The organism is Candidatus Falkowbacteria bacterium (genome assembly GCA_016699775.1).
GTDB classification, from domain to species: domain Bacteria; phylum Patescibacteriota; class Patescibacteriia; order Patescibacteriales; family Patescibacteriaceae; genus Patescibacterium; species Patescibacterium danicum.
Genome location: CP065010.1, coordinates 1 through 115,343 on the forward strand (window position 1 = coordinate 1; position 115,343 = coordinate 115,343).

Annotated in this window: 116 protein-coding genes, 11 tRNA genes, 1 other RNA gene and 1 pseudogene (1 of these 129 running past the window's edge); 67 read left to right on the plus strand and 62 right to left on the minus strand. The window is 34.0% G+C overall.

Going from position 1 to position 115,343, the window contains the following annotated elements; all coding sequences use genetic code 11:
• Positions 1–112 precede the first annotated feature (112 nt).
• Positions 113–448, minus strand: a complete 336-nt coding sequence (locus tag IPN41_00005) for an SdpI family protein (protein QQS60362.1) — start codon at positions 446–448, stop codon at positions 113–115.
• A complete protein-coding gene (locus tag IPN41_00010; GenBank protein ID QQS60363.1) occupies positions 435–794 on the minus strand; it encodes a DUF1648 domain-containing protein in 360 nt (119 codons plus the stop codon). Before IPN41_00010 ends, IPN41_00005 begins: the two co-directional genes overlap by 14 nt.
• Positions 795–889: 95 nt before the next feature.
• Here IPN41_00010 and ychF point away from each other — a divergent pair, with 95 nt between their 5' ends.
• The gene (gene ychF / locus IPN41_00015) at positions 890–1,954 is read left to right on the plus strand and encodes a redox-regulated ATPase YchF (GenBank protein ID QQS60364.1); all 1,065 of its coding nucleotides are present in this window, start codon (positions 890–892) and stop codon (positions 1,952–1,954) included.
• 505 nt (positions 1,955–2,459) lie between these two features.
• On the opposite strand, the gene IPN41_00020 is transcribed toward ychF, so the two are convergent.
• Entirely contained in the window at positions 2,460–3,626 is a 1,167-nt protein-coding gene (locus IPN41_00020; protein ID QQS60365.1) for a methyltransferase domain-containing protein, read from the minus strand.
• Positions 3,627–3,909: 283 nt separating this feature from the next.
• Here IPN41_00020 and rpsF point away from each other — a divergent pair, with 283 nt between their 5' ends.
• From rpsF to efp, 4 genes are all read left to right on the plus strand, one after another.
• Positions 3,910–4,392, plus strand: a complete 483-nt coding sequence (gene rpsF / locus IPN41_00025; protein ID QQS60366.1) for a 30S ribosomal protein S6 — start codon at positions 3,910–3,912, stop codon at positions 4,390–4,392.
• 147 nt (positions 4,393–4,539) lie between these two features.
• Positions 4,540–5,061 carry a single-stranded DNA-binding protein gene (locus tag IPN41_00030; protein QQS60367.1) on the plus strand — a complete coding sequence of 174 codons (522 nt, stop codon included), beginning with the start codon at positions 4,540–4,542 and terminating at the stop codon, positions 5,059–5,061.
• A gap of 47 nt (positions 5,062–5,108) precedes the next feature.
• Complete coding sequence (locus IPN41_00035; GenBank protein QQS60368.1) at positions 5,109–5,339, plus strand: 30S ribosomal protein S18; 231 nt, start codon at positions 5,109–5,111, stop codon at positions 5,337–5,339.
• A gap of 6 nt (positions 5,340–5,345) precedes the next feature.
• A complete protein-coding gene (efp, locus tag IPN41_00040) occupies positions 5,346–5,903 on the plus strand; it encodes an elongation factor P (protein QQS60369.1) in 558 nt (185 codons plus the stop codon).
• 64 nt (positions 5,904–5,967) lie between these two features.
• Here efp and recA read toward each other — a convergent pair whose 3' ends face one another.
• The 20 genes from recA to IPN41_00140 all read right to left on the minus strand — a co-directional run bounded on the left by recA (position 5,968) and on the right by IPN41_00140 (position 24,395).
• Positions 5,968–7,017, minus strand: a complete 1,050-nt coding sequence (gene recA, locus IPN41_00045) for a recombinase RecA (GenBank protein QQS60370.1) — start codon at positions 7,015–7,017, stop codon at positions 5,968–5,970.
• A gap of 28 nt (positions 7,018–7,045) precedes the next feature.
• Entirely contained in the window at positions 7,046–7,714 is a 669-nt protein-coding gene (locus IPN41_00050) for a helix-turn-helix domain-containing protein (GenBank protein QQS60371.1), read from the minus strand.
• Between the two features lie 21 nt (positions 7,715–7,735).
• Positions 7,736–8,449: a hypothetical protein gene (locus IPN41_00055; protein ID QQS60372.1), complete on the minus strand. Its 714-nt coding sequence runs from the start codon at positions 8,447–8,449 to the stop codon at positions 7,736–7,738.
• A gap of 6 nt (positions 8,450–8,455) precedes the next feature.
• Positions 8,456–9,844, minus strand: coding sequence for an extracellular solute-binding protein (locus tag IPN41_00060; GenBank protein ID QQS60373.1), 1,389 nt, complete (start codon positions 9,842–9,844; stop codon positions 8,456–8,458).
• A 151-nt stretch (positions 9,845–9,995) separates the two neighbouring features.
• Positions 9,996–11,519 (minus strand): YifB family Mg chelatase-like AAA ATPase, encoded by a 1,524-nt coding sequence (locus IPN41_00065; protein QQS60374.1) that lies wholly within the window; start codon positions 11,517–11,519, stop codon positions 9,996–9,998.
• Between the two features lie 33 nt (positions 11,520–11,552).
• Entirely contained in the window at positions 11,553–11,897 is a 345-nt protein-coding gene (locus IPN41_00070) for a four helix bundle protein (GenBank protein QQS60375.1), read from the minus strand.
• Positions 11,898–12,038: 141 nt separating this feature from the next.
• Entirely contained in the window at positions 12,039–12,437 is a 399-nt protein-coding gene (locus tag IPN41_00075; protein QQS60376.1) for a hypothetical protein, read from the minus strand.
• An 83-nt stretch (positions 12,438–12,520) separates the two neighbouring features.
• On the minus strand, positions 12,521–14,170 hold the full coding sequence (gene groL, locus IPN41_00080) for a chaperonin GroEL (protein QQS60377.1): 1,650 nt from the start codon (positions 14,168–14,170) through the stop codon (positions 12,521–12,523).
• Positions 14,171–14,287: 117 nt separating this feature from the next.
• Complete coding sequence (locus tag IPN41_00085) at positions 14,288–14,578, minus strand: co-chaperone GroES (protein QQS60378.1); 291 nt, start codon at positions 14,576–14,578, stop codon at positions 14,288–14,290.
• A gap of 138 nt (positions 14,579–14,716) precedes the next feature.
• Complete coding sequence (lgt, locus tag IPN41_00090; protein QQS60379.1) at positions 14,717–15,514, minus strand: prolipoprotein diacylglyceryl transferase; 798 nt, start codon at positions 15,512–15,514, stop codon at positions 14,717–14,719.
• A gap of 279 nt (positions 15,515–15,793) precedes the next feature.
• Positions 15,794–16,168 (minus strand): hypothetical protein, encoded by a 375-nt coding sequence (locus tag IPN41_00095; GenBank protein QQS60380.1) that lies wholly within the window; start codon positions 16,166–16,168, stop codon positions 15,794–15,796.
• A 149-nt stretch (positions 16,169–16,317) separates the two neighbouring features.
• Complete coding sequence (locus tag IPN41_00100; protein ID QQS60381.1) at positions 16,318–16,968, minus strand: nitroreductase family protein; 651 nt, start codon at positions 16,966–16,968, stop codon at positions 16,318–16,320.
• Positions 16,969–17,000: 32 nt separating this feature from the next.
• Positions 17,001–17,888, minus strand: a complete 888-nt coding sequence (locus IPN41_00105) for a hypothetical protein (protein QQS60382.1) — start codon at positions 17,886–17,888, stop codon at positions 17,001–17,003.
• A gap of 9 nt (positions 17,889–17,897) precedes the next feature.
• On the minus strand, positions 17,898–18,464 hold the full coding sequence (locus IPN41_00110; protein QQS60383.1) for a M48 family metallopeptidase: 567 nt from the start codon (positions 18,462–18,464) through the stop codon (positions 17,898–17,900).
• A gap of 51 nt (positions 18,465–18,515) precedes the next feature.
• Positions 18,516–19,430, minus strand: a complete 915-nt coding sequence (locus IPN41_00115; protein QQS60384.1) for an aminoglycoside phosphotransferase family protein — start codon at positions 19,428–19,430, stop codon at positions 18,516–18,518.
• 90 nt (positions 19,431–19,520) lie between these two features.
• A tRNA-Ser gene (locus IPN41_00120) sits at positions 19,521–19,608 on the minus strand.
• Between the two features lie 74 nt (positions 19,609–19,682).
• Positions 19,683–20,465 carry an rRNA pseudouridine synthase gene (locus IPN41_00125; GenBank protein ID QQS60385.1) on the minus strand — a complete coding sequence of 261 codons (783 nt, stop codon included), beginning with the start codon at positions 20,463–20,465 and terminating at the stop codon, positions 19,683–19,685.
• A 125-nt stretch (positions 20,466–20,590) separates the two neighbouring features.
• Positions 20,591–22,000, minus strand: coding sequence for an O-antigen ligase family protein (locus IPN41_00130; GenBank protein ID QQS60386.1), 1,410 nt, complete (start codon positions 21,998–22,000; stop codon positions 20,591–20,593).
• A 185-nt stretch (positions 22,001–22,185) separates the two neighbouring features.
• A complete protein-coding gene (locus tag IPN41_00135; protein QQS60387.1) occupies positions 22,186–23,160 on the minus strand; it encodes an EamA family transporter in 975 nt (324 codons plus the stop codon).
• Positions 23,161–23,195: 35 nt separating this feature from the next.
• Positions 23,196–24,395 (minus strand): glycoside hydrolase family 1 protein, encoded by a 1,200-nt coding sequence (locus IPN41_00140; protein QQS60388.1) that lies wholly within the window; start codon positions 24,393–24,395, stop codon positions 23,196–23,198.
• A 175-nt stretch (positions 24,396–24,570) separates the two neighbouring features.
• On the opposite strand from IPN41_00140, the gene rpmF reads away from it, so the two are divergent.
• The 5 genes from rpmF to IPN41_00165 all read left to right on the plus strand — a co-directional run bounded on the left by rpmF (position 24,571) and on the right by IPN41_00165 (position 27,074).
• On the plus strand, positions 24,571–24,759 hold the full coding sequence (gene rpmF, locus IPN41_00145; GenBank protein QQS60389.1) for a 50S ribosomal protein L32: 189 nt from the start codon (positions 24,571–24,573) through the stop codon (positions 24,757–24,759).
• 149 nt (positions 24,760–24,908) lie between these two features.
• The gene (gene nusB / locus IPN41_00150) at positions 24,909–25,409 is read left to right on the plus strand and encodes a transcription antitermination factor NusB (GenBank protein ID QQS60390.1); all 501 of its coding nucleotides are present in this window, start codon (positions 24,909–24,911) and stop codon (positions 25,407–25,409) included.
• A gap of 82 nt (positions 25,410–25,491) precedes the next feature.
• Complete coding sequence (gene rnc / locus IPN41_00155; GenBank protein QQS60391.1) at positions 25,492–26,190, plus strand: ribonuclease III; 699 nt, start codon at positions 25,492–25,494, stop codon at positions 26,188–26,190.
• Between the two features lie 63 nt (positions 26,191–26,253).
• Positions 26,254–26,613, plus strand: a complete 360-nt coding sequence (locus IPN41_00160) for a TraR/DksA family transcriptional regulator (GenBank protein ID QQS60392.1) — start codon at positions 26,254–26,256, stop codon at positions 26,611–26,613.
• A gap of 2 nt (positions 26,614–26,615) precedes the next feature.
• A complete protein-coding gene (locus IPN41_00165; protein ID QQS60393.1) occupies positions 26,616–27,074 on the plus strand; it encodes a signal peptidase II in 459 nt (152 codons plus the stop codon).
• Here IPN41_00165 and IPN41_00170 read toward each other — a convergent pair.
• The 3 genes from IPN41_00170 to IPN41_00180 form a co-directional block, all read right to left on the minus strand.
• Positions 27,065–28,480, minus strand: coding sequence for a phosphotransferase (locus tag IPN41_00170; GenBank protein QQS60394.1), 1,416 nt, complete (start codon positions 28,478–28,480; stop codon positions 27,065–27,067). The genes IPN41_00165 and IPN41_00170 overlap by 10 nt on opposite strands.
• A gap of 16 nt (positions 28,481–28,496) precedes the next feature.
• Positions 28,497–28,922, minus strand: coding sequence for a tRNA (adenosine(37)-N6)-threonylcarbamoyltransferase complex ATPase subunit type 1 TsaE (tsaE, locus tag IPN41_00175; protein QQS60395.1), 426 nt, complete (start codon positions 28,920–28,922; stop codon positions 28,497–28,499).
• Between the two features lie 158 nt (positions 28,923–29,080).
• The gene (locus tag IPN41_00180) at positions 29,081–30,649 is read right to left on the minus strand and encodes a hypothetical protein (GenBank protein ID QQS60396.1); all 1,569 of its coding nucleotides are present in this window, start codon (positions 30,647–30,649) and stop codon (positions 29,081–29,083) included.
• Positions 30,650–30,957: 308 nt separating this feature from the next.
• Here IPN41_00180 and IPN41_00185 point away from each other — a divergent pair, with 308 nt between their 5' ends.
• From IPN41_00185 to IPN41_00195, 3 genes are all read left to right on the plus strand, one after another.
• Positions 30,958–33,471, plus strand: a complete 2,514-nt coding sequence (locus tag IPN41_00185; GenBank protein QQS60397.1) for a carbohydrate binding domain-containing protein — start codon at positions 30,958–30,960, stop codon at positions 33,469–33,471.
• A gap of 113 nt (positions 33,472–33,584) precedes the next feature.
• On the plus strand, positions 33,585–33,956 hold the full coding sequence (locus IPN41_00190; GenBank protein ID QQS60398.1) for a hypothetical protein: 372 nt from the start codon (positions 33,585–33,587) through the stop codon (positions 33,954–33,956).
• A 63-nt stretch (positions 33,957–34,019) separates the two neighbouring features.
• Positions 34,020–35,042, plus strand: a complete 1,023-nt coding sequence (locus tag IPN41_00195) for an amidinotransferase (GenBank protein QQS60399.1) — start codon at positions 34,020–34,022, stop codon at positions 35,040–35,042.
• A 184-nt stretch (positions 35,043–35,226) separates the two neighbouring features.
• Here IPN41_00195 and IPN41_00200 read toward each other — a convergent pair.
• From IPN41_00200 to IPN41_00225, 6 genes are all read right to left on the minus strand, one after another.
• Positions 35,227–35,303 (minus strand) — tRNA-Val (locus IPN41_00200).
• A 120-nt stretch (positions 35,304–35,423) separates the two neighbouring features.
• Positions 35,424–35,507 (minus strand) — tRNA-Leu (locus IPN41_00205).
• A gap of 63 nt (positions 35,508–35,570) precedes the next feature.
• Entirely contained in the window at positions 35,571–35,954 is a 384-nt protein-coding gene (locus IPN41_00210) for a 50S ribosomal protein L19 (GenBank protein QQS60400.1), read from the minus strand.
• Between the two features lie 55 nt (positions 35,955–36,009).
• A complete protein-coding gene (gene clpP / locus IPN41_00215) occupies positions 36,010–36,585 on the minus strand; it encodes an ATP-dependent Clp endopeptidase proteolytic subunit ClpP (GenBank protein QQS60401.1) in 576 nt (191 codons plus the stop codon).
• A 589-nt stretch (positions 36,586–37,174) separates the two neighbouring features.
• Entirely contained in the window at positions 37,175–37,918 is a 744-nt protein-coding gene (locus tag IPN41_00220) for a hypothetical protein (GenBank protein ID QQS60402.1), read from the minus strand.
• Entirely contained in the window at positions 37,911–38,315 is a 405-nt protein-coding gene (locus IPN41_00225; protein QQS60403.1) for a polymer-forming cytoskeletal protein, read from the minus strand. The genes IPN41_00220 and IPN41_00225 overlap by 8 nt, the downstream gene beginning before the upstream one ends.
• A gap of 128 nt (positions 38,316–38,443) precedes the next feature.
• Here IPN41_00225 and IPN41_00230 point away from each other — a divergent pair.
• From IPN41_00230 to IPN41_00260, 7 genes are all read left to right on the plus strand, one after another.
• Positions 38,444–38,515, plus strand: a tRNA-Arg gene (locus IPN41_00230).
• A gap of 108 nt (positions 38,516–38,623) precedes the next feature.
• A tRNA-Ala gene (locus tag IPN41_00235) sits at positions 38,624–38,697 on the plus strand.
• 147 nt (positions 38,698–38,844) lie between these two features.
• A complete protein-coding gene (locus IPN41_00240; protein ID QQS60404.1) occupies positions 38,845–39,396 on the plus strand; it encodes a class I SAM-dependent methyltransferase in 552 nt (183 codons plus the stop codon).
• A gap of 12 nt (positions 39,397–39,408) precedes the next feature.
• Positions 39,409–39,792, plus strand: coding sequence for a hypothetical protein (locus tag IPN41_00245; protein QQS60405.1), 384 nt, complete (start codon positions 39,409–39,411; stop codon positions 39,790–39,792).
• 98 nt (positions 39,793–39,890) lie between these two features.
• A complete protein-coding gene (locus tag IPN41_00250) occupies positions 39,891–40,250 on the plus strand; it encodes a YraN family protein (protein QQS60406.1) in 360 nt (119 codons plus the stop codon).
• A gap of 137 nt (positions 40,251–40,387) precedes the next feature.
• The gene (locus IPN41_00255; protein QQS60407.1) at positions 40,388–41,059 is read left to right on the plus strand and encodes a 3D domain-containing protein; all 672 of its coding nucleotides are present in this window, start codon (positions 40,388–40,390) and stop codon (positions 41,057–41,059) included.
• A gap of 93 nt (positions 41,060–41,152) precedes the next feature.
• Positions 41,153–41,226 (plus strand) — tRNA-Cys (locus tag IPN41_00260).
• A gap of 1,005 nt (positions 41,227–42,231) precedes the next feature.
• Here IPN41_00260 and IPN41_00265 read toward each other — a convergent pair.
• From IPN41_00265 to rpmH, 4 genes are read right to left on the minus strand one after another with little or no spacing between them, the layout of a single operon-like run.
• Positions 42,232–42,987, minus strand: coding sequence for a membrane protein insertase YidC (locus tag IPN41_00265; protein QQS60408.1), 756 nt, complete (start codon positions 42,985–42,987; stop codon positions 42,232–42,234).
• Positions 42,988–43,002: 15 nt separating this feature from the next.
• Positions 43,003–43,260 (minus strand): membrane protein insertion efficiency factor YidD, encoded by a 258-nt coding sequence (yidD, locus tag IPN41_00270; GenBank protein QQS60409.1) that lies wholly within the window; start codon positions 43,258–43,260, stop codon positions 43,003–43,005.
• Complete coding sequence (gene rnpA, locus IPN41_00275) at positions 43,257–43,601, minus strand: ribonuclease P protein component (protein ID QQS60410.1); 345 nt, start codon at positions 43,599–43,601, stop codon at positions 43,257–43,259. Before rnpA ends, yidD begins: the two co-directional genes overlap by 4 nt.
• A 4-nt stretch (positions 43,602–43,605) precedes the next feature.
• The gene (rpmH, locus tag IPN41_00280; GenBank protein ID QQS60411.1) at positions 43,606–43,743 is read right to left on the minus strand and encodes a 50S ribosomal protein L34; all 138 of its coding nucleotides are present in this window, start codon (positions 43,741–43,743) and stop codon (positions 43,606–43,608) included.
• 276 nt (positions 43,744–44,019) lie between these two features.
• On the opposite strand from rpmH, the gene dnaA reads away from it, so the two are divergent.
• Positions 44,020–45,384, plus strand: a complete 1,365-nt coding sequence (dnaA, locus tag IPN41_00285; protein ID QQS60412.1) for a chromosomal replication initiator protein DnaA — start codon at positions 44,020–44,022, stop codon at positions 45,382–45,384.
• Between the two features lie 240 nt (positions 45,385–45,624).
• Positions 45,625–46,746, plus strand: coding sequence for a DNA polymerase III subunit beta (dnaN, locus tag IPN41_00290; protein QQS60413.1), 1,122 nt, complete (start codon positions 45,625–45,627; stop codon positions 46,744–46,746).
• A 95-nt stretch (positions 46,747–46,841) separates the two neighbouring features.
• Here dnaN and IPN41_00295 read toward each other — a convergent pair whose 3' ends face one another.
• The 6 genes from IPN41_00295 to IPN41_00320 form a co-directional block, all read right to left on the minus strand.
• Positions 46,842–49,397 carry a penicillin-binding protein gene (locus tag IPN41_00295; GenBank protein ID QQS60414.1) on the minus strand — a complete coding sequence of 852 codons (2,556 nt, stop codon included), beginning with the start codon at positions 49,395–49,397 and terminating at the stop codon, positions 46,842–46,844.
• A gap of 74 nt (positions 49,398–49,471) precedes the next feature.
• Positions 49,472–50,197: a glycosyltransferase gene (locus tag IPN41_00300; protein QQS60415.1), complete on the minus strand. Its 726-nt coding sequence runs from the start codon at positions 50,195–50,197 to the stop codon at positions 49,472–49,474.
• 1 nt (position 50,198) lies between these two features.
• Positions 50,199–51,770 carry a sulfatase-like hydrolase/transferase gene (locus tag IPN41_00305; protein ID QQS60416.1) on the minus strand — a complete coding sequence of 524 codons (1,572 nt, stop codon included), beginning with the start codon at positions 51,768–51,770 and terminating at the stop codon, positions 50,199–50,201.
• Positions 51,771–53,150 (minus strand): SAM-dependent methyltransferase, encoded by a 1,380-nt coding sequence (locus tag IPN41_00310; GenBank protein ID QQS60417.1) that lies wholly within the window; start codon positions 53,148–53,150, stop codon positions 51,771–51,773. It abuts the gene before it with no gap.
• Complete coding sequence (locus tag IPN41_00315) at positions 53,137–53,382, minus strand: hypothetical protein (protein QQS60418.1); 246 nt, start codon at positions 53,380–53,382, stop codon at positions 53,137–53,139. Before IPN41_00315 ends, IPN41_00310 begins: the two co-directional genes overlap by 14 nt.
• Positions 53,383–53,411: 29 nt before the next feature.
• Positions 53,412–54,950 carry a hypothetical protein gene (locus IPN41_00320; protein QQS60419.1) on the minus strand — a complete coding sequence of 513 codons (1,539 nt, stop codon included), beginning with the start codon at positions 54,948–54,950 and terminating at the stop codon, positions 53,412–53,414.
• Between the two features lie 193 nt (positions 54,951–55,143).
• Here IPN41_00320 and IPN41_00325 point away from each other — a divergent pair, with 193 nt between their 5' ends.
• The 6 genes from IPN41_00325 to IPN41_00350 all read left to right on the plus strand — a co-directional run bounded on the left by IPN41_00325 (position 55,144) and on the right by IPN41_00350 (position 57,717).
• Entirely contained in the window at positions 55,144–55,554 is a 411-nt protein-coding gene (locus IPN41_00325) for a hypothetical protein (protein QQS60420.1), read from the plus strand.
• Between the two features lie 104 nt (positions 55,555–55,658).
• On the plus strand, positions 55,659–56,036 hold the full coding sequence (locus tag IPN41_00330; GenBank protein ID QQS60421.1) for a hypothetical protein: 378 nt from the start codon (positions 55,659–55,661) through the stop codon (positions 56,034–56,036).
• Positions 55,990–56,406: a hypothetical protein gene (locus IPN41_00335; GenBank protein ID QQS60422.1), complete on the plus strand. Its 417-nt coding sequence runs from the start codon at positions 55,990–55,992 to the stop codon at positions 56,404–56,406. The genes IPN41_00330 and IPN41_00335 overlap by 47 nt, the downstream gene beginning before the upstream one ends.
• 67 nt (positions 56,407–56,473) lie before the next feature.
• Positions 56,474–56,887, plus strand: coding sequence for a hypothetical protein (locus IPN41_00340; protein ID QQS60423.1), 414 nt, complete (start codon positions 56,474–56,476; stop codon positions 56,885–56,887).
• Between the two features lie 14 nt (positions 56,888–56,901).
• Positions 56,902–57,318, plus strand: coding sequence for a hypothetical protein (locus IPN41_00345; protein ID QQS60424.1), 417 nt, complete (start codon positions 56,902–56,904; stop codon positions 57,316–57,318).
• A 9-nt stretch (positions 57,319–57,327) separates the two neighbouring features.
• Positions 57,328–57,717, plus strand: coding sequence for a hypothetical protein (locus IPN41_00350; protein QQS60425.1), 390 nt, complete (start codon positions 57,328–57,330; stop codon positions 57,715–57,717).
• Between the two features lie 76 nt (positions 57,718–57,793).
• On the opposite strand, the gene IPN41_00355 is transcribed toward IPN41_00350, so the two are convergent.
• Positions 57,794–58,345 carry a hypothetical protein gene (locus IPN41_00355; GenBank protein QQS60426.1) on the minus strand — a complete coding sequence of 184 codons (552 nt, stop codon included), beginning with the start codon at positions 58,343–58,345 and terminating at the stop codon, positions 57,794–57,796.
• A 492-nt stretch (positions 58,346–58,837) separates the two neighbouring features.
• Here IPN41_00355 and nusA point away from each other — a divergent pair, with 492 nt between their 5' ends.
• The 17 genes from nusA (at position 58,838) to uvrA (ending at position 70,866) form a co-directional block, all read left to right on the plus strand.
• On the plus strand, positions 58,838–60,187 hold the full coding sequence (gene nusA / locus IPN41_00360) for a transcription termination/antitermination protein NusA (GenBank protein ID QQS60427.1): 1,350 nt from the start codon (positions 58,838–58,840) through the stop codon (positions 60,185–60,187).
• A gap of 199 nt (positions 60,188–60,386) precedes the next feature.
• Positions 60,387–62,381 (plus strand): sodium-translocating pyrophosphatase, encoded by a 1,995-nt coding sequence (locus IPN41_00365; protein ID QQS60428.1) that lies wholly within the window; start codon positions 60,387–60,389, stop codon positions 62,379–62,381.
• 9 nt (positions 62,382–62,390) lie between these two features.
• Positions 62,391–63,683, plus strand: coding sequence for a trigger factor (gene tig / locus IPN41_00370; GenBank protein QQS60429.1), 1,293 nt, complete (start codon positions 62,391–62,393; stop codon positions 63,681–63,683).
• Positions 63,680–64,144 (plus strand): SsrA-binding protein SmpB, encoded by a 465-nt coding sequence (gene smpB / locus IPN41_00375; protein ID QQS60430.1) that lies wholly within the window; start codon positions 63,680–63,682, stop codon positions 64,142–64,144. Before tig ends, smpB begins: the two co-directional genes overlap by 4 nt.
• A gap of 23 nt (positions 64,145–64,167) precedes the next feature.
• Positions 64,168–64,544: a transfer-messenger RNA gene (ssrA, locus tag IPN41_00380) on the plus strand.
• A 98-nt stretch (positions 64,545–64,642) separates the two neighbouring features.
• A tRNA-Leu gene (locus tag IPN41_00385) sits at positions 64,643–64,728 on the plus strand.
• Between the two features lie 95 nt (positions 64,729–64,823).
• Positions 64,824–64,898: transfer RNA gene (locus IPN41_00390), tRNA-Gly, on the plus strand.
• A gap of 113 nt (positions 64,899–65,011) precedes the next feature.
• Positions 65,012–65,572, plus strand: a complete 561-nt coding sequence (infC, locus tag IPN41_00395; protein ID QQS60431.1) for a translation initiation factor IF-3 — start codon at positions 65,012–65,014, stop codon at positions 65,570–65,572.
• 32 nt (positions 65,573–65,604) lie between these two features.
• Positions 65,605–65,805, plus strand: coding sequence for a 50S ribosomal protein L35 (gene rpmI / locus IPN41_00400; GenBank protein ID QQS60432.1), 201 nt, complete (start codon positions 65,605–65,607; stop codon positions 65,803–65,805).
• A gap of 62 nt (positions 65,806–65,867) precedes the next feature.
• Complete coding sequence (gene rplT / locus IPN41_00405) at positions 65,868–66,218, plus strand: 50S ribosomal protein L20 (protein QQS60433.1); 351 nt, start codon at positions 65,868–65,870, stop codon at positions 66,216–66,218.
• Between the two features lies 1 nt (position 66,219).
• The gene (gene secG, locus IPN41_00410; protein ID QQS60434.1) at positions 66,220–66,441 is read left to right on the plus strand and encodes a preprotein translocase subunit SecG; all 222 of its coding nucleotides are present in this window, start codon (positions 66,220–66,222) and stop codon (positions 66,439–66,441) included.
• Positions 66,442–66,484: 43 nt separating this feature from the next.
• The gene (locus IPN41_00415) at positions 66,485–66,766 is read left to right on the plus strand and encodes an HU family DNA-binding protein (protein ID QQS60435.1); all 282 of its coding nucleotides are present in this window, start codon (positions 66,485–66,487) and stop codon (positions 66,764–66,766) included.
• Positions 66,767–66,773: 7 nt separating this feature from the next.
• Positions 66,774–66,846 (plus strand) — tRNA-Arg (locus IPN41_00420).
• A gap of 99 nt (positions 66,847–66,945) precedes the next feature.
• A tRNA-Met gene (locus IPN41_00425) sits at positions 66,946–67,019 on the plus strand.
• Between the two features lie 80 nt (positions 67,020–67,099).
• Positions 67,100–67,175: transfer RNA gene (locus tag IPN41_00430), tRNA-Met, on the plus strand.
• An 81-nt stretch (positions 67,176–67,256) separates the two neighbouring features.
• Positions 67,257–67,763, plus strand: coding sequence for an NYN domain-containing protein (locus IPN41_00435; protein QQS60436.1), 507 nt, complete (start codon positions 67,257–67,259; stop codon positions 67,761–67,763).
• A 307-nt stretch (positions 67,764–68,070) separates the two neighbouring features.
• Positions 68,071–70,866 (plus strand): excinuclease ABC subunit UvrA, encoded by a 2,796-nt coding sequence (uvrA, locus tag IPN41_00440; protein ID QQS60790.1) that lies wholly within the window; start codon positions 68,071–68,073, stop codon positions 70,864–70,866.
• A 69-nt stretch (positions 70,867–70,935) separates the two neighbouring features.
• Here the strand turns inward: uvrA and IPN41_00445 are convergent, their stop codons facing one another.
• Genes IPN41_00445 through IPN41_00465 form a run of 5 tightly spaced genes read right to left on the minus strand, consistent with a single transcriptional unit; the run spans position 70,936 to position 76,944 of the window.
• On the minus strand, positions 70,936–71,643 hold the full coding sequence (locus IPN41_00445; protein QQS60437.1) for a DedA family protein: 708 nt from the start codon (positions 71,641–71,643) through the stop codon (positions 70,936–70,938).
• A gap of 24 nt (positions 71,644–71,667) precedes the next feature.
• The gene (locus IPN41_00450) at positions 71,668–72,156 is read right to left on the minus strand and encodes a metallophosphoesterase family protein (protein ID QQS60438.1); all 489 of its coding nucleotides are present in this window, start codon (positions 72,154–72,156) and stop codon (positions 71,668–71,670) included.
• A gap of 1 nt (position 72,157) precedes the next feature.
• Positions 72,158–73,297 carry a hypothetical protein gene (locus IPN41_00455; protein QQS60439.1) on the minus strand — a complete coding sequence of 380 codons (1,140 nt, stop codon included), beginning with the start codon at positions 73,295–73,297 and terminating at the stop codon, positions 72,158–72,160.
• A gap of 14 nt (positions 73,298–73,311) precedes the next feature.
• A complete protein-coding gene (locus IPN41_00460; protein QQS60440.1) occupies positions 73,312–73,887 on the minus strand; it encodes a hypothetical protein in 576 nt (191 codons plus the stop codon).
• An 18-nt stretch (positions 73,888–73,905) separates the two neighbouring features.
• A complete protein-coding gene (locus IPN41_00465) occupies positions 73,906–76,944 on the minus strand; it encodes a type II/IV secretion system protein (GenBank protein ID QQS60441.1) in 3,039 nt (1,012 codons plus the stop codon).
• Between the two features lie 154 nt (positions 76,945–77,098).
• Here IPN41_00465 and IPN41_00470 point away from each other — a divergent pair, with 154 nt between their 5' ends.
• From IPN41_00470 to IPN41_00480, 3 genes are read left to right on the plus strand one after another with little or no spacing between them, the layout of a single operon-like run.
• Positions 77,099–77,557, plus strand: a complete 459-nt coding sequence (locus IPN41_00470) for an Hsp20/alpha crystallin family protein (protein QQS60442.1) — start codon at positions 77,099–77,101, stop codon at positions 77,555–77,557.
• Positions 77,547–77,765, plus strand: a complete 219-nt coding sequence (locus IPN41_00475; GenBank protein QQS60443.1) for a hypothetical protein — start codon at positions 77,547–77,549, stop codon at positions 77,763–77,765. The genes IPN41_00470 and IPN41_00475 overlap by 11 nt, the downstream gene beginning before the upstream one ends.
• Positions 77,749–79,590, plus strand: coding sequence for a VanW family protein (locus IPN41_00480; GenBank protein QQS60444.1), 1,842 nt, complete (start codon positions 77,749–77,751; stop codon positions 79,588–79,590). The genes IPN41_00475 and IPN41_00480 overlap by 17 nt, the downstream gene beginning before the upstream one ends.
• 466 nt (positions 79,591–80,056) lie before the next feature.
• Here the strand turns inward: IPN41_00480 and IPN41_00485 are convergent, their stop codons facing one another.
• Positions 80,057–80,563 (minus strand): DUF1003 domain-containing protein, encoded by a 507-nt coding sequence (locus IPN41_00485; GenBank protein QQS60445.1) that lies wholly within the window; start codon positions 80,561–80,563, stop codon positions 80,057–80,059.
• Positions 80,564–80,720: 157 nt separating this feature from the next.
• Here IPN41_00485 and IPN41_00490 point away from each other — a divergent pair, with 157 nt between their 5' ends.
• Positions 80,721–81,563: a hypothetical protein gene (locus IPN41_00490; protein QQS60446.1), complete on the plus strand. Its 843-nt coding sequence runs from the start codon at positions 80,721–80,723 to the stop codon at positions 81,561–81,563.
• Here the strand turns inward: IPN41_00490 and IPN41_00495 are convergent.
• Positions 81,558–82,313 carry a DNA alkylation repair protein gene (locus IPN41_00495; GenBank protein QQS60447.1) on the minus strand — a complete coding sequence of 252 codons (756 nt, stop codon included), beginning with the start codon at positions 82,311–82,313 and terminating at the stop codon, positions 81,558–81,560. The two genes, IPN41_00490 and IPN41_00495, sit on opposite strands and share 6 nt — an antisense overlap.
• 6 nt (positions 82,314–82,319) lie before the next feature.
• Positions 82,320–83,030, minus strand: a complete 711-nt coding sequence (locus IPN41_00500) for a hypothetical protein (GenBank protein QQS60448.1) — start codon at positions 83,028–83,030, stop codon at positions 82,320–82,322.
• Positions 83,031–83,241: 211 nt separating this feature from the next.
• Here IPN41_00500 and IPN41_00505 point away from each other — a divergent pair, with 211 nt between their 5' ends.
• Positions 83,242–84,132, plus strand: a complete 891-nt coding sequence (locus tag IPN41_00505) for a hypothetical protein (protein ID QQS60449.1) — start codon at positions 83,242–83,244, stop codon at positions 84,130–84,132.
• Positions 84,133–84,454: 322 nt separating this feature from the next.
• Positions 84,455–85,861, plus strand: coding sequence for a T9SS type A sorting domain-containing protein (locus IPN41_00510; GenBank protein ID QQS60450.1), 1,407 nt, complete (start codon positions 84,455–84,457; stop codon positions 85,859–85,861).
• Between the two features lie 297 nt (positions 85,862–86,158).
• Here IPN41_00510 and IPN41_00515 read toward each other — a convergent pair whose 3' ends face one another.
• Positions 86,159–87,526 carry a hypothetical protein gene (locus IPN41_00515; GenBank protein QQS60451.1) on the minus strand — a complete coding sequence of 456 codons (1,368 nt, stop codon included), beginning with the start codon at positions 87,524–87,526 and terminating at the stop codon, positions 86,159–86,161.
• 257 nt (positions 87,527–87,783) lie between these two features.
• Here IPN41_00515 and IPN41_00520 point away from each other — a divergent pair, with 257 nt between their 5' ends.
• Positions 87,784–88,272 carry a VIT1/CCC1 transporter family protein gene (locus IPN41_00520; GenBank protein QQS60452.1) on the plus strand — a complete coding sequence of 163 codons (489 nt, stop codon included), beginning with the start codon at positions 87,784–87,786 and terminating at the stop codon, positions 88,270–88,272.
• A 488-nt stretch (positions 88,273–88,760) separates the two neighbouring features.
• Positions 88,761–89,069: a hypothetical protein gene (locus IPN41_00525; protein ID QQS60453.1), complete on the plus strand. Its 309-nt coding sequence runs from the start codon at positions 88,761–88,763 to the stop codon at positions 89,067–89,069.
• A gap of 207 nt (positions 89,070–89,276) precedes the next feature.
• Here the strand turns inward: IPN41_00525 and IPN41_00530 are convergent, their stop codons facing one another.
• The gene (locus tag IPN41_00530) at positions 89,277–90,464 is read right to left on the minus strand and encodes a hypothetical protein (GenBank protein ID QQS60454.1); all 1,188 of its coding nucleotides are present in this window, start codon (positions 90,462–90,464) and stop codon (positions 89,277–89,279) included.
• 128 nt (positions 90,465–90,592) lie between these two features.
• Positions 90,593–91,120: a leucine-rich repeat domain-containing protein gene (locus tag IPN41_00535; GenBank protein ID QQS60455.1), complete on the minus strand. Its 528-nt coding sequence runs from the start codon at positions 91,118–91,120 to the stop codon at positions 90,593–90,595.
• A 223-nt stretch (positions 91,121–91,343) separates the two neighbouring features.
• On the opposite strand from IPN41_00535, the gene IPN41_00540 reads away from it, so the two are divergent.
• From IPN41_00540 to IPN41_00550, 3 genes are all read left to right on the plus strand, one after another.
• Entirely contained in the window at positions 91,344–91,769 is a 426-nt protein-coding gene (locus IPN41_00540; protein ID QQS60456.1) for a transcriptional repressor, read from the plus strand.
• A gap of 9 nt (positions 91,770–91,778) precedes the next feature.
• Complete coding sequence (locus IPN41_00545) at positions 91,779–92,450, plus strand: ZIP family metal transporter (GenBank protein QQS60457.1); 672 nt, start codon at positions 91,779–91,781, stop codon at positions 92,448–92,450.
• 127 nt (positions 92,451–92,577) lie between these two features.
• Positions 92,578–93,078 (plus strand): hypothetical protein, encoded by a 501-nt coding sequence (locus IPN41_00550; protein QQS60458.1) that lies wholly within the window; start codon positions 92,578–92,580, stop codon positions 93,076–93,078.
• A gap of 65 nt (positions 93,079–93,143) precedes the next feature.
• On the opposite strand, the gene IPN41_00555 is transcribed toward IPN41_00550, so the two are convergent.
• Complete coding sequence (locus tag IPN41_00555) at positions 93,144–93,941, minus strand: hypothetical protein (protein QQS60459.1); 798 nt, start codon at positions 93,939–93,941, stop codon at positions 93,144–93,146.
• 1,599 nt (positions 93,942–95,540) lie between these two features.
• Here IPN41_00555 and IPN41_00560 point away from each other — a divergent pair.
• Positions 95,541–95,636 (plus strand): annotated as a pseudogene (locus tag IPN41_00560) (hypothetical protein).
• 337 nt (positions 95,637–95,973) lie between these two features.
• Here the strand turns inward: IPN41_00560 and IPN41_00565 are convergent.
• Positions 95,974–96,489: a hypothetical protein gene (locus tag IPN41_00565; protein ID QQS60460.1), complete on the minus strand. Its 516-nt coding sequence runs from the start codon at positions 96,487–96,489 to the stop codon at positions 95,974–95,976.
• A 1,063-nt stretch (positions 96,490–97,552) separates the two neighbouring features.
• Between IPN41_00565 and IPN41_00570 the strand changes: the two genes are divergently transcribed.
• The 4 genes from IPN41_00570 to IPN41_00585 all read left to right on the plus strand — a co-directional run bounded on the left by IPN41_00570 (position 97,553) and on the right by IPN41_00585 (position 100,523).
• Positions 97,553–97,696, plus strand: coding sequence for a hypothetical protein (locus IPN41_00570; GenBank protein ID QQS60461.1), 144 nt, complete (start codon positions 97,553–97,555; stop codon positions 97,694–97,696).
• A 154-nt stretch (positions 97,697–97,850) separates the two neighbouring features.
• A complete protein-coding gene (locus tag IPN41_00575; protein ID QQS60462.1) occupies positions 97,851–98,117 on the plus strand; it encodes a hypothetical protein in 267 nt (88 codons plus the stop codon).
• A gap of 1,038 nt (positions 98,118–99,155) precedes the next feature.
• Positions 99,156–99,557, plus strand: coding sequence for a hypothetical protein (locus tag IPN41_00580; GenBank protein ID QQS60463.1), 402 nt, complete (start codon positions 99,156–99,158; stop codon positions 99,555–99,557).
• Positions 99,558–99,884: 327 nt separating this feature from the next.
• Positions 99,885–100,523, plus strand: a complete 639-nt coding sequence (locus IPN41_00585; GenBank protein QQS60464.1) for a TPM domain-containing protein — start codon at positions 99,885–99,887, stop codon at positions 100,521–100,523.
• Positions 100,524–101,043: 520 nt separating this feature from the next.
• Here the strand turns inward: IPN41_00585 and IPN41_00590 are convergent.
• Together IPN41_00590 and IPN41_00595 are read right to left on the minus strand one after the other, a co-directional pair.
• A complete protein-coding gene (locus tag IPN41_00590; protein ID QQS60465.1) occupies positions 101,044–101,739 on the minus strand; it encodes a nucleotidyl transferase AbiEii/AbiGii toxin family protein in 696 nt (231 codons plus the stop codon).
• Position 101,740: 1 nt separating this feature from the next.
• Positions 101,741–102,346, minus strand: coding sequence for a type IV toxin-antitoxin system AbiEi family antitoxin domain-containing protein (locus tag IPN41_00595; protein ID QQS60466.1), 606 nt, complete (start codon positions 102,344–102,346; stop codon positions 101,741–101,743).
• A 611-nt stretch (positions 102,347–102,957) separates the two neighbouring features.
• Between IPN41_00595 and IPN41_00600 the strand changes: the two genes are divergently transcribed.
• The 6 genes from IPN41_00600 (at position 102,958) to IPN41_00625 (ending at position 111,332) form a co-directional block, all read left to right on the plus strand.
• Entirely contained in the window at positions 102,958–103,158 is a 201-nt protein-coding gene (locus IPN41_00600; protein ID QQS60467.1) for a hypothetical protein, read from the plus strand.
• Positions 103,159–103,274: 116 nt separating this feature from the next.
• Positions 103,275–105,257, plus strand: coding sequence for a TPM domain-containing protein (locus tag IPN41_00605; protein ID QQS60468.1), 1,983 nt, complete (start codon positions 103,275–103,277; stop codon positions 105,255–105,257).
• Positions 105,258–105,464: 207 nt separating this feature from the next.
• Positions 105,465–106,817, plus strand: a complete 1,353-nt coding sequence (locus tag IPN41_00610; GenBank protein ID QQS60469.1) for a hypothetical protein — start codon at positions 105,465–105,467, stop codon at positions 106,815–106,817.
• 327 nt (positions 106,818–107,144) lie between these two features.
• Entirely contained in the window at positions 107,145–107,810 is a 666-nt protein-coding gene (locus IPN41_00615; GenBank protein ID QQS60470.1) for an ATP-binding protein, read from the plus strand.
• Between the two features lie 541 nt (positions 107,811–108,351).
• The gene (locus IPN41_00620; GenBank protein QQS60471.1) at positions 108,352–109,302 is read left to right on the plus strand and encodes a class I SAM-dependent methyltransferase; all 951 of its coding nucleotides are present in this window, start codon (positions 108,352–108,354) and stop codon (positions 109,300–109,302) included.
• A 500-nt stretch (positions 109,303–109,802) separates the two neighbouring features.
• The gene (locus IPN41_00625) at positions 109,803–111,332 is read left to right on the plus strand and encodes a T9SS type A sorting domain-containing protein (protein ID QQS60472.1); all 1,530 of its coding nucleotides are present in this window, start codon (positions 109,803–109,805) and stop codon (positions 111,330–111,332) included.
• A 963-nt stretch (positions 111,333–112,295) separates the two neighbouring features.
• Here IPN41_00625 and IPN41_00630 read toward each other — a convergent pair.
• The 4 genes from IPN41_00630 to IPN41_00645 all read right to left on the minus strand — a co-directional run.
• Positions 112,296–113,003, minus strand: coding sequence for a class I SAM-dependent methyltransferase (locus tag IPN41_00630; protein ID QQS60473.1), 708 nt, complete (start codon positions 113,001–113,003; stop codon positions 112,296–112,298).
• A gap of 318 nt (positions 113,004–113,321) precedes the next feature.
• Positions 113,322–113,915, minus strand: coding sequence for a hypothetical protein (locus IPN41_00635; protein ID QQS60474.1), 594 nt, complete (start codon positions 113,913–113,915; stop codon positions 113,322–113,324).
• 112 nt (positions 113,916–114,027) lie between these two features.
• Entirely contained in the window at positions 114,028–114,477 is a 450-nt protein-coding gene (locus IPN41_00640) for a hypothetical protein (GenBank protein ID QQS60475.1), read from the minus strand.
• A gap of 22 nt (positions 114,478–114,499) precedes the next feature.
• Positions 114,500–115,343, minus strand: the 3' portion of a protein-coding gene (locus tag IPN41_00645) for a S49 family peptidase (protein ID QQS60476.1). Its footprint extends 110 nt past the window's final position; 844 of the gene's 954 nt are visible here — the last part of the coding sequence; its start codon lies off the right edge, out of view; it ends in the stop codon at positions 114,500–114,502.

Consider the following 115,343-nt stretch of genomic DNA (forward strand, 5'->3'; position numbering starts at 1 on the left):
AACCCGCGACCTCTGCCGTGACAGGGCAGCGTTCTAACCAACTGAACTACCGCTCCAGGTAGTAATAAAAAGCAATCCCAATCCTATCATGGGACAAATAATCAGTCAATAATTAATCTGATTCTTTTACCTTTTTTGTTTTCTCATCCTGAAAGACTGCGTATGAGTAGGCCAAAGGTACAATAACAAGCAAAGCAATAGGAATAATTATAAACCCAATTCTAAGTGAATCTGACACTGGTAAAGCAGCTGCCGCAATAATAAGGCCACAAACTATCATCATCTTGGCCATCAACCGATTAGTTTTATCCCAGACCTTTACACTCTCTAAAGTCCAAGGAGTTCGAGCGCCAATCGTCCAGTTTTGTTTAATATCTTTACTATAATAACCGATACCTATCAACAAAATACCCAACATAACTGGTATAATTACATTAAAAGTTAACACATAACCAAGCCCGGCCAAACCAAGAAAAAATATAAAGGATAAAAATAAAACTTATTATTATATTCTTAATTGCATGGTAGGCATCTCTAAATTCATGATACCGACTATTTTTTGGGTCAATTTGTGGTAAAAGTAACAAAATTCCATACAAAACTGCCATTAAAATTGGTGGAAACCAGGCTCCAAAGATCCGACTACTATACCCATCAATATTCCCACTCAAATTCCAGTGCACTGGAACATGGCTTGGAAAATTCATAAAAAAATAAACCGCCAATATCATAGAAATAATAAGTAATGATATTGGAAGCAACTCAGTTTTAAGATTTGGCCTCAGTGGATTCATATATATACAAGTATAGCATTATTTGATAGGCTAGAGCCATCAGATTCTTGCTCATATCCTCTAAACAGTCTTACTATTAAAATACCACACAATCTATGCCTTTATCAATCGGAATTGTTGGATTACCGAATGTTGGTAAATCAACACTATTCACCGCCCTCACAAAAAAACAAGCTGAAGCAGCTAATTATCCTTTTTGTACCATTGAACCAAATGTTGGTTTAGTAAAAGTTCCCGATGAACGACTTAATCAATTAGCCGCAGTTTCCAAGCCAGAAAAAATAATACCAACAGTCATTGAATTTGTTGATATTGCTGGCTTGGTTAAAGGTGCCTCAACCGGTGAAGGTTTGGGTAATCAATTTTTGTCACATATTCGTGAGTGTGATGCGATTTGTGAAGTTGTGAGACAGTTTGAAGATAATAATATTATTCATGTTAATAACAAGATCGATCCAGATGGCGACCGAGAAACAATTAATCTTGAATTAGTATTAGCTGATTTGTCTACGGTTGCAAAACGCTTAGATAAAGTTTCACGTGAAGCCAGAACTGGTAATAAGGAATCTATTTTTGCTAAAGATATACTTGAAAAATTACTTAAACAACTTGAAGCTGGTAAAGCAGCTCGTGAATTAATATTTACTGATGAGGAAAAGATTGTTGTTCAACAATTAAGCTTGATTACAATTAAACCTCTTCTCTATGTATTAAATGCTAAAGACAGCGATGCAAATATTTCTCATAATTGGCAAGATGGAAGTGTAATCTCTATTGATGCAAAACTAGAAGCAGAAATTGCCAGCCTCCCTGAAGAAGAGCAGGAAGTCTATATCAAAGAATTAGGATTAAAAGAAAGCGGACTTGATCGATTAATTAAAGCTGGCTATGAACTACTTGGATTGATTACTTTTTTCACTACTGGGAAAGATGAAACACGTGCTTGGACAGTGCGTAATGGTGCCAAAGCCCCAGAAGCTGCCGGAGTTATTCATACTGATTTTATAAAAGGCTTTATTAGAGCCGAAGTTATTAACTATCATGACTTTGTTCAAGCCGGTAGCGAGGTTGAAGCTAAAGCTAAAGGCTTAATGAGAACCGAAGGAAAAGAATACATAATTAAAGATGGGGATGTGTGTAACTTCTTGGTGAATACCTAAAAGCCTTATTTTATAGGGTAAATTAGATAAAAACCACAGGTATTGACAATAAGCATCGAAAGGAATAATATCTAAATCATATTCTTGTCTTTCTACCTGAGCTGAGGGACAAGGAATATACAAGAATCCCACAACGGTGGGACTAAGAAATTGGAGTTGGTTTCCCCAATACGATCTTTGGTCGTTAACCAATTCTAATTTCTGCACAACAACAAAAAAAGAGCCGTCCTCAAGAATATCCCCTACATTTAGAGGCAACATATTACTTGAGCCGGCTTAAACAATGAATGCTCTTAAAAAATATTTGGCTGTTATGGATCAGGCTTTGCTCCCTTTCGTTTATCCTGTGTTTTTCCATGACAGCCACCATTTTTCAGAATCCCTGTATATTGAAATTTTCAACCAAGATAGAACATTGTAGATTAATGAGAATTCTATTAAGGACTTGAATTTTTTAATAAAACTCTCTTCATGTAGATTCCATGTTGGGAGGAGCAGGGATTTTTTATTTTCCCAAAATAATAATTTCCCGCCAGACTTTTTGATCATCACGACCATAAACAAAACTATTTCGGGTGGTGATACCAAGATGAATATCAAGATTGTGAGGAACTATAGTTTCATTTTTAAATTTTCCAATATTTAATTCCAATAAGATCGGACGTCCATTACTCATAAAGGCTGGTAAGGCAATCACTGCTCTGCCGCCTTTTTTTAAAACTAAAAATATTTCTTTAAGAGCCTGATTATATAATTCACCAAGTTCACGAGAAACTTTTTGAATATCAATAGCTCCACGTTGCGGACCTAAATAAGTTTCTGTAATAATTGCACCAACTGAATCTAGTTTATAATATTTTGAAAGTTGACGAGCATCAACAATTTTTAATTCAGGATTTATTTGTCTTCTATATATATCTTTTACCCAGCGAATGTTTGTCCGTGTATCTTCAATTGCCTTAGCTGAAATATCACTGCCAATAATCGTATTAAATCCCATTAATATTGCTTCGGTAATGACTGTACCGGATCCACAAAATGGATCTAGAATGCTTTCATCCTTTTTTGCACCAGATATGTTTATCATAATCTGTGCTAATTTAGGTGGCAACATTCCCGAGCGATCATCTCGTGCTGGTCGACCATAGTCACGTTCTGATAATTTTTTAAATGGTTGAACAGCCAGAGTAACCCCACAAAGTATTTGGTTATTACTGCCAATATATACTAATTCTCGTCCAGTCCCAACTAATTTATTCTGTTCAACAACCACACTTGATAAAGTCTTTTCTTTGCTCACCACAAATCTACAACTTATATCCTCATTCTTTAAAGCTTGTTTTAATGCTAAACCAACTTTTTTTGTATCTATTCTCGGCTTTGCATAGCTAGAGAGCCCAAAATTAAACTTTCCTTGTTTTGGGGCTTCACGTAAAAAATCCAAACTTGTTGTAAAGATACTATGCGGTTTATTATCAATACTCGTAATGATTTTGCCCATTTTTATTGTGCCCCCAATGGTATCCAAAAACTCTTCACAGTTAATATCATCGGAAACCTCGGCAATAAAAATATCCGGTTTAATATAGTTACCAGAAATTATAGTCAATCGAGAATATAATTCAGCAATTGAGAGGGCGGGGTGATTGCCTAAAACAAAATAATATTTCATATCTGCACCTTATCATAGATTACCTAGAAATAACATATTTAAAGTATATTTACTATATCTGCCATAGTCTTGACAGAGCTAAAAAATAAGTATATAATCTTAAGACAATTTAAAACCTTTCCCATATTCAGCAATTTCAATTTCTGCTGGATACTATAGTCTCTGAGCTATAGTACAGGTATTCTTCACCCTCCAGGTGTCTTGCTCGGTTATGCCGACAAGCCGAATACCGGGAGGTTTTTTAATTAATAAACCCTCTGGTCAATCCAGATAATTAATACGTATGTCTAAAACGAAGTCATCTGATATTCCACATTATGAACTGTTGTGCTTGTTCTCAAACAAGTTTAGCGAAACAGAAGTTGAACCTATTCGCCAACGCATAGGAAAATTAATCACTGACAATGGTGGTCAAATTACCAGTGAAGAATACTGGGGAAAAAGAAAATTAGCCTATGATGTTGACGGTTTTCGTCATGGTTACTACCATTTAATTGAATTTAATATTGACGGACCAAAATTACAGGAAGTTACTAATCGTTTACGACTTTCCAGTGATATTCTTCGTCACCAGGTTATTAAAAAGAAACTAAAAACAGCCGCTGAATTAAAAGCTGAGGAAGAAATGGCCAAAAAAATTGCCGCTCATCGCAAAGCCAATGAAACAGTAGCAGAAAAAGAAGAAAAAGTAGATGATAAACGGACAGATTTAAAAGATCTAGATCAAGAATTTGATAAGATTATTGACGCCAGCAACCTACTATAGGTAAAAAGCTATAAAGTTATAATGTTATAAAGTAAATACAAATTCACTTTATGAACTTTATAACTTTAGGAACCTTATAACTATTTAAACCTTTTAACTATTTTTAACTATTAATTAACGTCACTTCCTTTCAGGTGGCAAAAAAATATGAATCTTAATAAAGCAATGATCATCGGTAACGTTACCCGAGATCCTGAAGTTCGTCAGACTGCTAATGGAGCAACAGTTACTTCATTTTCAGTGGCTACAAACTTCTTTTGGAATGACCCGTCTGGTCAACGCCAAGAACGTGTAGAATTTCATAATATTGTAGCTTGGAGAAAATTGGCAGAAATTTGTGGTCAATATCTACACAAAGGTTCAAAGGTATATATTGAAGGACGTTTGCAAACTCGCGACTGGGCTGATAAAACAACTGGCCAAAAACGCTATACAACCGAAATTGTCGCCGAAAATATGATTATGTTAGATAAGCTCCCAGCTAATGGAAGTCGTCAAAATAGTAGTCAACCATTTGGTGGCAATGGCCAAAATAATTACAGTCAACCTTCTGTTCCTTCAGAACCAATCATCAACTACGGAGAGGAAATAGCCCCAACTCAATTCAGTGATGCCGGTGGCTTTGCTCCATCAGATGATGAAATAAAAGTTGAAAATATTCCCTTCTAATATTACCTTTTAACTTTACAAACTTTATAACTAAATATATTCCCTCTATGTCAGAAGCATCTACTAAACAAAAGAAACAATGTTACTTTAAAAGTAACAATATAAAAGAAATTGATTATAAAGATGTTGAACTCTTAAAAAAGTTTATCAACTCATATGGTCAAATTCTACCAAGTCGTCGTACTGGTGTCTCAGCCAAGTATCAACGTAAGTTAGCTGAAGCTGTAAAACGGGCTCGTATCATGGCTCTTTTACATTTTCCAAATCAACGTCGCTAATTTTATATGTTAAGCTTAACCGAAATCAAAGTTGGTAGCCTAATTGTCCTAAATGGTGAACCATATATTGTCACCAAATCAGAACATCATAAAATGGGACGTGGTGGCGCTGTCTTAAAAACTAAATTAAAAAATTTAGTAACCGGAAATGTCGTTGAAAAAACCTGGCAAGGTAATGACCGAGCTGAAGAAGCTGATGTTGAAAAACGTAAAGCTAATTATTTGTATAAAGATGAAAGCTTTGCCTATTTTATGGACAATGAAAGTTATGAGCAATTTAACTTACCCCTTGATCAACTTGGCGGAAAAGAAAAGTTTATGAAAGATGGTATTGATGTCACGGTTATGCACTTTGACGGACAACCAATGTCAGTTGAGCTACCAATCAAAGTTGAACTAACTGTTGCCTCTGCCCCTCCCGGTGTTCGTGGTAATTCAGCCGGAAACGTTATGAAAACCGCTGAACTGGAAACCGGAGCCTTAATTAGCGTTCCAATGTTTGTAGAAACAGGAGATGTTATCAGAATAAATACTGAAAACGAACAGTACGTCGAAAGAGCTTAAATTATTAAATAGTAGAACAAAAAAGCTCCCAACTTGGGAGCTTTTTTTATTTCTTTACCCTATTCTAATTCTGTTGCTCTGAATCTTTGAGCTTTGCTTCAGCTAAAATCTTATTTCTAATTTCTTTCATTGTTTTTTTATCTGCCCGAAGCGTGGTCTTAGCATTTTCTCGGCCAACTCCTAGTTTCATTTCACCATATGAATATGAATTTCCTGATTTCGTAACAACTCCAAAAGCTACACCAGTATCTAGCAAATCTCCAGACAAAGAAATACCTTCATTATACATAATATCAAATTCACAAGTTTTAAACGGAGCAGCCACTTTATTCTTAACCACTTTACACTTTACCCGGTTACCAATAATTCTTTCACCCTGCTTAATCTGAGCACTACGACGAACTTCAAGGCGAACTGAGCAATAAAACTTCAAAGCTGTTCCACCAGTGGTTGTTTCTGGATTACCGAAGAACACTCCAATCTTCATACGAGTCTGGTTGATAAAAATAACGATGGTTTTTGTTTTAGAAACAATACCGGTTAACTTTCGCAATGCCTGACTCATCAAACGAGCTTGCAAACCCATGTGTGAATCACCCATATCACCTTCAATTTCTTTTTTCGGTACTAAGGCCGCCACAGAGTCAACAACAACCACATCAATCGCATTAGAACGAACCAGGGTTTCTAGAATTTCCAAGGCCTGTTCCCCGGTATCAGGTTGACTGATTAACATGTCTTTAATGTTCACACCAAGCTTAACCGCATAATCAGGATCAAGAGCATGTTCAGCATCAATAAACGCAGCAATGCCACCTTGACGTTGCACTTCTGCAATTACATGTTGAGCTAAGGTTGTTTTTCCTGAAGCCTCAGGACCAAAAATTTCAATAATACGTCCACGTGGCACGCCACCGACTCCTAAAGCCATATCAAGTGAAACACAACCAGTTGAGACAGCTTCAACTTCAGCATTTTTAACTTCACCAAATTTCATGATGGCACCATCGCCAAACATAGTTTTGATCTGATCCATAGCCGCGGCGGCTGCTTGTTGCTTATCGGTAGGGTTATTTTCGGCTTTGTCAGCCTTGGACTTTTTTTCTTCTGGCATATAAAAAGTTAAGGGAGAGATTAATAAATTATTTAACTAAAACTTGCTTGGTAACTGTAGCTGTGCGGCTATATTTCTTTTCAGACGTAACGATAATTACATTTATTCCTTGCTGTAAATATACCTCTCGATCAAAATTTCCTTGATTATCCGCTAACACATTTTGACCATTAATTTTGATGTCAGTCTCCGGTTCACTCTGACCCTGTATTACTAAATTAATATCTGAGGTAGTAAAATTATCCGGAGGGTAGCTAATAACCAGCATTGGAGGCTCAAAAATACGCTGAAGTAGAAAAACAAGATACACTAAACAAGCAGTAATTAAGAATCCAATTATAGCATTTCGTAAGAGCTGGGGCAAGACTATTAAACTGCTTCTAGAAACAATTTTTCTCTCAAAAAGATCTTTATCAGAACTTGGCTTATAATTTGTCTCACGCCCAAATTGAGCTAATAAACGACGACTATCAATGCCCAGAAATAAGGCATATTCTCTAACAAAATTTCGACCATATACACCTGTTGGTAAGGAATGATACTGAGCTTTTTCTAAAGCTTCTAAGTAATAGGCTCTAATTTTAAGTCGCTTAGCTGCTTCTGCCAAGGTAATGTTTTTGGCCTGACGCCCTCGTCGTAATTGCTCAGCCACCGTGGCTTCGTCAAGTAATATAGGATTGCGTTGAAAAAAAGACATAAGCCTATAGCCCGTTCAGAATTAAGAACCTATTCCACTCATAATATATTTACAACAATGTTTTACAAAACCTGTTCCTTGCGTACAGGTAGCTGCTTGACAAATATAACAACCAGAATCATTATTGCCATTACAAAGAGGCTGAGTACTCCCTGGATCTGAGCATATGAAAGGAAGCTCACATGATGTAGTTGTTGGCATGCAACATACTTGGCCAGTTGAACAATCGGTAGAATTAATAGTCGCGCCTGTACAACTTGCTACACACTCGCCTCCTTCTGCTTTGCATTTATCTCCTTTTGTTACTTGCGTTGTTACAGTCTCAGGGGGTGAGCTTCCATCAAATTTTTTGTTTGCATTTAAAACATCGTCAACTACAAATTTAATAATGGTAAAGCTACCAAAGACAATCAATAAACCAACAACAGAACCCAATATTATTTCTTTACCCTTAGATATTTTTTCGGCGCTACCACCAGAAATTAACAAAGTCACACCACCATAGATAAACATTGCCAAGGTTAAAGCTCCAACTAAACCAAGAATAATATTGCTTAGACTAACGCCCAAAGCAATAAAAGTATTTAAACTACAATTACCAGAACTACACTCAGCGTCTTCAATCAAACTATCACTTAATAAAGGCCCTTGTGCCGTAACAAACAGTGGTGACAAACTTAAGCCATAGATAGCTAGACTGAAAGCGAAAGCAATTATAATAAAATGTTTTTTCATAATATATTAACGCCCAATTGTTTGTTGGATACGACTAACAGCTAAATTAACTACTTTTTCTATTTCTTCACTATTAACAATAACCGCATCAATCATTTCATTAAGAGCGCCCTCAGCTGCAATAACATCTTTTCCACGATACCAATTTTTTGCAGTTAAGACTTGTGAAGCAAATACCTTTAATGTATCGTCAGCCAATTGTTCTTTTAAGAGAGTGCGCAGGGCTGCCGGTTTACGAACTCTTTCAAGATACATTTTAGCTTGCTCTGGTTTTGTTGTCATAAACTGCACAAAGTCCCAGGCTTCATTTGGATACTTTGTTTTTGCCGAAACTGTTTCCACCCAATAATTAGCTGTATTAGCTTCGGTTGGATTACCTTCAATTTGTGGGAACTTAGCAATGCCAAAATTTAACTTTGGTGCTTGAGATTGAATTATTGGCAAGTGATATGAATAACCAAAAAATATTGCTAGTTTGCCATTAATAAAATGTTGCAAAGAATTATCTAAACTACTATTCCAACTGTATACTTCTTTAGCTGGGTTAGCAAAATCACTATAAAAACGAATCGCATCAACTCCAGGGTTGTAGCCTTGTCGATCACGGAAAACACTTGGAATCCTATTGAAAGTAACAGTATTTCCTTCCATCATAACAGCACCATTTTGCATCATTAAGGCTGAAAGAATATCCGAAGATCGCTCAATATTTTTTGAACCTCCAAGAGCCACACCTGATTGAATCAACTCACCACGAACATCTTGCTTAGTTAATTTTTTTACTTGTTGTTGAAAATCTTGATTCCAATATGGTGATAATTCTGGAATACCAGCATTATTTAATAAATCTTTATTATAATACATGGCTAAGGTATCAATAAATAAAGGCAGGCCATAAACTTTCTCTTTTCCATCAGTTGAGATAATAACATCAGGAGCGACCGCATCAACAAAATTCTGCTTTACCTCACTTAACGAAATACTCTTTTTTGTTTGAACTTCACCAACCACTTCTTTTTTAAAAGTTCCCGTCACGACTGGACGTATCATTGTAATATTCTCAGGCATTGGCGCTATCTTGGTTTGGTATTTTCTAATCCAAGTGTTTTGAATAGAAAAAATATCTGGGCCACGGTCTTCTGCCCAGGCATCCAAGAGAGCTGCTTCATATTCATCATAACTGAGCTTACGATAATTAATCTTAATGTTTGGCTGAGATGTATTGTATGCATCAATAATCGGTTTAAGATCATCTTGACCATCCCAAACCCGCCAATAGTTTAAGGTAACTGAGTCCAAGGCCTTTTGAACTGGCTTTTTTGAAGAAGTACATCCAGCTCCGGCAGTTACAACAAAAACTAATAGTAAAAATACAATTGAAATTTTTTTACGCATAAAGACAAATATATGTATAGTATAGCAGATAGACCAAAAAGATAGAAACCCAAAGGTGTCAAATTATTTTCTTTCCTAACCCTGTCTATTATTTAATTTTATGTCATCCTCACGAATACTGGGATCTCGTCATTATATATTTCTTATATTTTTAGTCTATTGATTGCCGATACTGCAAAGCTTCAGCCACATGTTTTGCTTCAATCATTTGACTGCCTTCAAGATCAGCAATAGTGCGAGCAACTTTTAAGACGCGAAAATAGGCTCTAGCTGACAAATGAAGGCGACTTGAAGCTTCCCGTAATAATTGCCCTGAGCTAGTATCTAATACACAAAACTGCCTAACCAAGGCTGAGGACATATCTCGGTTGGTCAAAACTTCAAGATGATTTTTGAATCGTTGAATTTGATATTCACGAGCAGCTTGAACTCGTCTTTTAATTGTATCTGATGTTTCTACCTTTCTTTGATTGGTTAATTTTAAAAATGACACTCTGGGCACTGTAATATGTAAATCAATTCTATCCAAGATTGGTCCAGAAATTCTTTTTTTGTAATTAATAATTTGTTGCATAGAACAAGAGCATTTTTTTTCTAAGTCTCCAGAGTAACCACAAGGACAGGGATTCATAGCAGCCACTAACATAAATTTGGCTGGAAATAATAAATTGCCAGCAGCTCGACTAATCGTAATATATCCATCTTCCAATGGCTGACGTAAATGCTCCAAGACTGCTCTTGAAAACTCTCCAAACTCATCAAGAAATAATACTCCACGATGCGCCAAAGATATTTCCCCAGGTCGTGGCCAACTACCTCCTCCAACCAGAGCAGTGGCTGATGCACTATGATGAGGGGATCGGAAGGGTCTTTCTTGTATCAATGAGTGATGCGCGTTAAGACGTCCTGCGACGCTATAGATTTTAGTAATTTCTATAGCTTCTTCAAATTGAAGGGTTGGTAAAATTGATGACATTGTTCGAGCTAATAATGTTTTTCCAGATCCAGGCACACCCGACATAAGCATATTATGACCCCCGGCGGCTGCGATTTCCAAAGCTCTTTTAGCTTGCTCTTGACCAGAAATTTCTGACATATTCCACTGTGTTGGCTTTACTACTTCAATTTGTTGATGATGAACATACTCTGCAATCATTTTTATATTTCGTAAGTGATCAATGAGCTCTGCTAAATTTCTCACCGGTCTAATATCAATACCTTTAACTAACTTTGCTTCCGGTGCGTTTGTCAAAGGCACAAAAATTGTTGTATTACCTTGGCGCCGTGCTGCCAAGGTAATTGGCAAAATTCCCTGAACTGGTCTAACTTGTCCCGATAAGGCAAGTTCACCAATAAATAAGGAAGAGCTAAGGAGTTTTGTTTGAGGAATTTTTTTTGAAACTAGTAATATACTAACCGCGATTGGCAAATCATAATTTGGTCCTTGCTTTTTAAGATTAGCTGGGGCTAAGTTAACAGTTACTTTAATTCTTGGAAATTCTACATTAGAATTTCTAACCGCACTGCGAACCCTCTCTCTTGATTCAGAAACTGCCATATCTGGCAATCCAACAATGGCAAAAGAACCGAGTTCTCCGCCACCAATCTCAGCTTCAACTTCAATAATTTCAGCATTCAACCCGACAATAGCTGCGGAAAATATTTTTGATGACATAGAATATAGTTAAAAGTTATAAGGTTATAAGGTTCATAAAGTCTTTATGAACCCAGAGAGTAATTTTGATATCTGAATAGATAATAAATAGAGTAAATCAAACTGCTCTGTAGAAAAATATTTTAATTCTTTTCCTATATATAACATTGACCTAACTTCAGCCACCGAACCTTTAGCTATATATAAATAATTTTTTAATTCTTTATTACTTCTTCTCTCAAATCCTTCAGCAATATTATTACTTATTGATATAGAGGCTCTTTGTATTTGATCTTTATACCCATAGTCACGATTTAATTTTAAATTATGATAAATTAAAATTGTTAATTCTTGACCTTTTTGCCAAGCGATTATATTCTCAAATCTATTTATTTTCATAATTTCTTTAAAAACTTTATTACTTTTTTACTTTTTGAACACAAAAAACACGGGCTGACCCGTGTTCATGCCCCTCCTGAGTAAATTGTATTTTCACTATATCAACTCTTATATATTATTACAAACACTTTCTATTATTTTCTACTTCTCATTAATTATTTCGATATTTTCAAAATCCTTCTCGTGTAGGATATCATAGATACGCTGTATTATTTGATCTTTATTTCCTCCTAACTGTAGAATTTTCATAGTTCTCTCAAGATCATTAGGATTAACAGATTTAAGAACATTTTCAATCATAGTATTAAGCGCTTGCCCATCAATTCTCGCATGACTACCGAAAACCTTTTTTTCATCAAAAGAAACCATATTACTCGGCCATATATATTCACCACTCTCTCCACTTTCTTCGTCGAATTTATTATTAAATAACTCACCTAAAATTGGATCATTGTCTAATATATCATAAACCTTAAGTGCATCAATATCTGAGCCTCTTTCTTTACTATGATCGCCTGGTAATGAAAATATTTCAGCCATATAATAATTATTTAGATATTTCTATAGAATTAATTCACGCCGAGTTTATCCTAAGTTGTTCAAGATGAAAACGACCCTTTGTGTTACATCCCCATCATACCAGGATTCATACCACCCATACCACCACCATGGCTATGATTATCTTTTGCTTCTGGTTTGTCAGTAATGACCGCTTCTGTGGTTAAGAACATAATCGCAGCTGAAGCAGCATTTTCCAAAGCTGAACGAACAACTTTTGTAGGATCAATAATTCCAGCTTCAACTAAATCTTCAAAAGTGTCTGTAGCTGCATTATAGCCATAATTACTTTTACCATTTTTTTGTTCTTGCATAATATTATACAAAACTAGTGATCCATCTTTTCCAGCATTAGCTGCAATTTGCTTAATAGGTTCTAAAATTGCAACATCTACAATTTGTGCACCAATCCCTTCCTTGTCATCACCTGACAATTCTTTAAAGACATTACCGGCCAAAGCCAAGGCTAAACCTCCACCTGGAACAACGCCTTCCAAGGTTGCGGCTCGAGTAGCATTCAAAGCATCTTCAATGCGATCCTTTTTTTCTTTCATTTCAGCTTCGGTGGCAGCACCAACTTTAATCACTGCCACACCGCCTGATAGTCGTGCCAAACGTTTTTGTAAATCCGTCTTATCATAATCTGAATCACTTAATTCAACTTCTTTTCTAATCTGCTCCACACGGGCTGCTATCGCTTCTTTGGTTCCTGCTCCATCAACAATAGTTGTATTCTCTTTAGTAGCAGTTACTTTACGAGCCTGACCGAGATCAGTGATTTCAGTATTTTCTAACTTCAAACCAACTTCTTCAGAAATAACTTTTCCACCAGTCAACACTGCAATATCTTCAAGCATAGCTTTACGACGATCACCAAAGCCTGGGGCTTTAATACCAAGGACATTAAAGGTTCCTCGTAGTTTATTTAAAACAAAAGTAGTTAAAGCTTCACCTTCAATTTCATCAGCAATTATAACAATATCTTTGCGGCCTGACTGGGCAATTTTTTCAAGTAACGGCAATACTTCCTGAATGGAACTAATTTTTTTATCTGTTAATAATATATATGGATCAGTCATTTCTGCTTTCATGGCTTCAGTATTGGTAACCATATAATGAGAGACATAACCCTTATCAAACTGCATACCTTCAACCACTTCTTTTTCAACACCAAAAGACTGGCCCTCTTCAATAGTAATCACACCTTCTTTACCAACAGATTCCATGGCTTCGGCAATAATCATTCCAATCTCTTTGTCGTTAGCACTAATCGCACCAACTTGAGCAATTTCTTCTTTAGTAGTTATTTGCTTAGAATTCTTTTTTAAGTGATCCACAATCTCCGCAACTTTCTTTTCAATACCTTGGCGAATTTCAATTGGGCTAATTCCTGAAGACACCAATTTCAAACCTTCGGTAATCATGGCTTGGGCAAGAATTGTAGCAGTGGTTGTTCCGTCGCCAGCTGAGTCATTTGTTTTTGAAGCAACTTCTTTAATCATCTCCGCGCCAATATTTTCAAACTTATCTTCCAATTCAATTTCTTTAGCAACACTGACTCCATCTTTAGTAATTGTCGGGGCACCAAAGCCTTTGTCCAAAACAACATTTCGTCCTTTTGGTCCAAGTGTAACTTTAACTGCATTAGCAAGTTGATCAACGCCACGCTTTAAAGCTGATCGTGCTTCTTCATTAAAAATAATTTGTTTGGCCATAATGTTATAGTTATAAAGTTAATAATGATTTAAAGTTATAATGTTTTCGTATTAATAAAATAAGGTTAAAATTTACTTTATTACATTATAACTTTACAAACTTTCTACTTAAATTTTTTACTCAACTATGAGCATCACATCAGATTCACGAATAACTAAATATTCAACTCCTTCAACTTTAATCTCGTCCGGTGAGTATTTTTTAAACATAACCTTGTCTCCAACTTTAACTTCCATCGGAGCTACTTGTCCATTATCCAAACGCTTACCTGGGCCAGCCGAAATAACTTCACCTTTTTCTGATTTTTCTTTATCAATCGTATCCGGCAAGACAATTCCTGATTTAGTAACTGCTTCATCACTAAAAGGTTTAACAATTAAATAATCTGAGAGTGGTCGTAATGTCATATTGTTTATCATCCCTGCTTAGCTGTTTATAGTCATAAACAAGGAACTGTTAATGAATAAAAAGGTTAAATTTCTAAATTAGCACTCTACTTACTAGACTGCTAAGTATCCCTATTTTAGGTTATGAGAGGCTCTCTGTCAAGAGTCTTTTTGAGGCACTGAAAAACGAGGTGAGACAATAAGACTTACACCAATAATAACTAAAATAATACTCATGATCTGAGGCCAGCGTATATTAAAAATTAAGGGAGTGGGGTCTATTTTTATAAACTCTAAAGCAAATCGTAGTATGCCATATAAGATAAAATAACTACCAACAATAATCTGGTATTTTATACGGCTTCTCAATAAAATTAATAAAAAAATACAGATCACCAAACTGCCAATTGATTCATATAAAAAAGTTGGATGAAAATATAAATACTTATAGTACCCTTCGGGACGATATAATGCCTCAATCGGAATACCCCAGGGTTTACTTGTTGGCACACCAAACAATTCTTGATTAAACCAATTACCCCATCTGCCAATCGCCTGACCAAGCGCGACGGCAGGAGTAAGAACAGCAGCTAATTTCCAAAAATCTAGTTTCTTTTTTTTAATAAATATAATGAGGGCAATAACACCACCAATTAATCCACCATGAATCGCCAACCCTCCATTCCAAAGTTGAAATATTTCTATGGGTGCGTTGATATAATATGAAAAATTTAATCCTATCTCATATATTCGCGCACCAATCAATCCTCCAATAATTAACCAAATTGCTAGATCAAATATTGTTTCACTGGAAATGTTTTTATGTTTGCCAATTTTCACAGCCAGTGCCAAAGCACAACTCATTGCCAAAGCTAAAACAATGCCATACCAATAAATACTTAGTGGTCCAATGCTAATAGCAATTGGGCTTGGTGAGAAAGTATGCAGGAAGTTCATAGAGTAAGTATAGGACAAAATGTTAAAAGTTCATAAGGCTATAATGTTATAAAGATTTATATTTTTTCTTTCCAATTGTATTCTGCCATCCCTCGTCTTCTCTGTCATCCCCGCGAAGACGGGGACCCAGTCTTAATTTTATAACATAAATGTCATTTCCAACCTGTCTCTGTCATCCCCGACTTGATCGGGGATCTCGTGAATAATAGAAAATAAAAAACCTCCCGTGTTGCTTGATGCTCGATGGGAGGTTTTGCCATATCAGGAGGATTTTGGCAACTATTCTAACTGGAAAAAGGCGGGATCAGGCGGTTTATTTGTAAATACAAAAACCGTTCTTGTTCCCGTTGATTGAACTTCAGTAATAAGAAGTGCATCATCAGGATGCTTCTTCTTATATAATGAAGCACTTATACAATCAAGAGTGGTTAACTTACGATTGTATTTTATAAATGCCTTTGGTCCAAGAACTTTTATATTATTCTGGACAAGTGTGTCCGTATCCTCATTGGGAGTTTTATTGAAGATTTCAAAACTCTCAACTTCTGCCAAGCCACAAGGATCATTAGCTGGCCGTGTACATCCTCCAAAAATTAGGAGGCTTAGCAGAAACAGGATAAAACCTATTATTATTGCTACATCAATTTTTTTCAAAATATTCTCCTTTTAGTTTAGATTTGTTTTCAAATTTTTAAAATTTTAAAATAAAAGCCAAAAAAATTGACCTTTACTTATAATAGTATTATATCACATAAACCAAATAAAGTCAACTAACCTGCTGTATATAAGGCTAATATTAGTCTTTATTTAAGTCTAATAACAAAATCTGACTTGGAAAAACGAACTTTTTTCTCTTTAGCCTCAGAGTCTTGGTCTGAACGATAGCCGAGAGCGCAAACAACTCTTGAACGAAGATTATATTTCTTTAAATTTAAAACTTTGTCCAAAACTTCTGACTTAAAACCACCAATCGGTGCCGCGTCAATTCGTAGCAAAGCTGCCGATGCAATTAAAACACCAAGATCAATAAATGCCTGATCGCCAGCCCATTCATCTAATTCTTTATGACTTGTTTCAGTAATAAACGCTCGACGAGCTTTACGCAAATTAGCAACCTGTTCGTTTGATAGTTTTCGTTCTTTGGCGAATAAATCAATAAACGAATCGACAAAAGTAGTTGTAAATTTTCGGTATGTGCAAAAAACCAAAAGATAGGGTGCTTCGATTATTTTCGGTTGATTACATGCCGTATCATAAATTTTTTGACGAACTTTTTTATTATTCGAAATTACCACAATTTTATATGGCATTAAACCGAGAGATGAGGGCGATAGTCTAGCAATTTCTAAGAGCGCCTCAAGATCAGTAGCAGTTAATTTCTTTTTTGGATTAAATCGTTTAACTGCATAACGCCAATTCATGGCGGAGATTATATCTTTTGTAGAAAGTTTCATATTTAAATATTTATACAAACTTGTAACTATACTTAATTCAACGTCTTTTCATTTTGTAAAACCAATGGATTACAACTACGCAATCGATCTTGATGTAATAGAAAACAATCATCACAACAAATAATCTTTACAGATGGTCGGACACTGTCATCACTATAAAATTGTTCAGTTGGAATTTGGCAGTAACTACATTTACTAATAATTTCTCGATCAACACCTTCAACCACCGGAGTAGTCATCCGATTATCAAAGACAAATAACGAACCCTTAAAATGAGAGGTCGGGTATTGTTGCATATAGGTATGAATACCGTCTTTGAGTTGATAGAGATTAGAAAAATTATGACGCTTTAAAAGACAGGTTGCCTTTTCGCAACGAATACCACCAGTACAAACTGCCACTACCTTCTTGTTTTTTAAATCTTCGAGCTTTGGCAAGAGCTCTGTTAAGTCACGAAAATTTCTTAGCTTAGGATCATAGGTTTTCTCAAATTGACCGACTAGAACTTCAAAGTCATTTCGTAAATCAAGCACCACAAAGTCTTCATCTTTGACATACATTTCTTCAAGCTCAGCTGCAGTAATCTCTGGGGCTGTTTCCTTGGCAATATCAAAATCACCGGCCCCAAGTGTTACAATTTCTTTACGAACTTTTATTTTTAACTTCGTAAAAGCTTGGCCAGTACCTTGGCTTTCTTTAATTACTAGATCTTTAAAATCTGGCATGGCATGAAGAGCTGCTTCATATTTTTTTATATTTTCTTCAGTACCTTCAAAGGTTGCATTAATTCCCTCTGTAGCAATGAGCATTCGTCCGCGCAAATCTAAAGACTCACAGAGTGCTCGATGCTCGGTGCGAAATTGTTCTGGGTTTTCTATAGTGATGAATTTATAGAAAAGGATGATGAGGTAGTTTTGCATATCTTCAACTTAAGTATAGCGTATATGATTCTTTTTTAATTCTTTGCGAAGTGCTAGATGATGAGGAATTGTCTGGGCAACTAGTTTCCAAAATTTATCCGAGTGATTAAATTGTCCAAGGTGGCATAGTTCATGCACAATAATATAATCTGATAGTTCTTGTGGGATAAGGGCAATTTTATAATTAAAATTTAAATTACCTTTTCTTGAACAACTACCCCAGCGAGTTTTTTGATTACGAATTGAAATTGAATTGACTTTGAATCGATAGATTACATTATAATGTTCAATTCGTTCATGAGCTAGTTTTCTCGCTTGTTCTTTATATTGCAGGTATTCAGCTTTTGAGTCTTTTACCTTATGAGAATAGCCGAAAGTGGTAAAATAATCAATCCTTTCAAGAATCCATTGAGCTTTGGAAACAATAAACTTTTCAATTGTTCTTGATGAAACAAAACGAGGTGCAGAGACAATAAATGAAGCATCAGGATACACAGCCAGACGAACACGTTTTGAACGAGGGTTGATTTTGAGAGTGTAGGGGATTGTACGGTTGAGGAGGGTGATGGAAGGCATGGGGGATTATTTTTTTATAATATTATATCTACTTTCTAGTTATATACCTACTTATTGTATTGACCCAAGCAATCTTAATGTCCGTTCTTTAACTAAATCGTATTTTTCTTTCTGTTTTGAAAATGAATAGAAGCTCATTGAACCAAGGGCAATTCGAAGTTTATAGCAAAGCAACCGCTCAGCAAAATTTTTTATATTTCTCTGTTCATAATATTTTTCAAGACTCTGTTGTTTTTCTTTATCTTTTAGCCAGAACGTCATCCAGGCAATATCATAAACAAAATCTCCATAAAGTGAATCAGCCCAATCAAATACACCAGTCACTCTTCCATTTTCAGCTGTAACATTATTGCTTCCATAATCTCCATGTACAAGATATCGCTCTTCAGGACAAAATTCTGCGAGCTTTTCCATTTTTTGAAAAATAATCCCCCAAACATCTTTCTCGAGAAAGGAGCTAGTAAAAACATCATTATTTTGAACCCATTTCTGTACTGAAAAAATAAACTCTTTCCAGGAACTATAAGGGGCTATCCCATCGTTACTCCATCTTCCATATCCAGATGAATTATTAATATCAGTGCAGTGGATGGAGTCAAGAATACTTAAAAGATTGGAAAATGTTTTATGATATTCTTCGTCACTAAGCTTGTTAATAGTTTTTCCTTTTACTTTTTTTGAAATAGCAAAATTAAATTTCTCATCAATCTTTCCAATCTCTATAATTTCTGGGATTGGAATATTCTCGGTTTTGAAATGATTATATGCGTAAGCGTCCTTTTCAAAACCACTCGTAGACCACATATTTACACGAATAATATAATCGCCATTACTAGTATGAAAACTGAATGCTTGTGAACTCTCGCCACCAACAATAAACTCTACATGATCAATTAAATCATCAAAGTTCTTTTTGAGATATAAGACTACTTTCTCTTGTTCAATTTTTGCTTTTACAACAGACATAAATTACACTATCAATTTTTCTAAAAATAATATTAACATTGTATAAAAAACTCCAGCTAATAAAACTAGAGCACTACTTCAGTATTTCATTGGCGGAGAGGGCGAGATTCGAACTCGCGATACCTTGCGATATGTCGGTTTTCGAAACCGGTGCTTTCAACCACTCAGCCACCTCTCCAAATTAACCACCCGTAGCCTTGGCGAAGGAGGGTAATCACTATGCCGTTACCTTAGCGAAAACAATACTATATTTCACTTAGATTCCCGCCTGCGCGGGAATGACAGTGAAGGCGGAATGACGGCAGTTAAAGATTTCAACTTCTCAACCTCAGCTTTCTTTATATGCTCCCATTGTCCTTTACGTAATCTCCCAATCGTCACATTTCCAATTCTCACTCGAACTAAACGAGCAACATGAAAACCTAAACGTCTAAACATCCGTCTAATCTGTCTTTTTTTTCCTTGTCGTAATACAACTTCAAACGATCTACCCTTTAAATGTTTTACACGCTCAGCTTTCACAACACCATCTCCCATCCCAATTTCAATTCCGTTTCTAAACTTTTCTTGAATCTCAGCCACTTTAGTTTTTTCTTCTTTTTTATCTTTACCAATATCATGTCCGAGCGTTACGACATACACTTTTTCAACACCAAATTTTGGATGCGTTAATTTATTTGCCAACTCACCATCGTTGGTTAAAAATAACAAGCCTTCACTATCTTTATCAAGTCGTCCAACAATCGTTAACGGCGTTGAATAGCGAACTAATTCCAAAACATTTTTTTCACCTTTGAATGAGCGATTGGTGGAAACATAATCTTCTGGTTTGTTGAGCTTAATATAAACAAAATTATTAATCAAATTTATTTTTTGACCACGAATTCTGACGTCATCATTATCATCAACACGGTCACCAAGCTTAGCCATCTTACCGTTTATTTTTACATTGCCACCTTTAATCAAGGCTTCAGCCTGTCGGCGAGAAGCGACTCCTGCTCCTGATAGAAATTTTTGTAATACTATTTTTGTCATAAATAATTAACTACCTCCTCTGTCATCCCCGACTTGGTCGGGGATCTTGTGAATGATATAAGATATAAATTTACCCAGATCCCTGCCGGAGTTTATCCCGGACTTGACCCGAGACAGGGATGACACTATTTAGAGGACTCTTTATTCAAAGACACAACCCCCATCATCCCCATCATCACCCAAAACATAGCTGCTAAATCATTTTTAAAATAAGGCACATCAACCATACCATGAATCAAGATAACCACCAATGACAAGGTTAACCCAAGCACCACATACATAAAAGGATCATTCTGTTTTTTGGTATATCTATAGGCTCGAACTCCATAATACAAAAAAGTAATGCTAATCCAAAGAAACACTAGTACACCAATCAACCCTAGTTCTGTCCAAAAATTTAAAACAACATTATGAGGATATAAATATATTTCCAGAGGTTGCCAAACTGAATTACGAAACTCTTCATTAAAAACTACTTTCCTTTGATAATCAGGATCACGATAATCTTTCACAAAAATACCTTCTTGATGATATGGCTTGATGGCGGACTGATAACTAGCCAGCCCAGCTCCAGATAATAATCTTCCATCAGATAACATCTGCCAGGTTTCTTTCCATTGAGCTTGGCGAACTTGACCAGAAAAATTTCGCAGCAACACGCGATCAACAATGTAGTGTTGTAGTGGTTGTATAAAAGTAATCATCAAACCACCAGCAATAATTAAACCAAGAGTTAGTACCCGAATTTTTTTCTGACTAAACAACCCAAACAAAACAAAACCAATTGCTAATGCAAATATCGCACCTTCTGACCGCGCAGCTGCCACTGCACCAAGTCCCAACATAATTCCAAAAATAGTTGCCAGATACTGCCATTCATTGGTAATAAATTTTGCACCACTTTTCCAAAGTCGCCCCAAATTTCCGACAAGCAACATTATAATTGGTGCAAGATATAAGCCAACTGCATTTGGAAAAGGGAAAAACGAAGTCGCACGACGGTTGACTGAGCTTGCCCAAAAATCATTAGGTATATAGTGACCGGTTATATATTGATAGATTGCGAAAACAGAAACAGCAACCGTAGACAAACTAAATGAACCAAGTAAACAAATAATTTTTTCTCTTGTTTGGTGTGTATTGATAATAACTATAAATAATAATAGTGGTTCAAAAAAATATGCTCGCCAAATTCCAAAAGCAGCATTACTAAAGCCAGCAACACCAACGGCAATAAATGAAATAATTAACCAGGCTATAATTGCCCATTGAAATGGATACCTATTTTTTTCAGCAGGCAACTTACCTTTAAATAATCCCTTCCAATGTGACACCAACTCAAAACGATTCTTCAAAAACCAAACTACAAACACAATCAAAATCATCACTTCCAGAAAAGTCATTGGAACAACAAAAGTGAAGCGTAATAAATAGAGAGGCAACAACAACACCAACAACTGAACAGCTGTTTCTAATTTTTTCCAAGCTAGTCCGGCAAAGCCAACAGCTAAAATTAATAATAGTATGTATGTCATAAATTTTTACATTGTCATTCCACGTCTTTACTTATGTCATCCCCGATTCCATATGTCATCCCCGATTCCATGTGTCATCCCCGCGTAGGCGGGGACCTCATGAATTACACTATTACTTAGATCTCCCAATATCGCCTTCGGAGATTCGGAAGATGACATATAAAAGTAGCCAAGCTACATAGTGCCTACGCCACCAATAAATATAATCCAATTCCAACAAGTATCACGCCAATTGTCTTTTGTAATATTACTCCACGACCAATCTCTTCATTAATAAAGCGTGGGTATTTTCTCGCTAGTATTATCACAATAAACAACAAAAAGACATACTGAGTTCCTTGTAAGGCATTAATCATTGATACATTGCCCAATGAAATGGCCCAATTTAATAAAATAAAGGCAATAGCCGCCGCAAAGCGAACTCCCAAGAAAAAGGCTAATTGTTTTTTGGTTCGCTTTTGTTTTTGTTCTGAAGATCTAATCATTTGTCGCCAAGCTGGGACTGCTAGAATAATTAAAACCCCAATAAAGCTTCCAAGACGTGACCAGACAAATGCCCCAATAAACGGTTGGTGAGTATGGGAATAAATATATTTAATAAAGACAAAATAAGCTGCAAAACAAGCAGCTGAGATTACAGAGTTTATAAGCAATCGTGAGGTTGGACGAAGTCCGGCATGATATTTTCCAAAAACATTGCCACTAATATTTTTTATTCTCTCCCTAGTTTCTCCAAGTAAATAGACACGCGTTCGTTTTACTGAAATTAAAACTCCACCGGCAATTAATAAGATAAAGGCAATTATTTCTTGAGCAAATAATTTTGTTTCCAAAAAAATCATTGAGAGCAAAAATGAAAAGATTGGTGTCAAGGCTCCAACAATTGGCACAACTCGCGTCGCTTCACTTTGGTGCAAGGCTTTATACCAAAAAACCAATGTAAACAAAAATAATAAACCTGCTGCAACATCAAACGCAAGTTGCCACCAGTCAGGAACCCAAGGATCAAAAAATAACAAAACAAAATTACCAAGACTCCAAATACCTACATAGAATGCATAGACAATTGAAGAGTGAACCTTTTTTGATAACAAAAATTTGTCAGAGATATAGACTCCAGCATTCAAAAGATAAGAAAAAATAGCAACAAGTATGTACATTTAAATATATTCAAAAACTTTTTTGAAATTTAATTTTAATTTATATTATTTTTTACAATCTCAGCATACACTGCTGCACTTGGCCTCGCTGTTCGTTGCCAGGTATTTCTATCAACTGAAAACAATCCAAACTTTTTTGTAAAGCCAAGTGCCCACTCAAAATTATCAAGTAATGACCAATGCATATACCCTCGAACATCGGCGCCTTCAGCAATTGCTTCCTTAATTGATTTTATTACTTCTGTAATATACCAAGCTCGATTTATATCATGTTCATCAGCCAAACCATTTTCTGTAATATAAATTGGTTTCTGATAACGACTTAATTCTTGTATCACTGGTTTAATACCCCAAGGATATAATTCCCAACCCATATCAGATACTCTTTCATTGTCGCCTGGTCGCGGAAAACCATTTTTTAATAAATGGTGAAAATAAAAATTTAAACCAATAAAATCTAAATTATTTTTTACCTTATTTAAAAATGATCGATTCCACCACCATCGAATAACCATAGCTGAAAATTTACTTAAGATATCCTTTGCATCAAAAAAGATATTATCAGTTACAACCCCAACCTGAGCATTTTTATTATATGACTTGATTGTTTGATAACTAACTTGATGCGCTTTAATTAAATGTCGATATACTCGTAGATATAACAAAGGATTTTTTTTCTGTGGCGGAAATGTTCCTTCAATATAGCTTTTACCTACAAAAATATTTGGCTCATTCAAAGTCATCCAAAACGTTACTTCAGGTAATGACTGAACCATTTTTGCTGTATATCGACGAAAACATTCCACAGCTTGTTTGTTTTCCCAGTTACCCTTATCACGTAACCAAAGTGGGTTAGTCCAATGCCACAACGTCACAAAGGGCTCAATGCCTTCTTCTTTTAATCGTTGTATAAAATGACGGTATTTTGCTATAGCCTCATCATCAAATTTACCCTCTTCTGGCTCTACCCGAGACCATTCTATAGAAAACCGATAGGCAGAAGCCTTAATCTGCTTTAAACAGCTAATATCAGCCTCAAAATGGTCCCAGGAGTTGGATGCGAGGCCAGATTGATACTCGCGTGGGTCATGCCCTAAAGCCTCTAATTCAGCAATTCTAGAGGGTGATTTCTCCCATTCAGACCAGTCATTAGTTAGACCTCCTTCTATCTGATATGCGGATGTGGCCGCCCCCCATAGAAACCCTTTTGGAAAATTTTCAATATTATTTTTCATATATTCATAGTATATCACGAACTGCAGGCTTTTTATCAGTGATATCTTGACTAAAACAGATAAATTAGGCTATAAATAAGATATTCTAAATAATTAAAAGCTGATAGTTGTTGGTTGCCAGTTGATTACGAGCATCACCTCACAACTAACTACTAGCAACTACCTATACTACAATATGGTTCAAATGAAAAAGCGCACCAAGAGCGCGACCAATAATCGTCGCTCACACCATGCGCTAAAACCAAAAACTTTAATCAGCTGCCCAAAATGCAAGAAAGCAGTTATGCCACATCGTGCGTGTGCAAACTGTGGTTACTATAAAACTGGAGAAGCAGTTAAAGTTAAAATCGCTAAAAAGAAGTAGAGCTTGTCCTCGTCCCGGTTCAAGTCCGGAATAAACTCGGCGCGGAACTAAAGTTCATAAAGTTATAAGGTTATAAAGTATTAGACTATCCAACTTTTTACATTATAACTTTATTACATTATAACTTTATAACTCATTAATTAATCTCTATGGCCAACCGCCACCTTTCACGAACGATCGCTATGCAAACTTTGTTTGCTTGGGATTTTAATGAACGACAAAATTCTGACATCTCAGAAATCATTCAACAAAATTTTGAGCAGTTTGCGCCAAACTTTGATGATCATGGTTTTGTTGAAGGCTTGGTCAAAGGAGTTATCAAACACCTGGAAGAAATTAATGCCTACATTGTTAAGTATGCAACTGAGTGGCCACTAGACCAAATCACAATTGTTGATCGAAATGTTTTACGTCTTGGTATTTATGAATTAGTTTTTGATCCAAATATTCCTGCGAAAGTTGCCATTAACGAAGCTATTGAAATTGCCAAAGCTTTTGGTGGTGATTCATCAGGCAAGTTTGTGAACGGTGTGCTTGGTGCAATCATGAAAGAAATGCCTGCCAAAGCCGTTGATAAAGAAGGAGCAAAAAAAGAAAAGGAGACTGAAGAAGAAAAACCAAAAGAGTCAGTTCTAGAAACAACTAATTAATTAACATTTTATAATTTTTAATTTTTACATAATTTCTTTTTAGAATTGTTATAAAATTAAACATTACAAAATCATCGATTTTGTGATAAAAGAATTCAGCAAACTACAAGCTACTATTAATTATACTTTTAAGAATCCTGACTTGCTCAAACAAGCCATGGTTCATCGTTCCTATATAAACGAACATCCAGAATTTATTTTGGGACACAATGAACGACTTGAATTTTTAGGTGACGCTGTTTTAGAAATTATAGTAACTGAACATTTATACCACACCTATCCTGACACTCCAGAAGGTGAGCTAACTGATTGGCGTGCTAGTTTAGTCAATGCCAAAATGCTGGCACAAATTGCTCAAGAACTTTCCATTGAAGAAAATTTATATCTGTCACGCGGTGAAGAAAAAGATTCAAACTCTAAAGCTCGACATTATATTTTAGCCAATGCTATGGAAGCTTTGATTGGCTCAATTTATCTTGACGGAGGTCTTGAACCCGCAAAAGTATTTATTCATTCTTTTATCTTGTCACACTTTGAACACATTTTAGAAAATCATTTATACCTTGATCCAAAATCACGCTTTCAAGAAAAAGCACAGGAAGTTGAAAATATTACGCCACATTACAAAGTTATTTCCGAGACCGGTCCTGACCATAATAAAATCTTTGAAGTTGGCTTATACCTTGGAGAAACCATGATTGCCATTGGAAGAGGCTCTTCTAAACAAGAAGCTCAAGTTGATGCCGCTACCCAAGGCTTAACAAATAAGGGCTGGAAATAGCCTTGATTTATTACCTTAAATAGGATAATCTATATACACTGGATATTATAAGAAAATAATTATATGAACCCTGAAATTCTTGAAAAGATTAAAGCAGATCTACTGCAACAACAAAAACAATTAGTTGAAGAAATGTCTGGCATTGGCCAAGGTGTTAATTTACATCGTGGACCGGATATTCCTGACTATGGAACTGAAAGTGATGAAAACGCACAGGAGGTTGAGCAGTATACAACCAACCTTGAAGCAGATAAAGTTCTAGAGAAAACTAAAGCTGATATTGATTCAGCTCTAAAAAGTATTGAAGATGGTAGTTATGGTATTTGTAAATATTGTGGAAATGAAATTGAAGAAAAACGTTTATTGATTCGTCCGTTTTCATCTTCTTGTGTCAGCTGCAAAACCAAGCTTCAACAAAATTAAATATGATAGCGCTCTTGCGCAATAGAATAAGAAACACGGCCTTGATCAGCGCCGTGTTTCTTGTTATTACTGATAGGTTTCTAAAATCATTAGCTCAGATTTATTGGCAAGAAAACCCTCAAGAAATTTTTAATTTTTTACACCTAGGATTTTTTAAAAACCAGTTCATTGCTTTTTCACTTAATACTATTATAAATCCATTATTTTTTATCGTTCCAATTTTAATTATATTACTAGTATATTTTTTCTATACACTAAAAAACCAGCACCTATACGAGGCAACTGGCTTAATGTTTATTCTTGCTGGAGCAATGAGTAATCTTTATGATCGTCTACTCTACGGATATGTAATAGACTATATTGACCTAAGATATTTCACGGTATTTAATGTTGCCGATATGATGATTTGTGGAGGGGTGATGTATCTACTCCATCAAAATGTAAAAAATAATTATTTTTGATTTTCTTCCAAGTAAGAAATAAGATGAGCCACTTGATTATAAAAATATGGTGAACGATTGCTATTTCTTTTTTGGACTTCTTTTAAAGAGTCAATTATGTATCGAATAGAATCTGGATCTTGTGTAGCCAGTTCATTCCATAAAGCTAACTGTAAATTAAAATTTTCTTGTGAGGCTGTTTCACTAATTACGGAATTTGAAAAATCCTGAATCATTCTGTCAATTTTTTTTATTACTTGCTGATAATCTCTACCCTCTTTAATACTTTCTAATTTTTTTTGAGACTTAATAAAAAAACTAACATAACTTTTTTTTAACTTTTCATTTTGCTGTATTGCCAATAAAGGTCTGGCCAACGTTAAAAAATACGCTTCCTTTTCTTGATCACTGCGCGGTCTTGTTAAAGATTTATAGATTCTTAATAAATATTCATCTTCTTTATAAATAATGTCATCTTCTATATATATATCATCTCTTGAGGTACTTTTAGTTTCAATAGATTTTCCAAAATCAATAATATATACCTGATCTAAATTCCCATCAGTGGTGTTACTAAACATAAGATTTCGCTTATGTAAATCTCTATGATAAATTCCGGCTTTATGTAAGACTGGTAAAGCTTTTTCAAGTCGATTTAAAATTTCTGGATTTAAAATAAAGTCAGTTTTACCCAAAAAATTTATTAGTAACTTGTCATTTTGTTTTTCTTTTTGTCTCTGAATATATGCATCTTCTTGATCAGAAATTTGTTGTTGACCTAAACCTATCGCCACTATGCTCTCTAAATTTTTATAGTCCATGGAATCCAATACATCCTGATCTCGATATTCCTTTAAATCAGGGTGACGCTTAATTGTTTCTTTTAAGAGAAAATCAGATAAATCCTGACCCGGGATTAAATCCATTAGTATTATTCCTACTTTATTGTCTTTTAGATATACCTCATCACTTTCAAGTTCCGCACGCAATGTTGGTGAAGTTATTTCTAATTCATTATTGTAATATACTTTGGGGATTGAGACATCAGTTATTCCAGCCTGGAGTAAAGCCTCTCTGGCATTTTTCTGAAGATTACCTTCTTCTACTGCTCGTCGACCATCAATATATACTTTAAGCATTTTAACAGCCAAACGTTTATCAACACCTATTTCATCCAAAACTTCTTCACCAAAGAAATTCTTTAAATCTTCTGAGTCATATTCATTTAAATCAATTAAACCAATGATACCTTCTGCACCTTCGTTAATTCTTTTATAATGAATTAATAAATCTTCTAAATGTCTTTCAAATTCTTTAGATTCTAGATTATTTTCATTGAAATATTTCGAATGTTGATTATCCTGTTCGCCTTCTAAAATTTTTTTCTTTTTTAAAAATGGTAGATGGTCAGAATATTCAAATGACATAAGTATTAAATTATTATTAAGAATTAAATATAATCTCTCTTTGAGCACTAGTTATATGTTTAAAAAAAATCAATATTTTCTTTTTCGGCAAAAAACCCTTCGCCAAATTCGCCCATTCAATAACTACCACACTGTCATTAGACTTAATATAATCCTCAAGACCAATGGCTGTCAATGACGTTGCAGTTCTCACACGATAGGCATCAACATGAACTAAATGTTTTATGGTTGTATGCTTAACAGGATATACTTTCATCACCACAAAGGTTGGACTAGTTATAGCTTTTTTGATCCCCAAGCCTTTAGCCAAGCCTTTAACAAAGGCGGTTTTCCCAGCCCCTAAATCACCAATTAAACCAATTGTCTCCCCACCCTTTAATTTCTTTGCAAAATCAAAAGCAATTTTCTGCGTGGCTTTTTCTGAATGAGAAATTACTTTCATAGGAGTTCTATACTATCATAATATTTTAGAAACTAACTCAACTATATGTGATTGCCTTTAGAAAATCAATGCCTTGACATTAACAAGCTTTATTACTTTTCACTTTACAACATAGTAACCCCTTTTGGGGGTTACTATAGTTTTATACAACACAATTATTATTGAGCATTTTCTGCAAGTGGAATTTCTTCCAATTTTTCGTTATCTATCCCTAAAACTTCTTTACTGGTAACTTCTAGTATATTTTCACTTGTTACTTTATGTTTATAACCAAGCTGGTCAACAAACCAAGTTTGTCCTCTATTTTCAACTTGTAGTAAAAATCTACCAATTAATCTTTGAGCAATCGGAGTTATTGGAGCAGAAGAATTAGACTCAGGAATTTTAGCCAAATCATTATTGGTAATTCCTAAAGATACTTTTCGAAAAAGGTTCAAAGAATTATTTGTATTTACTTCATATCGAACAGCATCATTTGGTGAAACATACCAAACCTTCCCTCTATCTTCAACAGCTAATAATAATTTACTCTTTAATTTTTCTGCTGTAGGACCGGGGGTTATAACTTCTTGATCAACTTTAGTTTCAACAACTTCCTCAACCAAATTCTTATCTGGTTCTACGGGTGATTGATTAATTATAATCTCCTCAGTTTTTAATTCTTCATTTATTAAAATCACAGGGGATGATTCAGTAGATACAACTTCTTGAGTTACTACATTTGATGAAAATGATTCACCACTACCATTTTTCTCAGCAGTATATTCTTTTTCAACCACATCACCGTCTTTAGTATCGGGGTAATCCAGGAATGTTAACGGAGATGAAACTTCCGGAACAACTTGCTTTGTAGAATAACGTCCTGTTCCCAAAGAAGGCTGGGTTTCCACTGTCACAATATAACTATCAAAAGGAACAACATTTATTCCTTGAGAATTAGATAATACATTTTCACCAAGGACATAACTTACACTTGATGCAGCACCATTAGGTATTCTACTCTCCATAGTTATAACTAGAGTCATGCCAGAAATAGCTATATTTTGAATAGGTGGTTCCTCTCCATCAACTTTCACATTAAAGTTGTTTACTGATGGAACAGAATTACTATTTAAAGTTTCATTAAAAGTTAAAGTCACTGTTCTCTCATTTGCAATGGCTGAAGTAATTGAAAAGTCTGAAACAAATGAACCACCATTTGTTCGTATAAAATAAACACTATTATCATATGTAGCTCCAGTGATATCAACCTCCGCCCCATCGGCAGCTTCAACAATCCAAGGACCATTTTGGGTAAAATCTCTACTGGTTGTTAATGAGGCTATATAACGTCTTGTTATTGTTCCATCAACTACTCCAAGATTCTCAGATAAATCGCCGACAAAGACTGCATCACCAGTTACAGTCCCACTATTATAGCCCTCTGAATTAAAAGTAGCATTTCCATCATAGGTGGCTCCATCCATAACTATTAACTGATCAATGGATAAATCAGGAAGTTCTTGGGCCGGTTCAGCCTGTTTATCGTCATAGGAATAATTTCCTATCTCAAGCGGAGAACTATCAACTGAATTGGTAAAATAATATACAATTCCTGGTCTCGGACCATCTCCTCCTTCTCCAAGGTCACCCCAACTCTGTGTTATAAAAATCCAAGAAGAAAATACACAAAGTAAGACCAAAAAAGCCACGCCTAAACGCTCAAAAAATTTATTTAAACGGTTCATATTTTTTTGTTTTTATTTTTTTACCTATTTTTTCAGAAATAGGCATATGTTAAGCCAAATGGCTCATTAATACCTTTATATTAGCACACTTTTAGCAAAAAGTCAATGTTTTAGCCTTTTTTAAACTACTTTTTTCATATTCCTACTATTTTTTGCTTATTTTAACAGTAATTTCAGTATATTTTTCTGATTCTTTGTAAAAAAATACTTTATCAATGCGAGTCACTTGACAAAAATTAATATAGGTGATATTATATAGAGTTAATTTTAAATAACATTTACTTATTATCTACAAATATATCAATATTATGAAAAACTTAATGAAAAACAACGTATTCCATTGGTTTTTAACCTTTGCTTTCACAATGGTCTCGTTAAATATTATGCCGATGTTAGAGTTTTCTAATACTGCTTTAGCAGCCGGAAATAACCTTATTAAAAACCCAAGCTTTGAAACTGAGGTCGATACCTATTGGGATGTTTGGAACGGAAATTCTAATACAAGACGAAATTTCACAATGACCCGTAGTTATGAGGTCCCAGTTGGTTATGGATCTTATTCAGCTGCAATTCAGGGATCTGGGATGCCACAAGATCGATTTGACTATGGAATTATTACTAATAATCAAAACCCAATTGCACTGACTTCTGGAAAAAACTATTCTTTTTCTTTCTACGCCAAAGCACAAAATCCTTCGAATATATCAGTTTATTTTGTTAATGCCCAAAACTATCAAAGCGTAACAATTCCAGTTGAATTTAATATTGATTCAAATTGGAATCAATATCAAGTCATTTTAACACCTACTTACACTGGTGCTGGTGCTTTATCCTTTGCTTTTGGTGATCTAGGTGAAAATGTTATTTTAAACCTTGATGGACTTGATTTATCTGAAAATAATGTCGTTGTTAGCACCTCACAAACAGTTTCTGGATTTATTGGTCAAACAAATAAAACCCTTCGAATAACCAATGGCGGTTCATTAACTACAAATGATGTAAGAATTGAACTCCCATATTTTAATGAACAAACTAATACAATTGAAAGAAAAAAATTTACTCCAACTGCAGTTGCGAACAACACGGTTACTTTTGATATGTTTGCTCAAACCTTCGCTGGAATAGGAAAGATATTTATTTATAACACTGAAGTTGGAACATTTAATTATAATGTTTTAGTAAAAGTTACTGACTTCGCACCAAATCCCGTTATGGTTGATGAAGATTTAACCATATATGGTTCAGGATTTAATCCAAATAATGACCAAACCTTTGTTCTAGTTACTGCAGTTGGTCTTAATGGAAATACCTATGATTTATGGTTAAAGCCACATACTATTGACTCACAATTATCACAAGTAGTAATTAAACTTCCTATTGGTGTTGCAAGTGGCAACCTACGTGTGAAAACATATTTTACAAACATAGCAGGCGTTGGAGTTGAAAATAAATCAACAAGTCTTAAATATAATATTAAGCCTTCAATTTATTCAGTCGCCTGGAGCAAGCCTGGCTATGAACAAGTAGGGGACAAAATTAGTATTAAGGGCAAAGGAATTTCAAAAAGTCCAGTTGTAAATTTTTACGATGATAATGGAAAAATTATTTTTAAGAAAAATGCATCAGTAAAAATTATTGATACAGTTAATAATTATGAAATTATTGAAGTAGCAACACCAGTTACAATGAATAAACTAAAAATTACTGTAAAGGCTGGCTTAATAGAATCAAACCAAGCCGATGCATTAAATTTAACTGCTCGTCCTGTAATAAACTCAATCTCTACAAAAAAGAAAAGAACTGTTTCTCAAACTAGTACTACAATTTCAGCAGCGAAACCAGGTGAGAAAATACGTATTAATGGAAAAGGGTTTAAAACATCTGGACCAGCAAATATTGAAATTCAAACTATAAATGGGGCTGTTATTATACCTGTCTGGACAACCGGCATTGACCCCAATGGAAATTGGGTTGATGTTACTGTCCCACATCTTGCAGTTAGTGGAACAGTAAACGTAGAAATAAATGGGAAAAAATCTAACTCAATTTCTTTAGAAATAATTCCTATTATAGTTTCTACACTTCCTTTAGCCCCTTTTCCAGGAACTGACCTACAAATTTGGACACAAGGAGTTGGCACAAATCTATCCCAAACTACAATCCATTATATTTCTGACAAAAATGAAATTGTTTCTGTAAAACCATCTGCTGTCCGAACTGAAAATGATGCGGTTATTATTACAGCTTTTGTTCCAAAGTCTGTATCCAATAATAGTTCAACTGTTAAAATTCAATATGGAAGTTGGCTTAATGACGAAACGTATAAAGCCTCAACTAAGCCATATATTGATACTGCAGATTTTGACCTTGAAACAAAAATTTTAACTATTAAAGGACACGGATTTTCCTCGGTAATAAAAAATAATAAAATTACCTACATGTATATTGACCATACTGAAGTTAATCCGAAGGTAAAAATGCTTGGCATTACTAATACCAGCGAAGGTCAAGAAATTAAAATTCAAATTTTAGATACGTATCACTATGGATTTATTAAAGTAACTGTTAATGAAGATGTAAGTAATGAAGTAAGTGTTGGCCCAGCAATGATTTCTAGAATTGAACGACGAGTACAATTTGTAAACTCCGTACAAAAAGTTATGGGTGTCTTGTATATTAGCGGAAAAAACTTTGGTCCACGAGGTGGAGTTAAAGTTGGAGATGTGTGGGCAACCACCCACTATAGAACCAACACTTTTATTATTGCTGTTGTTGAAAAAGAACAAATTAGGAATAACCCAGTAATTGTTGCAAAACAATAACATATAGAACCCTGCCTCAAGCAGGGTTCTATTGTTTTCGATTGAGATTGACTTTTGCTTTATTTATTGGTAAGTTTCAGAAAATGGCTTTTTAAAAAATCAAGGAGGAAATAATGAAAGATGAAGAAATAGTCGAAGTTTTACTAAAAAAACCACGAAATTCTGATCTATTTGAAATTTTCAAAGATCTTCCTTTGGACGAAATTTATAAACTACTTAGTAATTCTGATATTCCTATAATAATGTTAACAGATGAAGATATGTCTTTTTCTTGGGATAGACTTTTTGGCAAGAGAAGTAAGGATCAGGTACTTAAACTCATAGATAAGGCCTGTAAAAATGGGGTTATAAAAACTCAAACTCCCTCTGATGAAAATTATTACAATGATTTTGATACAGGCACCAACTATGGCATGTGTACTGAATGCGAAAGTATATTTATCAAGACCTATGATAACGATAATTATTGCCAAAACTGCAGATAGACAAAAAAATTCTAAAAAATACCAAATCAAAATTCCTAAAAATAAAATGAAAGGACAACACAAATGAGCCATCAAGAAACAGTTACAATTCATGTGACAACACTTGGAGAACATCCAAGTACCGACACAATTCTTAGGACTACGCAAATGAGTAGCCAAGCTAATAAAATGGGTAACCAGACTACTGACACAATTCTCATGATTCGCCCGGCCCGCTTTGGGTTTAACACACAAACAGCTGCTACTAACCAGTTTCAAAATACTGGCAACGGACCTTCTTCTGAAAAAATTCAAAAATTGGCATTACGTGAATTCAATGATTTTTACAAACGTCTTGAAGGTGTGGGTATTAAAGTTTTAGTAGAAGATGATACTATAGATCCGGTTAAACCAGACGCCTTATTCCCAAACAACTGGTTTTCAACTCATAGAGGCAACAACAGAGCAGTGTTGGTTATTTATCCAATGCTAGCAGAAAATAGAAGATCTGAAGTAAGAGAGGACATAATTACATCTCTAATTGAAAATTATGGGTATGAAAAGCTAGACCTTCAAGAGTGGTGCAAAAAGAAAAAGTTTTTAGAAGGCACGGGAAGTATTGTTTTTGATAAAAAATTCAAACGTGCCTATGCATCTCTTTCAGAGAGAACAGATGAAAAGCTAGTACTAGCTCTTTGTGAAGAGCTGGGTTTTGTTCCGATGATTTTCAATACTTCAGATAACGGCGAAAGTATTTATCACACCAATGTGATACTATCCATTGGTGAAAACTTTGCTGTATTCTGCCCTGAAGTGATCCCAAATAAAATACAAAGGGACCGAATGTCTAAGTGTCTTCAAACAGGAAGGGAAGTAATTTTTATCAACAAAGAACAAGTAAGAAAGTTTGCCGGAAATATTATTCAACTAAGAAATCTCTCAGGTGAATATGTATTAGTTTTATCAGAAACGGCAATGAAATCTCTTTCTGATGAACAGATCGGCAAACTCTTTGAATTAAATCATCATATTTTGTGTCCAATTATTCCCACAATTGAAACAATTGGGGGAGGAGGGGCACGATGCATGATTGCCGAAATTTTTTAAAAAAGTAGATTTATCCAAAGTGCTACCCCTAGACAGCTTTTAATGGGGTAGCCTTTTTTTTACTCAATTTTTATAAATAAATAACCAAAATAATTTGTATACTATTCTATTGCCAAGAAAATCCTGTGCAAGTATTCCTTATCAATTAAAAACAAAAAATAGACTTTCATCTATTTTTTAGTATTGGTGGGCGCACAAGGATTCGAACCCTGGACCCCCTCGGTGTAAACGAGGTGCTCTAACCAGCTGAGCTATACGCCCTTAATTTAGTTGAAAGTTAATAAAGTTATAATGTTAGGTTTATTTAAAACAAAAACTTCATAAACCTTTCGGCTTTCTACTTTATAACCTTAAGAACCTTAGAACTTTTAAACTACGTAGTGCGGATAGAGGGACTCGAACCCTCACGAGGAAACCCCCACAAGCCCCTCAAGCTTGCGTGTCTACCAGTTCCACCATATCCGCCTATTTCTTTTTAACATCAAACCTTGAGGGATCAATTCGAAACTATAAAAAGATAGCTATTATTTAAGCTACTTTTTTTTCTTTTAATCTCTTATTATAACCAGAACGCAAAAAATATAGTTTGGCACGACGAACCTCAGCTTCTTTCTGAATTTCAATCTTAGTAATTGTTGGCAAATTCAAAGGGTAAATCTTTTCGACACCAACACCATCAGTTACTTTTCGGACAGTAATTGTACCTCCAGCTTCACGACCATGCTTATGAGCAATAATCATTCCGTCAAAGTACTGAACACGCTCTTTTTCTTCACCCTTAGGATTTAATTCCTTAATTTTCTGGTACACACGAATTGTCATACCAGGTCGTAATTCATTTTTGATTTCTTCAAGCGTCTTGTCCGATTTCTTACTTTCGGTCTTTTTCGCCTTTTTCTTAACTGCGGTCATAGGTAAATATAATTAATAAACAATATCAAGATTCTAGAACATTCACACAATCTTGTCAATGGATTATTTTATCAATAATTCCATACTTTTTTGCCTCCTCAGGGTTCATAAATCGGTCCCGATCAGTGTCTTTTTCTATTAAATCAACATTCTGACCAGTATGTTTTGCTAAAATCTTATTTAATTTATCTTTAATTCGTAAAATATGTTCTGAACGAATTTTAATATCAGAGGCCTGACCCTCAAAACCACCCATAACCTGGTGAATCATAATTTCTGAGTTTGGCAAAGCAAATCGCTTTCCTGGTGCCCCGGCAGCTAACAAGGTAGCGCCCATTGAGGCTGCCAAACCAACACAAATTGTGGAAACATCCGCCTTAACATATTGCATAGTGTCATAAATTGCTAAACCAGCTGTTACAGATCCTCCTGGGGAGTTTATATAGAACTTTATGTCTTTATCTCTATTTTCAGCATCCAAAAACAAAAACTGAGCAATAATAATATTAGCAACATGATCTGTCACTGGCTCACCAAGAAATATAATACGATCTTTTAATAATCGTGAGTAAATATCATAGGCCCGTTCATAATTACCGGCCTTTTCAATAACGGTTGGGATTAATGGCATATAATATAAAATTAGAAATAGTAACGTATCTTAATAAAAAAACTAAAAACTAAAATATAATTTAAAACATGGAGACAATGGCACGACAAGTGTCCATACTATAGCAATTTTTGATAAATTTTTCAAGGTTGACGGAATTAATAAATAAGTGTATAGTAAAAAAATTGCTCTTTTTTCAAAAACCTTAAATTTCTGTATACCGTGGAGAATAATAATGTAGTTACTTCGCAACAATGCATTAAATCATTAACAAAGTACTTGTGTAATTCTAATAAAGTTTATTTTAAAAAAAGCCTCAAATTTACATGATTTATGCTCTGCGAATAATAAAATTAATTTAGATTTAAAAAAAACTAAGCCGAATTTTTTTATTGTTAAAAAAGTAATATTTTATTTAATTGAAGAAGATGAGGTTATAATGAACGTCTTCGAATCTAAAGATGAAAAGATACTTGTGATCCCAGTAACAAAAGAAATGTTGGATAAAATTAATAATGAGGTTGGAGTAGATATATTCTCATCTCAATATTTAAAAAAGTAACTGACATTTCAGATTTTGCCACTTCTAGTTTTTAAGGAGTGGCATTTTTTAAAACTTTCTTTCTTTACCAACAATCACTGACAGAGCTTGAGGATAAATAGAAACAGTTGTAACACCACTAACCTCTAAACCACCATCAAGAGTCACGGTATATGGGCCTGATTGTAACTCTATTTGCTTACAGGTGATTGAGGACTGAGAGACATCTTTCTTAAACAAACCATTTTGAATTTTTAAAATATAAGCATTAAGCCGCCCATCTTCAGGTGAAACTCGTGGTCCTCTATAACCATAATCATCCGGTAAAACATTTGCTATTTGAATATTAGTTTGGCCTTCAGCACGAGCAGTAATATTTCCATCAATTACTAAAACTGGATTATGAGCTGTTACTGTTAACTGACTTAAAAATGTAGCACCAGTATTTACTCTTCCAAGGTCAATGCGGACTATTCGACGAGCAGCTAAAATTCGACAAGCATTTTCTGAGTCAATACCTAAAGCATTAGCACAGACACTCCCTTCACCAATTGGAATAATTCCCAAAGGGATATGTGCTTCATTCATCAAACTTGCTACTTGAGTAATCAAACGGTCTCCACCAACTACAATAATAGTTTTAGAAGCTTTTCTCAATTCCTCTCGAACAATTTCTTGCACACGAGTCATTGGTGCCAATCGATAAATTTTTCCACTAATTCCCAAATCAGTTAATCGTGTTTCTAATCGCTCTAATGTTTTTTGATAACGCTTGGCAGCCAATGTGTGATCGTAAATATAGACATTATTCATGGTCGTCGGCTGTCACCTTATTATTATTTTTTACTGCTTTAGTTTCATTTGAGGCAACGTTGCATTTCCCTTTAATAGTTGCACCACGTGCAATTGATAAACTCCCAACTTCCATATCACCCACAATCTTTGCTGAAGCTGTTAACTCCAAATATCCTTCAATTTTAATATTACCTCGCACTTCTCCGCCAATTTTTGCTTCTTGAGCGCTTACATCAGCCACCACAGATGCCTTGTCACCAACTTCAAGAAAACCAGCTGTTGAAATTGTACCCTTAACCTCACCTTCAATAACAATTCCACCTTGGCAAATAAAATTACCTTCAATTTTAACCGAGGGTCCAATAATTGTTTCTACTCCATCTTTTGATACTCCTGAATGGTTTTTGTTAAACATAGAAATATACTTAATAATGATGTAATAAGTATAGAATATATATGAGAAAGTATAAAGGCCAAAATATCTAGCTATTAATTGTCAAAACCCTCACTAGATTGTATAGTTGTGGTAGTCTAAAGGAATAGGCTCTTGTAGTTCAATGGATAGAACAGATCCGTCCTAAGGATACAATGGGGGTTCGATTCCCTCCAAGAGCACAAAATTAAACTATAAAAACAAAATTTTTTGAACTATAAGCTTGCGAGGTTGAAAATAATACTGTATATTTTACGAGTATTATAAAAATAAAAAAATATATTTTACTTGGGCCATTAGCTCAGTTGGCTAGAGCGCTTCCATGGCATGGAAGAGGCCAAGGGTTCAAGTCCCTTATGGTCCACAAATAGTTTTTTGTCTAATATATTGTAGACTTAATTACAAAAATATATTTTGTTGATAAGTCCACAATATTATAGACTTATATATAATTATTTGGCTAATATTAAATAAAATAAATTTTGTGGATAACCTGTGTTAAACTATATTTATGAAGGCAATTCCTACCCAAACTTCGCTATTATTTCTTGATGAGATTTTAAATAAAAGTGACATCAATGAAGGATCTGTTGTTGCTGATCTTGGCTGTGGACGATCATTACTTTTCTTAAATTTACTTGCAAATAAAGTTGGTAAAGAAGGAGTCGTATATGGAGTTGATATTCTACCAGAAGTTATTGAATCTATAGAAAGAGATATTAAGCACCATGGACTTCAAGAGGTTTCAATTGTTCAAGGAGATCTAGAAAAGCTTAATGGAGTTAGTATTAATAATAACGCTATTGATATTGCCTTCCTAGTAAATACTATAAATCAAATAGCTGATACAACTTCTTTATTGCAAGAAGTTACGAGAATTTTAAAAGATTCTGGAAAACTAATTATTATTGACTGGCATCAATCAGAATCCCCAATCGGCCCAATTCAAGATCAAAGAATTTCATTACAGCAAATCAAAAAGGTTTTAAATAGTGCTAAATTATCAATTCTTGACGAATTTGAGGCTGGGCCTTATCATTACGGATTAGTTGTTAGTCAATAATATTATACTACTATGAACTACTTATCATGGCTTTACTGGTTTAACTCCAGACCAGAACCCCTAACTAAACAGAATTTGAATATTATACTGTTAATCGGTTTTATTTTATTTGTTATTGGTTTGGCTGGATATATTGGATCTCTTTCCCGTTTGAATATATCAAATCGTTTAGTTAAGAGAATTACTACTTTTTCTTTTACCAATGCTTTTATAGCCCTCTTTATTGCTTTTTTAAACTATGAGCTAATTCCTTATCTTAGAGCTCGAGTTATTTATATTATTTGGGCAATAATTGTAATTGTTTGGGTTTTATACATTTTCCCATTAAAAAAGAAAAAGACGGCTAATATAAATAATTCACGTGAAGATGAAATAAAAAGATATTTGCCCAACTAGCAAACATTATCCTGAACTACCCTCCTATATGGAGGGTTTTTTGTTTTTAATGTTTTTGATAGAACTATAATGGCTATTAATGTTCTATTTAGAACATTATGAATAAAAATAGCTACTATGGAAAACTTGGTGAATCTATAGCCAAAAACTATTTAATCAATAATGGTCATTTAATCATGGCGTCTAATTTCAGACTTAATTATGACGAAATAGACATTATTACTAAACACAATCAATCTCTCGTATTTATTGAGGTAAAAACTAGGCTTTCAAGTAAATATGGGAAAGCAGAGGATCAGCTTACCCTTAAGAAGGCTCGAAAACTACATAGATCAATAAATAAATTTTTGGCTATTCATGGCTATTTAGAAACAAGGGTTAGAGCAGATTTCATAGCCATTAATCTTAATATAGGTAAAAAAATGGCTAATATTAAACATTATAAAAATATTTTTTAATTTTTTTGGCTAAGATTAGATAACTATACTTGACAAATTACTGGTTTTAGGTCTTGACAAAGAAACTAACTTGTGATAAAGTGTTGTCACGAAAATCCCTCTATGCTTTAATAGGGGATTTTTTATTTTTTAAGAATATGACAATTTTCCAATATTCAAAATTACCATTTTTAAATAAACGGTCTCACAGACAGGTGGTTGTTTTTATTCTAGTGACTATTATTAGTAATTTTCTTCTATTTCCAGTTCACGCTGCTGATGAAAACTTTGAAGAGTCTTTTACTGAATCAAAAATTGAAACTATCAAAGCACCAGAAACAACAAAAAAACTTTTTGAAGAATTTATTGCAAAAAATAATCAAGGATCACTAGCTATCCTTAAAAAAGAACCGTCAGATTTTGTTAAAAGCTTTGCAAGTATCCAGGACAATAATAATATTCCTCTTATTGATATTTATAATCAAAATAAAGCTGATAAAGCTTTACAGAAGGTGGCTATTTTTAATACTGAGTCCCGATTAGTTACTTTAACAGCTTATAACTCAGAGGTTGCTCAATGTGATGGCGACCCCTGCACAACAGCCAATGGCTTTAATGTTTGTGATCATGGTATTGAAGATACTGTAGCTGCTAACTTTCTACCACTAGGAACCAAGATCCAAATTCCAGAATTATTTGGCAATCGTGTCTTTATAGTTAGAGATCGAACTTCAAAAAAATATTCTGATCGAGTTGATGTTTGGATGATTGAAAAACAGGATGCATTACAATTCGGAAAAAAACGAGCACATATTGTTGTTCTAGATTAATTCTTTTACCAAATTAAAACAGAAAAGCCCGTCCTGGGCTTTTCTTGTTATAAGGAAATAAATCTGGTATAGTTGCAATATTATATAATATTTGGTCACGTTGCCAAGTGGTCTAAGGCTGCGGTTTGCAAAACCGCCATTCGTGGGTTCGACTCCCACCGTGACCTCATTTTATGAGATCCCAAATTCTCGGTGACATTGCCTGTTAGGTATAGACTGTAACATCCTTAGAAAATTCGTACAGGTGAGTCAATTCAGAATGTCATCCGGCTTACTGTTTGACGAGTCCTGATTATCAGGACGAGGAGTTTATTCCTACCCTCATGCAATACCTGTGTATTTCTCTCTAGGCTTATTATTTTGCCACCTTTTGAAAAGGTGGCATAAATAAAATAACAAGCCTAGGAAGAAATAATTGTATACGGGTATCGTTCATTTATAGAATCCTGGCTAGATCCCTCGTCCTCACTATAATGAGGACTGTCAAACAGTAAGCGGGATGACATTCTTGGAATTCAAACCTGTAGGTACATCTTTATAAACTTTTTAGCTTCAAAACTAAAACCTACTGAGCTGTGGATAAGTAGTGGATTTTGTGCATAAGTTTTACTTTTTAGTCTACTAAAACCTAGACTTAAGTTGTTGAAAACTTTTATATTTATCAAATATATAATAAAAAAATTACTAATATTAAATAAAATATTATTAAAGTTACATAAAGTATTGCGTGGTTTGTCAAAATATGCTATACTTAAAACATAGATTGCTCTTTCTTACTTAGAAGTTTTTACGATATCACTGATATTGTAAAAAATTCTCTCATTTACTGATAATTACTATGGATCGGAGTTGATACGATCCTAAAACAAAAATAAAAGAAAGGATACTTTGATGAAACATCAAAATAATCCATTTATCGGTAGAAGAGTTGGCTTTAAATCAACAATAGCCTTTAATCCCTACGGAAACCCAAAAAGAATACGCAGGGATGAGGCTCATCACAAGGGCATTAATTAATTTATAATTCGCCCTAGATGGGCCTCTTATTATTTTCCTGAAGAATATGACGTTCTAGCTAACTAAAGTAAAACAAGTCAGTCACAGCATCTGTACAATCAATTTTAACCACAAAAAAACACCACAGTATAATACTGTGGTGTTTTTGATTATAGTTATTTAATAATCTCTCCTTCAATAACTGTAGAGCTAGTTGGAGTAGTATCTTTTTTTCTAAATATTAACCATTGTTGTCCGATTGTTAGTATAGTTGAAATAAGCCAATAAAAAGCCAGTCCACTTGGTAGTGTAAGACATATAAATATTGTTAAGGCTGGCATAAAATATAACATTTGCTTATTCATGATAGCCATCATATTCTCATCTTTAGATCCATCGGTTTGAACTGTGGCTGGTCGCATTGGCATCATTTTTGCTTGAAAAAATTGGGAAACACCTGCTAAAATCGCTAAAATAATATTAGGTTTAGAGAAATCCAAAAAACCAAAGGCAATATTATTTATAGTGCCCGGATTATGGATAAAGGGATAAATTAAAACTAATGTTTTACCCTGTAACTCATCTCTAAAAACCTTAAAAATTGCCCAAAAGAATGGTAATTGTATTAATAGTGGTAAACAAGAGGAAAGAGGGTTAACCTTTTCTTTCTTATACAAATCCATCATTGCTCGACTCATTCCTTCTTTATTGTCGGCATATTGCTTTTTAATTTCATCAAGCTTTGGCTGAAGCATTTGCAAGGATTTTTGACCCTCAATTGATTTTTTTGATAATGGGTATAAAATCAGCTTTATTATTATTGTTAATATAACAATAGTTATACCAATATCATGCCCAGGTAAGGTGTTATATATATAAACCAAGAGGTTTAATATCGGTTCATAAAAAATTGTATTAAAAAAATTCATCATAGGTATTATTTTTTATTATTTAACTGGATCATGGCCTCCTCGACTCCATGGATGGCACCGTAAAAGGCGAAGTATTGATTTATAGAAACCTTTTATTAGCCCATATTTACCAATTGCTTGAGCCGCATATTCTGAGCAGGTTGGATGAAAGCGACAATATCCATATGGGAAAAAATACTTCCAAAAACTGTGGTCAAATGATAGGGTTTTTTGATAAAAACGAATTAAGGCTTGACTAATTATTACTCCAACTGAACTATTATTTCGTTTCATAGAGTCTTTTTAAAGATTTTTTGCAGACTAGTTAATATATCAGCCTTAAAATCTTTATACAAAGCAAGATTGGATTTAGGTAAGCACGAAATCACAAGATCAGTTGAGGGGGTTAGTTGGGGCATTACGTCACTAATTATTTTACGAACCCTTCTTCGTATTTTATTACGTATTACAGCTTTTTTACTTATTTTAGTACTGACAATTACAGCACATCGAGTGATGTTTGTTGTTCCAGGACTATATGAAATACGAACAAATTTACCATAAACCGAAAGTCGTGAAGAAAAAACTCGCTCAAACTCCCGAGTTTTTCGAACACGATTACCTTTCGGAAGCATACTATTATGAGGTTAATTTCTTCCTACCTTTTGCTACACGTCGCTTAATAACATCACGACCACTTTTTGTTTGCATTCGCTTACGAAAACCGTGCTTTCTTTTTGCCCGTTTTGCGTTTGGCTGATAAGTTCTTTTTGGCATACTATTTAAAACAATAATAAATTATGAGTTTTCTAAAACCAAACATTTGGCTAAAATTCCTCAAGGTTACGCTCTCCACGGTATCATTATTATTGAAAAACGTCAATCATAACGTTTCCCTTTTTATTTATCAACAGTTTATAAACAAGGTTGAGGCTGTCTAGAATTTAAACTTATTGCTATAATGTTTCAGCTTGATATTTTTCTTTATTTATCTTATTTTTATTAATAATTATTGTTATAGTTATTAATATTTTTATTATTTTTACCCTTCCTATGGATTTAGATCAACTCTGGCAAGCTGTTTTAGGTGAAATGGAGCTTACTCTTTCTAAAGCAAGTTATACTACCTGGTTTAAATTAACCTATATTCATTCTTTTGAAAATGGGAAGATTGTTATTTGTGTACCAAATACCTTTACCCAAATCTGGCTAGAAAAAAAATATTATCAAGATATTATCGCTACCGTTAAAAATATAAGTAAAGAAAATGTCAAAGAAATATCTTGTAAGATTGAAAATCGTCGATACACTCCGGTTAAATCTTCAACAAATCAATCTATTGCAAAAACACTAGGAGCAACAACCCCATCACCAGAAACACCAAAAAAATTAGGTATTAACCGTTTTGGTCTTAATAATTACTATACTTTTAATAGTTTTATAGTTGGAAAGGGAAATGAATTAGCTTATGCCGCTTGTCAGGCAGTAGCCGCTAATCCGGGTAAAGCCTATAACCCCTTATTTATATATGGGGGTGTCGGACTTGGTAAAACTCACCTTTTACAAGCCATTGGAAATGAGTTATCAAAAAATTCTGATAAAATCCTCTATGTAACTTCAGAAAAGTTTTCTAATGATTATATTAACGAAGTTAGATCAGGTCGAGCCAAACAATTAAAAGAAAAATATCGGAATGTTGATCTATTATTAGTTGATGATGTTCAGTTTATGGCTGGAAAAGATGGAACTCAGGAGGAATTTTTTCATACCTTTAATGAATTACATCAAACAAATAGACAAATCGTTCTAACCTCTGATAGACCACCAAAGGCCATTCCTGCCCTTGAAAAAAGACTGTTATCACGTTTTGAGTGGGGGATGATTGCTGATATTACTCAACCTGATCTTGAAACTAAGTTAGCTATTCTGGAAAATAAGTGTCATGAAAAGAATTTTCCCCTCCCAGATGATATTCTTATGTATATAGCACATAATATCCAAACTAATATTAGAGAGCTTGAGGGGGCATTAACACGCCTTATAACGCATTATGAGTTCAACAACCTTCAGCCAACCCTTGAACTAACTAAAGGTATTTTAGCAGCCACCTTAGTTGAATTTAGAGAAAATTCTATTACTAGTAAGCATGTCGTTGAAGCTGTAGCAAAGTTTTTTGATATTGATATGAAAGATTTAATTGGAAAAAGTCGTAAAAAAGAATTAGTAACACCAAGACAAATTGCTATGTTTTTATTACGTGAAGAAATAAGTGCATCATTTCCAGCCATTGGCCAAGAAATTGGAGGTAGAGATCACACCACGGCTATTCATGCTTGTAATAAAATAAATGAAGATTTAAAAAATAACCAAAAACTAAAACAACAATTACTTTCGATTCGCCAACTTTTACAGGTGTAGATAAGTCTGTTGATATCTTGTGTTTTAAGTGGGACTTAAATGTTTATAAAAACGGGTTTTTAAAAAGTGTTAAAAAGTTATACCCTTTTAAAAAAACTTATACAGTTTTAAAAAACACTTTATCACAACTTTATACACACAACAAAAATTTATTTTCCCTTGTTCTATATACAACTCCCGTCTTATCCCCACTATCCACACCCCTTATTAGTATTACTGTTATTTATATATTTATATTATATGAAGATAATAAGTCTACAAAAAAATCTTAAATCAAGTGTTTACGCTGTTAGTCATATAGCACAAAAAAATACTAACCTACCCATACTAAATAATATTTTAATTTCTGCAAAAGATGGTGTTATAAGTTTAATAACTACTAATCTAGAAATTGGTATTACCAGTGTCTTACGGGGTAAGGTGGAAAAAGAAGGTTCATTTACTGTAGATGCCCGAATCTTATCTGATTATGTTAATTTATTACACAATGAAAAAATTACCATTGAATTAAAAGAAAAAGAACTTGAAATTGAATGCGGAGAAACAAAAACAAAAATAAAGGGTCAGTCATCCGAAGAATTTCCTTTTATCCCAGCTATTGAACGAATTAATCCATATATATTATCAATACAAGATTTTAAAAAAGCTGTTAGTCAGGTTTTATTTTCTGCTGCCCTTGATGAAACTAGAGCGGAGTTATCGGGTGTCTTATTAATTTTAGAAAACAAAAAGATTACTTTTGTCGCCACTGACAGTTATCGACTAGCAGAAAAATCAATTCAAATTAAAAGTGATGTCATTGACGAGAGGCGCTGTATAATCCCCGCACGGACTCTACAGGAGCTTCTAAGAGTGGTTGGGTCTGAAAGTGGAGATGATGACACGCCAAGTGAAATTACTCTCTACGTGTCAGAAAATCAATGTCTATTTACAATTGGAAATACGGAAATAGTTTCTAGATTAATTGATGGACGTTATCCTGATTATCAACAGATAATTCCACAAAAGCACAGCACTAGAATTTTAGTAGATAAACAAGAATTATCACGAGCAGTAAAAGCGGCGGCACTTTTTTCAAAAACCGGGGTTAATGACATTAATCTTGAAGTAGAAGTTGAGAAAAAAAATATAATAATATCTGCTGCCTCAGGACAAACTGGTGAGCATGTTAGTAAAATTCCAGCCATAATAAATGGAGTAGATGTTTCAATAATTTTAAACTCTCGTTATTTACTTGATGTGTTATCTGTATTACAAGATGAAACAGCGACAATTGAATTAATGGACGCAAATACTCCTTGTATAATAAAAGATGGGCAAATAAAGGATTATTTATATATAATCATGCCGATTAGGACATAGGAATACAAAACTATAAAAAAACAAAATACAAAACAAAAAAATAAAAACTCTTGGTTTAAATCAAGGGTTTTTATTATAATGATTAAAAAATTATTCTACGACTTCAAATTAAATGTCAATTTTTGTTCAGAACAGTTGTCTATGTCGTCACAAACTTTAATTGTAATATCATGAAAACCAGTAGAAAAACCATATAGATTTTTTTCTAACCCAAAAGGGTAGGTGGTAATAATTTCTGGTGTTGCGTTATCAATACTATACTCAACTCGACCAATACCACGTGGGGCAGAAGCAAGAATAGAAATTGACAACATTCCATTAGTTATTTCTTGGCCATCAGAAAAATTTTTTATTGAAAAATTTGGTCTGTTTTCAGGTAGGTGAAGATTGTCTTTTTCGGTTGGTGGTTTTTCAATGTTAATTTTATTTTTTATGGCCCAGGCTTGGATTCTACTTTCCCAAAGATCAAATTGTGGGTCATCACTTGGATTTTTTAATTCAGGACCACGTGGGTCATTTTTATTAATATAATATAAAATTGTGTGTGGTTCTTGAAAAGATTTTTCTTCAATAAAATTTGGAGGTGTAAATTCAGTAGCTAATAACCCTGAGGCTTTGTCAATTTTTACTTTAGTTAAGCCAACGTCCACGCCATCTAAAACCGCTTTGCCGGTAATGTCAATTTTAGGAGCGTTAAATGATTCAATATTTTCATTTCCAAGAACACGTCGCATGTATTCATTCCAGATTGGTGCAGCGACAACACTACCATCAGCTCCTGCTTTCATTTCAGTATTATTATTATTTCCAACCCAAACACCAGTAACTAATGATGGTGTGTAACCAATTGTCCAGGCATCACGATTATTATTTGTAGTTCCTGATTTTGCAGCCACTGGTCTATTTCCAAGAGTTAAAAAATTACTTGCTCCAAAAATAAACGAACGTTCATTATTGTCAGATAAAACAAAATTTATTAACCGCGCAATATTACTATCAAAAACTCTTGTTTCTTCATTTTTATATTCCTCAAGTATTTTTCCATTACGATCTTCAACTTTTAATATATACGATGGCTCATGAATTAATCCTTCACGAGCAAAGGCACTATAGGCGTTAGTGTGTTCAAGTAATTTAACCTCACCACCACCAAGAACAAGTGATAATCCAAAACGATCTTTATCGGCTAGAGTGGTATACCCGAGTTTCTTTGAGAGGGCTACCACGCGGTCAATTCCTGCTAAATAAAGGGTTTTAACAGCTGGGACGTTTAATGAGCCAGCTAGTGCCTTTTTCATGCTCACAGGCCCATATTCCTGACCATTGTAGTTACGTGGTTCATAGACTGGTCCAGAGGCAGCAAAATTAGTAACCACGTCATATATAATTGTATTAGGGGTATAGCCCTTTTCAAAAGCCGCTGCATAAATTATTGGTTTAATAGATGATCCTGGTTGACGTGGTTGTAGAACAACATTTACTTGTCCATCAATAGCGTCATCAAAATAATCACGTGACCCAACCATAGCTAAAATTTGACCAGTTTTTGGATCTATGGAAACCATCGCTGCATTAGAGGCTTGAAATTTTTTCTCATTATCAAAGGCTTTTTTCTTTAATACTTCTTCGGCAATATTTTGTTTATAAGAATCAAGGGTGGTGTAGATTTTTAATCCATCTTGTTCAATGGCCTTCTCGCCATATTTTTCAGCCAGAAGTTCTTTAACGCGCATTACAAAATGTGGAGCTATAATATTTTCTGTTGGTGCTTTAAAGGAAAGTTTGGTATCTTTGGCAGCTTGAGCCTCTTCTTTGGAAACCATATTTTGATCAACCATAAGATCAAGAACATATTGTTGTCGGGAAAGTAAAATGTCTTTATTTGGACCATATGGTGAATAGCGAGTTGGGCTTTGTACCATAGCAGCTAAGATAGCAGATTCGGCCAAGCTAATATCTTTTGCATTTTTACCAAAATATTTTAAACTAGCAGCTTCAACACCATAGGCATTTGAGCCATAAGGAATTTCATTAAAATACATCTGTAAAATTTCATCTTTGGAAAAGTTTTTTTCTAAACGATAGGCTAAGATTACTTCTTTTAATTTTCTGGTATATGATTTTTCAGTAGTTAAAATTGCATTTTTAACAAATTGTTGCGTCAGAGTTGATCCACCAGCTTTTCGATTAGTAAAAACATTAGTAACCGCAGTTCTAAAAATAGCCCAAAAACTAAATCCTTTATGATGATAAAAGTCTTTATCTTCAATGGCTATAGTTGCATCACGAACTGATTTTGGAATTTGATCAAGGGGAACAAGGGTTCTTTTTTCTTCACCATGAATATCATATAAAATTGTTTCTCCACTTCGGTCATAAATTTTAGTACTTTCGGCAACTTCTCGATCAAGGAGTTTATTTGGCTCTGGGAGTCCACGGGATAGCCATAAAAAAGAAATAAAACCAATAACAAAAATAACCAACAAAGTGTAGGCGCCAAGAACCATGGTATTTTTTGAAAATATCCAGGATTTAATCGTAGTAAATAGGTGTTTTTGACTATTACTCTTTTTTCGCCACTCGGTTGTTCGTTGAATAGGGCGATGCTTAGTATTGCGCCAATATTGGGGAGATTTGGGGTTTATTGGCATAAAACGCAAAATTAATATAAGTAAGCAATTTGTATCTTTTATTATATCACACCGGTTTCTTATTAATACATTGATTAATTATGAGTTTTAAGAACTTTTCTCAACTTGAAAAGTTTTTGTATAAAATAAATAGAATCTTTTAGGAGTTTAACTTTACTTGCTCGGTTCTCAAAACGAGCCTCTTTCCAGTTTACGGGGATTTCTTTTATAGTATATTTAAATTTATCAGCCCAAATAATCATCTCAGTATCAAAAAACCAGTTTTTATCTTGTATATATGGACTTAGAGTTGTAAAAATACTCTGACGAACTGCTTTAAAACCACATTGTAAGTCAAGATATTGGTGTCTTAGAAAGAGTTTAGCTAAATTATTATATACTCGTGAGGTAATCCCTCTTATCATTGATCGATGTATGGTTGATTCTTTTTCATAACGAGAACCAATTGTAATATCTGCTTGATTGTTAATGATAGGAAATAATAATAAAGGTAATGAGGATAAGGAGACGGCAAGATCACAATCCATATAACAAACAACATCAGCTGTTGAGTGTAGCCAAGTATTTTTTAAAGCATTGCCTCTTCCTGGTTCATTAATGATAATACAAAAAACTTTTGGAAGTTCTTTTGCTAACTCTTGGGCAATGACTGGTGAATTATCAGTTGAAGCGTTAATAATAATTGTGATTTTCCAATCAAAAGGAAAATGTTGACTTTTACAGAATTCATATAACCTCAAGCAGTTTTTCTTTAGGACGTTTTCTTCATTATGGGCGGGTAAACAAATATCAACTAACATATTATTTTATTCGTTCGGTTACCTCAATAAAATTATAGACATCATTGACTCCGGGAAAAATGTAATTTTTATCCTCAAGCATTTCAAAATTAGTATTAAAATATTTATTAAAAACAAATCTAAAAATATTAACACTACTTGAGAAAGAAGCGAATTCTGCTTTGTTAACTCCTGGTAAATAGTAGGCTGCAAACACAGGCATTTTTTGTTTCAGTAAATCATCATTTGCATCTCCCCATTTATTCTCTTCAGGTAAGCGAAATCTTAAAAATGTTGGACCTTCATCACTTTGAATAATAATAATTGGTGGTTTTTTTGAATTGGCTAATATTTTTTTTATGGATTCTTCTAGTTTACTATTAATACACTCTACTTGGTTAATATAATTTTCAACTTCATGCTCGGTATCATAGGTATTTTTTATTAAAAATTCACAATCTTTTCCAAAAACATAGGGAGTGTGCGGGGATATAATATGTGTGAAAACAAATTTTGGTCCTGGTAGTTTTGCGATTTTTGGTAATTGCTCAAACTGATAAGAAGTAAAGTTTCGGCCATCATTAATAAAATTGAGTAAAAGATCTTTAGTAAAAAAGACGGTAAGTGGCTGTAAAACAGTTGAGCGAATAACAGCTTGATTAAATAATTTTTGTCTCGACATGATCCTATTATTAAATACAAAATTAGCATCAGCTTGAGGATTAAAGCTTGTTATTTGCCACCAAGACCCCATTTGATAATAGGAATAATTATTACTTTTTAGAAACTTAAGAACATTATTATCGTTAAATAAAGGGGTCACAAGTGAAATGTCAGAGTAATTTTTATAAACAGATAAATAGTCAAGATATTCCATGTTTAATGTAGAAGAAACAGATAGACAAGTAATTGGATAGTTTGAAGTGTGGTTGGCAGGCACATGGAATCCTTGCTCGGTTAGAAAATTTATAAACTTTGAATTATCAAAATTATAATATTTTTTAAAAATATCAGGTGAACCATAGCTATCAGGCACAATATAATAAATGTCTGGTAAATTTTCACGGACTAAGCTTTTATCGGGACCAGGTAATTCAAAGGAGCTTGAAACACTTGGTTTTAAAAGACGTTCAGTAATTTCAAATTTTGCAATTCCTACTAAAGGAAAAATTACGGCTAGTACTGAAGCTATTAAAATAAATTTATTAACCGCCACTAAATTTTTTTTAACTCTTTTTATAAAAATATAGAATAATACAGGAAGTGTTAGCCAGGGGAGGAATAAATTAATGTCATTTTCAATGCTAATAAATTTTAAACTCTGAACAAAGAAAAGAAAATCACTGTATGAGAAAATAATAATAATAAAAAAACTTAAAAATATTGTTCGTTTATGCGGATCAGCAATTAAACGAAAAGCTATTAGAGAAAAAAATATGGTAACTGGAAGGGTAATCAAAAGTGGTGTAATGAGAATAGGTAAAGAAAGATCCGCCATGTTTTGTTGGTACAAAGAAAGAACAAAAGAGATGGACAATAAAATTGGTGGTAATATCCAATTTTGATTTAAAATAAATTGTTTAAAAGATTTCATTTATTTTCTTATCATTAGATACAAGGATCTTTTTGAGTCGGGAATGTTTTCTTTCATGGTAATAGTAAAAAATTTACTAAACTCTGCTTCAAATTCTTTTTCATTATAATTATCAAAAATATCTTCACGATTTTGAAGTAATTTTTGTGTTTGTTTGTCCTCTTTTGGAACAAATTCAACTATAAGTTTTTCTCCTATATCTGCAAATAATTTCGCGATCATTGATAATGGTACATTATTTGAAATAGCTAGATGGTGCACCAAGGCTAAGGCAAGAACCGTGTCAGGTAATGAACGAATAAAAATTGAGTCGCGCTCTTGGTTATGCCAACCAATTGCTGGGGATGGATTAATCAAATCAATAACCAGGGGTAAGATATTATTAACCCCCTCTTGTCTATTAATTAGGTAGTTTTCTTCAATAACATCTGGCTCAAAATCCATAGAAATAACCGCAATTCCCTTTTTGGCAGCTAAACGAGAAAATAGTCCAGCATTTGCGCCAATATCCCATAATTTTTTTGTTTTGGCTGTTTCTAAAAAATCAGAAACAAGACTTTTTTTAGACAAAAGAGCAGTTTCATTATAACTTTGACATTTATTCTCAGTATAATAATTTCCCCAGGCAGTTGGGCTTTTTTTGTAAGAGAGACCCTGAATACAGCTTTCTAAACTTTCTAATAACCCCCTAAAAGCGTTAATGGAAAAAGTTTTTTTACTAGATGAAGACAAGACTAAGGAACCGTGTGCTTGTTGGCTTTTAGCATGCATAAAAATATGCAAAAAAATTCCTGGTTTTAATCGTGCAGAAAAAGGCAATAATTTTATAGCAAGATCTAAAGATATTCCATTAATATTAATTAATGATAGCTTATTAAGACGATCATCAGTAAGGGCAGATAAGGCCAAAGGAGCTAAAAAATGTTCACAAAATTGTTTGTAGGCAATCCAGGGTCTATTTTTATCTAATTTTTCAAACGACAGGGTATCAATTAAGATAGGGTTGCCGCCAATAAATTGAATATTAAAGGCATTGGCATCTTTTAAACTCATTCCATAATCCAGAGCTTTTTTTTGAATTTTTAAGGTTAGGAGAGCGGCAACCTTAAGTTGACTAAAACACCATTCATAAGGATAGGAAATAAATGGTATAAGTTCTGGTTTGATTATTTTATATACCCCGGCCTCTAAGGAAAGATCAGATTCACTGTGAGAGATTAGATCACCTAATTCAATTAAACTTTTATATAAACCTGATTGCATTAATAGATCATAGTTATTTTTATAACTATGATGTATTTGACGATATATTTCCCCATCCTTATTAAAAATAAAACCATTGGGGTCTCTAAACGAAGAGTCTAGTTTATGTATGGTCATGGCTTTCAGTTGTGCTATTTTCTTCAACTTTTTTTTTACCAAAAATAGTACCCAAGTGAAGTTTTACTGAGCGAATGATTGACTTAATAAAAAATAGTCCGCCAAGAGCACCGGCAATTATTAATTGAAATAAAAAACTTCCAGTTCCTGGATCAATATAAGCATGAGCTGATTTAACAACGCTTAAGGAAAAAACCCCGCACAGTAATAATAGTATGTTTCTTTTTTTCATATAAAATATAGTATAGCAAATAGTTGTGATTATTGCTTTCTTGTAAAAATAAGGCTGTTTTTATCCTCATACACTTTAATCCAATTAGAGCTGGTGCTGACGTGATTTAATAGTGAGCTTGATTTAATGGTCTTTTCTTCAAATCCAAGAAAATACTTCTCAAACCAGTTAATTTTATGTCTTGGCAGATTTTTTTGTAATAAAACAGTAGAAATACCATGTTCATCAAGTTTTTTTCTTGAATAAGCAGGGTCAAAAAATGTGTAATATTCTTTAAGAATAGAGTGATCATTAAAGGGATATTGAGGTAATCTGCCGTCAATAAATAGACGTAATTCCGGTGATACCCCGATTAAATAACCGCCAAAATTATAAGAATTGAATAATTGTTTTGTTAATTCTGGTCTATTTTTTAAAAAATAAGCAGCCTCACAGGGGTACATTTTGCAATAGTTTGTAAATGGTTTGGTGGTAATGTCTGCTGACAGTAAAAAGAAAATAGAAAGACTAAGTAAAGAAGTAAATATAAAAAAAGAAATAAATTTACTATAGGTATTTTTAATTTTAGTTGTTAATTCTGGGAGAAAATATGGAAAAATAAGAATAAACCAAGATGCCATTAATAAGGGAAAATGACGAACAGACTTAAAGGCCATATATAGTAGTAAAAAGATAATACAATATATAAACAAAGGAATCTTTTTGCATAAAGAAAAAACCACTCCGGTAAATGAAGTTATTACCAGTAGATTAAGAGTTAATTGCAGGTAGTGAATTGGAAAGGCAAAAGGGGAAAGCCATTCTTGAATATGAGATTGGTAAAATGTGTCACGATAATCAAAAATAAAATGATAGAGGGTGAAGCCGTAAGGAGTAATTAATGTAAATATAAAACTTAAGCCACTAATAAGTATTGAATAATGTAATATTTTTTTATTCAATGGCTGGATACCAAATTTTTGCAGACTGGGAATGTAATATAATAATGTCTCGCAACAGATCCAGATAAATAAAATTATTAACCCAATAAAAAATCCAGCATGAAGGCATGCCCAGAGATAGAAAAATACTGGCAACCACCATGGTAAAAGTTTTTCCCGATTTGTATGTAACTGAGAAAGAATAATTATAAGTATTGATACTGCAAATAAGGTGACTTCTTGAATCCGAACACCAAGGTGAGGCAACATTGCTACAACAGCAATTGTTTCAAATACTGCAGTCGCTACTCTTGTTTCAATTGTTTTGAAAAAGTTTGTAAAAAGAAATTTGTTAATTATAAAGATTGTTAATAAGGGGAGCAATGCAAAAATAATGCTGACCAGTATGTAGCCCCCAACTGACCAAATACTATACATCAAAAGATTTGCTAACCATTCATGATCAACCCAGGTTTTACCCTCAAGAGTCCATAAAAATATTTGATCATGGGGCAAGCTTTTTGTTTGCCAAATTATTTCCCCAAACCTTAAATGCCAGCCAAAATCAGGATCAAGATAGGAAAAAGAATTAAAAATAAGTAAAGAAAAAATAAATATATAAAACAATGTCCAGCCAAATTTTTTCATATAATAATCCAAAAAATAAATAGTTTCTGCTTATCGCAAAATGCATTTTTATATTTATGACGCGTATCTAAAAATATAATAACACACCAGCGCTTTTATTTCATTGTGCTTTCTTTTATGTTTATGGTATTATGTTAATAACATCTTTATAAGATCTATAAAGAAACATTAATTATAGAGAGGGGGTGACATTATGAGAAAAAAAATAGCAGGATTCGCAATCGCCATTTTTGGTTTAATGTTGGCAGTCCCAAGCTTCTTGGCTTTCCCTGTCGCCCAGGCTCAAGGTAATGGCCAAAACGTTATTTGGGGTTCTAACTATACTGCCAATGACTTTCAAAATACTCTTGGTTTAGGAGATGAAGACCCTCGAGATATTGCCGCCTCCGTTATTCGTATTCTTTTGGGTTTCCTTGGAATGATTGCAGTTGTAATTATTCTACTTGGTGGATTCAAATGGATGACAGCTGGTGGTAATGAAGAAAAAGTTGGCGAAGCTCGTAAGTTGATTATTCAAGGTGCTGTTGGTTTGATCATTATTTTAGCCGCCTTTGGTATCGCAAACTTCGTTATTAACAATTTATTGGAAGCTACTAACAACTAATATTTTTGTGTATTGGTTAAGTATTGTTTCAATAAACAATGGGCCTGAAATATTTTCGGGCCCGTTTCCGCGAAGCCGAACTTTATTCGGCTTTAGGGAAACGTATGAAACTTCGTTTATTGTTTTATGGGATGATTACAAATTATTTTTTGTTTTCATCTCAAGCACTAGCTCAAGGTGGAACACAAAAGGCGCTATCGGGTTTAGACTCTACGGCAAGTACAGCAGAGCTATCTCAAGCATCAGTAAATTTGCCATTACTAATTGGTGATATTTTAGCCATTGTCCTTGGATTTACTGGAACAATATTTTTTATATTAGTCGTCTGGGCTGGTATGCTTTGGATGACAGCTGGTGGTAGTCAAGAAAACATAAAAAAGGCTCAGGATATTCTTAAGGCTGCAGTTGTTGGTTTAATTATTGTCTTATCTGCTTATGCAATTACTAGATTTGTTGGATCTTCATTACAACCAATACAGTAAAAAAGTTTTACGAATAATAAGTGGAATTATTTTTTCTTGGTTTTTTTTATTTTCTATATTTTCTTTCCCCGTACAAGCAGTGGAACTTAAGGGTCTTGAAGAAACAGCAAGGAGAGCAGGAATTAACCGGGCCGGATCAAACCCAGTTGAAGCTGTGACGAATATTATTCAATGGGTTTTATCTTTTGTTGGAGTTCTATTTTTAATACTAATGATTTACGGTGGCTTTACTTGGATGTCATCAAGAGGTAACCAAGAGAGCATACAAACAGCACAAAAAATAGTTGGCTCGGCGGTGATTGGATTAGTTATTGTTTTGTCAGCCTATGCGATTACGTTATTTATGGGTACAACCTTTGGTGCTACGTAATAGTTTCATAAATTATTTAGGTAGAGTATTATAAAGGATATCTAGGATATAATTATTTAAAATAAGTATGGGAAAACAATTGTTAAAAATGTTAGCCAGTATAGGTGTTATCAGCTTGATGTTGCCGATTGTCGCCCTTGCTCAGGGAAATACAATTGATCCGCCGGTTGAAGGTTCTGATCCTTTTGGTTTTGGTCAAAAGTTAGATGATATAGCAGCTCCATATAGCCCAACCACAACAGTTCCTTTAGAACAACGTGTGGGTGAAATAATTAGTATTTTTCTTGGATTTTTGGGTGTAATATTTTTAATTTTAATGATATATGCTGGCTTTAACTGGATGACGGCCGGAGGTGAAGAAGAACAAATAACCAAAGCCCGAAACACAATTCGTGCTGCAATTATTGGTCTTTTAATTGTCATTTCTGCCTATGCCTTAAGTGTCTTCATTATTGAAAGGCTTTGGGGCACAGTGGTTTAAATTTTATATAGTATATGAATAAATATTTTAAAATAATAGTTGCACAATTTGTGTTAGTGATAATTTTCTTGCCAACAATTTCTTTGGCGCAGATTACGGGGCCGGTTACGGGATCTGCTTCCCCGTTACTTGATAAATTAAAAACCGTTGGGAGCTCAGCGGGATATGGACAAGGAACTGATGAAACAACAATTTTAAAAATTCTTGGCACGGGTATTAGTGTTGGTTTAAGTTTACTTGGAGTTATATTTATTATATTAATTTTGTTAGCTGGTTATAATTGGATGACAGCTGCTGGAGATCAAGAAAAAATATCAAAAGCTCAACATACGATTAGATCCGCCATTATTGGTTTGTTAATTATAGTTGGTGCTTTTGCAATTTGGATGTTTATTAGTCAGATGATAATTGATGATCCATATATTCCATAATAAATATTTATGTTTAAGAAAATATTAAAATTTAGTAGTATTGTAATAATATCGCTTTTTTCTTTTTTTGATTTTGCTTATGCGGGTTTTTTATCGGGAAAGACCGCTGAATCACTAAGGGATAATGCATATAAGGTACAAGAGAGTGCTGGATTTAGTCCATCGTTAAAACTTGGAGGTGTAGTAGCTTTAATAATAAAAAGTTTTTTAGGTTTACTGGGGGTTATTTTTATTATATTAATTGTGTTAGCTGGATATAATTGGATGACAGCTGCCGGTGATGAAGAAAAAATAAAAAAAGCTACGAGTACAATTCGTAGCGCAATTATTGGTTTGCTGATTATTATCGCAGCCTATTCAATTACTTATTTTGTCTTTCAGAATTTACCAGGAGCTTGACCAAGGTGATAATAATAAAATATAAAAAAATTACCCCCTCAAATATATTTGAGGGGGCTTTAGTTTTCATACTTATTTATGGTTGAGTAACAAGAACCACCCCATTGACATTTCTGTCAAGGTGCCAAGTTGTCTCAATCCCAATATTCATTATTGTTAGGCTTTCCTCCCTTTTTCTATTCCAATTGAACCACTTGATATATTTTCCGGGAGGAAGTACATCAAAGACAGTTGACTTTGCAGCCACGTACCACGATCTATGGCCAATTTCCGATGAAGGGTCTGAGCCAATTAGATCAACTCCGATTAATACAGTTCTATTCAGCTCATTAGAAATAGCAACTGTCCCAAAGACAACTGAGTCTTTAGATAAAGTAGTGGTTGTTGTTTGTTTGAGAAAATATTTCTCCTCAAAAAACTTTAGAGCTAATTCTTTGGCACGACTATCTGTCATGCCGTCAAGGTATAATTTTACCTCTTCGGAAGACATGCCATCATACCACCAGCCAGGGGTCCATTTACCGTTTTTATAATCCTCAAGAGAATCAAATTCCGGTCCTGCTGAACCGCAACCTGATCCAACTATTGCAAATAGTAAAACAAATATCACTATTATTGTATTTTTCATTTTTTGGGCCTCCTAATGCCCTCTTTTTATTTTCTGTTTAATTTATTGATTTTTCTTAACTTCTTTTTAAGATTTACAAAAATACTACTGAAAAGAAGCTCAAAAAATTCAATAAATTAAGCCAGATTATCTATTTTTAAAGAACCGACTAATTTAGGATTATATCATATTATCTAATAATTGTCAATGATTTGGTAATATTTTGGTATTATGGGGTTCTGCTTCGATAATATTGCTATTTTTTTGTTTAATTTTAGCCAAAAAAATGTTTATATTATATATTTCCTAATTATTTAGGTTTTTTAGCTTATTTATTCTATTATTTGACAAAAAATTGGCTTATGTTAAGATAATGTTAAGGCTGGTATTAAAAATACTGGCTTTTTTAGTAGAATACTTGCCCAGTCGAATGACTGAGACATAGAATTATAAAGTATAGAATTTTGTATTACTTTTTACTTTATAACTTTATGAACCTTTTAACTTATTCCTATGAGTGAAATAACAAATGCCATTAAGCAGATCTGTGACGAAAAGGGCCTTTCATATGAGGCTGTTATTGCCACAATTGACTCTGCTCTAGCCGCTGCCTATCGAAAAGACTACGGCGAAAAGAATCAAAATATTAAAGTTGAATATAACCCTGAAACAAATGGTTATAAAGTTTATGATATAAAAACCGTGGTTGAAGATGTACCTGAAGAAGAATTATTAGCTGCTGAAGAAGGAAATGGAGAAGTAAGTCCAAAAGTTGATGTTAAAGTTACCGAACATGCTGCTGTATCATCTGATGATGGAGTTGAAGAAGAAAAGCATCGATTTAATCCAAAAACTGAAATTCAGATTTCTGAAGCAAAGGCAATTAATAAAAAGTATAAACTGGGTGATGAAATAAAAACTGAATTGGAAACTCACGAAGAGTATGGACGTATGGCCGCTCAAACAGCTAAGCAAGTTATTATTCAACGTTTGCGTGAAGCTGAACGCGATATGGTCTTTGGTGAATTTAAAGACAAAGAGCATGAAGTCATTACCGGTTTTGTGCAACGTCGTGAAGGTCGTGTTGTATTAATTGATCTTGGTAAAGCAACAGGTGTTGTTCCACCAGATGAACAAATTCGTGGTGAACGATATAATTCTGGAGAACGTTTAAAGTTTTATGTTAAAGAAGTAAAAATTACACCACGCGGACCAGAAATAGTATTGTCACGAACTTCAGAAGAAATTTTGAAAAAAGTTTTCTTTTTAGAAATTCCAGAAATTTCAAATGGCCTTGTAGAAATAAAAGGTGTGGCTCGTGAAGCTGGTAGCCGTTCAAAGGTTGCCGTTTCTGCTCAGAACGAAAATATAGATCCAATTGGTTCTTGTGTTGGTCAACGAGGTTCACGTATCCAAACAATTATCCGTGAACTTGGTGGAGAAAAAATTGATATTATTGAACATAGTGAAGATGTTGAAACTTTTATTGCTAACGCTCTGGCCCCAGCCAAAGTTGAAGATGTAAAATTAGTTACTGATGAGCATCAAGCTTTTATTACCGTAAAAGATGATCAGCTTTCATTAGCTATTGGTAAAGACGGACAGAATGTTCGGTTAGCCGCTCATTTAACTGGATGGAAAATTGATATTGCTGGTGATGGAACCGGAGTTTCCACTGAAGGTAAGGAAGAAGTTGTTGATGAGGTTACTGAGGAAGGTGAAGAAACAGGATTAAATGAAACTACTAATGAAAAAGAAGCAATGGAAGAAGCAGGTGCGGAAACAAAGGTTGTAGCAGAAGATGTTGTTGAAGCAGAACCAGTTGTTGAAGGAGAAGAGGCTATTGAAGAAGAAAAAGAATAAACCTATTGTTCACGAGATCCCCGCCTCCGCGGGGATGACAAAAGAAGAGAAAGAATAACTATTGTTCACGAGATCCCCGACCAAGTCGGGGATGACAAAAGAAGAGAAAGAATAACTATTGTTCACGAGATCCCCGACCAAGTCGGGGATGACAAGTCACCTTATAACTTTATAAACTTTTTAACATTACAACTTTTTTATGAACAACATAATTTTATTTGTTCTTGGCTCAGCGGCCATCGCCATTATATATGGCATTATTTACATTAATGTTATTTTGAAATTGCCTGAGGGTAATGACAAAATGAAACAGATTGCTCGTGCTATTCAAGAAGGAGCAAAAGCTTATTTAAATCGTCAATATAAAACCGTGGCCATGGCTGCGATTGTGTTGTTTTTAATTATTGGTTTTATCCCTCCTTTGGGTTGGATGACTGCTTTAGCCTTCATCATCGGTGCATTTTTGTCTGCGGTGGCTGGTTATATTGGAATGAATATTTCTGTTCGCGCCAATGTTCGAACAACCGAAGCAGCACGACACGGAATGCATAAAGCTCTGGATGTGGCTGTTAAGGGCGGAAGTGTTACTGGTATGTTGGTGGTTGGCTTGGCTTTACTTGGAACAGCAGGTTTTTATTTTGTAACTCACGATATCCCCGCTTTAATTGGTCTTGGATTCGGTGGTTCATTAATTTCAGTTTTTGCCCGTTTGGGTGGTGGTATTTTTACCAAAGCCGCTGACGTTGGTGCTGACTTAGTTGGAAAAGTTGAAGCTGGAATTCCAGAAGATGATCCACGTAACCCAGCTGTTATTGCTGACAACGTTGGTGACAATGTTGGTGATTGCGCTGGTATGGCTGCTGACCTTTTTGAAACATATGTTGTTACAACTATAGCTGCTATTGTTTTAGCAAGTTTGATTTTCCCTGCAAGTTATGAAAATGCCATGATTTATCCATTAGTACTTGGCGCAGCTTCAATTATTACTTCTGTTATCGGAATTTTCTTTATTAGACTTGGTAATGGAAAAAATATTATGGGTGCTTTGTATAAAGGTTTGATTGCTGCTGGAGTTTTGGCTGCGATTGCTTTTTATCCAATCACACAATGGTTAATGAAAGATAATGGTTTAGTCTTAACAACTAATTTATACATTTGTACTCTCATTGGTTTGGCCGTTACTGCTTTAATGGTAGTGATTACTGAATACTATACTTCTACTGAATATAAACCAGTTAAAGATATTGCTGAATCTTCAACCACTGGACACGGAACAAATATAATTACTGGGTTAGCTGTTTCAATGAAATCAACTGCCTTGCCCGTGATTGTTATTGTGGCTGCAACCTGGTTTTCATTTCAGTTAGGTGGTTTATATGGAATTGCGATTGCTGCAGTAGCAATGCTTTCAATGGCTGGAATTATTGTAACGATTGATGCGTATGGTCCAATTACAGATAACGCCGGAGGAATTGCGGAAATGGCAGAGCTTGATGAAAGTGTTAGGGCTGTGACTGATCCTTTGGATGCTGTTGGTAATACAACTAAAGCTGTGACTAAAGGTTATGCGATTGGTTCAGCTGCTTTAGCTGCTTTGGTTTTGTTTGCAGATTTTACACATAGTGCTGGATCTAGTTTTCAATTTTTGTTAAGTGATCCACATGTAGTGTCTGGATTGTTTATCGGTGGGTTATTGCCATATTATTTTGCAGCGCTTTCAATGCAAGCGGTTAGTAAAGCGGCTGGAAGTGTTGTTGAAGATGTGCGAGCTCAGTTTAAAGAAAAACCAGGAATTATGTCTGGTACTGAAATGCCTGATTATGGAAGAACAGTTGATATCGTAACTAAGGCGGCAATTTCTCGTATGACTATTCCAGCTTTGATCCCGGTTGTTGTGCCAATTATTGTTGGCTTTGGTTTGGGCGTTGAAGCTCTTGGTGGATTATTAATTGGAACAATTATTACAGGTATTTTTGTAGCTATTTCTATGACCTCAGGTGGAGGTGCTTGGGATAATGCCAAAAAATATATTGAGAACGGATTTTTTGGAGGCAAAGGTTCTGAGGCTCACAAAGCTGCTGTAACTGGTGATACTGTTGGTGATCCATACAAAGATACAGCAGGACCGGCTATTAATCCAATGATTAAAATTATTAACATCATCGCCCTTCTGATTGTTGGACTTTTGATTTAAACATTGACCATGAAAGTAGAAAGAAAAAATATTTCTGAAAATCGAATAGAGTTAATCATTGAAGTTAGTGCTGAAGAAATGGTTGATTATTGTAAGATTGCCGCTCAAACAATTTCAGAAAATACAAAAATTGAAGGATTTCGACCTGGAAAAGCGCCTTATGACATAGTTAAGGCGAGGGTTGGTGATATGGTGATTCTTGAAGAAGCATCACGTGTCGCAGTCTCAAAAAGCATTGATAAAGCGATAACTGATAACGTTACCGAAGAATGGGTTGGTCAACCAGAAATAACTATTTCTAAACTTGCTCCAGAAAATCCTTTTGAATATCGAGCATTAATGACATTGTTGCCATCTGTTGAACTTGGCGTCTATAAAGATTTAAATTTAGAGCCAGTATCAGTAGTTGTTTCAGATGATGAAGTTGAAAAAATGATTGAACAGTTACGCGATGTTCGTGTTAAAGAAGCGGCTGTTGATCGTGCTTCTGAACATGGTGACAAAGTAATAGCTGATGTAAATTTATTTTTAGATAAAGTTCCGGTTGAAGGTGGTCAAGCAAAAGAAGTGGCAGTGATTCTTGGTAAAGATTATTTTGTGCCTGGTTTTGATGAACAAGTAACAGGAATGAAGGCTGATGAAAGTCGTGAATTTTTTCTAACCTACCCAGCTGACCATCATCAGAAAGGTTTGGCTGGAAAAAAAATTGAGTTTACCGTAAAAGTAAAGCAAGTGTATAGCCGTGAATTACCAATTGTTGATACTGAGTTTGTTTCTGCCTTTGGTTTAAAAGATGTTGACGAGTTAAAGAAAAATATTATTCAAAGCCTAGAAGCTGAAAAAAAATCTGAGGCTGATAATACCTTTGAGCGAACAATGCTTGAAAAAATTATTAGTAATTCTACTTTAGGTGAATTGCCTGATAGTTTAATTATGCAAGAAGCTCGAACCATGATGCATGAACTTGAACATAATGTTACTCGTTCAGGTGGAAAGTTTGAAGACTATCTTTCAAATATTGGTAAGACAACTCAACAATTAATTTCTGATTTTCGACCACAAGCAACTGATCGAGTAAAGGCGGCGCTTGTGTTGCGAGAAATAATTAAAGCTGAGAATATTATAGTAAGTGATAGCGATATTGAAACAGAATTAGATTTGTTAAAAAAGCAATATGGCCATGATCAAAAAGCTATGGAGTCTTTAACTAATCCGGCGTATCGTCGACATCTTTCTACCTTGTTGTTAAATAGAGAGATTTTGAAAAAATTAAAAGATTGGAATACTAAACAATCTCTATGACCGTCCTTGCGCTAAACAAACGGGCCCGGTATGACTATGAGGTGCTCGAAACATTTAGCGCTGGTATTGTGTTAAGCGGAGCAGAAGTAAAATCAGCTAAGGCGGGCCAAGTTAGCCTTAAAGGTAGTTATGTAGTTTTCCATTCTAATGCTCATCATATTGAAGCCTTTGTAATCAACGTTCATATTTCCCCATATAAGTATGCTGTAAAAAAGGAATTATACCTTCCTGATGCTCCACGAAAACTCCTTCTTCGTAGACGAGAAATCAACTATTTATTAGGAAAAAGAGAGGAAAAAGGCTTGACATTAGTGCCCTTAAAACTATATACTGAGAGAAGTCTTGTAAAGCTAGAATTCGCTGTAGCTCGCGGAAAAAAGCGTTTTGATAAGCGAGAAACAGAGAAGCGCCGAGACATAAAACGTCGCTTAAAAGGTATTCGCCAATCTGGCATATTATAGACAGTTCATAGACAAGAAAAGCCGGGGATGCCAGGCTTTGATAATAAGTTTTGCTCATGTATGCAGAAGGTGCTGGTTGCCACCTAAATCCGACCAAACTACAGTTGTAAAAACTGCTACAGCGCAACCAATCTTCTCAATGAAGATCCCGGTTTACGCTACTGTTGCCGCCTAAGAGCCGCAACCATCCGCCCAACAAGCCTACGCGTTGGATCACGGGTGTCATCAGTAGGCTAGGTTAATAGTTGCCGCTTGAGGCTATTAATTTAAATTCCCAAGCTGGTTTTCATCTTTTTTGTTAGATCTTAAGGATGGAAACAAGACAACAGATCTGACTATTTCTGTAGGCGTGCTTGAGTTGACTTGTTAGACAGGGGTTCAACTCCCCTCATCTCCACACAACTAGGTTATAAAGTTGTAAGGTTATAAAGTTTATAAAGTAAGATTCAAACTAACTTTATAACATTATAACTTTATGAACCTTATACTCTATTGTTTGCCGGAGTGGCGGAACTGGTAGACGCGACGGACTTAAAATCCGTTTGTATTAACCTGCAGTGAGGGTTCGAGTCCCTCCTTCGGCACTAAGTTAGTTAAAAGTTATAATGTTATAAAGTTCATAAAGTAAAATACAAATTCACTTTATAACTTTCAACTTTATAACTTTCAACTGCTATATGCGGGTATCGTATAATGGTTATTATATTGCCTTGCCAAGGCAGAGATACGGGTTCGATTCCCGTTACCCGCTCCAAGCTGAGTATAAAGTTATAAAGTTCTTAAAGTTATAAAGCCTGAACAAATAATTACTATATAACATTAAAAACTTTATAACCTTATAACCTTATAACTTTTAACTAATTAGTCATGCGTAGAACACACCGTCGGCCAAAAACCTACGAACCAAAAAAGAAATTTCGTTTTAACTATGGGATTCATGCTCCGATTGTTATTTTAATTGATGAAGAAGGTAATCATCACGGTGAAGTTGAAATTGCTAAAGCGATTGCGATGGCCAAAGAGGCAGAGCTTGATTTAGTTGAAGTTAATCCAACCATTAATCCACCAATGGTGAAGATTATGGATTTTGGTCAGTTTAAATATGAGTTAGATAAAAAAGCCCAAAAACAAAAAACACACCATAAAAAAGTTGATACTAAGGGGATTCGACTTTCAATTCGAATTGGTGAGCATGATTTAGGTGTTCGTCGAGAACAAGCCAAAAAATTCTTGGCCAAAGGTAATAAATTACGCATTGAATTGCCATTACGAGGTCGTGAACGACAGCACCCTGAATTAGCACGGGAAGTAATTAATAAATTTGTCGCTACTTTGGAAGCAGATCCAGAAGTATCAATAGCTGTAGAGGAAAGCTTGACAAGCCAAGGGGGAAAGTTTACTATGTTATTGACTAGCAAAAAACCTTAAATTTTGCCTAAGATAATAGAAATTTTGACGATATGCCAAAGATTAAAACACACAAAGCAACAGCCAAGCGTTTTACCTTAACTAAGACTAAAAAACTTCGTAGACGTAAGGCAGGCCAAGACCATTTTAACTCTCGCGAGTCAGGAAAAGTGGTTAGAAATAAACGACGAGATATTTTTGCTCATTCAACGGATGAGAAAAATGTCCGTAGCTTTATTCCATATAAGAAATAAAAGTTTAAGTTATTTTTGCTATATATTATAACTTTTAACTTTATAAACCTTTAACTAAATTTATGCCACGAGTAAAACGAGGAACTACCCATGTAAAAAAACGACGTAAACTACTTAAGAAAACTAAGGGTTATCGTTGGGGACGAAAAAAATTAATCAAAGCAGCTAAAACTGCAGTCTTGAAGGCTGGAGTCCATGCTTATACAGATCGTAAAACCAAAAAGCGAACTCGCCGTGCTTTGTGGCAAATTAAGATTAGTGCTTTTGTTAAGGAGCGAGGACTTTCATATTCAAAATTTATTGGCTTGTTAAAAGCTGGTAAGGTTGAAATAGATCGAAAAATTTTAGCAGATTTAGCAGAAAATCATCCAAAAGCTCTAGATGCTATTCTGGAAAAGGTGAATAAAAAGTAATATGGATATTCGGATCATTCAAATTTCACAAATTGTTGTTGCAATACTTTTGATAGCTGCAATATTATTGCAAAATAGAGGAACAGGTCTTTCCGGTGTCTTTGGTGGCGGTGGTGGAGTGTACCGAACCAAACGTGGTGTTGAAAAAATGTTATTTACTACCACAATTGTTTTAATAGTATTATTTTTTGGTCTTTCTCTTTCCCGATTACTACTAAGATAAGGTTTGGAATTGGCTTATTTTAATTATTTATTAAAGCCTTTATATGAACAAAGCAGGCTTAATTGAAAAGATTTCTGAAGAGACATCATTAACCAAAAAGCAGGTTGAAGATGTTATTGAAAATCTTATCACTACAACAATTAATGAGTTAAAGGCAGGTCGCAAAGTTAACCTTGTTGGCTTTGGAACTTTTGAGGCTCGAAAGCGACACACACGTGGTGGCGTAAATCCCCAAAAACCAAATGAACGGATTCAGATTCCAGAAGTAACAGTGGCAAAGTTTAAGACAGGAAAGACTTTAAAGGACGCTTTAAAAGGAAAATAACCCATCAGCACTCGTAGCTCAATGGATAGAGCACTTGGCTTCGGACCAAGGGGTTGTGGGTTCGAATCCTGCCGGGTGCACTAACATTAAGTTAAAAGCTATAAAGTTCATACAGTTAAGGTTAAACTTGGCTTTAAATACTTTCAACTTTATAACTTTTAACTGTTTAAAAAATATTTGGCTGGGTAGCTCAGTTGGTTAGAGCGTAGCACTCATAACGCTAAGGTCGAGAGTTCGAGCCTCTCCTCAGCCACTGGTATAGGAAGGTCGGTAGAGCAGTCGCCTCTTAAGCGAATGGTCGTAGGTTCGAATCCTACTGGGCGCACTAAATTTGGCTGGGTAGCTCAGTTGGTTACCTGCCGTAGCACTCATAACGCTAAGGTCGAGAGTTCGAGCCTCTCCTCAGCCACAAATTTAATATAGTATAGTGCACTTATAATTTAATACTCTGAAGATCCTCCTAATTCATAGATAAGGGAGGATTTTTTGTATGAAAAATTATGCTTTTATTGATGCCCAAAACTTGTATTATGGAATGAAAAGTTTAGGCTGGAAATTAGATTATAAGAGGTTTAGAGTATATTTGAAAGAAAAGTATAAAGTGGAAGTGGCTTATTTGTTTATGGGGGAAATACCGGAATATTTTTTTATATATTCTCAAATGAGAAAGGCGGGTTTTGTAATTTGTTTTAAAGAAGTTATTAGAAGTAAGCAAGGCGAAGTAAAAGGGAATATTGATGCGGAGTTAGTACTACAAGCTATGATAGATTATTTCAAGTATCAAAAAGCAATTATTATTTCGAGCGACGGTGATTTTAGTTGTTTAGTAAAGTATTTATATGGTCAAAATAAACTTGAGGTAGTAATGAGTCCTTATGTTGGCGACTGTTCAATACTATTAAGAAAAGCAACAAAAGGGAAAATAGTTTTTTTGCAAAAACTAAAAGAAAAAATAGAATATATTAAAATTGGTAAAAATGAAAAAGCACCGCAGTAGGACAAAACCTAATGAAGTGCTATTTCGAATGTATTATAAATGTAATTATAGCTTGTTAGTAAAAATAGTCAAGGTAAAATGAAAAAGCACCGCAGTAGGACAGAACCTAATGAAGTGCTTTCCCAAGAGTTCTCTAGAGTGAAAAGGCACCCCATTAGGAATGAACTAGGTGGTATGGTTTTTTGTGTTGATACTAAATAATATTATTAATTTTTATTTAGTAGATAGCCAACCCCTTGCCCTAATCCCATTTCTCCTGTATACTAACGACGAAACATAAATTATGCCCTCCTCTTCGCGACCAAAAATTTCTCACAATTTTATAAAAATCAAAGGCGCTCGTGTCCATAATTTAAAAAATATTGACGTTGAGATTCCCCGAGATAAATTAGTTGTTATAACAGGACTGTCAGGATCAGGAAAGTCTTCTTTAGCCTTTGATACTATCTATGCTGAAGGACAACGTCGGTATGTTGAATCACTGTCTGCCTACGCTCGTCAATTTGTTGGCTTGATTGATAAGCCTGACGTTGATTTAATTGAAGGTTTATCGCCTGCTATTTCAATAGATCAAAAATCTACCTCTCATAACCCTCGTTCAACAGTTGGTACAGTAACAGAAATATATGACTATTTGCGATTGCTGTATGCACGTATTGGAATTCCGCATTGTCCAAATTGTGGTGAAAAAGTTAAACCATACTCACTTGATGAAATTATTAATCAAATCAAAGATAAGTGTGCAAACTGCGAAGTAATTATTTTAGCGCCAATTATACGTGATAAAAAAGGAGAGCATAAAAGTGTTTTACCAAGTATTCAACGAGCCGGTTTTAGTAGATTACGATTTGATGGGATTATTTATACTCTTGAAGAATTTGAAGATTTAACAGTTGATAAACAAAAACGTCATAGCCTTGAGATTGTTATTGATCGAGTAATGGTAACAAAAGACAAAGAAGATATTTCTCGTTTAACTGAAGGAGTTGAAAGAGCCTTGGATTTAGGTGAGGGAATTGTCTATATATATCAAGTTAAAGAAGAAACCGAGAAAATGTATTCTCGTCTTTTAGCTTGTCCAAAATGTGGCTTAACGATTATGGAACCAGAGCCACATAACTTTTCGTTTAATTCACCACACGGAGCTTGTACTGATTGTTCAGGACTAGGAACAAAACTAGAAATTGATCCAGATTTAGTTTTTAATGAAAAACTAACAATTGCTCAAGGCGGTGTTAAGCCTTGGATATATAACAATGTAAATGGACAGATGTGGTTAATGAAACAATTAGGCACAGCTGCCATGAAATATGATTTTGATTTAAATACCCCAATAGCACAATTATCATCAAAACAAAGAAATATGATTTTGGTTGGTGATAAAGATGGTGTCTTTGAAGGCGTTGTCCCAAACTTAATGCGACGGTATCAGCAAACAGAATCAGATTATATTCGTAAAGAGATTGAAAGCTATATGCGTGTGCTTGAATGCCCCGGCTGTCATGGTCAGCGTTTAAAACCAGAAAGTTTGGCAGTGAAAATTGCCGGACTTTCAATTCATGAAGCAACGATTAAATCTTTAGATGATTCAGCAATATTTTTTAAAGAATTAGAATCATCAAAAATACTTGGCGTACGAGAAAAAAAGATTGCTGCTCAAATTTTGAAAGAAATAAATTTACGATTGAAGTTTTTACTTAACGTTGGTTTAAATTATCTAACTTTAGCTCGGGCTGCCAATACATTGTCAGGCGGAGAAGCACAACGTATTCGCTTGGCAACCCAAATTGGTTCGGCTTTGATGGGAGTGTTATATATTTTAGACGAGCCCTCAATTGGTTTACACCAAAGAGATAATGATAAATTAATTGAAACACTAAAAGAACTTCGAGATCTTGGGAATACGGTGATTGTAGTTGAGCATGACACTGCCACTATGCTGGCTTCAGATTATATTATTGATATTGGACCTGGTGCTGGTGAGCATGGAGGAACAATCGTTGCCGCAGGAACACCGGCTCAGATTATGAAAACCTCAAAGTCATTAACAGGGCAGTATTTGAATGGAAAAAAATCAATCCCAGCTCCAAATAACTATCGACCTGGAAATGGACAGTTTATAAAAATTGTAAATGCTACTGAACATAATTTAAAAAATATTACAGTTGATTTCCCGTTAGGTAAATTAATCGCAGTTACCGGTGTATCTGGTTCCGGTAAATCAACCCTAATTACGGATATTTTGGCCAAAGCGTTAACTCATCATTTCTATCATGCCAAAGACTTACCAGGAAAACATGATCGGATTGAAGGTTTAAAGCAGTTGGATAAAGTTATTGATATTGATCAATCACCAATTGGTCGAACACCTCGCTCTAATCCTGCAACCTACACAGGTTTGTTTACACCAATTAGAGATTTGTTCGCTGGACTCCCTGAAGCAAAATTACGAGGCTATCAGCCAGGACGTTTTTCTTTTAACGTGGTTGGTGGACGTTGTGAAGCTTGTTCAGGGGATGGAATTATAAAAATTGAAATGCAATTTTTGCCTGATGTCTATGTTGAATGTGATGTTTGTCATGGACATCGATATCAGCGGGAAGTTTTGGAAATTCATTATAAAGAAAAAAATATAGCTGATGTTTTAAACATGACAGTTGAAGAAGCAATGTTTTTTTTCAAAAATTTGCCGGCCATTCACCAGAAACTTGCAACGTTGTTTGAGGTTGGCCTTGGCTATATTAAACTTGGACAATCAGCAACAACATTGTCTGGCGGTGAAGCCCAACGTATTAAATTAGCAACTGAACTTTCTCGTCGTCCAACTGGTCAAACATTGTATATTCTTGATGAACCAACCACTGGTTTGCACTTTGAAGATATTCGTCGTTTGCTCGGAATTTTGAATCGTTTAGTTGATCGTGGAAATACAGTTATGATTATTGAGCATAACTTAGATGTTATTCGTTCCGTTGATTGGATCATTGATCTTGGACCTGACGGTGGGAATAAAGGTGGTGAAATTGTTGCCACTGGCACACCACGAGAAGTTGCAAAAAATAAAAAAAGTTACACTGGTCACTATTTATCTCACATAATGTAAGAACACTTATTAATATAGTAGACCCACTTTCTTTACTTACGTACCGGCAGGTAGGCGGGGATAATAGAACTATTCGTTTAGGTGTTCTTTCTTGAAGGTTTTTTCAATATCTTGAAATGAGGTATTGTGTTTTTTTATATTAATATTTTTCTTGGACAGAGATCTACTTTTAATAAATTCATAAATTCCGGGAATGAACGAAATCAGAATAATTCCTAAAACAACAAATTCAAAATTATCTTTTACAAACTGTAGTCCACCAAAAAAATAACCAGCAAACGTAAACGAGGTTACCCAAAGAAAAGCGCCAATTACATTATATAAAATAAATGTTTGGTAATGCATTTTTCCTATTCCGGCTACAAAAGGGGCAAAAGTTCTAACAATAGGCATAAAACGAGCAATAATAACGGCTTTTCCGCCATATTTTGTATAAAAATCTCGGGTTTTTTCAAGGTAGGCTTTGTTAAAAAATCTTGAATTTTCTTTAGAAAATACTTTTGGTCCAAGATAGTGCCCCACCCAATAATTAACCGTGTCACCAATAATAGCTGCAATTAACATTAAAAAATAGACTAGCCAAATATTAAGAAGCCCAGCTCCAGACAAGGTGCCAACGGAAAAGAGTAATGAATCGCCAGGTAGAAAAGGAGTAATAATTAAACCGGTCTCAGCAAAAATTATTGCAAATAGTATTACATACACCCAGTGACCAAAAAGATTTATAATTTGGGTGAGATATGTATCAAAATGAATAAATAAATTTATAATTTCCATAGGATGTTTTGCGGTTCTAAATAGTTAAGCAGATATCGGAGTTTTTATTAATTCCGGGAGGGGTTTACCCATCTCCCAAACAGCAAATGTTGATGGTGAAGAAAATCCTCCAAGTGTTCCGGGGTTCATAATATGAGTTTTGTTTTTGCTTTCAATCCAGGGTTTATGTGTATGACCATAGAAAATTATATAATAATTTTTTAATAATAAATTTTCTATAAAATATGGTTCATGACATAAACCTATTTTTTTGTTATTTATGATAACTTCTCCGGTTCGGCCTAGGTAAGTAATATTTTCTAAGGCAGGGAAAATTGAATCGTCAAAATTATCAGCATTACCTCTAATTAAATAGATCGGTATTTTGATTGAATTTAAGATGATTAATGTATCATCATTGGTGACATCTCCACAACAAAGAATTGTTTCTATTTTGTTTTGCTGACAATAGACAGAAAAGGCTTGGGCGTACACTTCGTTATCATGTAGATCTGACATTATTGCAATTTTCATATTATCCAAAAATTTCCCACAGTTGATACGTCATTCCAAGTAGTAGAAGTATTGTAACGCCATAGGCAACCAAGGGATTTATAGAAACTTTGAAGGGTGGTTTTTTTTCAGGTTTTGCTTTAACTCGTAGGCCTAAAAATATATAAAAACTACCGAGCAGTCCCCCGGAGATTGCACCAGTTAAAGCAATGACTTTAGTAACATCACGAGCGCCAAGTGCATATAAAACCAAAGGAATTAGAATAACAATTAGCCAAGCTAGATGTTTATTAATTCTATAATCCCAAATATACATTTCTTGAATTGATTCTGCAACGATAAAAAAAGAAGTTGTTACAGTCACCAAACCGATAATTAAAAGAATAGTATAGTAGAGAGGGTCAATAAATGAACCTAGGCCACCCAAAGCGTCGGGAGAAGTGGCAGATCCAGAAATAGAAGTAACGATCACTGTAAAGAAAATCATTATGGCAATTGCCGAAATGATACCAACTCGTAGCGCACTGACAATTCGTTGTTTTTCTTTATTTAATAACATACAAATATCATTAATCGCGAGTGCACCGCCAACAGCAAATAAAACAGGACCATAGGCCAATAAAATATTACTACTGTTAAAAAATGTTATGTTAGTGATACTAGCTTGTCCTCCAGCTAAGGCGGCGATAATTAACAAAGAGCCAACTAAACCACCAGTTAATATTACTTCTACTCGGGTTACCCAGGCTAAGCCGAAATAAATTATTAAGGCACGAAACGCTAGAAGTCCAACAGTATACTGAAATAGTGAACCGCCGAGATAGGGACTGACTAAGTGATACAAAAATTCTCCACCAATGATTGTGTAAGCCAGTAAGGCACCATAGCCTCCGAACATAGACAAAATAAAAATATATTTTTTACTTTTTATACCAAAATATTTTTCTGCGTAGCCTGGTAGTCGATGTTGTTGTTTGGTGGACAAAACCACATTGGCATACACTGTATGAAACCAATGTTGGAAAAAACCAAGGACAATAAAATAACCGATAAGAGTAAACAGACCTGTCTTGCTGGCTATATACGGTAAGGTAAACATACCAACACCAACAATTGAGCTAATTAAGATAGCTACAGCGGCAACATAATTTTTTGTAATCATAGATGAATTCTTTTTTATTTTTCTTTATTTTGATGTCTGGAAATTTCGTATTGTAATTGCTCAAGTTTACGAAGATTATTTCGTGCTTGATCATATTTTGTTCGCAGATTACCAGTCATATCAAAATCAAGAAGTTCATCAACGATCATTTTACCGGCTGTTATTAAGCGCTTTGCTTCAGTAATATTTCCTTCAGAAATTAAATTAGTAACCTTACGCACGAGCTCACCGGTAACATCACTGAGGGCTCCAAGATAGATATCAGCTTTGATCTCAATATTTTTTAGAGGAGAAATATTTTGTTTATTAATGACTGCATTAAGAAAAACTGCTTCTATGTATTCTTCTAAAGCTGCTTGAAAGGAGGGCTCAGGTACTATTCTTTCTTGACCATATTTTTTTACAAGTTTTTCAAAATTTGATTGTAGCGTTTTTAATGTATTGCTTTGATTCTCACCTCGTTGCAGAGCAAATATTATTTTTTTTGCAGTATGCCCAAGTGGTGAGCTAGCGGAAATAATTTGCTGTCGGCTGACATTTTTTTGCTTATATGATTTTTTGAGAGAGGTGAGCCATGGTTTATTGAACATAGGTAAAATTAATAATAACTATAGTGCTACACGAAAAACTTCTTCCAAAGATGTTTCGCCAGCCAAGGCTTTAAAAATACCATCATGGATCATTAAAATAGAATTTTGATCAAGAGCAAGTTTTTCAATATCAAACTCTGTAACAGATTCAGCTTGAATTAATTTTTGCATATCACCGGTCATTGCCACAGCTTCATAAATTCCTACTCGTCCTTTATAGCCAAGCCCACCACATTTTTGACAGCCAACTGGTTCATAGAGCATCATTTCTTTTGGTATATCAAAAGGTGATTTATCCTTTAATTGATCAAGATAGATATTTATTTTTTCTAATTGTTCTTTAGTCGGAGCCACGGTTTTTTTGCAACTTGGACAAAGTTTGCGAGCTAAGCGCTGGCCAATGGTACATTCAATGGCACTGGATAGTAATGACTTTTCAATACCTAAACCGACAAAGCGAGCAATGGCTCCGGCAGCACTATTAGCATGAATAGTAGATAAAACTAAGTGACCAGTTAAAGCAGCTTCAACAGCGACTTTAGCCGTTTCGGCATCTCTAATTTCTCCTACCATAATTACGTTAGGATTTTGTCTAAGTAATGAACGCAGAGCGGAAGCAAAGGTATAGCCTTCTTCAGTATTAATTTGGGTTTGGACAATGCCTTCAAGATTATATTCAATCGGGTCTTCAATGGTAATAATTTTAATGCTTGGATTATTAAGAGTATTTAATAAACTATAGAGAGTTGTGGTTTTCCCAGAACCAGTGGGGCCTGTTGTGAAAATAATTCCTTTGGTCTTTTTTATTGAATTAGAAATAATATTAAAAGGGGTTGAGCTAATACCAAGGCCTTTCATATCAAGACTCTTGGCTTGGTTTGATAGCAATCTAATGGCGACTGTTTCACCATACCCGCCAATAATAATTGATAGCCGACAATCAACTTTTTGTTCATCAGTAATTATCGCAAATCGACCATCGTAGGTAGCCTTTTTTAAATTTGTAGCAAAGCCAGCCGAGGTTTTTATTTCTCCAAGCAAAGGAATATAATACTCTTTGCTTAAAGAAGCAATGTCATATAATAAACCATCAATACGGTACCGAACTTTAACACTTGTTTCTGTTGGATCAATATTAACGTCGCTGGCTTCAGCGGCCAAGGCTCCAGCCATGACAATTGAAAGAATTTCATTTGTATGGTGGGAGGTTAACATTGAAGCATGATCAGCTGTTAGGTTGCTATTAATTTCTTTGCCAAGAGCAATTTGATCTTTATTCAGGGTAATACCACGGCCAATAGTTTTGGAAATAACAATATCATATAAAGCGTCAACATATTCCATTTTCCCGGCTACTTTATAAACTTCTTCAAGACTGGTAATGCCTTCTAGGCATTTTAAAATACCATCTTGTAACATTGTTACCATGCCATTTTCAATTGCTTGTTCCAGAATTTTAAACGCCGGAGCATTAATTGCTGCCAACTCTTTGATGTTTTGCTTCATTAAAAGAATTTCAAAAATACCAACACGTCCTTGATAACCAAGATTACTACATTTATCACAGCCAACTGCTTTGTAGATGGTTGGAAGAGTTTGCGGAACATCAATCTTTGATGAAGGGCTAATTACGGCTAAAATCTTTTTTATTTTTTCAATCTCAGCTGGAGCTAATTCTTGAGGAGTTTTGCAATGTGGACAGAGTTTTCTGACTAAACGTTGTCCAATAATAGCATTGATTGAAGGACTTAATAGAAAAGGTTTAATGCCTAAATCTAGTAAACGAGGTATGGCACTGGCTGCATCGTTGGTGTGAATGGTGGATAATACTAAGTGGCCGGTTAAGGCTGCTCGGATACCAATTTCGGCTGTTTCTAGGTCGCGCATTTCACCAATCATAACGACATAAGGATCTTGTCTAAGCACTGAACGCAAACCATTAGAAAAAGTATATCCCTTACTTTCATCAACTTGACTTTGATTAATATTTTCAAGTTGATATTCAATTGGATCTTCAAGCGTAATAATTTTGGTTCCAGGAACATTTAGATAATTAAGAGCCGAATATAAGGTGGTGGTTTTTCCAGAACCAGTTGGACCAGTTACTAAGATCAAGCCATTGGGTTTATTAATTTCTTCTTTGAGCTTTTCCAGATAATGAGATGATAGGCCCAAGGTATCAAATGATAATTTTACGGTATTAGAATGAAGTAAACGCATTACAACGCTTTCACCAAAAACCGTTGGCAGAAAAGAAGCTCGAACCGCAATATTTTCTTTTGAGGTAAAAATGGTGAATCGTCCTTCTTGAGGCTTATCTTCAATATTAATTTTTACTTTAGATAAAACTTTGAGACGTGAAATAATACGATGCCATTTCTCTTTTTCAATAACTGCCGCAGATTGTAGGGCTCCATCAACACGAAGTCGTATAACCACGCCTTTTTCCTCAGCTTCAATGTGGACATCGCTGGAATTTACTTTAAGAGCAGTGGCAATAAGTAAAACAATTACCTCACTAATATTTACTTCGTTTATTTTAGTTGCCAAGCTTCTGAAATCATTTATCTCGGATTTGAATCGTTCTAGGCTCTGTTCATTAATTTCAACTCCTTCGGTTGGGGTTTGAATTTTTGGTAGATTTTTATACAGTGTCAAAGCATGATCTAGTCCTTGTCTTGAGACCAAATAGATTTGGTCATTTTTTGTAAAAAGTTGCGCTTCAAGCTCCCTAAGTTTTTTGTGGGTATCTGGTGCCAAAGGGTTTAGGGCTGCCAGTTTAAAATTCTGCCCATTAAAATAAAAACAAACAACACCCAGAGCTCGAGCCTCCTCTTCTTTAATTAATCCAAGGGCCTCGTGTCCTATTGGAAAATTAATTAAATTAATATAAGGCACGCTCATAGTGGCAGCCTTCGAACTTGTCATTCGTTCAACATCGTGTTCTTGAATTTCGTGTTGTTTTTTTTCAAATTTTCCTTCAAGACTATCTTCATTAGTAGCATTCTCATCACCACTATGGATTAAATCTTCAATGGATTGGATGTCGTCGCTCATATAGCTATTATTTTATCATTTTATAGACCTTTATTCAATTATGATACAGCTTGAAAATATGGTATACTTTAAGCAGAAAATGCTTTGATAAGTGGTATTTTTGATTTAATTGCAAATTATAAAAATTCGGGAAAATACCAAGCCTCAGTATTATATGAAGAAATTTTTTAAATTAATTGGACGAAATAATAATCAACCTACCTCTTTAGTGTTGCAGCCCACGGTCGAGCCAGATTATGAATGGCCCTTAATGAATGAAGAGGAAGGTCAGTTGGCCGTAGATATCTATCAAACTGACGATTTTTTGGTTGTGAAATCAACTATTGCAGGGGCAACGGCTGATGATATTGAAGTAGCCCTTAACGAAGGATTGCTCACAATTAAAGGCCGTCGTGAATTATCAGAAATTGTCCCGGCAGATGCCTATTTATACCGTGAATGCTATTGGGGTAGATTTTCCAGATCAATAGTCTTGCCAATTGAGGTTAAAAGCGATAAGGTAAACGCCACTCTTGTTAATGGGGTCTTAACTATTAGTTTGCCCAAGGCACGAAGATCCAAACAGACAACGATTAAAATTAAAGAAAATCAAGAAAAAGATTATGACGATTGAAACAACAATTAAAAGTAAAGATACGGAAACTATTTTGTTAGCAACAGATGGTTCTGAAATACGATTGCCTACAACGCTCCTCCCACAAGATGTAGAAGTTGGCACGTCACTATGGGTGTCTTTAGATAAAGTGCCACCAGTAGAGCCAAGTCCAAAAGAAATTTTAAATGAGTTATTAGGTTCAGATCAGTATGAAGAGGCTGTCTAAGTTGCCTGACTGGGTATTAATTACGGCCGCTAGTATAACGGCGGTAATTTTTGTTGTAATGGCAAGTTATTTTTTCTTTCAGCAGCGATATAAAAATAAAATATATCCTGGTGTTCAGGTTGCCGGTATTTCTATTGGTGGCCTTGACTATAGTGCTGCTCAAAGAATTATTGAGGAAAAAATTAATCTGTTTGATCAGGGAGTTGTGGTTCAGTTTCAAGACAGATCAACGTCTATTGCCCCGCAAACTCTTGCCCTTAGTCCGGAGTCAATTGACCCAGTTATATTTGATTCCCCTTCAACCTTAAAAAATGCAATCAGTATTGGAAGATTTGAGTCTTCTTTAGATAATTTTTTTGAGCAGATATCGGCTCTCTTTGGTAATTATTCATTACGCTTAGTGGTAACTATTGATCGCATACAGTTAACTGAAAAAATGAAAATTAGTTTTTCTGATTTAGAAAAACCGGCCGAGAATGCTCAGTTGATAATTAGTGATAAAAGTAATATGAGCATTAAACCTGGTCAAGATGGTTTAGCTTTTAATTATGATGCCACTGTTAGTAGGCTTATCGATCAGTTTCAATCTGGCAATACTAATGCCTTACCCCTTATTGTTGAAAAAACAAATCCGGAAATACCTATTGCTTCTATTGAAGATGTTCGTGAAGAGGCTTTACGTCTAACAAATCTTCCATTATTAGTGTTGAAATATAATGATGAAAAATGGAATATTAAGACAGCTACGTTAACTTCATGGATTGGTTTAGTTTTGAAAGATAATAAAGTCATTGCTGGTCTTGATAGAAAAAAAATTGAAGAATACTTAACTACTGAAATTAGTCCTGATGTAACCGTTGAAGCAATGGCTCCACGTTTACAAATTGATAATGGTCGAGTGACAGTTTGGCAATCTGGGCGGGATGGTGTTGAGCTTAATCAAGAAGCGACCGCAAAGGCCATTGCTGATTGGTCAGAACAAACGACCGATGAAATTTCTTTGGTGACAGAAGTAACAGTAAATTCAGCTGTCGATAAAAATGCTGAAGATCTTGGTTTAAAAGAAATTATCGGTACCGGCATTTCTCATTTTGCTGGTTCACCAAAAAATCGTCGTCATAATATTAAAGTTGGTGCTGATTCTTTAAACGGCTTATTAATCAAACCCGGCGAAGAATTTTCGTTATTAAAAGCTCTGGGTGAGATTGATGGTAAACATGGTTATTTGCCAGAATTAGTAATTAAAGAAAATAAAACCATTCCTGAGTTTGGCGGTGGTTTGTGTCAGGTTGGTACAACAATTTTTCGAGCAACTTTTAATTCAGGTTTGCCAGTGACCCAGCGTCGTAATCACTCATATCGAGTGGTGTATTATGAACCAGCTGGAACTGATGCAACTATTTATGATCCAGCACCAGATTATCGTTTTGTTAATGATACCAGCCACCATATTTTAATTCAGACACGCATAGAAGGAGATGATTTAATTTTTGATTTATGGGGAACAAAAGATGGTCGAATTGTTGAAGCCACAAAACCAGTTATATATAATATTGTCCAACCTGGACCAACAAAAATTATTGAAACAAAAGATCTTCCTGAAGGTGAAAAGAAATGTACTGAAAAAGCTCATGCTGGTGCTGATGCCTATTTTGATTATTCAGTAACCTATTCAGATGGAGAAACAAAGAAAACTCGTTTTTCTTCACACTATGTTCCTTGGCAAGCGGTTTGTTTAGTCGGTGCTAAAAAAACAACACCACAATCTGAACTTCCTCCAACTCCAACTTCAATTATTACTCCAAGTATTTCACCTGGTACGTAATTAATATTTTCTGTTTAAATTAAAAAAGCCATCACTGATAGCTTTTTTTGTTTTTCAAAAAACAAAAACTCGATCAGTCGACCGAGTTTTTTGAAGTACAGTTCAGCTCAAGCGGGTAGGCAAGAAATTTTCATTAGAAAAAATCTAGTCGTAACCGGATTGTTTCTAACGAAGAAATCCCCATGCTTGTCGTGCCTAGCCCGCTTCAACTGAACTGCTATTAGATTGTGAAATTAAGCGAATATTACCCAAAGGGGTAATTGCTGATGATAGCATACCAATATAAAAAAGTCAAGAGGGAGGTGATCTTATTACTTATTTTTGGCTAATATTAAATAAAAAATCTATATCAAATATAAAAAAACCTGTTTATAGCAGGTTTTCTAAAAGAATAGTCTATGAATTTGAATATATGGCTTACAACCGTAAAAATGTATTAAATTACTTGAAGGTTAATTATTGGGAACTATTTTTTTTGTGGATTTCGTAAATGTTCAATAGTTTTAGCAAGTTGTTGTAGCTCTGTTTGAATTTTGTCTAGAGTTTGAGCTTGTTGACGTTCAAAAGTTTCAGCTTCTTTCTCATCTTCCACAATATCATCAACGTCTTCTTGAATTTCATCGACATCTTCTTGGATAACGTCAATATCTTTTTGAATTTCATCGACATCTTCTTGGATCTCTTCAATATCTTCTTCAACTTCAGCCAAACTTTGAGTATTTTGGTTAACAGTCATTTGGATAAATATTGCTAGGTATATAGCCTCTAAAGAAACAATGGTTGTTAATATTAAAAGTAGTGTATTCCAATCAGCTCCTGCCAGTCCCAAAATAATGAAAATTAAAAAAATAAAAGAATGGATGATAATAGAACCTATTGAACCAATTCGATTAATAAAAGCAAAAGCTCCTCGCTCAAGAAAAGCCGTGCTTTTACGTTTCTTTTTTTTAATATTTTTAAATTCTTTTTTCATATCAATCTGTCTTGTTTATAAGTATAACATATTAATCTTAGTATAAGTGAAATGTATTTATTCAAGTGTTGACATATCGAATATTTATCTATATAAAGATGCTACAGAACATTGATAATTCAAAATAATAAAAAAATAAACTTCGAAAGGGGTTCAAATGAAAAATTCTCAAATAGCAGTGGAAAATTTTCAAATACCGCCAGACTTTGTTAACCAGGTCTTGCAGGATAGTATTGCAACATTTTCAGTTGCCGATCAAGTAACATGTTTAATCAAAAAGATTACAGGTCAATGGAGAAAGTTTGTAGAAGAACCAATTGACTATAAAAGGCAATTTACTTTGGGCAAAGATGGCTGTCGCGGCTGGAGACAAGGAACTAGAAAAGAAAAAAAAGATGCAAGGAGTAATGATGGGCAAGAACTTTTTCATTTTCATAAAGACTATGTTTCACGTCTGGAATCAAAGAAAATTGACTACTCCAAGTATAGTAAGCTTTTTTTAGATCTTGGAGATTTGTATCAAATTTCTGTTGAGGCTTCATTGCAAATTGCAGGATTACTTGATAAAAGATTGCCAGGAAGAGAAATAAAAAGACAGATAAAAAAATGCAATACTAAAAATAAATCCTGGCACATGATAAGGTTATTGTACTGCCCTAAAAATAACCTTACTGTAAATGAACAACAGTATTCTGCGGATACTAACGCCCATTTCAACAGGAATGCATGGACTTTTTCTTTTATTGGTACAGCACCTGCTTTACGTCTTGGACTTCATTTAGAGAAAGAATATGAGCATCAAGAGGGTAGGGTGATATTCTTTGCTGGAGCAAAATTAGAAAAACAAACTGCCAGAACCATTGATATGGTTCGCAATTCTGTTGTAGTAGAAAAATCAAAAGCAAGAACTGTTTTAGATTTTTTTGCCCACACTGCGCTGAGTGAAAAGATTACTCAGTTATATGTAAATAAAAGGGAAAAAGAATTTGGTTTTTTATGATGAATGATCTTTTACTGACATCTCTCTGCTAAATAGCAGGGAGATTTTTTTATCTAAAAATTTCTTTCGTTCTATATTTGAAAAATGCTCAATTGCATACCGGAGCATTGTTCGTGGCATTGTTTTGCTATATTGATTAAGAAAAACCATGAGTTCTTTTTTTGAAATTCTCTTCCCGACTTCTCGCAACATCCAGCCACAGGCTTTATGAATAAGATCATGGGTATCGTGCAAAAGTATTTTGGAAATTGTAAAGGTTAAAGTATGGTCTCCTTTTTTTATAAAAGCAAAAGTAGCAATAATAGCTATTCTCCGTTCCCAAAGGTTTTTTGATTTTGCAAATTTTTGTAAAATGGATGATGATCTTGTATAGAGAAATTCGCCAACAATTTTATCAGCCGAAGTATCAACTAAATCCCAATTATTAATATATTGAGTGTTTGAAATATAAAAATTATAAATAATTTTTTTCTCCTGCTCGCTACCACGACTAAATTGATCAACTAAAATTAATAAGGCAATTAAACGTTCTTCATGGATTTTTGAGACAAGTAGTTTTTTAATTGTTGGCAGGGAGATTGTTTTATAGCCTTGGGAAATTAAACGACATTGTGGAACTGTGAGTCCAATAAAAATATCCCCTTCACCGTATTGACCATGACCAGTTTTAAAAAAACGAGCTGAACCGATAGCCCGTTTTTTATTACTTAGTTTATGAATTGCTGAATGTACCTGTATATAATCTGACATAGATTTTTACTGTCTTACACTTTCGGTAATTTTTTTTGCTAATTCAGTAGTCCCATCACCAACTGGGTAGACAATTAAAATTGTTTGATTTTTTTCATTACTTAGATCAACAATAAAAAAAGTTGCTTCAGTGGATACTGTTGAGGCCTCGGGGCCAAAAGTTTTTTCTTCACGAGTAAGAGTTAGAGTATAGGCTGGAAGACCAGAAGTAGTTTGTAGGGGTTGGATATTATTTTGCTTTGGGCAGCTCACAGAAACACCTCCACCATCAGCATCACATAGAAGCTTAGTTGAATTAAAAATAAATTCTTCTATGGGCGTTGTCTTTTTGGTTGCGGTTGAGCTTGAAGCGATTACAAGACTGACTTTTCCATTCACAAATTCTTCATCACCTGATTTTCCAATAATTCCAATTGTGGCATTGGTCTCATTATAATTTTTTATTTGTAAATTTGTTGGGTAGTCTAAAGTATAATTATAATTAGAATTAGTATAGGACTTTGTTTCACCATTAACTGACACTGGTTGATGTTCTTCTGGAATTTCTAGTGAAGAAATATCAAGGGGTATTTTTTCTAGTTCTTTAATTCTATCTTCTAGCTTTCTGACTTTTGAAAAGTGCCAGTTGAGCGATCCAGCAACAACAAGAATGAAAAAAATACTAATTATGGCTATAATAAGTGGTTTTTGTTTATGAGAGTGGTGAAAAAGCATCATATGAGAAATTTATGTATATAAATTATCAAATTAAACGGTAAAATTCTGAATTTATTTATTACTAGATAGTTATAGTATACCATAGTAGCTATATTTTAATAATAATTGTGTTTTGTTGGGGTTTTACCTCTTGAAATTTCTTAAAAAATGTGCTATAATGATGTTATATAGGCCTTTTTATTGGCCTTTTAATAAAATAAAAATAAAAAATATGAAAAAAGTTCTCTATAGTCTTTTGGCTGTAACTTTTGCTGGTAGTATGTTGGCAGCTGTTGTGTTTGCTGAAGAATCTTCTTCAAATACACCTAACCAACGACCAATGAAGACAAGTGATGAACGTTCCGCTTCGTTAACTCAAAATACTGAAGGTTTGGAAAAGATCTCAAATCCAGAAATGATTCGCTATTATGAATCAATTCGAAAAATTGGTAATTCACTTTGGGGTAAAAGGAGAACAAATATTTCCGGAACTGCTGAAAAGAATCGACAAAATACTGAGAAAAAACCAGCTTCAAGCACAAACTCACGAAAGTTAGAGAAGATTAAGAGTCCTTCAGAAATTAAAAATTACCAAGAAATTCGAAAAATTGAGAGCTCTTTGTGGGGGATAAAAAAAGATAGCTCTGGTAAAAAAGATGAAAAAAAAGAGGGAGAGGTTAAAGAAAGAAAGCCTGAAGTAAAAAAATCAGAGAAAGAATCAGTTTTTGTTAAACCAGAAGCAGCGCAGTGTGTAAAAACTGCTATTGATAAGAAGGATGCCTCTTTAAAAGCTTCAATGAGTTCACAGAATGTTTTGGCTTTAGCAGCCGTTGATGCCCGCAATACTTGTCAGAAAGCGGCTTTAGATAAAACTACTCTTTCTGAGCAAGCTCAATCAAATAAATCTTGTTTGGAAAGTTACCATCAGGCTGTATGGGATAGTTTGAATGTTTTGAAACAGTCAAAAGAAAATAGTTGGAAAACTTATACAGATGATTTAAAGGCTTGTGCAAATTTGCAACGTGAAATAAATACCACTACGAGCGAAGAAAAAATTGTGATTGAAGATGGTGAAATGCAAATAAATCTTAAAGCCGAGACTGAAGAAAGTACAGAAAAATAAGTATTTTTGACTAAGATTAAAGCACCCTGGCTCATTATTGAGCGGGGTGCTTTTAGAATACTAATAGGTTTTCTTATTTTTAATATGAAAATAGTCTCTAATAGAGATATATTTTGAGTATAGTGTGGGGTATATATTTTTTGCTGTAGTTACTAGGAAAAAGTGTTTAATTCTATAAAAAACTTGAATATATTGGCTGAACCTTGACAATATGTAATTTATACGCTAAAGTACTTTCTGTCATAAAGGCTCTGTGGGGCTTTTGTTTTTTTGACAATTAATCAAAAATCCTAAAATTAAACACCCCAATACGGGGAAAGTAATGAAGAAATGGTATTCTATGCTACTGTTAGCTGTTTTATTTTTTAGCTATAATGATGGGACTTCACAGTGCATTGGTGGAAATTCCGCTGTAACCGTTATTTCCGTTGCAGAAGGCAGTAGTGTGACATTTACAGATCCGCGGCCACCAAACGGACAGATTTCACAGTTTGCCGGACTGATAAACTGCAGTATGGACGGAAATCCGTTCAAGTCTTATTGCATTGATCTGTTCCATAGCGTCAGTCTTCCTGATGCTGGATATTCTGAAACATGTGAGTATACTGTACCCAGGGCACAATATATTCTCAATAACTATTTTCCGTTAAGAACTGGATATCCTGGGATATTATCGGACAATGAAGAAGCAGCTGCAATCCAAATGGTATTGTGGTCTCTCTATGATAATGTTTCGTTAGGGAGTATAACAAACTCGGTTATTAGGGACAGGGCTATAGCTATAAGAAGTGATGCGGATTTGAATGGAATTATTACCCCTTCAATTCCGACATTTTCATTTGAGACTGGAATGGACCCGGATGGTTTCTTCATCAAGACGATTGATGAAAATGGAAATCCAATTTCTGTACAGAATATTGTAATCTCAATATCTGAGGGAAATGTATCTGAAGATACGGTCAGTACGGATGTTACGGGATTCTCCCCCCAAATAATTGTTTCCGGTGCAAGTAATGGGACAATAATAATAGCTGAGGGAACTATGTTATATGCCCCAGGAAGAATTGTTGACGGTATCCTGCCGGATAAGCAAACCCTCTCAATAGCGTTCCCGGTTTTTGGAACGATGAAAATATCAATTTCTTGGGGCGCACTTCCGGTAGAAGTTTCCTCATTCACTTCAATGGTGAACGGAAGAAACGTTGACCTCAATTGGGCAACATCAGCTGAAACCAATAATTCAGGTTTTGAAGTTGAGAGAACAGTAACCGGTGTTAACACATGGACAAAGATTGGCTTTGTCAACGGTAATGGAACTTCTGCAACTCCTCATAACTATACATACTCAGACAGAGGACTGCAGACAGCTAATTATTCCTACAGATTGAAACAGATTGATTACAACGGTAACTTTGAGTATCATTATCTGTCCAATGAAGTAATCATCGGAGTTCCGGATAAGTTTGTTCTCTCTCAAAACTATCCGAATCCGTTCAATCCCTCAACAAAGATCCACTATGCAATTCCGTTCGACGGAAAAGTATCACTTACGATCTATGACAACTCAGGTAAGGAAGTAGCAAAGCTTGTGAACAATACACTCACAGCTGGAAACTACACTGCCAACTTCGATGCTTCAAGCTTCGCAAGTGGTGTATATTACTACAGACTGAACCTGAATGGACCAATTAACTTCTCTGAAACAAAGAGAATGATGTTGGTCAAATAATAATTGTAGCCTTCTAGGCTATGCCCCTTCGCATTGTGTCAAAATTTGACATGAACGGAGGGGTTTTTTTTATTTTATTTGTCTGCCTTCCCACCTGTTATCCTCGCGTATTCCTTTCCTGTCATCCCCGCATGCGGGGATCTGAGTAAAATATATTACACATAGTATTCACGAGATCCCCGATCAAGTCGGGGATGACAGTATATAAGAAGGGATGACAGTGGAGAGGCGGGGATGATAAAGAGGTGTTTAGTATTGAATTTTCCAAGCCTTAGAAAATGATAGGGTTACTATATTCTATTTAATTTCTTTTCCCCAAATGTTTTCGTTTATCCCTGGGCCAATTGGGTTGTAACCATTTAAAATTTCAGTGCTATCATCATATCCATCACCATCAGTGTCTGGATTGTTTTTGTCAGTACCATATGCAGCTTCCAGGTGATCTTGTATATCGTCATTATCACTGTCTATATAATCAGTAGCAACATTATCTTGAGTAAACTCCATGCCTCCAAACATGCCTTGACCTGCACTAAAGAGGGCTACAATAAATTCCTCAAAGTTTTTTGTTGGAGTTGGAACTTCAATTGCAACTGGTTGATTATAGTTTTTAACTTGCAAAGTAAGATCTGATATTATATTTCCTTCAGTATCATTGATATTTTTAAAGATTGAGGAGACGGTTAATTTATAGGGTAAATAATCTTTTTTACCTATCCATATTTCACCTGTTGGAGTATCGGTTTTTTCTAAATCTTCATCCATCTTTGCCAGGTCTTCGGCGGTAAAAGTTTTTTGCCCCATAATGGTATTTGCTGTTTGAACAAATCTTTTAATTCCTTCCTTATCAATAATATAGCGATAGTGCCACATCTTCCTGCCATCAATAGTTTCTGTTGGCAAAGTTTGAGTAACTTTAATAACTTGTGCTTTGAAAAATTCATCACGCAGTTGTTTAATTTTTTCCGGATTTAATTCGTTTTCAATTGATTCTTTCTTCTCTATTAACTCTTCTGTATTAAATTGTTCATCAATCTGTTTTTGTTCAATTTTAAGCCAGGTATTTTCTATAGGCTTCAAACTAAATAAACCAAAATCGGGGGCACTTGTTAAGCGAATATAAAAAGCTTTTTCAATATTTCTAAATTCAAGGCCAAGTTTTCCGTTTTCCTTAAAGGCTTTGATGTCAGTGGTAAAAGCAAAGCTATTTTGTGGATTTTCAACTTGACGTAAATCAGAGATTCCATTAAATACGATTGAAAATTCTTCGTTTGAAGAGTTTGAGCTTGATTTGTCTAAGGGAATTATTAAATTATTTTCTAAGGCCACTTTATCAACTGAGAGCACTAAATTTCCAGAATAATCAATGGTCGTTATTTCCGGAATTTTCAGCGCCATTTTTTGTAATACTTTTTCTGGGGCTGGGAAAAAATACATATAACCAAACACACCACAAGCCCCAAGTAGGAGTAAGCTTAAGATGCTAATAACTAACCATTTAATTTTTTTAGTTGCTGGATGAGCGGTTATGGGTTGAATTGATGGGATTGCTGAGAAAGGAGGGACTGCAGCTGGAGAAAGTGGCGGTATGGGATTTAGTTTCTGGTTTGGTGACATCTCTAGAGTTGTGTCCTTTGGCGGATTTTGTAAATTTTGATTATCCATAATAGTAAAAATGATAATAATAGTCTATATATAGTATACATGTTTCGTTAGATAAAAGCAGTAGATATCTCTAGATGTTCTAGTCTTAAATACGAAAATTATATGCCTGGGGTGTAATGATTGCAAAACATAAAAAAATTCAAACCTTACATAAATATAAAGAATATACAAGTAAATATAGGTAGCTAAAAGATACAATAAGTAGTCTTTCATAGAGATCTAGGCTGATTTAATGAATTGAGCTATGATTAAGTCATATGAAACAAAAAAAAGTTAGCCAAACCTTTACCAGAAATTTTATTTTTGGTGCAGAGGATAGTTTAGTTTCAACTGTTGGTTTATTATCGGGCGTGGCTTTTGCTGGTGTTGGACGATCAACGATTATTTTAACTGGAGTTATTTTAATTTTTGTTGAGGCTTTTTCAATGGGGGTTGGTAGTTATTTGACTGAATATATTATTCGCCCAAGTGACAATGTAAAACAAAAAATACCGACTACAGCTGGTATCGTAATGTTTATATCATATATTATTTCAGGCGGAATCCCACTTTCTCCGTATATATTTTTTTCGGGCACGTTGGCTTTAACGCTTTCAATTATTTTTTCTCTAGTGGCTTTAATTTGTCTGGGAATTGTCAGTAGCGTATTGTCAAAAACAAATATGGTAAAAAATACTTTACGTATGTTTGTATTAGGGGGTAGTGCTATTGCTATTGGTCTTGTGGTTGGTATTATTTTAAAGTAATTATTAATCTTGTCTTGGCTATATTGAAAAAACCGCCATATGTGTGTATGTTACTTTTTGATATTGACTGATTTTAGCTAGTTAATTATACTGAACATAGCTCATTAAATATAATATATACAGGTATATACCAGTGCAGTCCCAATGGGAATTAGCAATATGAATTTTGAACAGGAATAACTTCACGGTATTGTATTTTGTATATATATTTTCATGAAAATACTTAAAAAAATTGAGCTCACTCAGCTTAAAATAAACGGCAAAAAGTCTTTTTAAAAAAGGAGGGTATCATGACAGGTCATTGAATAAAAGTTAAAGAGGGTTTTGACAAGACCGAGAGCCTATACCTTTGCGTATAGGCTTTTTTTATTTTCCTATTAAATTTTTTAATGTATTAGAGATATCATAGTAATTCCATATTGACACAGCAATAAAAAAATAGTAGTTTGACAGGAGTTATTTAAAAATTTAACCAATGGAGGTTTGAAATGGTAAATACACAGAGTAATAGGGTTGACTTTGTTTGTGATGATAATTGTCATGACCTACTTATAAAAGTGTATAAAGTAAAAAAAGTGAATAACCCAGTTACTTTCTCTGTGCAGTTTTTCGTCGAAAATGATTGCACAGATAATTTACGAGAAGTCCCTGCTATGACTGGATTTCAATCAGTAACAATGGCTCTTGAAGAAGCTAAAAATTTATTAATGAAAGACAATGGAAACTTAAATATACAAAGTATATATATCAAATTTTTGTACGCCAGCTATATAATAATTCTTGGGCGTATAAAGTAGTTGATACATTAGATCATATAGAGTTGGTAATAGAATATAACCCCGCCAACGAAGAAGCTGCCTTGTGTTTGGCAGTTGAGTATCTAAGAGAATACTTGGAAAGTGTTTAGACAAATTCAAAAGGCAGTTACGAACATCGTGACTGCCTTTTTTCATAAATAAACGAGAGATTTATGAGAGAATGTTTTGATATTAGATAGCTATGTATTACTTAATTGTATTGGGACTAGGGTTAGGATACGAAGTCAAATATTTTTTTCCGTATCTGATTGCTGCCTCAACATTAATTTTACCATAACCTACTTCATTATTTCTGACACCTTGGTTGGAAGCGGTGGCTCTGGCAAAGTCAACAGCTTGAGGAAAGGTGCAGTTTGTACTATTCATTATTTGTTTGAGTTTAGAGGCTACTACTGCAGTGGTGCCACTTAAGTAATTGACATGAGCTGTTCCGGATATAAAGGTGCCAATATCAATAGGGCTATTAACTGTAATATAACCACTTGTTGACACTTCAGATATACTATATCGTTGGTACACATTTCCAACACTGCCTTGTAGGTTTAACCAAACTTGCCAACCAACTCTGACGTGTTGTGCTAAAGTAGAGTTATAAATTTTTGTGTAATTTCCAGTTTTGGTGATTGAACTAACAGTATAGTTCATTTGTGGCTCAGGGTTAACATATTGAACCTCAACTGAATCAATAAAATCTAGCTTATTTCCTCTGGTCCAATCATTAGTTACATATCCACCTCCAACTAAAGCCATTTTATAATTACTACTAGAATTATAGGTGTTCGGAAAGGGGTTAGATAAATTAATATAGGGCATTACAAGATTAAGGCCATTAGGTTCCGGATATTCAGTGGCAATTAAGCTATTGATTGCCTGATAGTTAGCTGTTGGTATGACAATAATGGGCCATTTTTCAGGGGGAAGTTCTTTATATTTTTCAGACATTGCATTAAACACAGTGCGAACTGGAGTGTCCCCGTCATTCCAATATTCAAAATTATCTTCATTTAAAAAGGGATCAATATTTTTTGCAACAGCTTCAATATATGGACCTTCATACAACGCAATAATTTGAATGCCTTCTTGCCTGGAGTTTTGCTCAAGTGAGTTATCTATTGAGATTGGAGTTGGTGAAATTTGGGGAGTTGTTGAAGAATTGGTCTCCTGGTTAATTGGTGAAATTTTTTGATTTTTTTTAACTCGTTTATTTGAATTATTAAGTATTTTTTCTTTAAGGATAGATAACGTGGTATCAATCTTGGCAATAAGGCTTTTTTTATTATTTTGAGCCAGAGATTTTGTGGGGCTAAAAATAATTGTAAAGATTGAAAATACAATAACTGAGATAAGAATGATTAACAAGGTTTTTTTTGACATAGAATATAATAAGTAAGTATACCTATATTATACATTAGTTAAGAAAAAAAAGTATATATTATATTTTTCAATAAAAAATACCCCAAGATTAGGGATATTTTTTTATTAAGTCTGAATAATATTTTTAATTATAGAATAAATTGTGTGTTAGGGAGGCGTTGTTTAATATAATCTAAGTCTTGCTGTGAGTAGTTATTTCCTGAGAGATTCATAGTTTTAAGATTTTTTAAATTTCCAAGTTCATTTGGTAGACCCGTTAATTGATTATTGGAAAGATCCAGTGTTTCTAAATTACTTAATTGTCCGACTTCTGCTGGAACTCCGGTCATTAGGTTATTACTGGCTTTTAAAATTCTTAAATTTTTTAAAAAGCGAATTTCACCCGGAAGCGCACCAGTTAATTGATTATTAGAAAGGTCGAGAACTTCGGTGTTAGTTTGATTGAAGATTGTTGATGGTACTTTTTCTAATTTTTGATTGCTGAGGTTGATCGTTTGATTATTATCGGTGTTAGTTTTTTTGACTGGTTCTTTTTCTTCTTTTGTATTATCAGATACATCATTTTTCGTTTCTTTTGGTATGCTATCAGACGAAATTGTGCAGCCACTTAAGATAATTGAGACAACTAAGATTATGGGTAAGATTATTTTCTTCATATATTTAGATTAAAGTAGCTTAAGCTGAACTTACAGTAAGTATAGAGTAGCACGGTAAAAGTATAATTGATATATTTAGTTTTTCTATGATCGAAGTTTTGTTTTTATATGTGTTAAGATATATTTTTTGATATATAGGCCTAGATTAGTAGAGAATGCAACATGTGTGCATATTACCTCTGCTTCTTGACAAACGCAACTCAGTTGCGTATAATTTGGTTATATGAAAAGTGCACAAGATATTTTACTGTGCTTATCACAGCAGGGATATAAGAAAACCAAATTAAGGGAGATGCTTGTCTCTTTGTTTGAGCATTTAAAAAAGCCGCTATCGGCTCTTGAGATACAGGCTTTTCTTAAAAAAAAGAAGTTATTGTTAAATAAAACAACCGTCTATCGAGAACTACAATTTTTGCGTGAACAGCGAGTGATTGTAGAGATTGATTTTGGTGATGGTAAAAAACGATATGAAATGGCTGGATTACCACATCATCATCACTTGGTTTGTGATAAGTGTCGGTCGGTAGAGGATGTTTTTATTGAACAGGATTTAATGACCGTTGAGAAAAAAATAAAACAGACAACGTCTTTTTTTGTTAAGAGACATAGCTTAGAATTTTTTGGTTTATGTAAACATTGTCTTAATTAAATAACTCCAATGACAACTCATCATTTACTTGGATCAAATCGCTATACCTTGTCATTCTTGGTTGGCATGGTTGCAGCTAATTTCGCTATTCATTTACTGCCGGAAGCTTTTGGAGACTCTGATATTTCTCCGTGGTTGGTGAGTATTGCTTTGATAGGTGGTGTGGCATTGCAATATTCTCTGCATCGATATCTTAGCCCAACAAAAAAAACTGGCAATCAATTTTTATTGTTTCTTCATATTCATAATGTAACTGATGGTTTAACAATTGGTTTAGCCTTTTTGGCTCATGTCAGTTTGGGAATATTTACTACAGTGGCAATCATGATTCATGACATCGTTCATAAAATTATTGGTTTTGGATTTTTGAGATCAGCTGGTGACTCAGTAAGAAAAGCCTTTTTAAAAATCATGACTACTTTTATTAGTATCTTGGTTGGATTACTGTTAATGCTGGTTTTTCGACCAGACCATGAGTTTAGTGTTATTGGCGGAGGGTTTGCTGCTGGATCCTTGGCATATGTAGTTATGCTTTTACTAAAAGAGGTCTTTGGGAAAAAGGCCATTGTGCCTCGACGCTATGAAACCTTATTAAAGTCGGCTTTTTTTGGTTTAGGTGGGGTCGTGATGGTTGTTATAATTTTGTTACTTCAGGCTTATGCCCCTGAATCCAGTCATTAGTATGGAGTTAATTTAATTATTTGAAGTAAACGAGGCTAGTGAATACTTTTTTGACAATTATGCTATTTTGCTATAGGATGTCTATAATTTGCTCATTGTAAACTTTAAACTTAAAAGGAGAATAGACATGATACATGTTCAAATACTTGATGAGGAGCTTTGGTACCTCAATTTTGTCGATGGAATGACTTCTATTTTTTTCGAAAAAAATGACGAGATAAGGTCAGAAAAAATGTATAATTATTTCATGAAATTAATCGATGAAAAACCCGGAGAGCTTAAAGATCATTTTAGAAAATTTTATCAAGGCAGGTATCCTGATAGTGATGATGGAATAGATTTAAGAGATGGAATTGAAAGACGTCATGATTCCGCCCTTGGTAAGGCAATTCGAAAATTTCCTGATGAATTTTGGACTGCAGTTATTGCAGATATGATTATGTGGTCTAAGCAAGAAGGAAAAATCACTGATGCAAAAAAAATTGTGCATGAGTTAATAATACCCATGCATTCAGGAATAAAAGATCCAGATGTATTTAAGAAAAGAATTATAAGTTATCTGGAAATCAGGTTACACACTTTTTCTGAAAATGAAAAAGAAAATCTGAGAAGTGAAGCCGGTTTTTGAAAAATAAAAGCCTGTCTGTACTTGTCGCGATAGCGATTTTGTACGAACAGGCTCTTTTATTTTGTTTAGTCAATTGAGCAGAAGAATATTTTTTTTGCTTCTTTTTGATTTTTTACATCAGGATTTATCAAGAAATATGATTTTTTTTCAAAATCAATTCCCACTAACTTTTTAGGCTGATCATGTTGCAATAGCATGGTTCTTGTAATGACTTTTCCCTGGTCAATTGGTTTACCGTTTTTAAATTTTTCAAACATATTTCTGAGCAGTAACTCTTTTAAACTACATACTCGAATATTGTTATCTAAAACGATTTGTTTGAGAATCGGGTCATTATTTAGTGCATCAAGTCGGATGGCTGACGCCTCTTTTGAACAACTCTGACCGGGAGTCCAGGCAGCGTATGTTCCTTTTCTTTCTGGCTCCTCACATAGATTATAATCTTCACCTTTTTCCACTTTAAATCTAAAAGGAAGTCCAAGATTGTTTTCAAGCATAAGCATCAGTGTCGTTATGTTGGTTATTACAATCAGAAGAGATAATGCTTGACTATGGACCAATCTTGTTTGATCTATTCTTACCGACAAGACACCTTCATTGGTCATTGATTCCGGGAAAAATTCATTATAGAAATTGAGCCACTTGGTTCTTTCAGAAAAATAGTTTCGCCTTAATCCATTTACCATTTCTTCAAGCATTCTTTTGCCGGTGTTTGTCTCAGTTAGTATTTTGAGAAATTCCAGTGTTAGACCATTTGTTTCTAATATCTCGAAAAAATTCAATGGTAGTCCATTGGCCTCGAGATTTTTATAAAAATTATTAATCTCAATTTTTCTTTGAATTTCTGTCTTATTAATAGGCATTATTCACTCCTTTCAAAAGTTTATTTTTTTAATATGCTAGGCTCTTTATAGCTGAAAAATAGGCCATTGTCAAGATTGGCCTTATAGAAAAATAGAAAATATATTATAGACCAGCTGGAGTAGATGGATTTAAAATCCTTATTGATCGAGAAATGGATGTTGAAATATTGCCGTCACTATCCTTAGCCCAGGCATATAGAGTTTTATTACCAAAAGAGGTAAAAGTATATGATGATGGTGCTGAGGCGCTCCATAAAGGATTATTCAAACTTGGGACAGTTGGTGATTCAGTTAATAGATAACCAGTAACGGCAACATCATCTATTGCTGAGAAAGCAAGGATTGGCACTGTTAATGAGCTATGTTTTATTGGGGTAGAAAAATTTGTGATAACCGGTGAGATCATTGTCACTGGCTCATCAAAGGCAACTGACCAATTATATAATGGTAGGTTAGTTGATCCAGGAGCTTGGGAAACAGAATTATCTGAATCTCTTATATTTCCGCCGGCATACCACCAAGTTGCAGCTCCTCCACAGAACCACGTATAATTTCCACATCCCCAAGCATACCTGATTTTCTGGCTAGCACCGGTTGGAACTTGATTAAGAGTTATTTTTACTTTGGTATTGTTACTTGCTAATTGTACTGATGAAATAGAAACGTTAGATCCATTGCCTCCGCTTTGAGCAAAGGTAAATCCATAATTTTGTCGGGCTGCCACACGGGTAGTATCAATAGCTAACTGTCCAACAGGAATTGCATAACTAATGGTAATAATATTTCCTGTTCGGATTACTGAGGTTGGCATAAGTGGGTTCCAGGTTTGGCCTTGTACTGCAACTTTATTAATAACTTTTCCCATCAACTCACCCATATATTTTGAGTCCTGATTTGTTAAGTGAAGATGGTCAGTGTGATATGTCATTTGATATTTTGGACCAACTAATATGACTTTGCCGGGGTTAGATTTATGAGCTTGTAATTGTGCAACGGCAATCTCGCCGGTCCAAGCGGAGTTCATTTGATTAATGAAGAGTGGAATAGTAAGATTACTGCCGACCAAGGTGCTTAGATCGATTTGATAATCACTCTGCCATTGTTTTAAAGCATTGGCATAAGCTGCCCAACTCTGTCCATTATTAGTGGTTCCATCCAAGTAGTCGGTCTCCCCATGTATAGCAGTTACTGCTAAAGGACGGTATGAACCTCCTAGGGTATTTTGAACATAATTTTTTGCGTTTGTTGCTTGGGTTATGCCTTTAGTATAATTTTGAGTACCTTTTTTTAAACCAAGATAGTTTGTGGCTCCGCGTCCATGAAGACTAACAATTATACTTCTTGCGAGATTGTCTAAAGAACGTAGAGTGTTTCCTAGCCCAGATGAGGGAGATTCAGTATTCTGCCATTCTTTAGCACTTCCAAGTTCAGTTAAAGGAACCAAGGGTGTGTTGATTTGATCAGCCCCATTTTGCATCATGAGATTATTATACGGTTGAGCTGAAGTAATAGTTGGGCTGGAATATACGCCAAGTGAGAGACTTTGGCCGGTTGAAAGAACATGGAAATATTCAATTGGACTATTATCTCTAGTTTTTTGTTCAGCTTGTTTATTATTGGGCGTTGATATTTTTGCTGTTGCCTTCATTATTGGCAAGATGGTTAAAAGACCACTTACAAAAAGAAGACCAATGAAGTAAGTAAATTTCAGAATATGAAAATGTTTATGTATTGAATTGAAAAAAGCATGCAGTATTTTATTCTTTCGTTTGCGCATATTATTTTAGATTTAATAAGTTATAATATAATTTAAATTTTAAAAAATTTGAGCGAGTGTAGTAGGTTTATAGTTTTTGGAAACTAAAGGACTTTATTCGGTACCCCCTCTATGTTTTTTTGCCAAGAAAAATTATTTTATGATATGTCTATGTATAATTTTTACTATTTAAGTATATCATAATTAACTCTTTTTATAGTGGTTTTATATACCTGAGATGGGTAAAAAAAATCTGGGTTAATTTTTGATGATTACTTAAGGTTGAAATAAATCACTTGGTTTAATGATAACGCTGGATACCTCGGCAAATTGTTTGGCAGTGGCTTTAATTTGATGTTGTAGAATTTGCACACGACAAGCGCCACCAGAAGTTTTCAGTGCAGGATCATTAAAGGTTAAGGTTAGAACTCCTGACTGTAAATCACTACTAATTAGTTCAAAGTCCGTTAAAGGAAATTCAGTAGTAATGCCTTGGGCTTTTTCATCATTAGATAATTCACCATTTATTAATAATTGTATTGTATCGTTTATAATCAAGTTAGATTGTGAAATTTGTCTTTCGACGCCCACCAATCCTTTCTCAGAGCAGAGAATATTATCAGTCTCATCTTTATCTAATTTTTCGGAGTAATAATATAATGTGACTGTTTGAAATGAAGGAGTTGGCAAAGAATTTATTTGAGGTGTGGGACTAGAAATTATTTTACTATAATATATGAATCCTAGGATTAGGATGATTAGGACAATAGAGACACTAAGTATTTTTTTCATAAATTTTGGATATTTTTCGAGTAATAAATCAAATTGAATTCTTGTATTTAAATTATAATTACCGTATGAGGAAAATGAGGAATTATTACACTGTTATTTAATTATATCATGATGCGGTTTTAGAAGAGTTAGAGATTTGATTTGCTTGACAAAACATGATTGTAGTGATAATTTCTCGTTGAACATAGTTCCTTACAATTTAACTATTCTGTTATATTTATTGAATTTTTTTTGCCTTTCTTCTTGAGGATGGTTAAAGAAATTCAATAAATAAAAAATTAAAAAAGGAGAATCAATCATGATTCGTAAATATAGATTCCAAATCTTGACAGTATTTTTTTTGTTTTTAACAGGACTGTCAGGGGCCATGGAAGGCACAACTGAAAACTTTTTTTTCAACTTCTTTTTTGTCAGTACATTTTCAAGTTCAACAATTCATTGGATTGCTGGAGGATATGAAGAAAATATCAAATCAAAAATGAATAAAAGTGAAGTGTTCATGAGTAGTTTTTTATTATGGGCACTATGGTGATCTGTGTTTCAAGTGTTTATAGGGTCCTTCCAGAGTCACTGAAGATATACGGCAAAGAAATATCATTAATTGTATGTGTGGTTTTTCTTTCCCTTATCTTGATAATTGGAAAGAAGGAAAGAAAAATCAGGTCAAAAGTGCAAAAACAAAATTAAAAAATTAAACTGGAAGGAGAAAAGATGGCAAAGCTTTCATTTGTATTAATGTTGTTGTTTCTTTTTTTGACAATATTATTTCTGGCAAAACTTCTTAGTCCAGAAATTGATATATTGCCATTAAATGAGATTAGTAAAGGCTCTTTGCTTGGTTATTCCTTGATATGCATAGTCTTAACAATCGTATTTTTTTATTGTAGTAAAAAGTTTTTTAGATGAATTAACTAAATAACTTTCCTTTTGCTAAATAGGCCTTTCTTAATGTAATTTTGAGGCCTATTTTTTTGTATATTAGTAACCATAAAAGTGAGGAGAACGATTGACAAATATCATATAAAACTTTAAAGTAGCAATAATCAAACAAAAAGGAGTAGTTATGCCCATTAAAAACCTAAAAAAGAAAAGTGGCGTTAGTGTTGAAATTCTTTCAGAAGGGGCGGTTAGAGAAGGATTGACTCTTGAGGAGTATATTTGTCAGGTTGGTCTCCCCGATAACCCTACATTTCAGATCTTAATTTAAAGTATTAAGGAGTAAAGAGATAGATTCTGGTTTTAAAAATTTTGTATTTCAAGCAGCACTTGAAATAAGTAAAACTGATGAGGATCGTGAGGCGTTAGCACCTTATGTAGAAGAATTTGAATCTATAAGCGGGGCTACATCAAGTAATGCTTTATTGGAAACAAAAAAAATAGAATTTATAACGGACGTCGAGCGGAAATTTTTTAAAGATTTATTAAATGAGTTAACTTCTGAGATTTCTAAAAATGAAAAGAGAAGAGTTTTAGAAAAGCTGAATGAATTTGTTAACGATTTAATTAAGAGAGCAAATGGCAATCTTGATTATTTACAAGAAATTTTTTACTTATCACCAGGAGGTATAAATATCAAAAGTGCCTTCATAAAACAAGAGTTAAAGAAAGGAGGGATTAATTTATCTTGAAGACTCCCGGTAAATGGATAAAATAATATGGCCGCTTGTTTGCACAATGCGGCTTTTATTTTTACTTTATACCTAATAATTTACTAAAGTAATGTATTAAGTTTTAGTCATATAAAAAATGTAATTGATGGGCTACTTAAATATGATTGTTTGGAATAATTGAGTGTTTGGGTTAAGAATGGTTATGTAGACAAAGATATTTTTTGTATAATCTATAACACTAAATATTGAAATGATGATAGCTATAAGAAGGTTAGGGAATGTAAATATAGAAGTTTTAAAGGACTGAAATGGATTTAATTGGTTATTATCGATAAAAACTAACAAAATAATTATAGCTATATATATTTTTTACTAGAATACTCAATAAATCATGGGATTAGCGGTAAATTATGATTATAGGTCTATCTCATTGACTAATGCCGTAGAGGAAGGATAGAGCAGATGAAATATGCAATAAGAAAAGTGCCTATTTATAAGGGATTTTCTGCTCTTGACAAGAAAAAATATCCATGCTAGTATTTAGACATAAATTGCTCCTTTAAATTAAACATCTCATTCTCGAAACAGAGAATAAACCCAACTCATCAACAAAAATCCCACCACATCAAAAAAACAACACATCTCACATCAAAAATCCCACCACATCAAAAAAACAACACATCTCACATCAAAAATCCCACCACATCAAAAAAACAACACATCTCACATCAAAAATCCCACCACATCAAAAAAACAACACATCTCACATCAAAAATCCCACCACATCAACAAAAAACCCACCACAAAAAACTTCAACAAATATCCAATCCCGCCTTTAAGAAATCTTCTTGAAGGTTCTTTTTTTTTATTTAAAAAATATTTTCTGTTTATAAATACCTTTAAATATATACATCATTAGTATCAAGGTGTTTCATCGATGGGAGTAAAGGGTACGTACTCAGAGCTATTCGGTTAGGTAATTAAAATTGACTAATTGAATACTATGATGTAATGTAAAAAAATTCATTAACAATAAAATCTAAAAGGAGAATCAAGATGGCAAAAAGAAAGTCTGAAAAAATTGTTTTAAAAGAAGGTAATATTATCGTGATTAAGAAGTTTGACAATCACACTAACAAAGAGTTTTATGATAAGGGGGAGGGTCCGGATAAAGCTAAAATCCTTGATCTTATTGAAGAAAATGGTAAGTACAAGGAAATTGCAGTAGAAATTATCGGAGGCAAAATGTCTGCCAGAAAAATAGAATTTACATATTTTGGTAGTAATACGTGGCGATTGTTATTTGAAGACCCGCATTCATTAAAAAGGGTCTATAGCATTAATGCCCCGTACTATAGGATGGAAATATTAAATGATGAAAAGCTGATTCCTTATGAGGATGATCTTTTTACAGCGGAGGAACTTGCAGACTTAATATCGCGAGATGCCTTTGGATGAGGGAAATAGCTTCCAAAATTGACTTGAGATGAATACATCCGTGAAGTCTTGACTAACAATAGTTCAAGACTTTTTTATTTATAAAAATACTCCATGCCTAATATGATTTATCAACGAATAGCAAATAGGAACTTAATTAAGTTACTCAAAATATCATAACTATATAAAGTTATAGGCAAAATCATTGACAAATACTAGTAAATATGATAATTTCTAGGATACTTGTTTTTTAACAATTTGGTTATTTTTGAATGATTTGCTGATCTTCTAACTAATTTAGAGGCTTAGGAAATCATTCAAAAAACAAAAAACGAAAGGAGCTACAAAATGAAAAAAATTATTGTTTTTTATTTCGCAATATTTTTTTTAATATATACACAAAAGCTTTTTGCTCAAATTGAATGCTCTGAACTTCCAAATAAAAATAAATTTCCTCAAGCCGTAAATGATTTTGCTTACATTATAAATGATAGTGTTGAGCAAAAAATAGAACAAAAACTCCGTAGTTACTTTGAGTCTACGGGACTCGCATTAATCGTTGTAACAGTTGATAGCTTAGATGGTTATACGGATGATTCTTACGCTCAAAATTTATTTGATTGCTGGAAACCCGGAGGAGAGAATAACGCCGGTATAATATTTTTAGTTGCACCTGGGGAAAGGAAATTAAGAATTCATACTGGCTACGGAATTGAAAGTAGTCTAACGGATGCACAATGCAACTTATTAATTAATAATATTTGTGTTCCCTATTTCAAAAAATCAAAGTATTCTTCAGGGATATTGAATGGGGTTGAGGAAATATTGGCAATAATTTTTCCGCAGGAACAACGTGATCGAATAAAAGAGGAGGAAGATAAGAATGCTGGGGATAATATACAGCATACAAAAAGAAGAAATAGCAAAACTTTTGGCGGGTTTCTTAAAGGAAAGAGTGGAGGCGGCGGAGATTCAGGATTCTGGTAATATTAGTGAAAATGAAATGTTGGGTTTAGCAGTTGTCCCTTAACAACTGCATTTTATTTTACAAAAAAATTCTATTGCAAAAGTGGTTTTTTAGTAGTTTTTACTGTAGCGGTTTCCAGAATTAGAATAAGGAGAATGCAGAAGTTACCTTACTAGACGTTGCTTACTATAGAATCAGATGTTGCCATGCTATTGAACCATTATTATCTAATCTTTTAAGTATTTCTGTAATATTCTCTCATAAACGCGACATTCCGATTACTTTATTGTGTATTCTTTCCCAGTCACCTTCCTTACTGTGTATTGTTGACCAATCAGAAAATAATATTATTAAGATATTTGATTTTTATATTTCTACTGACACGGATAAGGCAGTCGTAACTATCATACAAATTACTTCGTATTCACAGCGAGTCAGTTGCTTCTATATATTAAAAAAATTCATGGCAACATTCGGCACTCCTTTGATAATTTTATATTTTTTCGGTTATCGATTATTATAGTAGCTTTAATTTACACTCTATTTTTCGTTACTATAGGCGAGTTTCAACAAGAATATCGTTTCAGTTCTAAGCTTTGCTCTTGCCCAATCTTTCTGTGGTTCTGTGAGTAGCTCACCAAGACCGTCGAGAATGTGCTTATTGTCCATCTGCTCAAGTTTATGAATGCATTTTTTTAACAAATCCTTAAAAGGCATGTTTGCTCTTAATTCTACTATGGTTTTATTTATCTCCCACATTTTTTTGTAGAAGAAATAGACATCAAATATATCTCGACTTGTTTCTCCAATTCTTTCATACATTGCCATGAGTTTATGAGCAAACATATCCTCTCTAACCATTACAAGCATAGAAATACCAAGTAATGTTCTAATTTCGTATTCTGAACCAAAATTTCGAAGATTCACCTCTACTTTTATCTGCTGTGTGCCAAGTGCATAAGAAATAACATTCAATAAGTTGTAGTGCTTTATCATTGATTCAGTAATGGTTCCGTAGCTTGCTGTAATTTTCTGGAGCTTTTCAAATACTTCTTGCTTTTTAGTATCATCAAGCAAATCAAAATCAAGGTCAACTGAATTTCGGTTAAGATCATAAAACAAAAGTGCTGCCGTCCCACCTTTGAAACCTAGCGTAGTAGCCAGAGAAGTATCAGAATAGATATCCTTCAAGATTTGGAGCAAAATATTTTTATGTTTTAAATAATCGAGTGTCATATTATTGTTTTTCATTTAATTTTTTATAACGTTCAAAATATCTTTTCATAGTTTTTTCCATTCGTTTGTTATGATATATTGGTAAAATTTCAAAAACCATATCCCAATCTATGCCACGCAAATTATCAAAATAATAATTTTTACTTACATAGACACGATCTAACAATGCACGTTCCTTGGTCGCCGTAGCAATGCCATTAACATGTTCGATGCCTGTTGTGTTGCTTAACACATAATCTTTCATTCGTATAAAAGTTATTTTTTGATCACTAATTTGAATCTCACGACTCACATAAGATGCAACAAAAATATTTCCATAGTATTGGAAATTCACACCCTCGCGAGTTAAGACAGTTTCAAAGCTCACGTATGATGGAGTATAGATTCGAGTCGCTAATTCAAAGCGACTATAATTTCTATCTTTTACATAAAACCCTCGGCGAACTCTAATCAACTTTCCGGCATTCACATATTTCTTCAATCTGTCGCCAACAATCACTTCATCGCTTTCATTCCATAACAAAGCAACATCTTTGGTCGAAAAGACTGTTTTAGTGGATCTCAATAATATATCTAAATATTCACCTTTTGTTGGTTTTATAATCATTTGTAGACTGGAATAGGCTTTAAAAGCCCGTTACAGTCTATATATTAGCATAATTTAGAAAATAAAGCAATAGTTAGTTTATGGAAGACAAAGCTTTACCTTACTAGAGATAGAGCTTTTGTACTTAAAAATGTCATAAAATCATTGACAAATACAAGAAAATATGATATGTTCTAGGATACTTGTTTTTTAACAATTTGGTTATTTTTGAATGATTTACTGATCTTCTAACTAATTTAGAGGCTTAGGAAATCATTCAAAAAACAAAAAACGAAAGGAGCTACAAAATGAAAATCCTTATTAGGATTATTACTGTAATAATAGCTTTACTGTCTATTTTAATCTGTTTAGAGGTTTTACACTCCGTAATTTTATTGCCCCTATCTTCTCGAACTCTCGGGTCGATAATAGCCATAATCCTAAATAGTAAAAGTATTTGTATGTTTTCTCTTTTGATAGTAGGACTTGTTTTATTTCTTTATTTGTTTACTAAGGAGACTCCTAAAAAAGATTTTTACACCTTCCAAGTGTGTAAAATCAATTTAATGGTAAGGGGTAGTATCGAGTCTTCATATAGCATTTATAATCCGGAAAAAGTTTTTTGTAATGATATGAATGAATTAGTAACACAATTCAAAGAATTAAACATAAAACTGAAGAGGCTGAAGGGAAATAAAAATCATGAAATAGTAATTGAGTTTAATCAGAGTCCGTTTATAGAGGGTGTAAATAATTATTTCACTCTATATACTGGGCTTACAGCCGAAGAACAGAATGAATTCTACAGAGAACTATATAAGGACTCATTTTAAATGAGGAATTATATAATTGCTGAGAGGAGAAGCTGATAATAAGACAAAACAAGTCACATTTCATTCTTTGTTGTTGTAACCTAAATCACAAACCTAAACTAAAACGAAAGGGAAAAATGAAAAGAATCATTGTTATTTGCTTTGCATTACTTATTTTCATTATCAACGTTCAACAAGTTTTTGCAAAGAAAGATTGTTCCGAAATGCCTTCAAAACCCAATCCCCTACGAGCCGTAAATGATTTTGCCAATATTATTGATGATAAAATTGAGCAAAACATAGAGCAAAAACTCCGGGATTACTATAATACAACAACGATTGCATTAATTGTTGTGACGGTTAATAGTTTGGATGGAAAGGCGGATGATTCCTATGCTCAAGATTTATTCGATTGTTGGGGACCGGGTGGAAAGAATAATGCTGGTATTATTTTTTTAGTAGCTCCCAAGGAAAGAAAAACAAGAATTCATACCGGCTATGGAATTGAGGGTGATTTGACAGATGCTCAATCCAAAAAAATTATTGAGAAGAATATTATTCCCTATTTCAAAAAATCAGATTATTCTTCTGGAATATTGAATGGGGTGGAGAATATACTAGCTGTAACTGGTCCACAGAGCATGGAACAACGTAAGGAGGCAGTACGAATTAGAGAGGAGGAAAGTAGAAAAGTAAAGAAACAAATATTCGATGTGGTAATTAATATTGGAATAGGAATTATATTAATTATCGGTTTATTCTATTTATCTCGATTCATGCTTAGTTTCTTGAGAAAAAAGAAATTAAGTAATCAGTTATTAAAGAGTTTAGAAAATCAGACTGAACAAATAATTCAGGCCCGTAAAGTAATTTCTGATTTATGTGAGAATACTAAAACTGCTCCAAAATGGGTTCAAGAAGAAGCAACTGAACATATGGAACAGGCAAATCAAAAATTACTTGAAGCTTCGCGTATCTTAGAAAAAGCTAAAGGTTCTGTAAAAGAAGCACCGGATCAAGTGTATGGTTTCTTACTCAAGGCCCGCACTTTGATTCATAAAGCAGAGAATAACTTCATTAAAGTAGATAAAGACTTACGTATAAAAGTTAATAAATTTGCTCAAGCTGCTCCTGTTAAAGCAGAGAAGGCAGTGCAGATTCTTGAGAAAAATCTCTGCGAAACTTTAGAGTTAACGAATCAGGGTTTTCGTTTTAATGAAGCAGTTACAAATCAAAATGATTTAAAAAAGAAATTTGAAGAAACTGCAAAAAATCTTGGAAATAAAGAGTATGACCACATAATATGTCGAGAAAGCGATATAATTGCTTCAAAATCGAATGAGCTTTTTTCAGACATTAAAGAGGTTGTTCTCAAGAAAAAAGAAATCCATCAGAATCTTGATAGTCTTCTGAAGGTTGCCAAGGATCACTACTCTTCTTTTGAAAAATATGTTAAAGAAGTAGATCACCTTAAGAAGCAGTATCCAGAAAACGTATGGAAAAAACTTGAAACAGATTTATTAAGACTTACAGTAAAACTTCATCCTGAAAAAATTAAGGTTTTGAAAAATGAAATTGAAGATTTAAATAATATGAAAAATCAAAAATTTCATTTGGCAGCTTCAAAATTTAACAACTTTCAGGAACTAATAAATGATGTTGAGAAAGTATATTCTGAAATCAATGCTGTTTCTAGCCAACAGGAAAAATCAAAAAAAGATTTCTTTTCAGAGTACAAAAAAACAGAGACAGCTGTAAATTCAGCTTTAAGCAAAATAAAAGATTCAGATGTTTCTGGTGAAACAAAGCAAATTGCTAAGAAAGCAGCAATTAAATTAAATGAGACTGCCGTAGAATCAAGCACTTCTATAGTTGATTGGTTTTTTCTTATCACTCTCTTGAAATCAACATGTTCTCTTGCTGAAGATGCATTTAAAAAAGCACAAAATGACATAGATGATGCAGAGAGAAGAAGAAGTCGCGAGAGAGATGATGAGGCAGAAAGTCGCAGAAATAGCTATTCAAATTCGGATACTTCATTCTCTTTTAGTTCAGATAGTGATTTTGGTGGATTTGGAGGAGGAATGAGCGGAGGAGGTGGTGCTTCTGGAAGTTGGTAAAATAAATTAATGAAAGGAGAAAATGAAAAAATAAGTTTTGGATGAACTTTAATGTACCTTTACTGAGCCAGGAATTTCTTAAATGAAACTACTGGCTTTTTTATTACTCTTTAGGCTATGACAATATTGGGAAAAGTGAGAGATTGAGATTGACAAATAACTCTAAAAGTACCAGGATTTAAGTATCTATTATTAATATGTACATATATGAAAAAAATATTGGTCTTATTATTACTATTTAGTATTGTAGCTTTGCCGATGATTTCTCAAGCTGAAGATTTTTCTTTCTCTCAAGTTGAGACAGATATATCTACAAATCGTTTTAGTGTTGGTATTATGAACAATGCTGAAAGTAGTTGTAAGATGTACTGGGGCAATAGTATAAACAGTTTAAACTATATACTTTCATCAGATCATGGAGAAAATTTTAGACCAGCAAATAATTTCCATGGTTTTTTGTTGGTAGATCTTTCTCCTGGTACTAATTATGCTTATAAGATAGTCTGTAGAACACCAGGTGGTCAAACATTTCAAACTGCTATAAATACTTTTACTACTCTTTCATTGAATAATCAAACTGCACATGTACAAGTAGTATCACCTAATGGAGGTGAGTCTTATAAAGTTGGAGATACAATAAGGATTTCTTGGGATCAATGGAATCAAGGAAATAGTGCTTTTATTTTAAGGGTAAAGATTTCTGAGTCCAGTGTTTACCCAATTGATTTTGTAGTAGACGGACAATGGGATAATAAAAAGGAGCCCTTTAATAGTGCCAATGGTAGAAATTATTATGATTGGAAAATTCCTTTTGCCATGCCTTTCATTTCTAAAGATTATAAATATCTAATTCAGGTTATTGGTGGTAATGTAGATCTTCACGTTCAAACTAATGATTTAAGTGATAACACCTTTACAACTTATATAGCGATACCTGAAACCAATACTGGAAATAATAATATTAATGTCCCACCTACAGTCCCATTAACTAATAACTCTGAAGTTAGGACAATCAAGAATAGGCCATTATATAAGCGCTTAAAAGGGGCCATTCTCATAAAAGTTGAAGATCAGGGTAAGGCTTATTATATTAGTTCTTCTAAGGAAAAGTCATATTTTCTTGGGCGTCCTCAAGATGCTTTCATAATTATGCGTGAGCAAGGTATTGGGATAAAAAACAACGATTTAATAAAGATCCCAATTGGTTTAGGAAAATTGTCAGGCGGTGATCCTGATCAAGACGGTTTAGGAGATATGTTAGAGGACGCATTATTGACTGATAAATCTATTGCTGATACTGATGGTGATGGTATTAATGATAAAGTGGAGATTATTAATGGATATAACCCAAAAGCATCAGGAAAAATGCCGATTGATAAGAATTTTGCTAAAAGTCTAATGGGTAAGATCCTTCTTCAAGTTGAAGGTAGAGGAGAGGCTTGGTATGTCAATCCAATTGACAATAAACGATATTTTTTAGGCAGAGCAGATGACGCGTTTGATCTTATGAGGAGTTTAGGAGTAGGAATAAATAATAAAGATTTTAATAAACTAAATTAATTACTTTCCGAAATTTTCTTTATTTACTAAAAAACAGCCCGTAAACAGGCTGCTTTATTGATGGGTGGCAAATGGGACGTGTTCAGAACTATTCCGTGGGGTGAAATCAAGGAAATGGCTGAAACAATAGGTTCATCTCAAAAAATAGACTAATATAAGCCTATTTTAGGTATATATTGACAAATTACTATAAAAATGCTATTGTACTATGATAGCTAGTTCCTTACAATTTAACATTTTAGGTTATATTTATTGGATTTTTTGAGCTTTTTTGCACGAGAAGGCTGGGAAAATTCAATAATTATAAACTTAAAAAAGGAGATAAAATTGAAATGGTCAAAAATTATTTTTGGAATGGTTAAAACCATATATCATTTAATATGGTTCGAATATGTCCGATATGCTTTAAAAGAAATAGTTGAAGATATATTTAAAGAAAATTCCAAAAAGTCTACCGGTAATACCTTCATACTTCTTGTTGGTTTTACTCACTCTGGCAAAGAAACACTTGTAAAAAATAATAAACAGTTACGGGAAATGTTTCTCGTTCATAGTGATGAGATTCATGTATATCTAAATGAATCTTTGAGATTTTTAAGAGATGATAACACCATTACTGGAGAAGCATATTGGGAACGACAATTCTTAACTCACATTGTTAGAAAGATGCTTTTACGGAGAGCTTTTAAAAGTAATATCAATGTCGTTAACGATTCGGCTAATCTCAGAAAGAGAGACCGATCTACTAAACTGGCGCTCGCTAAGAAATATGGATACCAAACAATCATTATCCAGGTACAGTGTCCAGAGAGCGTTCTTCTAAAACGATTAGAAGATTCGGATAATAAGAAGTCAGATTTGGATCAATCCAGTAATTGGGTTGCTTTGTACGCAACACAAAAATCTCGTTTTTGCCCAGTTAAAGGCAATGAAGCTGATAGAGTAATTCATTATCATAGTGATTTTCTAAAACCAGAATATCTACGAATATAATAAATGTAGTAAGTTAAATAACTTAAACCGAAAGGGAAATAATGGTTAAAAAAATCTTTAAAATTGTTGTTTTTTGTATCGTGGCTTCGATAATTATCGAAGGAGTTTGCTATTTACTAGGCCTAAAGTTAAATGGATCATTTATTGCTCAGACGGCTTTTAGAACTATGTATATAACATACGGATGGATACTCTCTAAAATGGTATCTCAGAGTGAGGATTAGTAATAGATAATTAAAATACTACCGGGAGAAATTCTGGAACAACAAAACCCTGATCAGAGAAATCTAGTCGGGGTTTTTTATTTACAAAAACACCCCATAACTAGGGCGTTTCTTCGATGGGTGGCAAATGGGATGTGTTCAGAACTATTAGGTGGCATGAAATAGAGGTAATCATTGATATTTTAGCCTAAATATGATATATTCTAGAATACTTGTTTTTTGACAATTTAGCAGATTATTGAATGATTTACTAAATTTCTAAGGCTTATTAGAGGTTTGGGAAATCATTTAATAATTTAAAGAAGAAGGAGTAAAAAATGTCTACAAAAGATATTATCAAAGATTATGGCACTACTGTTTCAGCTGAAGTATATAACAATGCTTTGCAGGGACATCAGTATATCCCACAAGCCGACCAAAGAATTGTTAATATTGTTTTAGAAAAAATTAATGATTTGCAGAAGGTAAAATCAATAATTTCCATCTTAGACCTTGGATGCGGACCCGGAAGACTTACGTATAAATTTGCTAAGAAAGGGACTCTGGTTCACGGAATAGATTTATCAGAAAGTTTTATCAATGCTGCAATCAATTTTAACTCTACTTATTCTCAAATTTCTTTCATGCAGTATGATTTTGCATCGGTCAATTTTCCTCACGAAGATATGGCATCACAGTATGACATTATTGTTATGCAAGGTGTCATGCATCATGTTCATGGAGAAGAAAGAAAACTTTTTCTCGAAAGATGTCATAAACTTTTAAACTCTGATGGCATACTTATTATCGGTGATGAATTCATTAAGCCATATATCCAGGAAGCCGACAGAATAGTTAATGTTGCAGAATTCTATCTGCATATTATCGGAGAAGCGATAAAGGGTGGTTTTATGGATCTTGCTTTTGAGGAAGCAAAAAACCTTATCGATGATACATTGTCAGGAGAAGAAGGTGCCGGTTTTGCAAATGACGAGATTATTAAGTGGATATTTTATGTAGCCCAAAGATGTAATAAAGATTTCTATGAAGGGGGTTCAATGTATTACATTGATGTCCAGGATTTAATTACCTTCCTTAAAAGGGAGTGTAGTGAGCTTGCCTCTACAAATGAAAAAAGCTTTAATCGAGGAGACTTCAAAGTGTCTCTTGATGTTTTTGAAAGAGAGCTACAGAAATATTCTTTCCAATTAGATAATACCAATACAATTGGCCCCGTTGATCAACTTGGAGGAATGGCCGTACTTACCTTTAAACAAAAAAATAATTAAGCCGAAAGGAAAAATAGAATGAAGCTAAAAACAATCGCTATTATTCTTGCCACCTTTGTTGTCTCGCAGATTTATTGCTTGGTGATAGGGGGATTAACAATGGGAATACAGGGCCATGACTTTTTTTCAGTCATATGGATATCTCTATGGGTTGGACTTCTCTTTCTTGGTATTTGTGGATTATTATTTTGGATAAATAATACCAAAGCTGACCTCTATTCTGATGGTCCCTAAAAATAAATATTGTACTTTCAAATAAACCGTTACGCTTATATAAGTAACGGTTTTTTATTTTAGTCAGAACTAAAAATACTCTATAAAGTAAGGCTAATCTAAAGAATTTCTACTATGGGTGGCAAATGGGACGTGTTTAGAATAATTGAGTGGGGTGAGCGTGAGGTGATTGACAAAATTAGTAAAATGTTTTAACCTATTAAGTTATTTCATTTAAAATATATTTCAAAAATAAAATCCGCCAAAAGCGGAGAAGGGATAGGAAAATGAAACACATTATATTAGCTTTAGTATTACTCGTTTATTTAAACAAAGGATTTTCTCAGCAAGAACCATGGCAGCCGATCTGGTCTAGCGTTGTAGGTAGCTGGTCATACGCAGGAATATTTGTTGATAATGATCGCGGTTGCATTTTAAATTATAATCAACCCATTTTAGCAACTACTAATGGAGGAGAAACATGGCAATCATCTAATGTTTCTAACGGAAGATATATTGAAAAAGTCGCATTTTCACCACGGGGAGATACAGGTTATGCATTATTAACTTATATGCAATTAAATTTGTATAGAACCACAAACAGTGGAGTAACGTGGGGAATATATTCCCATGATCCGGGTTTATGGCAAACTAAGTGTTTCCATTTTGTAAATGGTTCTGTGGGCTTCTCAGGAACAAATAATGGTCTATACAAAACTGTAAATGCTGGTGTTAATTGGAGTAGAATTTCCTACTTACCTATTTGGGAGCCTTCTCCAGTTGAAAGTATCTCATTTATAAATGAGAATAAAGGTTTTATGATTGCGCATACAGCTAGTAACGATACGATTATTCTTCATAATACTACGGATGGAGGAAACAGCTGGAATGCATTATATTCTACAGGGAGTACGGTGATAAGAAAAATATATTTTACTGATGAAAGTATTGGATATATGTTGGATGGTAATAAAATTTTACGGACATCTGACAGTGGGGTACACTGGAATGTTCAACATGAAAGCAGTGCATTGTTGCAATCAATAAGTATAAATGCACAAGGAATAGGATATGCAGTAGGCAAGGCAGGTGGTAATCTTTATTTAGTAAAAACTATTAATAATGGATTATCTTGGAATGAATATATTCCCGCAAATATATCTGATGGTAATTTAATTAGTGATGTTCAAGTGCATTCTTCATACGCCTTTATCACAACATTTAATCATATCTACAAACTTCAACTAGATTGGGTACTTCCGGTTGAATTATCGGCATTTACTTCTTTGGTAACTAACAATAATGTAATTTTAAACTGGACTACCATTTCGGAAATAAACAACTCAGAATTTCAGGTGGAAAGAAAGAATGAAAGTAACTGGGAAACAGTTGGGTATGTAGAGGGAAATGGAACAGCATCTATGCCTCATTCTTATCAATATATTGATAGAGATATACAATCAGGAAGTTACTTATATCGATTAAAACAAATTGATTATAATGGTAATTTTGAATATCTCAATTTGAGTAATGAAGTTATAATTGCAGTACCAAAGAAGTTTAATCTAAAACAGAACCACCCTAATCCGTTTAATCCCTTAACAAGGATAGAATATACTGTTCCTTATGATGGAATAGTCACCTTGGCCATTTACGACATAAATGGGAGAGAGATTAGTAGTTTGGTAAAAGAAATTAAATCATCTGGGTATTACTCAGTTGATTTTGATGGAAGTAACTTAAGCAGTGGAATTTATTTTTACAGATTAATTGCTGGAAATTACAAAGTGACAAAGAGAATGATGTTGATAAAATAGACACACAGAAATAAATTTATTATAAGGGACCATGGACAATTTAATGGTCCTTTTTTATTTCCAAAAAACACCCCATAACTAGGGCGTTTTATCGATGGGTGGCTAGAGGGAATCGAACCCTCGCTAACGGGACCACAACCATTTAAGGGTGTTTTGGGCACTTCTACGAATACACTAGGCAAACACTATAAACCTTATAAAATAAGGCTAATCTGACTTTCTCAATTTCTTCAGTAGTCATCAATATTCTCATATTCTTCACTTCTTGGCCACAATATGGCCACAAAATTAGGCTAGGGCAATATTGGAAGGAGTGGAGACATAGAGTTATAAATGGCCCCCAAAATAGCCTATTTTATGCTATATTGACAAATATTGATATATATGCTATTATGCCGTAATAGCTAGTTCCTTACAATTCAACTATTTAGGTTATATTTATTGAATTTTTTGAGCCTTTCTTAATGAGGAGGGTTGGAAAAATTCAATAAATAATAAACTAAAGGAGAAAGAACCATGATAGAATTAGAAATTATCCAATCCGTAGCAATTGTAATATATTGTGCTACGGCTGCATTCCTAGTTTCAGGAGTAATATCTCAGCAACTCTGGCCCCGGATTTCAATTTCGAAACGAAGTCTACGCGGCTTACTATTTCTTGTTATACTTGCAGCCACTTATTTTATTCTCTTCAGTTTCTATGGAGAGTCTCTGGTAATATATAAAGGGGAAGGATTAATCTTAATATTCTCTCCTCTTATAATTACAATACTCATCATTAATGCTAAAAATATCTTCAAAAAACCTTGGCGGATATTAAGCCAATGAATAGTTAAATTAATAAACTATAAAACCCGCAGTCGAACAATTGCGGGCTTTTTTTATTTCCTTTAGGCTAGGGCAATATTGGAAGAAGTGAAAGATTGAGAAAGTTAACGGAAAATAGTTATTGATGAATTTATCTTATGATTTTTCAGCAGTAATAAAGTAAGCATATTTTTCATATGCAATATCTGAGTATTCATTAATATTATTAAAACCCGTTTTTAATAAAATTGACTTTACTTTTTCTTTATTTAATACACTGATCAAAATATTTTTTGCATTCACTGCACTTGTATTAAGAAATTCATCCCATTCTTTTTGATGTTTAGGTAGTATCCCTTTTTTAGTTAGTTCTTCTTTTATTTTATTATTTAAAAATTGGTAGATATCTGGCTCTGGTGACCATCCAGAAATTGAAAATATACCATTACTCTTTATTGTTTTATAAATATTTTTAAAGTAATTATCTGGTTTAGCTATAAATGGTAATAGAAACATAGATGTTGCCCCGTCAAAAGAGTTTTCTCTAAAGTTCATTGAGCAAACATCACCCAGTATTATTGTAAGATTGTTGTTTTCTCCAATCTTATTTTTTAATTGCTCCAGCGCAAAGGGCTCGTTGTCAACAGCTGTCACTATATGTCCTTCGTTAATTAAGGCTTTTGTTAAGTTACCTGATCCAGAACCGGTATCAAGAATATTTTTACAATCTTTAATTTGTTTAGTATGAAATCGAATAGTTTGTTTATACCACTCGAGATTGTTTTGAAAAAAATCATAATGTTCAAAATGCTTTTTCCAAAATTCTGAATTTTGTGATGTCAGTTTAGGTTGTTCATTTTTCATATAAAGTTATTATATCTTTTATATTTATCTCCCACTAGGGCTTAACTATTAATAATAAAACACCCCATAACTAGGGCGTTTTATTGATGGGTGGCTAGAGGGAATCGAACCCTCGCCAACGGGACCACAACATAGAACAGGTATTTTCAGGAATCCCGTTACACTAGCCATTATTACTATAAAACCTAAGGAAAATTAAGAATTTGGTATTGTCACCTGAGGACAATCATACCTAAGAAAGGACAACTTTACTCACTTTTTGGTCACTATATGGTCACCAGTTTTGTGACTGGCAGTATAGGGGAGGTGATTTGGTTACTAAACAGGTTTAATTAAAAAATTAACATCAAAAAATTTACCCTCTAAATCATCCTTATTAGATTTACAATCTTTTAGATGCCTTATATAAAACTTCATTCCTTCACATATTTCTCTAAACTTTGTAATTTGATTTTCCATGTGCTCATTTGTCAGAGTTTCAACTGCAGGTGTCGTTGTCGATGTAACGTCTAAAAAACCGCCTATCATACTTCCGTGCATCAAAAAATTTCTTGTTTTCGCAAAATCTTTCATCGTCCCGATGATTCTGTGATGTTTATCTGCTTCATGTAATTCTCCTGAAAAATCATATTTTTCCATATATATAAATAATGTAGCTTTTTCTATAAATGATATTTTATCCAAGTTCTCAACTATTTTCGCTTTGTCAATTGTTTTTTGCAAATTGTTTATTACAATATCTCGAATACAAGCATTTATACTTATTTCTAGTACTAAATGTAAACTTATTAGAAAATCCGCAATGTCGTTAGGACTTCTATATTCTTTTGAAACAATTCTCCTGCACTCTTCAATATTCTTAATAAGAAGGTGTAATGATTCTACAATAATTGAAGAGTTTTCTGTTGGCATAATCTTCCTCCAAAGAATAAAATAGGTTTATTAAAAGCACACCGTCTTATAAATCTTGAAATTAACGTATCTATCTAATTTATTAGTTTCATACAGGAGATAAAAGCTTTTTTTATAATCCCGAAGCTTTAGACTTACCTATACCTGGGGCATGGCTGGCTATTTTTTCAGAGTCCAAAGTACCTGCATTTTCTTTTAATAACAACTTTCGACATTCTATAACAATCGTTAATATATTGTTCTCTCGAGATGGCGAGGTAAGAGCTTGGCCCATCTTTTCGTATAGTTCAGTAGGTAGCCACATTGCCAACTCCCATGATAGTTGATTGGCTCGTTCATAATCAGATGGAGGGGAATCTGTTTTTAATCTGTGAGCTAATGCTAAGTACTCTGCTGTTCTTGCTGCTTGTTCTCTAATTTTTATATTATACTTATAATCCTCAATAAGTTTATCGTATTCATGCTTAATTGAATTCTCTAATCTTGCCTCAAGCCACTTACTAAATAGGTATTGTAATATACCAAGGGAAATAATAATTATTAGAGTTTGCATTATGTTCATATATGGTTGTAAAACATGCTAGTTACCAACAAATCTGGATATCTTCTCCTACTTTTTCCTTCAAATAATCTTTCACTTCTGCGATACCACCAATCTTATCAATTAGACCGATTTTAAGAGCAGCTTCGCCAAGCATAGATGAACCATCTGCCAAGGCTCTTACTTTGTTAGGATCTAAATTACGGTTAGTAGCCACTGTCTTAATAAAGTTATCGTTTATAATATAGGCATCTCTCATAATGAGGTTCCGTTCAGCTTCTGTTAAAGCTTTATCAGGGTCTTGAGTATCTTTAAACATTCCAGTACTCAACGAATTATAGGTTAAACCATCCTTTGCATTCTTTTTAGAGTTATCAAGATATGAGTTAGTAACACCTATGCCACCAACATCTGAGTTGGCCGATGCAAAAATAATATTAGCCCCCGTCGCTGACCAATATGCTGCTGAAATACCTGCTTTGCGAATCATGGCTACTGTTGGTTTAGTCGCTCGTTTCATGGCTTGAGCCATTTCTTCTGCTGCAACAGGATAACCACCATAGGAATCAATTTCTAAAATAATGGCCTTTATCTTTTCATCTTTTTCGGCCTGGTTGATAGCACCAACAACATCCTCTGAAGCGGTAGCATCAATAGCTTCGGTAGCATCGGGATCACTATTGTTATAAGAAATATAAGTATCAATACTTCCATGCAGTTCAATACCAGAGACATTACAGTTTTCTTCTTGTGCTTGGTCATCTTCCGTTATCGTTTCCTCTGAAGAACTATTATCAGAAATGCCCAAAAGATCAAGTTGATAGTTCACCTCGTCTTTGACAATAATAAGGGCTCCCAAAAATATTACGCTTACACCTAAACCCTTG

What these genes read in the sequence shown, in the direction of transcription:
- IPN41_00055 (QQS60372.1), bottom strand. Translation starts at nt 8,449, where the DNA reads ATGAAAAAACATTTTATTATAATTGCTTTCGCTTTCAGTCTAGCTATC.
- IPN41_00605 (QQS60468.1), top strand. Translation starts at nt 103,275, where the DNA reads ATGAAAAGAATCATTGTTATTTGCTTTGCATTACTTATTTTCATTATC.
- IPN41_00540 (QQS60456.1), top strand. Translation starts at nt 91,344, where the DNA reads ATGAAAAGTGCACAAGATATTTTACTGTGCTTATCACAGCAGGGATAT.
- IPN41_00580 (QQS60463.1), top strand. Translation starts at nt 99,156, where the DNA reads ATGGCAAAAAGAAAGTCTGAAAAAATTGTTTTAAAAGAAGGTAATATT.
- IPN41_00035 (QQS60368.1), top strand. Translation starts at nt 5,109, where the DNA reads ATGTCAGAAGCATCTACTAAACAAAAGAAACAATGTTACTTTAAAAGT.
- IPN41_00345 (QQS60424.1), top strand. Translation starts at nt 56,902, where the DNA reads ATGAATAAATATTTTAAAATAATAGTTGCACAATTTGTGTTAGTGATA.
- IPN41_00180 (QQS60396.1), bottom strand. Translation starts at nt 30,649, where the DNA reads ATGAACCGTTTAAATAAATTTTTTGAGCGTTTAGGCGTGGCTTTTTTG.
- IPN41_00350 (QQS60425.1), top strand. Translation starts at nt 57,328, where the DNA reads ATGTTTAAGAAAATATTAAAATTTAGTAGTATTGTAATAATATCGCTT.
- IPN41_00070 (QQS60375.1), bottom strand. Translation starts at nt 11,897, where the DNA reads ATGAAAATAAATAGATTTGAGAATATAATCGCTTGGCAAAAAGGTCAA.
- IPN41_00020 (QQS60365.1), bottom strand. Translation starts at nt 3,626, where the DNA reads ATGAAATATTATTTTGTTTTAGGCAATCACCCCGCCCTCTCAATTGCT.
- IPN41_00320 (QQS60419.1), bottom strand. Translation starts at nt 54,950, where the DNA reads ATGAAAAAATTTGGCTGGACATTGTTTTATATATTTATTTTTTCTTTA.
- infC (QQS60431.1), top strand. Translation starts at nt 65,012, where the DNA reads ATGCGTAGAACACACCGTCGGCCAAAAACCTACGAACCAAAAAAGAAA.
- IPN41_00535 (QQS60455.1), bottom strand. Translation starts at nt 91,120, where the DNA reads ATGAAGAAAATAATCTTACCCATAATCTTAGTTGTCTCAATTATCTTA.
- IPN41_00435 (QQS60436.1), top strand. Translation starts at nt 67,257, where the DNA reads ATGAAAAATTATGCTTTTATTGATGCCCAAAACTTGTATTATGGAATG.
- smpB (QQS60430.1), top strand. Translation starts at nt 63,680, where the DNA reads ATGACCGTCCTTGCGCTAAACAAACGGGCCCGGTATGACTATGAGGTG.
- IPN41_00475 (QQS60443.1), top strand. Translation starts at nt 77,547, where the DNA reads ATGACGATTGAAACAACAATTAAAAGTAAAGATACGGAAACTATTTTG.
- IPN41_00610 (QQS60469.1), top strand. Translation starts at nt 105,465, where the DNA reads ATGAAAAAAATATTGGTCTTATTATTACTATTTAGTATTGTAGCTTTG.
- IPN41_00470 (QQS60442.1), top strand. Translation starts at nt 77,099, where the DNA reads ATGAAGAAATTTTTTAAATTAATTGGACGAAATAATAATCAACCTACC.
- IPN41_00505 (QQS60449.1), top strand. Translation starts at nt 83,242, where the DNA reads ATGAAAAAAGTTCTCTATAGTCTTTTGGCTGTAACTTTTGCTGGTAGT.
- IPN41_00220 (QQS60402.1), bottom strand. Translation starts at nt 37,918, where the DNA reads ATGAATAATGTCTATATTTACGATCACACATTGGCTGCCAAGCGTTAT.
- IPN41_00335 (QQS60422.1), top strand. Translation starts at nt 55,990, where the DNA reads ATGCAATTACTAGATTTGTTGGATCTTCATTACAACCAATACAGTAAA.
- IPN41_00125 (QQS60385.1), bottom strand. Translation starts at nt 20,465, where the DNA reads ATGACAAAAATAGTATTACAAAAATTTCTATCAGGAGCAGGAGTCGCT.
- tsaE (QQS60395.1), bottom strand. Translation starts at nt 28,922, where the DNA reads ATGAAAGTAATTTCTCATTCAGAAAAAGCCACGCAGAAAATTGCTTTT.
- IPN41_00640 (QQS60475.1), bottom strand. Translation starts at nt 114,477, where the DNA reads ATGAACATAATGCAAACTCTAATAATTATTATTTCCCTTGGTATATTA.
- groL (QQS60377.1), bottom strand. Translation starts at nt 14,170, where the DNA reads ATGGCCAAACAAATTATTTTTAATGAAGAAGCACGATCAGCTTTAAAG.
- IPN41_00330 (QQS60421.1), top strand. Translation starts at nt 55,659, where the DNA reads ATGAAACTTCGTTTATTGTTTTATGGGATGATTACAAATTATTTTTTG.
- IPN41_00525 (QQS60453.1), top strand. Translation starts at nt 88,761, where the DNA reads ATGGTAAATACACAGAGTAATAGGGTTGACTTTGTTTGTGATGATAAT.
- IPN41_00135 (QQS60387.1), bottom strand. Translation starts at nt 23,160, where the DNA reads ATGTACATACTTGTTGCTATTTTTTCTTATCTTTTGAATGCTGGAGTC.
- IPN41_00490 (QQS60446.1), top strand. Translation starts at nt 80,721, where the DNA reads ATGAAAAATTCTCAAATAGCAGTGGAAAATTTTCAAATACCGCCAGAC.
- IPN41_00185 (QQS60397.1), top strand. Translation starts at nt 30,958, where the DNA reads ATGAAAAACTTAATGAAAAACAACGTATTCCATTGGTTTTTAACCTTT.
- IPN41_00160 (QQS60392.1), top strand. Translation starts at nt 26,254, where the DNA reads ATGAACCCTGAAATTCTTGAAAAGATTAAAGCAGATCTACTGCAACAA.
- IPN41_00510 (QQS60450.1), top strand. Translation starts at nt 84,455, where the DNA reads ATGAAGAAATGGTATTCTATGCTACTGTTAGCTGTTTTATTTTTTAGC.
- IPN41_00030 (QQS60367.1), top strand. Translation starts at nt 4,540, where the DNA reads ATGAATCTTAATAAAGCAATGATCATCGGTAACGTTACCCGAGATCCT.
- IPN41_00305 (QQS60416.1), bottom strand. Translation starts at nt 51,770, where the DNA reads ATGAAATCTTTTAAACAATTTATTTTAAATCAAAATTGGATATTACCA.
- IPN41_00255 (QQS60407.1), top strand. Translation starts at nt 40,388, where the DNA reads ATGACAATTTTCCAATATTCAAAATTACCATTTTTAAATAAACGGTCT.
- IPN41_00105 (QQS60382.1), bottom strand. Translation starts at nt 17,888, where the DNA reads ATGCAAAACTACCTCATCATCCTTTTCTATAAATTCATCACTATAGAA.
- rplT (QQS60433.1), top strand. Translation starts at nt 65,868, where the DNA reads ATGCCACGAGTAAAACGAGGAACTACCCATGTAAAAAAACGACGTAAA.
- IPN41_00310 (QQS60417.1), bottom strand. Translation starts at nt 53,150, where the DNA reads ATGACCATACATAAACTAGACTCTTCGTTTAGAGACCCCAATGGTTTT.
- IPN41_00065 (QQS60374.1), bottom strand. Translation starts at nt 11,519, where the DNA reads ATGTCATCAAAAATATTTTCCGCAGCTATTGTCGGGTTGAATGCTGAA.
- IPN41_00590 (QQS60465.1), bottom strand. Translation starts at nt 101,739, where the DNA reads ATGACACTCGATTATTTAAAACATAAAAATATTTTGCTCCAAATCTTG.
- IPN41_00635 (QQS60474.1), bottom strand. Translation starts at nt 113,915, where the DNA reads ATGCCAACAGAAAACTCTTCAATTATTGTAGAATCATTACACCTTCTT.
- rpmF (QQS60389.1), top strand. Translation starts at nt 24,571, where the DNA reads ATGGTTCAAATGAAAAAGCGCACCAAGAGCGCGACCAATAATCGTCGC.
- IPN41_00010 (QQS60363.1), bottom strand. Translation starts at nt 794, where the DNA reads ATGAATCCACTGAGGCCAAATCTTAAAACTGAGTTGCTTCCAATATCA.
- IPN41_00520 (QQS60452.1), top strand. Translation starts at nt 87,784, where the DNA reads ATGAAACAAAAAAAAGTTAGCCAAACCTTTACCAGAAATTTTATTTTT.
- IPN41_00075 (QQS60376.1), bottom strand. Translation starts at nt 12,437, where the DNA reads ATGGCTGAAATATTTTCATTACCAGGCGATCATAGTAAAGAAAGAGGC.
- IPN41_00550 (QQS60458.1), top strand. Translation starts at nt 92,578, where the DNA reads ATGATACATGTTCAAATACTTGATGAGGAGCTTTGGTACCTCAATTTT.
- IPN41_00595 (QQS60466.1), bottom strand. Translation starts at nt 102,346, where the DNA reads ATGATTATAAAACCAACAAAAGGTGAATATTTAGATATATTATTGAGA.
- IPN41_00555 (QQS60459.1), bottom strand. Translation starts at nt 93,941, where the DNA reads ATGCCTATTAATAAGACAGAAATTCAAAGAAAAATTGAGATTAATAAT.
- IPN41_00085 (QQS60378.1), bottom strand. Translation starts at nt 14,578, where the DNA reads ATGACATTACGACCACTCTCAGATTATTTAATTGTTAAACCTTTTAGT.
- lgt (QQS60379.1), bottom strand. Translation starts at nt 15,514, where the DNA reads ATGAACTTCCTGCATACTTTCTCACCAAGCCCAATTGCTATTAGCATT.
- IPN41_00240 (QQS60404.1), top strand. Translation starts at nt 38,845, where the DNA reads ATGAAGGCAATTCCTACCCAAACTTCGCTATTATTTCTTGATGAGATT.
- IPN41_00445 (QQS60437.1), bottom strand. Translation starts at nt 71,643, where the DNA reads ATGGAAATTATAAATTTATTTATTCATTTTGATACATATCTCACCCAA.
- IPN41_00300 (QQS60415.1), bottom strand. Translation starts at nt 50,197, where the DNA reads ATGTTAGTTGATATTTGTTTACCCGCCCATAATGAAGAAAACGTCCTA.
- IPN41_00325 (QQS60420.1), top strand. Translation starts at nt 55,144, where the DNA reads ATGAGAAAAAAAATAGCAGGATTCGCAATCGCCATTTTTGGTTTAATG.
- IPN41_00315 (QQS60418.1), bottom strand. Translation starts at nt 53,382, where the DNA reads ATGAAAAAAAGAAACATACTATTATTACTGTGCGGGGTTTTTTCCTTA.
- rpmH (QQS60411.1), bottom strand. Translation starts at nt 43,743, where the DNA reads ATGCCAAAAAGAACTTATCAGCCAAACGCAAAACGGGCAAAAAGAAAG.
- IPN41_00495 (QQS60447.1), bottom strand. Translation starts at nt 82,313, where the DNA reads ATGTCAGATTATATACAGGTACATTCAGCAATTCATAAACTAAGTAAT.
- nusB (QQS60390.1), top strand. Translation starts at nt 24,909, where the DNA reads ATGGCCAACCGCCACCTTTCACGAACGATCGCTATGCAAACTTTGTTT.
- IPN41_00165 (QQS60393.1), top strand. Translation starts at nt 26,616, where the DNA reads ATGATAGCGCTCTTGCGCAATAGAATAAGAAACACGGCCTTGATCAGC.
- IPN41_00210 (QQS60400.1), bottom strand. Translation starts at nt 35,954, where the DNA reads ATGACCGCAGTTAAGAAAAAGGCGAAAAAGACCGAAAGTAAGAAATCG.
- IPN41_00460 (QQS60440.1), bottom strand. Translation starts at nt 73,887, where the DNA reads ATGTTCAATAAACCATGGCTCACCTCTCTCAAAAAATCATATAAGCAA.
- nusA (QQS60427.1), top strand. Translation starts at nt 58,838, where the DNA reads ATGAGTGAAATAACAAATGCCATTAAGCAGATCTGTGACGAAAAGGGC.
- recA (QQS60370.1), bottom strand. Translation starts at nt 7,017, where the DNA reads ATGCCAGAAGAAAAAAAGTCCAAGGCTGACAAAGCCGAAAATAACCCT.
- IPN41_00100 (QQS60381.1), bottom strand. Translation starts at nt 16,968, where the DNA reads ATGAAACTTTCTACAAAAGATATAATCTCCGCCATGAATTGGCGTTAT.
- IPN41_00570 (QQS60461.1), top strand. Translation starts at nt 97,553, where the DNA reads ATGCCCATTAAAAACCTAAAAAAGAAAAGTGGCGTTAGTGTTGAAATT.
- dnaN (QQS60413.1), top strand. Translation starts at nt 45,625, where the DNA reads ATGAAGATAATAAGTCTACAAAAAAATCTTAAATCAAGTGTTTACGCT.
- rpsF (QQS60366.1), top strand. Translation starts at nt 3,910, where the DNA reads ATGTCTAAAACGAAGTCATCTGATATTCCACATTATGAACTGTTGTGC.
- IPN41_00480 (QQS60444.1), top strand. Translation starts at nt 77,749, where the DNA reads ATGAAGAGGCTGTCTAAGTTGCCTGACTGGGTATTAATTACGGCCGCT.
- IPN41_00545 (QQS60457.1), top strand. Translation starts at nt 91,779, where the DNA reads ATGACAACTCATCATTTACTTGGATCAAATCGCTATACCTTGTCATTC.
- IPN41_00465 (QQS60441.1), bottom strand. Translation starts at nt 76,944, where the DNA reads ATGAGCGACGACATCCAATCCATTGAAGATTTAATCCATAGTGGTGAT.
- rnpA (QQS60410.1), bottom strand. Translation starts at nt 43,601, where the DNA reads ATGCTTCCGAAAGGTAATCGTGTTCGAAAAACTCGGGAGTTTGAGCGA.
- IPN41_00190 (QQS60398.1), top strand. Translation starts at nt 33,585, where the DNA reads ATGAAAGATGAAGAAATAGTCGAAGTTTTACTAAAAAAACCACGAAAT.
- IPN41_00265 (QQS60408.1), bottom strand. Translation starts at nt 42,987, where the DNA reads ATGATGAATTTTTTTAATACAATTTTTTATGAACCGATATTAAACCTC.
- IPN41_00140 (QQS60388.1), bottom strand. Translation starts at nt 24,395, where the DNA reads ATGAAAAATAATATTGAAAATTTTCCAAAAGGGTTTCTATGGGGGGCG.
- IPN41_00500 (QQS60448.1), bottom strand. Translation starts at nt 83,030, where the DNA reads ATGATGCTTTTTCACCACTCTCATAAACAAAAACCACTTATTATAGCC.
- IPN41_00530 (QQS60454.1), bottom strand. Translation starts at nt 90,464, where the DNA reads ATGTCAAAAAAAACCTTGTTAATCATTCTTATCTCAGTTATTGTATTT.
- yidD (QQS60409.1), bottom strand. Translation starts at nt 43,260, where the DNA reads ATGAAACGAAATAATAGTTCAGTTGGAGTAATAATTAGTCAAGCCTTA.
- IPN41_00295 (QQS60414.1), bottom strand. Translation starts at nt 49,397, where the DNA reads ATGCCAATAAACCCCAAATCTCCCCAATATTGGCGCAATACTAAGCAT.
- IPN41_00415 (QQS60435.1), top strand. Translation starts at nt 66,485, where the DNA reads ATGAACAAAGCAGGCTTAATTGAAAAGATTTCTGAAGAGACATCATTA.
- tig (QQS60429.1), top strand. Translation starts at nt 62,391, where the DNA reads ATGAAAGTAGAAAGAAAAAATATTTCTGAAAATCGAATAGAGTTAATC.
- IPN41_00115 (QQS60384.1), bottom strand. Translation starts at nt 19,430, where the DNA reads ATGTCTGTTGTAAAAGCAAAAATTGAACAAGAGAAAGTAGTCTTATAT.
- IPN41_00585 (QQS60464.1), top strand. Translation starts at nt 99,885, where the DNA reads ATGAAAAAAATTATTGTTTTTTATTTCGCAATATTTTTTTTAATATAT.
- IPN41_00450 (QQS60438.1), bottom strand. Translation starts at nt 72,156, where the DNA reads ATGAAAATTGCAATAATGTCAGATCTACATGATAACGAAGTGTACGCC.
- IPN41_00060 (QQS60373.1), bottom strand. Translation starts at nt 9,844, where the DNA reads ATGCGTAAAAAAATTTCAATTGTATTTTTACTATTAGTTTTTGTTGTA.
- IPN41_00050 (QQS60371.1), bottom strand. Translation starts at nt 7,714, where the DNA reads ATGTCTTTTTTTCAACGCAATCCTATATTACTTGACGAAGCCACGGTG.
- IPN41_00250 (QQS60406.1), top strand. Translation starts at nt 39,891, where the DNA reads ATGAATAAAAATAGCTACTATGGAAAACTTGGTGAATCTATAGCCAAA.
- IPN41_00195 (QQS60399.1), top strand. Translation starts at nt 34,020, where the DNA reads ATGAGCCATCAAGAAACAGTTACAATTCATGTGACAACACTTGGAGAA.
- IPN41_00625 (QQS60472.1), top strand. Translation starts at nt 109,803, where the DNA reads ATGAAACACATTATATTAGCTTTAGTATTACTCGTTTATTTAAACAAA.
- IPN41_00365 (QQS60428.1), top strand. Translation starts at nt 60,387, where the DNA reads ATGAACAACATAATTTTATTTGTTCTTGGCTCAGCGGCCATCGCCATT.
- IPN41_00225 (QQS60403.1), bottom strand. Translation starts at nt 38,315, where the DNA reads ATGTTTAACAAAAACCATTCAGGAGTATCAAAAGATGGAGTAGAAACA.
- IPN41_00110 (QQS60383.1), bottom strand. Translation starts at nt 18,464, where the DNA reads ATGCCTTCCATCACCCTCCTCAACCGTACAATCCCCTACACTCTCAAA.
- IPN41_00455 (QQS60439.1), bottom strand. Translation starts at nt 73,297, where the DNA reads ATGATTACAAAAAATTATGTTGCCGCTGTAGCTATCTTAATTAGCTCA.
- IPN41_00340 (QQS60423.1), top strand. Translation starts at nt 56,474, where the DNA reads ATGGGAAAACAATTGTTAAAAATGTTAGCCAGTATAGGTGTTATCAGC.
- IPN41_00355 (QQS60426.1), bottom strand. Translation starts at nt 58,345, where the DNA reads ATGAAAAATACAATAATAGTGATATTTGTTTTACTATTTGCAATAGTT.
- IPN41_00245 (QQS60405.1), top strand. Translation starts at nt 39,409, where the DNA reads ATGAACTACTTATCATGGCTTTACTGGTTTAACTCCAGACCAGAACCC.
- secG (QQS60434.1), top strand. Translation starts at nt 66,220, where the DNA reads ATGGATATTCGGATCATTCAAATTTCACAAATTGTTGTTGCAATACTT.
- IPN41_00630 (QQS60473.1), bottom strand. Translation starts at nt 113,003, where the DNA reads ATGAAAAATGAACAACCTAAACTGACATCACAAAATTCAGAATTTTGG.
- IPN41_00130 (QQS60386.1), bottom strand. Translation starts at nt 22,000, where the DNA reads ATGACATACATACTATTATTAATTTTAGCTGTTGGCTTTGCCGGACTA.
- efp (QQS60369.1), top strand. Translation starts at nt 5,346, where the DNA reads ATGTTAAGCTTAACCGAAATCAAAGTTGGTAGCCTAATTGTCCTAAAT.
- IPN41_00565 (QQS60460.1), bottom strand. Translation starts at nt 96,489, where the DNA reads ATGAAAAAAATACTTAGTGTCTCTATTGTCCTAATCATCCTAATCCTA.
- IPN41_00620 (QQS60471.1), top strand. Translation starts at nt 108,352, where the DNA reads ATGTCTACAAAAGATATTATCAAAGATTATGGCACTACTGTTTCAGCT.
- IPN41_00485 (QQS60445.1), bottom strand. Translation starts at nt 80,563, where the DNA reads ATGAAAAAAGAATTTAAAAATATTAAAAAAAAGAAACGTAAAAGCACG.
- rpmI (QQS60432.1), top strand. Translation starts at nt 65,605, where the DNA reads ATGCCAAAGATTAAAACACACAAAGCAACAGCCAAGCGTTTTACCTTA.
- IPN41_00515 (QQS60451.1), bottom strand. Translation starts at nt 87,526, where the DNA reads ATGGATAATCAAAATTTACAAAATCCGCCAAAGGACACAACTCTAGAG.
- IPN41_00600 (QQS60467.1), top strand. Translation starts at nt 102,958, where the DNA reads ATGAATGAATTAGTAACACAATTCAAAGAATTAAACATAAAACTGAAG.
- IPN41_00170 (QQS60394.1), bottom strand. Translation starts at nt 28,480, where the DNA reads ATGTCATTTGAATATTCTGACCATCTACCATTTTTAAAAAAGAAAAAA.
- clpP (QQS60401.1), bottom strand. Translation starts at nt 36,585, where the DNA reads ATGCCATTAATCCCAACCGTTATTGAAAAGGCCGGTAATTATGAACGG.
- ychF (QQS60364.1), top strand. Translation starts at nt 890, where the DNA reads ATGCCTTTATCAATCGGAATTGTTGGATTACCGAATGTTGGTAAATCA.
- dnaA (QQS60412.1), top strand. Translation starts at nt 44,020, where the DNA reads ATGGATTTAGATCAACTCTGGCAAGCTGTTTTAGGTGAAATGGAGCTT.